Origin of the sequence: Prochlorococcus marinus str. MIT 9211 (assembly GCF_000018585.1) — a bacterium.
In the GTDB taxonomy this organism is placed as follows: domain Bacteria; phylum Cyanobacteriota; class Cyanobacteriia; order PCC-6307; family Cyanobiaceae; genus Prochlorococcus_D; species Prochlorococcus_D marinus_B.
This window is the reverse complement of the sequence record NC_009976.1, coordinates 675,755-791,097: the sequence shown is the minus strand read 5'-3', so window position 1 is coordinate 791,097 and position 115,343 is coordinate 675,755. Positions and strand designations below refer to the sequence as shown.

Genomic DNA, 115,343 nt, shown 5'->3' with positions numbered 1-115,343 from the left:
AAGATTCTTCCAGCCACTACAGTATTGGCTCATCTGCAAGGTTGCCGCTTTCCAAGTAAATGGTCGATTCTCTGTCCCATCTATGTGTGACCATATATCACGTGCCAACCAAATCATTGCTGCCTCTAAAACATTATCTTTAGGTTTGCTGCCATATAGAGAGATCCAGTGATTCATGGTTTCAGTTAGGCAATTAGAGACTTCTTCTTCATTTACGTTATGTAAAACAGGGTCTAAAGAAGATGAAGTGGATGATGTGCGCCCAAGACTGGCCCTTAAGTTCTTGGTTTTAGTACGTACGAATCCTGGCAGATCTATTCCAGGTGTTGAATTAACAGATCTCTTGACTTGAGAAACCTGGTCAAAGGATTTATTCTCTTGAGATCCTAGTTTTGTATACTCAATTTCGGACGAACTAATTAATACAATTGCGTTTTCCTCGTTGTACTCCTCAGAAATATGATTATCTTTATCGAAAGGTATAGAGGATTTAGTCTCAAGACCTTCCTCGGGAGAAAGAGAGTTGCCTGAACCATCAACATTGTCGACCTCATCACAAAGTAGCTCTTCAAGCAATCTTTCAAGTACAGCCCCTCTCCTTCGTAAACCCCATTGCTGCTTTAGTTCGTCAAAACGTTCTATTATTTCATTAGGGAGATCAACGGATATTCGACGAGATCCATCGTTCCCAGAGGATGACACTTTCATTAATCAACTTTACAAAGATTAGTTGGCATTTAGTCTTTATTAAAAAACTTAGGTTTCTTTTTACATATTGAAAGGCTAAAGGAGTAACTGTTATTAAAAGCTTGGGCAATATTGTTGTAGGAAACTATTAATTAGTAGGGCTATTTATTTAGGTATAGAGACTTTATAAAGCAAGCTCGCATTAAAGTTATAAATTTAGTAGTATGTTAGGGAATATACCTATAGCTATGATTATTTCTGAATTTTGTGGTGGTAGTATTAATAGAGAAAAGAGAAAAATCTATTTTCAACAGAGAAAGCTTGAAATGCTTTCATACTATAGAGACTCTCTAGAAAGAAGAATAGCAGCTATTAATGCTTCTATAGAAACACTAAAAATTCAGATTGATAGAGATACTTTGAATGTACCAGAAAGCTAGATATAAGAATAAAATTATAGAGGGTCTACAACACCCTCCAATAGCTTAATGGGTCCATTCTTTGATAACCATTTGGTGTCAGATCCGGGTTTAGATAGCAAATACCCAGCAAAACCTAGTGCATTAAGACTAAAACCATGTATACATTCTCTGGACCTTCTTATAAGTGCAATCCATTCTGAAGTAATTAATAAATTATAAGGATATGAGGGCTTTTTATTACTATTGGGGGAGCCTAAGTTTAAACTAAATGCTAATTCAAGGTAATTTTGATAGAGTATATCCTTGAATCCTTTAGTAGATAGGTTTGATCTGATTTTACAGCTTCTAGTTAATAATGAACTGCTAGAGGAATTAGAATATAATAAGTCCTTAAACCACTTCTCTCTTGGGCATGAAGCTGAACCTTGCTCTCTTCTTAGAAGTTGCAGATGTCTATGTGGCTGACTGGCACCTGCCAAAGGGGAACTGTTAAAGAACCATAAACCAGTGGTATCATTATTGACTAATTCTAAAGCATTGAAATCTTCTAATGTTAACCATCCATTCTGAGGAGCCCATTTATTTGTAATAAGAAGCATATGTCCTTTTTGTACAGGGAATTTATTTAAAATTAAAATATGATTATTAGAAATATTTGCTATTTCTAAATTTGGATCCCATGGGCTAAAGGGATTTTGTGCTGGGCCAAAGTTATTATCTTTATCTACAAAATTAGTTATTAAAGATTTAAGTTCAAATAAGTAATCTGGTGACGTAATTAAGTTTTCAATATTAGTTTTTAAAGGTACTAGTGATTTAGCTTCAATGGCAGTTTTAGATATCGTTATAGCTTTATTCCAGTAAAATTCATTAGTCACTGTCAAGTAGGTGGTATGAGACGAAAATAAGATCTCTAAAAGTAATATATATGTTTTTATAAATAATTCATTTAATGTTCAGCAAATTTAAAAATTTCCAAATGGTCGATCAATCGCAACTATGGCTTGTTACTCAAGATATTATGCCATGTGATTGCTCAAGACATCCAGAGAAATAATAGACAAAACTGATTGATGCGTCGCCTCAAGTTTGATTTGGGGGGCTACGCCATCCTCATAAGCCTGAACCCATCGACGAGCGCAAATACACCAATGATCACCTTCCCGAAGCCCAGGGAACGAATATTCGGGCATAGGAGTCGACAAATCATTGCCTTGGGCTTTGCTGTATGAGAGGAATGAATCAGTCATTACAGCGCAAATTGTATGTTCTCCCAGATCTGCTTCGTCAGCCTTGCATAACCCGTCTCTAAACCAACCTGTCATGGGTTTACAACCACAAATCTTTAAAGGTTCTCCTAAAACGTTTAAATCCCTTTTATTGGAATGGGTTGAAGCCATAATGCAAAGAGCTATCTTAATATCAAATTACAAATTACTAACACATTCTGCACAAATAAGGTTGACGAAAGCGGGGGGCAAGGGTTTAAAGATCAATCAGTAATGCCTCTTAAATGGAGTGGGAGTTTTCTGAAGACGCAGCTTTTCTAGCTTTGTGCGATGCCTTTCGTGAAAGTGGAGAAACGCTAGCGATGGAGTTCTTGGCAAATGGAGAAGGAGCATTCCATTTTCAAGAACTTACTCAAAATGCAGCTGGGGAAGGAGTCGACCTCAGCGACTCAGATGTAATGGAAGAGTTTCAACAAGAAGTTATTGAAACTTTAGAAACGCTTTGTAGCGAATAAAAAGAAGCAAGTTACTTAAGCACTGAAATATTTAGCCTGGCTATGCAATGCAATAATTGCAGTTGTGCTTTGCTCGGGATGAAGTTGATCGCTGTCATCCATGCTCAATCCAATTCTTGATCCTTCAAGCCATTTTAACTGAAGCCTAGAGTCACCTACATTTGGACATGCAGGATAACCAAACGAATACCTACAGCCTCTATATCTCTGAGCAAGTATATCTTTAATATTCTTTGGCTCTAAACCTGCAAATCCACACTCAGTTCTGATAATAGAGTGAGAGTATTCTGCCAATGCCTCAGCTAATTGAACAATTAGACCATGAAAGAATAAATAATCAGTGTACTTATCTTCCTTATAAAGTTTATGAGCGAACATACTAGCTTCTTCTCCCATAGTGACAGCTTGCATAGGCAAATAATCAATTGGTCTGTCATTTTCCAGATCATTAAAATAATCTGAAATGCAAAGTTTATTGCCTGATCGCTGTCTAGGAAAAGTAAATGTTCCTAAATATTGATGGGAGGTTAGAGAATAAATTTTTAAAGAATTTCCGACTCGAGCACAAGGGAAATAGCCATAAACTAAAGATGGTGAAATTAGATTCTGTTCCTGTATGCGAGTTATCCATGATTCTAAAATAGGCTCTGCTGTATCAATAAGATCCTGTTCATAATCTTCGCGAGATTGTTCCTTTTTCTTTTTGAATTGCCATTGTCCAGAAAAAAGTGCATTACGATCTAAATAAAATGAATATTGCGAAAGATCCAATTGTTGGGAATTCAGGATACGATTTCCTTTGAAAGGGGGAACAATAGGCTTCTCTTTAAGAATGGTATTAGATCTACTAGTATTGGCTTGCAGAGTTCCTTTTGTTTTTAAACTATTTGTAGTTATTTTGATAGTTTTATTATCATTAATATAGTCGGGATTTTTACTGGCTGAAGGATTAGGAATTGATAAATTATCAGGGTTACCATCTAGAAAACCTAGCTTATTGTCCCAGCGGTTATTAATTTTAGCTTCCATATAAGCATCCATAAATCTAAGGTCAGTAAAAGCATCTTTTCCATAGATAACCATTCCATTATAAACCTGACTACAATCAGTATTAACGAATCTAGGAGTAAGAGCAGCTCCGCCAAGAATTACAGGTACTTGGATATTAGCTTCATTTAGAGCTTGTAGGTTATCCTTCATAAATGCTGTAGACTTCACGAGCAAGCCACTCATAGCGATACAGTCTGCTTGTATACCTTCTTGAGCTTTTATAATAGAGTTTACATCTTGCTTTATTCCTAAATTAAACACTTCATAGCCATTATTGGTTAGAATAATATCAACTAAGTTTTTACCTATATCATGTACATCACCTTTAACTGTAGCAATAATAAATTTTCCTTTGGATGATTTACTATCACTAGTTTTCTCCATAAATGGCTCTAAGATTGAGACTGCATATTTCATTGTTTCAGCAGATTGAAGTACAAAAGGTAATTGCATTTGACCAGATCCAAATAATTCTCCAACAACCTTCATTCCATCTAGAAGAAAAGTATTTACGATATGAAGTGGTTTATAACCCTCTAGAGCTATTAAGAGGTTTTCTCTTAATTTTTCCTTTTCTCCTTCTATTATATGACTTTTAAGACGTTTTTCTATTGGTAGTTTACTTAAGTCATCACTAGATGATTTACTTTTTGCTGAAACACCTTCAAATGCTTTAGTTAATTGTGTTAAGGGATCGTATATACATATATGATCTCGGTATTTTCTTTTGTCATATATTAAATCCAAACATATCTTTAAGTTATCTTCACTAACTTTACTTAATGGAAGAATCTTGGATGGAGAAATAATAGCAGAATCTAGACCAGAATTAATACATTCATTCAAAAATACAGAATTAAGTGTTACTCTCGCAGCTGGGTTCAATCCAAAACTAACATTCGATATGCCAAGGATTAGATGAACCGAAGGATATAGAGACTTAATATTTTTTATAGCCAGTATTGTTTCCTTAGCATTAAGCCTATCATCTTCAATACCAGTAGTAATAGGTAAGACAAGTGGGTCAAAGAAAATATCACTATCTTTTAATCCAAAACAAGTTGCTTCTTTGTAAGAACGCTTAGTAATATCTAATTTTTTAGAAGCCGTCCTTGCCATACCTTCTTCATCTATCGTTCCAATTACTACAGAAGAACCATGACTTTTGCAAAGCTGTAAAACCTGAAAGAATCTATCCGGACCATCTTCAAAATTAGTGGAGTTAAGTATACATTTACCACCAGCCTTCTTTAAACCACTTTCCATTTTTTCATAGTCAGTTGAATCAAGCATTAAAGGTATATTTACATTAGTTACTAGTTTTGAAACTAATCGACTCATATCGGCAACTCCGTCTCTACCAACATAATCAACATTAACGTCTAAAATATGCGCGTTTTCTTTTAATTGGCCTTTAGCTAATGATACAAGTCCATCCCAGTCGTCTTTGTTAAGTAACTCTCGAACCTTTTTAGAGCCACTAGCATTAAGCCTTTCTCCAACTATTAAAAAGGAATTATCTTGTTGATAACTTATTTTTTCATATATAGACGAAGCTGAAGGTTGTGTTGCTATTTTTTTTATCGATGGCAAATTCTGATCATTTGAATTAGTTATTTCTTCTACTAACTGAGTTAAACCCTTAATATGTTCTGGAGTGGTACCACAACATCCACCAATAACCTTAACACCTAAATCCTTAATAAAATGCATAAGTTGCATCTTTAGTTCTATTGGAGTTAAACGATAATGTGCTTTACCGCCGATATTTTCTGGCAAGCCAGCATTAGGAATGCAGCTGGTAATAAAAGGAGAGTGAGATGATAGATATTGAATATGGGATTTCATTTCCTCTGGGCCTGTTGCACAGTTAAGTCCAAGGATATCGATATTAAAGGGCTCAAGTATAGTTAATGCTGCAGATATCTCTGTGCCTATTAACATGGTTCCAGTAGTTTCCATTGTAATAGAGACCATTACTGGTATTTTTATTCCTAAACTTTTTTCAGCTAAACTAATAGCCAATAATGCCGATTTAATCTGTAAAACATCTTGACAGGTTTCTACAAGTACAAGATCAATACCTCCAGTAATTAATGCCTCAACCTGTTCCTGGTAACTATTCGTTAAATCATCAAAATCTATATGGCCTAATGTAGGGAGTTTAGTTGTGGGACCAATCGAGCCTGCTGCATAACGCGGCTTGTTTATAGTTGAGTATTCTTTTGCTAAAGTTTTAGCCATCTTTGAGGCTGCTAAGTTTAATTGATAAGCTTTATTTTCCAATCCATATTCAGCCAATACAACAGAAGTTGCGCCAAAGGTATTGGTCTCAATTACATCACAACCAACTTCTAAATAACTTCTATGAACCTTCTCAACAGATTTTGGATTTGAGATAAGTAGATACTCATTACAACCTTCAAATTGACTTCCTCCAAAATCTTCCTTGCTTAGTTCCTGTAATTGCAATGCTGTTCCCATTCCGCCATCAAATACTAATATTGTGTTCCTTTTTTTTAAATGATTAATAAAATCCATGTTTTCTTATGTAGAACTTCCAAATGGATTAATAAGAGTAAATATCGGAATACTATTCATATATATTTATTCTGGTCACCCAATCGTCAAATTTATCTGGTTGACCCTGAGTTATAGACAAAAGACGATCTTTTAGCTTTTTCATAATTGGTCTGGAAGAATTAAGCTCTGATGATTCAATTCTTTTTACAGGTGTTATTTTAGCTGCTGTTCCAGTAAGAAATACTTCATCAGAAATAAAGAGTTCGGTCTTGTCTACTGGCCTCTCAATAACATCAATCCCAAGATCTTTTGCAATTTCAATCACACTTGCCCTGGTAATGCCTTCCAAGATATCTTGATCAACGCCTGGTGTAATAAGGTTTCCATCTCTAACTATAAAAAGATTCATTCCACTTGCTTCACTAACTTTACCCTGAGCATTTAACAATAGTGCTTCATCAAAGCCCGATAGTGAAGCCTCAGTTTTAGCTAATGAGCTAGTAATATAGGCACCACTTATTTTTCCACGAAGAGGCAGTGAACAATCCTGTTGCCTAGTCCAACTACTCATTCTGCATGTAACACCTTCAGGGGATAAATAATCCCCTAGTTCTAAACCATAAATAAAAAAATCTGTTTCAATCTCATGAAGTCTTGGAGCAATACCAAGATCGCTTGTATAAACAAAAGGTCTTATATAAATTGGCTTTTTTGGTTTGTTAGCTTTAATAAAGCTAGATAAGGCATCATAGACATCTTCATATTTAAGGTCAGTTAACAAAAGTTGGGCACTTTGGCAGAGTCTTTTTACATGCTTATCTACTCGAAAAAGTAGAAAATTATTAGGGTCTAGAGGATCTGGAATGGCACGCATGCCTCCAAAGGCAGCTGTACCATAGTGAAGAGCATGAGTAGCAATAGAAAGCTTTGCTTTCTCAAAAGGAACACATTCCCCTCTAAACCAAGCGTATGGAAGGAAATTATGCATCAGGGTTGATTCCTAAGATATCCATTTTCTCACTTTCTAATGCTTTTTTATAGCTATCTCTTAAGGATAATGAATCAATGCATCGAATAGCAAGCATCCCAGGAGAAGAGACAACAGAAGATATAACTCTAGTACAGCAGCCAGAGGCTCCTGTACTTCTTCTAACGAGTGCAAGAACTGATATATCAACACTTGCTGCTGCTTTAGATTATAAAGCTAATGCTAAATGGAAAAATAGAATACGAGCCTTGCCCCTTGAGTATCTTAATCACCAAGCAAAAATAGATCATTATCTTACAACAACAGCTGAGTCTTCAAGAATAATCCTTATAAGGCTATTAGGAGGTAAGGGACACTGGTCCTACGGGCTAGATCAACTCAAAAAATGGCAAGAAAAAAATAATTCCCGGAAATTAATTGTAATTTCTGGTACTAAAGAACATGAATTAGAGTTAAATGAATTAAGTAATATAGAATTAGATGTTACTTTTAAGATTGGTGAATTATTCAGACTAGGTGGTACTGAAAATATCAATACAGTTTTAAAAATACTTGGATTAATACTAAATAAAAAAGAAATAGATCCTTCAAAAATAGCATTCAAAAAACCAGCAGATCCGACTAAATGGGATTGGCAAGATGAACAAGGTCCAAAAGTCGGTATAATTTATTACCTGTCAACATTACAAAGTGGAAATCAAGAGATAGCAGTTGAAATAAACAAATCTCTAAGAAAAAACAATTTAGTCCCCAGAGTATTATGGGTAACTAGCTTAAAGAAATTACGAGTACAACAAGAAATACTCAAGATTTTTAAACAAGAAAGAGTATCATGTATATTAACTGCGACAGCGTTTGCAAGCGTTAAATTTTCTGAAGTATATGAAGGTAAATTAATATGGGATGAAATAAATAAGCCATTATTACAATTACTTACTAGTACAAGATCCCAAGAAGAATGGAAATCATCCCATAGAGGACTATCACCGTTAGATTTCTCGTTACAAATTGTACTACCTGAGTTAGATGGCAAAATAAATACAAGAATAGTTGCCTTCAGAGAATTCGAGTCTGTAAACAAAGATCTCTATTCAAAGATAGAGAAATACAAACCATATAAATCAGGAATATCTTGGTTGATTAAATACATAAAATCAACTATAGATCTTTATTATCTAAATAATAATGAAAAGAAAATAGCAATAGTTCTTGCGAATTATCCTATTAAAGATGGACGAATTGCAAATGGAGTAGGACTCGATACACCTCTAAGTTTGGTAAAGACAATGTCCTGGCTAAAACAAAATGGATATACATTAAATGAGAACAATATACCTAAGAATAGTAAGGAACTAATCAAACAAATATTATCTAAACGGACTAACAGTAATGAATCTCTCCAAAAAGCACCTTTAGATTATTTATCATTAGAAGATTATTTAGGATGGTGGGGAACACTAACTTTATACAGCAGAAAAAAGGTTATTGAAAAATGGGGAGAACCAATTGCAAGCAAAGACCTTGAAAAAAATGGTTTTCCCATTCATGGAATTAAAAATGGTAATGTCTGTATATTAATACAGCAATCTCGTGGTCATGATTTCGATAATATAAATGATATTCATTCTCCTGATCTGCCACCGAGCCATAATTATTTAGCCCAATATTTATGGATTAGTCTAAGATTTAATGCTAATTGCATTATTCACTTTGGTAAGCATGGAACTTTAGAATGGCTGCCAGGAAAAAGTATAGGTCTGAGTGATGATTGCTTCCCTCAAATTGCTTTACCTCCTTTGCCGAATATATATCCTTTCATAGTTAATGATCCAGGAGAGGGGTCGCAAGCAAAGAGACGAACACAAGCAATAATAATCGACCATCTAACTCCACCTCTTGGAAGGGCTGGACTGTATGGTGAACTTTCCAAAATAGAAGCTCTAATAGATGAATATCATGAGGCTACTATGTTTTCATCTGACCGTGTTATGGATATTAAGTTAAAACTTAAAGCCCTAATAAAGGACAACAATATTAACTATGAAGGGTTATGTAGATTAGATAAAAAAATACAGGAGGTAACATTTGAGGATAGTTTATCAGAAGTAGAGGCTTACCTATGTGAACTTAAAGAAGCGCAGATTAGAACTGGGTTACATGTCTTTGGACAAGAGCTTAATCCCTATAAAGTAATTGAGCTAGCTCTTTCAATCTCTCTAGCACCTAGCTTTGAAAGATTAGGCCTATCACAATCACTAAGTGATTTTCTAGATTTAGAACTAGATCCATGGACAGATAATGAGTCTGAAATACTAGTTCAAAGTGATATTGATAAACTAAGTTTCTATTACGATAAGAAATTAAGAATAAAAGGTGATGGCATAGCTGCTCTGAATCTTATCTCTTATAACATAATAGCGACAATATACCAGGAGACCTATGGATTAGAAAGTATATTAAATGAAAATAGTCCAATAAATAACCTCATTAGAAATTTCTTAGACGAAAAGTCAAATCATTCTTTAATACTTTATGTCAAAGATAAAGTATTAAAGAGAATAGTAGACTCACCTTCTAAAGAAAAGGGTTCGTTATTAGATGCTTTAGCAGGTAAAAGGATTGAGGCAGGTCCATCAGGAGCTCCTACAAGAGGAAAGCCTGAGGTACTTCCTACTGGTAGAAATTTTTTCAGTGTTGACCTAAGAAGTCTTCCTACAGAATCTGCTTGGGACTTAGGTAAACGCAGTGCTCAAAAAATATTAGATCTATATCTTTTAGAATATGGTGAGAACTTATCTCATTTAGCATTATCTATATGGGGTACATCAACAATGAGGAATGGTGGTGAAGAAATAGGTCAAATATTTGCATTAATGGGAGTAAAGCCAATTTGGGATTATGTTAGTCGCAGAGTAGTCGATATTGAAATAATCCCCTGCTCAGTATTAGGACGCCCTAGAGTAGATGTAACAGTTAGAATATCAGGTCTTTTTAGAGATGCATTTCCTAATTTAATAGATTTAATAACAAGAGCAACAGCTATTGTCGGTGAGCTTGATGAACCTGAGGAATTCAATCCTTTGGCTTCCTCGATAAGAAATGGTGGTGCCAAAGATAGAGTTTTTGGTTCAGCTCCAGAGACATATGGAACAGGACTTCAGGAATTAATTAATTTGGGCAACTGGGAGGAGCAAGAAGATCTTGCAAAGGTCTACATGGACTGGAGTAAATGGGTTTATAAAGATTCAGAAACTCAAGTAGCAAGTAAATCTAGTTTAATCGAATGCTTAGAAAGAGTACAAGTTGTTCTTCATAGTCAAGACAATCGAGAACACGATTTATTAGATTCTGATGACTACTACCAATTTCATGGTGGTCTCTCAAGTGCTGTGGAAAAGTTATCAAACAAAAAGCCAAATCTATATTTTGCTGATAATTCTAAATATTCTAAGCCTAAAGTTCATACTCTTAATAAGGAGATTGACAAGGTAGTAAGGAGCAGATTACTAAATCCTAAGTGGATTAAAGGTATGATGAATCATGGTTATAAAGGTGCCTTTGAAATGTCAGCAAGTTTAGATTACTTATTTGCTTATGATGCTACTACTAAATGTGTTCCAAATTGGTGTTACAAAGAGATTGCTAATCGGTGGTTATTTGATAAATCTATAGAAAAGTTTCTAATAAAAGAAAATCCATGGGTTCTCAGAGATATGTCCGAAAGATTATTAGAAGCTGTCAATAGAGGCCTATGGAACAATATAAATAATACTGAATCAAATAAGCTAAAGGGCTTAATAACAAGATCTGAGAGGTTAATAGAAGATGATCAGTTCTAAAAAGTAAAAGGTTATCTTCCAAGTAGGGAAAGGCCATGTGTATCAGTACCACATGATTTAAGCATTTGTAAGGCTGTTACTTGTGAATTAATTGAATTGCAAATTAATCGGCTAGGTCGCCAGTCAACTGACATGTCATAGTCGTACCATACTTCAACACCATCAAATCCAATAGAGAAGGCCTCCTTAATTAATTCACTATAGGGAAGACGATATCTTGCGGGATGAGCCAATATAGATATGCCTCCTGCCTCATGAATAGATTTAACAGCAACATTAGCCTGTAAGAAATTGCCATTAGGAGCATCACCTAATATGTATGGCTTAATGAACTCTGATTCAGTATTGAATCCCAGACCGATCAGATGAACAAGACACCCCTTAAGCAAACAACTAATCTCAATACCGCTCCAAAAAAATGGTAAAGATGGTAAATGGTTATTATCTTTGAGCCAATTAGTTATGATTGAAAATGAGTCCACAGTATGATGGTCTGTTACGGCAATATGTCTTAAACCAATAGAATAGGCCTGTGAGATAAGCTCTATAGGTGATAAACTTCCGTCACTAAGGAGAGTATGACAATGAAGATTTATATTTTTTGGACAGCTATTCTCATCGATATTAGCTAGAACTTCCCTTAGAAGAAGTAATTGATCGGACATTTATTGCCTTATTTAGATTGTGATAATCTACGATATCTTGCATAGAACTGTATGGATAGAGCCATAAGTATAATTAAAAGAACAATAAACCATGTAGCTGCATTAGTAGGGAAGCTAGATTTAAAAACAACTAATAGAACAACAGAAACCAATAGTAGGGTTGGCATCTCATTTAGTATCCTTAATTGGCGGCCTGACCAATTACATTTATTATTTTTAAGTTGATTCATTAATCTATAGCAGAAAAAATGATAAACCAATAAAAGAAAGACAAAACCCAACTTAAACTGCATCCATGCTTCCGTAAGCCAGCTTGGTTCCATAACAACTAGGCCTGTAGCCATAGAAACAGTAAGAATCATTCCTGGAGTAGTGATGATATTGGCTAATCTAAGCTCCATAAGAGAGTATTGATTATAAAAGGCTTCTCTTATTTCTTCATCTAATTCCTTAGCCTCTACATGATATATAAAAAGTCTTACCAGATAAAAAAGCCCTGCGAACCAGACTACTACACCAATTATATGGAGTGACTTAAACCATAAGTAAGCCTCAGGAGGCAAAGTCATAGGATTTAAAGGGTATAAATATAAGATATAATAGATTTGAATCTATGTCATGTAATAATAAATTTTCTTTTACGTAAGAAACGTATATTATTATTTTAAACAATATCCCTTTCTATAGGATTAAAATATTTGAAAATAATTGAAGCGGTTTCAGTACCTAATCCCTCCACAGATGCGATTTCTTTTTCTGTAGCTAATTGAATTGCTTGAACAGATTTAAAATGTGCCAGTAAGCTCTTAATACGTCTTGGACCTACACCAGGGATATCAATTAATTGTGAACGTTTCATAGATAAAGAACGCTTTTTTCTGTGAAAATTTATAGCAAATCTGTGAGCCTCATCTCTTAATCTTCTTAACAGTAATAGGCCTGGTTGGTTTTTCTCTGTGTCTAGTTTATTGTAAGATCCAGGTACAAAGATTTCTTCATTTCGTTTAGCAAGAGAACAGACATTTATATCAGAGTCTAGGCCTAACTGCCTTAATGCCTCTTCAACAGCTTTCAACTGTCCCTTCCCTCCATCTATCATAATAAGATCTGGCCAATCAGTAATTATTAAAGGATCTAATGAACTAAGTTTTTTGTTTCTTAATTCTGTTAAGTCTAGGCCATCAGCTTTATATTTAGACCAGCGCCTAAAACGCCTTCGAATAACTTCTGCAAGAGCCATATAGTCATCACTGTGACCGCTACTTATTGAAGAGCTTTTAATTGCATATTTTCGATAATGCTGCTTTGCAGGAATACCTTCTATAAATACCACCTGTGAGCCTACGACTTCAGTCCCAGCCAAATGGCTGATATCATAGCCTTCTATTCTTCTAGGAACAAATGCTAAATCGAGAACTTGAGTTAAGTCCTCAAGCTCTATTAGATGTTTTGATTGACCATCTTTTACTCTTTCTAATTCTATATCTGCATTGCGCTTAACAAGCTTAACTAATTCTGCTTTCTCTTTTCTCTTAGGAATAACAATCTTAACCTGAGAACCTCTAAGTTCACTTAACCATTGCTCAAAATATGACTGTTGAGGGATACTACTTTGCAAAAGAATTTCCGGGGGTATTGTGACATTATCTATTTGGCTATAATATTCTTCCAATACCTTTTGTAAAATTAATTCACTTCTTAATTCTAGAGAATTATAGACAAAACCAATCCTACCTACTAACTTACCCGCACGCATTTGAAATAACTGGACACAACAAACATTACTATCTATTGACAATCCTAATACATCTCTACTTACAGTTGAGTCAGGAATAGTCATTTTTTGGGCTGCATAAAGTTGCTCAATACCTTTTATCTGATCTCTTATTATGGCTGCTTTTTCAAACTCTTGTAACTTAGATTGTATTAGCATCTGCTTATGTAATAAGTCTTTTAATTGATCTGTCCTTCCTTCGAATATCATAGCTACTTTCTTCAATGTCTTGTGATAATCATCAGGTTCAATAAGTCGCTGACAAACTCCAGGGCACCTGTTAATAGAGTAATTTAAACATGTTCTATCTTTGTATAAAGCTCTAGGTCTTTGCCTTAATGGGAACAATTTTTTTAATAAGAATAGTGTCTTCCGAAGAAGTGTGACGTCTACATAAGGACCATAGTAGCGATCTTCGCTATTGCGTAACCTTCTCCTCCTAGTAATAAAGATTCTTGGATATTCTTCGCTCCATGTAATACATAGATAGGGATATTTTTTGTCATCTTTTAATAAAATATTAAAGTATGGCTGATGCTCCTTTATTAAATTTGACTCAAGATTTAATGCTTCAGAATCACTATCAGTTAAAATAAACTCGATATCATAAACCTGTCTTACCATTAAGGATATCCTAGGTGACAAGGCAGTGTTATTAGTATTAAAATAAGATCTAACTCGAGATTTAAGACTTTTTGACTTTCCTATATATAAGAGAGTTTCATTCTTATCTCTCATTAAATAACAACCTGGTTCTGAGGGAATAGTTAATAGAATTCTCTTTAATTTATCTTTATCAAGTAACAGTGATTGACTAGATTCTATTATTGGCAAACTAAATCAACCTCCATAAGACCAACCGGTATCGGAGAGGATTAGAGGATCACCATCAGCGTTTAATTTTGCGGATATAACCTCTGCTACAAATACAGTATGGTCTCCATTTGCAACATTTCCTACAACATTACATTCAATGCCTCCTATGGCGTCTTCCAGAAGCGGAAGTCCGTTTTCGCCAAAGTTGTATGGGGCAGCTTCGAATCTTCCACCTAGACCCTTTTGTGGCTTGAAAAATACTGCGGCTAATTCTTTCTGATCTGCCCGAAGAACATTAAGAGAAAATTGGTTGGTTCTTTGAATAATGCCATGACTTGATCCCTCTGACCTAACAGCCATAACAACTAATGGTGGTGCAAAAGAACCCTGAGTCACCCAACTAGCAGTGAAACCATTGATTTCATCTCCTTCACGGACTGTACAAATAAAAATTCCATGAGGTATCTTTCTAAGAAGAACCTTTTTTGCCTCTAAGTCAAGAGTCATAAGCTTTGATTTAATAATCCAACTTTAATCACTAATCAAACAATACGATCAAAAAAGAACAAATTAACTATGAAAGCACTTTATCCAGGAAGTTTCGATCCTCTGACCTTAGGCCACCTAGACCTAATCAAACGGGGCTGTTCACTATTTGGAGAAGTGGTAATAGCGGTACTAGAAAACCCTACTAAATCTCCAACTTTTTCTTTAGAAAGCAGAATTGCGCAGATAAAAGATGCCACCAAAGAAATTAGGGGAGTTGAGGTATGCAGCTTTAAAGGTCTCACGGTTGAATTCGCAAAAAGAAAAAATGCAGACTTAATTTTGAGGGGGTTAAGAGCAATGAGTGATTTCGAGTACGAGCTTCAAATAGCCCACACAAATAGAACTCTTAATCAAAACTATGAAACTGTCTTCTTGGCAACAGAAGCACATTTTAGTTTTCTAAGTAGTTCAGTTGTTAAAGAGGTTGCAGCATTTGGAGGGGAAATAAATCATATGGTGCCAGAGAGAGTGGCAACGGAGCTTCAGCAAAAGTTCAAGTAATATTTACCCATCACTGCAGTAATGATTATTGTTGATAGAGTTCAAAATATTAGCTAACGTATACTCTACAGAGGAAAGACCATTACTTATTACACTAATATACTTATAACCATATTCTGTCTTTAAATAACCAGATATAGATCTTACGCCTGTAAGGGTTCCAGTTTTACCATAAAATCTACCTGTAAGTTGATTAGAAGCTGGAAAATCTTTTAAAGTTCCTCTTAGACCAATAATAGATAGTGAAGATATATAATGTTCCTTATAAATATGGTTACTCATGTTATACAAAAGGTGAGATATACCATTAGTTGTTACATAGTTAGACCGAGAAAGACCACTTCCATCAGCAACAAGGAAGCCAGGTGAAGGAAGTGGCAAAGTATTAAGCCACCCTTTAATTCTATAGGAAGCTACTTGAGGTGACCAATTTCTTGCGGCTGTTCTAAGCAAAACCTCAGAAGTGAAATTATGACTTTCAGAATTTGCTAAACCAATAAGAGCATAGAGAGGAGCTGATGTAGATTTTGATAATAATTTATAAGAATTGATTGATCTTGGTGATAAATTAGAACTAATTTCTAGGACTAAGGAATCACTTATAGAGTTTATTTGTGATCGTAGGGAATAAATAAAATTCTCCAGAGGTGATTTTATAGAATAAATAGAGGAGTTGCTTGATAGAGCTAGCTTAGTAATTGGAGCTCCATAAGCGTTTAATCTATCGGCAGAGGTCCAAGTAGATGGCCACCAGTAAGATCTAGGAGTTTCTGGAAGAGAAATATACAACTTATTTGTTTTAATCTCTTGAGAGTTAGAAACTATTATTTTTCCAAATTTAAGTAAACTAGTTAAGTCTAGATCGGGGTCACCCTGACCTAAGATAACATAATTGCCTTTATTATCTGCTAATAATGAGGTGGTGAGTTTAAAGCTTGGGCCTAATCTGTCTAATGCAAAAGCAGTTGTAATAAGCTTTTGATTAGAAGCTGGAATTCTAGGAACGTTTCCATTTATATCTGATATAATTGTTCCATTCTCATCTAGAACTGTAATACTCCAGTGATTGATATTATTGATAACTTCACCTTTTATAGAGTCCTGTAAAGTTGAACATATAGTTCTAGATTCTTTGAAAGGAAAAAATACCAGATATAATACATTATAAAAATCTCTAACAATATTTATCGAAGATTTACTAAACAATGGAAATGCTAATATTAGAAGTATAAAAATACCGGCAAATTTTGAAAGCTTCATGACAGTGTTGACTATAATTCTAATAAATCAATATTAATAATATCTTCATCTGGTCTAATATTATATGTTTTTATTTTTCGATATCCAATATTTGTATATTTAAACAACTGCCAACCAACATCGGAATGATACATAAGTGCACCCTTAGAAAGAGGCTGTAACATATAGGATTTAGACCAAGATGATATAAATTTTGTCCGTCTATCTCTTCCTACACTTCCTATACCAACCGCTGTATCCTCTAGTCTGCCATTAAACATAACAATCAATAAATTAGTTTTCTCTGCTAGAAGACTAAATTGATCAAAATCATAAGGTTCTGGTGAAACAACAAATAAGGCAGTTTCAATATTAGTCAATTGATCACTACCTATATAATCCTTAAATGTATAGATACTATCTTTAAATTCTGGATAATCTCGTTGGGCTAATGCACAGGAGCCAAAATCTGAAAATAAGATTTTTATATCTGTACCAGATTCAATGAACTTACGTGCTGTACGAAAAACAATTGGAGTAATTTTAAGGCCTTCAAAAAGTAAATCAACAGAGAGGCGAGAAGATTTTTTAGAAATGAATGATTTAGACAGAGATTCGAATAGTTGTAATTCTGCCTCCTTGAGATCGAAAGGTAAGTCTTTAATCATGTGTTTTGCTTATTAAAGATTATCTAATTGTTAGGAATTCTATAACGGTACGTAATATTGAAGGGATTTGGTTTAGATCTTGACCACATAACCATGGGCCTAGGCTAAGTCTTATACCAGATTGACGCAACTGCTTTTCAACACCTATTGCTTCTAATATAAGACTGTCATTAGCTTGCCCAGAAGAACATGCAGTACCAGAACTAATAAATAGACCTTTACGAGATAATTCTCTTACTATATCTCTTCCGGAAATAGGAGAATTATTTTCGTCGCTGACTGTAAAAGACAAATGATGTGGTAGTCGTTTAGAAGGATGACCTGTTAGTTTAAGACCTTTGATTAAAGTTAGTTCTTTACGTAGCAGGTTGGTTAGGTTTTTGACTTTTGTTTCCTCGAAAATAGTATCTTCATGTTCGCAATATAAACGTTTTTTAATGCTATTAACAGCTATAGACATGCCAGCAACCAAAGCTACTGCCTGAGTACCTGATCTAATGCCATATTCCTGTTCGCCAGCTCCATGAAAACGTGTTAAACAATCCTTTATATTATCACCCATAAGTAACATTCCTATTCCTTGAGGCCCTTGAAATTTATGGGCAGATAATGAAATCAAATCAAAATAGATATCATCTAGATTAAAAAGTCCCTGTGAAATTATTTGAGAAGCGTCGATATGAAAAATAATATTTTTATTTCTACATATCTCACCAACTAATTTTACTGGCTGAATAGATCCGATTTCACTTTGACCCCAGATTAGTGAAACAAGCTTTGTGGGAGGAGAAACTAATTCTTCTAAATATTCTAATTTTATAATACCATGATTATCTACCGGCCAAGTGATAACCTCCCAACCATATCTAATTAAGGCCTGTGTTGCTGATACAACTGCTGGATGCTCTACAGAACTAATTACGATTCGACCTGGATTAGTATTAACTAGTGAGCCTCTAATTGCTAAATTGATAGACTCTGTTGCTCCTGATGTGAATACTATTTGATCTTCCTTAAACTTAAAACATTTAGCTATATCATACCTACTTCTTTCTAAAATTTCAGCTGACCTAAGACCAAATTTATGAAGGCTTGATGGATTACCCCATTGATACATTTGTATACGGGATATCTCTTCAATTACTGATTTTAATGGAGGTGTAGTAGAACAGGCATCTAAGTATAGATTGCTATTATTGCTAGTTGTATTGTATCGCATAGTTAGATATTAAATGAACCTGAATATACGTATTTAGCATCGCCTATCATAAAGATAGAACCTTTCATTTTTGGCCAATTAATCTCTAATTCCCCGCCTGGTAGCTTAACAAGGATTAGATCATTGCACTTACCTAATTTAGCTAAAACTGCCAAGCAAGCGCAAGCTCCCGTTCCGCAAGCAAGGGTAGGGCCACAACCCCTTTCCCATATTAAAATTTCGATTTCTGATCGAGATTTAACCTGTACAAAGTGAACATTAGTATACTTTGGAAAAACCGGATGAGTTTCTAACTTTTGCCCCCATTCATATAAGGGTATATTTTTAATAGTTGGAACTTCTATAATTGCGTGTGGATTTCCCATACTACAAGCTGATACTAAAAAATCTTGATCTAAAATAGTGATTCGGCCTTGAGGAATGCCCCTCTCGTTAATTGGCAAAGTAGTAGGTATCTTTTCTGGAGCAAATATGGGCGATCCCATATCAACTTTAATATTACCTTCTTCAATATTAATTTGAATCTTGCCTGCTAGTGTCTCAACTATAAAGCTATCAACAAAATCATCCTCTGAATCATCTAAAATATAACGTATTAAGCACCTAATACCATTGCCACACATTTCGGGTTCACTTCCATCAGAATTAAATATTTTCATTCTAAAGTCTCCTCCAGCAACTGGAGGTAAAATAAGAATGATTCCATCACATCCAATTCCATAATGTCTCTTACATAATGATATTACTAGATGTTTTTCTGCAGAAACTATAGAGCTTGGCAGTAAGCTAAACCTGCCATCTATTATTATGAAGTCATTACCAAGTCCATGGTATTTCTTAAAGCCAATTAACGTCATTTAAAACATCCGTTTTTCATAAGCAAGCTTACTAACTAAGTCCAAATAATCTACAGTATAGAAGTTCTAACATAGATGGCCTTAGCAAGGTTAATATTAACCTGTAAAAGGCTATCTATTCTTTGTAATCAAATTAAGTGACAGATACTTCCTCTAGCATTTCTCGAAAAAGCCTTAGGGCAGACAGCTACCAACCTCAACTCATTGAGGAAAAATGGCAAAACGAATGGAAAATCAGTGGACTTTATAAAACCAGAGAACCGAAAGAAGACCAAAAAACTTTTTACGCACTCTCAATGTTCCCTTACCCCTCAGGTAATTTGCATATGGGACATGTCAGAAATTATGTAATAACGGATGTTATAGCAAGAGTTCATCGGATGAAGGGATTTTCGGTCCTTCATCCGATGGGTTGGGATGCATTTGGTCTTCCAGCTGAAAACGCAGCCATAGAGAGAAATATCCAGCCTGATATATGGACAGAGAAAAACATTTCTCACATGAGATCTCAGTTAGATCGACTAGGTCTTTCTATAGATTGGGATAGAGAGCAAACAACGTCAAAGAGTGAATACTACAAATGGACGCAAAGTATTTTTCTAAAGTTATATGAGGCTGGTCTTGCATACCAAAAGTCGGCTACTGTCAATTGGGATCCAGTAGATAAAACAGTCTTAGCTAACGAACAGGTTGATGCCGATGGTAAATCATGGAGATCAGGTGCTTTAGTAGAAAAGAAGCAACTAAAGCAATGGTTCCTGAAAATTACTGATTATGCTGAAATATTGCTAAAAGATATTGACACTCTGACTGAATGGCCTGAACGAGTAAAGACGATGCAATCCAATTGGATTGGGAAATCGGTAGGTGTAAAGATTAACTTTCAACTGTTAACAAAAGAGAAAGAGAATCTAAGCGTATTCACAACAAGACCCGACACACTTTTTGGAAGTACATATCTTGTTTTATCTCCGGAAGACAAGCTAGTAGATAAACTAGTAGACCCTAAATTAATTAATGATCTATCTAATTTTAGGGATTACGTATCTAAATTAAGTGATAAAGAAAGAACTGCTGAAGGAAAGCCAAAAAATGGTATGGCAATTGGAGCTTATGCTATTAATCCGATTAATCAAGAAAAGCTGCCTATCTGGATTGCTGACTACGTTTTATCTGGATATGGAACTGGTGCTGTAATGGGAGTACCTGCACATGATCAAAGGGATTTAGATTTTGCACAAAAGTATTCTCTACCTATTAAATATGTAATTAAACCATCTGGAATAATAGAAAAGAAAAAAGAAGTTAAAGCGTATAGTGAGGTTGGCGTAATGATAAATTCAGGACCCTTCAATGGTCAAAAATCAGATGAAGTAAAATCCTTAATAACAGAAAAGGGTATTAAAGAGAACTGGGCAGAAAAGAAGACGACTTATAAGTTAAGAGATTGGTTGATTTCACGACAAAGGTATTGGGGATGTCCCATACCAATAGTTCATTGCGCAAAGTGTGGCATAGTCCCAATAGAAAAGGAAAACTTACCAGTATTTCTTCCTACAAATATACAACTCTCTGGAAAAGGTAATTCACCCTTAAAAGATAATGAATGGACTAAAACACAATGTCCTATTTGCAAAGGAATCGCACGAAGAGAGTCCGATACTATGGATACCTTTATTTGCTCATCATGGTATTACTTAAGGTTTATTGATCCAAATAATAAGAAAAACATCATTGATAAGAATCTAGCAGATAGATGGATGCCTGTAGACCAATACGTAGGTGGTATTGAACACGCAATATTGCATCTTTTATACGCTAGGTTTATTACAAAAGTTCTAAGAGACAAAGATATGATTTCAATAGACGAGCCATTTAAAAAATTATTAACTCAGGGAATGGTACAAGGAATTACATTTAAAAATCCTAAAACTGGTAAGTATATTCCTCCCAACAAAATTAACAATATAAAGACTCCATTAGACCCATCAACAGGCGAGTCTTTAGAGTTGATATATGAAAAGATGTCCAAATCTAAACATAATGGTATTGATCCATCAACTGTAATAGATAAATATGGAGCAGATACCGCAAGAATGTTTATTTTGTTTAAAGCTCCTCCAGAGAAAGATCTAGAATGGGACGATGCAGATGTGGAAGGCCAATATAGATTTTTACAAAGATTATGGAGACTGATAAATGAAAGCAAAACTTACAACAAACTTTCTTTAGATAGCAATGAGAATAATAATCTAAATAATCTTAATCAAGACGAAATCTCTTTAAGAAGGTCAGTACACCTAGCAATAAAAGAAATTTCGAATGATCTTAATGAAGGGAATCAATTCAACACAGCAATATCAGAACTAATGAAGCTTAGTAATAATATGAACGAACTACTAGGTAAATGTAGGATATCAGTTGTGAATGAATCATTATCAATCTTAATCAGAATATTATCTCCTTTTGCTCCACATTTAGCAGAAGAAGCTTGGTCAACACTAAAAGGTAAAGGTAGTGTTCATGAGCAAAAATGGCCTGAATTTGATCCTAACGCCCTAAAACAAGATAATTATCAACTTGTCATACAGATGAATGGCAAGGTTAGAGGTTCGATTAAAATAGCTAGTGAAACTAATAAACAAGAAATAGAGAAAATCGCACTAAACAGCGATATAGCCAAGAAATGGTTAATAGATGGTTCTTATAAGAAAGTAATTGTTGTTCTGGGCAAATTAGTTAATATTGTCTACTAGGATTACAACTTCTCTCTCTTAAAAATAAGAGAAGATGGATTTTTCCAAGAGCCTTTTGCTGAATATTTATTATTAAATACTAAGTTTCTAAGTATAAAATATATTGATTCTGAGTTACTTGATGACAACCTAGTTGAAATTTGTTCGATTGAATAATTACTGTAGTCTGAAAGAATATCTTCAATTTGTAGCTGTAGATTCAATATATCAGCTGCTGCCTTCTTACCTGCCTCGACTCCAGGTTGATGATAAGCATTAATGTTAATCAACTCAGCATATAAGCCAACAGTTCTTTCAAATAGAGCTATCAAGGCACCTAAGCTAAGAGGGTCAAATGTTTTTAGCGTAATTGTTAAGCTCTGCCGATTACTATCACTAAGTGCCAAGCGCGTACCTTGCATAAACCCAGAAAGGTAATCACCAGGTAACTTATTATTTAGGCAAGGTGATTCGTTGTTAGTAAGAACTTCTATAAAAGTAACAAAGAAATTGTTAATACCATCTCTAAGTTGTTGTACATATGCATGCTGGTCAGTAGAGCCTTTGTTCCCATATACTGATAATCCCTGAAATACAATATTCCCTTCTCGATCATTCTTTTTACCTAATGATTCCATAACGAGTTGTTGTAGATAACGGCTAAAAACTTCTAAAGAGTCTCTATATGGCAGTACAACCATATCTTTCAAACCTTTTGCTGATCCTGATGAATACCAGGCCATTGCCATTAAGGCTGCTGGATTATCTAATAATTCATTATTTCGGGTAAGTTCATCCATTTTGGAGGCACCTAATAGAAAAGATTTAAGATCAGAATCTATTAGACCCAAGGGGAGAAGGCCGACTGCTCCAGTGATACTCGTTCTACCTCCTACCCAATCTGGTAAATCAAAAGTCTTTAACCAGTTCTCTTGCTTAGCTTTGTTATCTAGAAGGCTATTGCACATTGTTATGGCTACTGATCTTGTAGGCCAATTTTTACCATTGGTTTCAACAACATGCCTAGCTTGATCCATCGCTATCTGAGGTTCTGGTGTGCCTCCAGACTTGCTAACAACAACAAATAAAGTTGTTGAAAGCTTCGACTGTAGAAGTTCAAGTTTTTTATCTATTCCTATTGGGTCGACGTTATCAAGAAAATGAAATTTCAGTCCTTTATTTAATTCCTGTAGTGACTCTATAAGGAGAAGAGGTCCTAAGCCACTGCCACCTATGCCAATCCAAAGAACATCTGTAAATAATTCTCCAGCATCAGATCTGATGTCTCCACTTAAAATAGATGTGGTAAATTGCTCGATTTGACTAATTTGATTGGCTATTAATTTAGATATATCCCTACTGGGCGCTAGGTCTGGATTCCTAAGCCAATAGTGTCCAACCATCCTTTCCTCATCAATATTGGCCATTGAACCTTTTTCAAGAGAATTCATTGCCTCAAAGGCCTTCTGGAAAATTGGCTTTAATTCTTTTAGTTCATGTTCATTAACATTCATCCTGCTAATATCCACCCACAAGCCAAGTTCTTCGTTATGCCATAAAAGCTCACTAAACCTTTCCCATTGAAGAGAAGAATTATTAGGGCTGTAGTCAGGAAGGTTCATATTTGGATGATCAATTAAGCTCATAAGCCATCTTCATTTACAGTATGTATGCTCTTAGTCAGAAAGTACTTGGAGTAGAACAAAACTCAGTAAATAAAAACATTTGAGCCTATGTAAATATAAAGTTCATAGGATATACTCGATTTAATTGCCTTGGTTGAAAGTTTCGGTAAGAATATGAACTTAAGTGTTGGCCATAGTATTACTTCACCAGAAGTTAGTCAGTTTTATAGTTTTAAACCCAAAATAAGATTAGGAGTAATGGCATCTGGTAGTGGGACTAATTTTGAAGCGCTAATAAATGCTATTAAGAATTCCAAACTTGATGCTGAGATAAAATGTCTAGTAGTTAACAACTCTAAATGTAAGGCTATCGAAAAAGCCCAAAAATATAATATTCCATATGTAATATTAGATCATAGAAGTTTTGAATCTAGAGAAAGCCTAGATCGTGAAATCATTGAATACTTCGAATCGTACAAGATAGAAGGTATTGTAATGGCTGGTTGGATGAGGATAGTTACATCTACCTTAATAAATAAATATCCCAATAGGCTAGTAAATATACACCCATCACTATTACCTAGTTTCCCAGGTAATAATGCTATAAAGCAAGCTCTAGAATCAGGAGTCAAGATAACAGGTTGTAGCGTACATCTTGTAAAAGAAAAAGTTGACTCTGGTCCAATTTTAATTCAATCTGCAGTACCTATCTTTGAAAGTGACAATGAAAACATTTTATTAAGAAGAGTACAAAAAAGAGAGCATAAAATACTCTACGTTGGTGTTGCAATAGCAGCTCGTCTATGGAGAGAATAAATAACTATGGATAGAAAGTAGTTAAAGGTAAGCCTAATTCATGACTGAATCCAGCCATAATATTTAGATTCTGTATTGCTTGACCTGCCTGACCTTTAATTAGGTTATCAATTACTGAAACTAAGATAAGACGCCCATTCCTTTTATCAACCTGTAATGATAATAATGCTTTGTTTGTATACCTAGCCCACTTAGTTGAGGGATAAATTCCAACAGGAAGTATTTCTACAGTGCTATGTGATCTGTAAAAAGCTTCCAATACGGTTTTGCAATCTTCTGCAGTCAAACCCGGATCCCTTAATCGTGCATAGACTGTAGATAGCAATCCACGGACCATTGGAACTAAATGTGGTGTGAATTGAAGTTGAATGGGGGTCCCTGAAACAAGAGTTGCTTGCTGCTCAATTTCAGAAGTATGTCTATGTCCCAAAACAGAATATGGTGCTATTGATTCTGAGCACTCAGATAAGAGCAAATGCTCTTTAGGCTCCCTACCGCCTCCAGAGGTACCACTTTTGGCATCAATTATTAAACCTTCATTCTCAACAAGTCCTTGTTTGAGAAAAGGCATTAAAGGAAGTAATGAAGCTGTTGGGAAACAACCTGGGCAAGCTACAAGTTTTGACTTCCTAATATCACCTTCATTCCATTCCGGAATTCCATAAGTTGCTTCTCTGCATAAGGAATCGTCATTACGGATATATTTGGTGGATTCTTTTACATATACTTGCTTCCATTGATACAAGGAGCGGTAACGATAATCTGCTGAAAGATCAACTATACGAATATTTCTTTTTATCAATTCAGGGGTTAACTGAGAAGAAAGGCCATTAGGAAGACTAAGCAATGCAAAGTCTGCATGCTCAGCTATATCTTCTGGATCGGCTTTCCTAACAGTAAGGTCCTCAGAGGACTTAATAAAAGGTGCAATTTGGTGCCATTTATTACCAGCTGTTTTATTACCTCCCAAAAAAGTTACTTTGAAATGCGGGTGATCACTTAATAATCTCATTAGTTGAAGCCCCCCATATCCAGAAGCCCCTATGATCGCGACGCGGTTTGAATTATTGTTTGATAAAGACATAAGAGTATTTAGAATAACAGTCCATCAAATTGGACGATCAAAGTTTGTCTAATTCACAATTATGGCTTGATTACACTGATTCATCAAAACAAGGGGAAAAATTTGAAACCAGATATTCCGATGAATATAGTTTTTGATCCGATAGCGGATGGTTTAGCTGCTATTCGAAATGGTGAGTGCGTTGTAGTTGTAGATGATGAGAGTAGAGAGAATGAAGGTGATTTGATTTGTGCTGCGCAATTTGCTACACCACAACAAGTCAACTTTATGGCTACAGAGGCAAGAGGATTGATCTGTCTCGCAATGGATGGAGAAAGGCTGGATCAACTAGATCTTCCTTTAATGGTAGATAGGAATACTGATTCGAATCAAACGGCTTTTACCATAAGCATAGATGCTGGGCCTGAATACGGTGTATCCACAGGAATATCTGCAGAAGATAGAGCGAGAACGATTCAAGTAGCAATTAATCCAAAAACTAAACCCACTAATTTAAGGCGACCTGGTCATATATTTCCTCTAAAAGCAAATAAAGGGGGAGTACTAAAAAGAGCTGGCCATACAGAAGCAGCTGTAGATTTGTCTTTATTGTCAGGTCTTTCACCCGCGGGTGTTATTTGTGAGATCCAGAACTCCGATGGATCTATGGCACGATTACCAGAATTACAACAATACGCGCGAAGTTGGGGACTAAAAATAATTAGTATTGCTGACCTTATTAGATTTAGACTAGAGAACGAGCGATTTGTATATAGAAAAGCAATCACTAAGCTTCCAAGTATATTTGGCGAATTTAAAGCTATTGGTTATAAAAATGAATTAGATGGTACAGAACATATCGCATTAATAAAAGGTTCAGAAGCAGAGTTTAAAGAACCAGTACTTGTAAGAATGCATTCTGAATGTCTTACTGGTGATGCATTTGGATCTCTAAGATGCGATTGCAGACCACAATTAGAGGCTGCTTTATCTCGTATTTCTAAAGAAGGCGAAGGAATAGTTGTATATCTAAGACAAGAAGGTAGAGGTATTGGACTAATTAACAAGTTAAAGGCCTATAGCCTGCAAGATGGTGGACTTGATACTGTCGAGGCCAATGAAAAACTTGGGTTTCCCGCAGATCTAAGAAATTATGGAGTTGGTGCGCAAATACTTTCTGACTTGGGAGTACATAGACTTAAGTTATTAACTAATAATCCTAGAAAGATTGCTGGGTTAGGAGGTTATGGCCTGAAAGTAGAAAGCAGAGAGCCACTGGTTATATGCCCTACGGACCATAATGCAGCTTATCTAGCAGTTAAAAGAACAAAGCTAGGTCATTATATAAGTGAAGAAGATATAAATCCAGAAAAATATCTGGGTAAATCAATAATTGCTTTCTGGGATGGTGATTATGATATAGAAGATATATCTATGTTAGAAAAAGGAGCGGAAAGTGCTGCAACTTCCAGAAAGATAAACTTAACCTCTCAGAATAGCTCAAGAGTAAATGCATTACTAGATCGACCATTATTTATTTGGAGAGTAATATTTGAAGAAAATAAATATGTAAGTGAGGAAAATATACAAATCAAATCAATTTATTCATTTGTTAAGGAAATATCTGAGTGGGCCAATACAAAAAGAGTGGGTATCTTGTTCTCTAAAACCCTAGAGCAAGCAATTCACCCATCACACAATTTTAAGAATATCAAGCTTAAGTTAAAGGATTTAAATCAAATAGATATCAACAACGCCATTGAAGAAAACAAAGGAAATCAGACCATTTCCTTGGCAATTAGTTGGATTGCCTAAAATCCACTACTCAGAAATACTAACCTTAATAATCTTTGAACCATTCTCGAGGGATAATACGACGTCCAAATCATCTGTATAACCAAAAACTGTATGAACTCCATCAAGATGTGGCTGAGATTCATGAACTATAAAGAACTGACTTCCACCGGTATTTTTGCCAGCGTGGGCCATTGACAAAGCACCTGGAACGTGTTTCTTACTATTAATTTCGCAATCAATCTTATATCCAGGTCCTCCTGTTCCGGGCATCCCAGAAGCACCTTCTCTTGTATTCGGACAGCCTCCCTGAGCCATGAATCCTTTAATAACACGATGAAAAGATAAGCCATCATAAAAACCTTTATTTATTAAATCAACAAAATTAGCCACAGTATTAGGAGCATCTTCTTTATATAAGTCTATTTTAATTAACCCTTTGTCAGTTTCCATAATAGCTTGGATCATAATTAAACAGATAACTTATAAATAAGCTAGCGAAGATACCTGATATGTCTACCTAACAAGTTCGAAAGGTAATTAAATTAGAATCTGCAGAAAGCTTTACAATTTAATTTTCTCTAAGGCTATACGAAGATTATCATGATTTTCTTTCAAAAGTTTCTTTGATGAATTCAAATCCAAGCCTGAAAGAGCTATTAATAGGGCCAACTTAACAGAGCCTTCTGAAAGATTTAATAATTCATTAGCCTCTTCACGTGAAAGATTTGTTAGATCAGTAAGTATTCTAATTGATCTATCTAATAGTTTGGAGTTAGCTATAGATAAGTCAATCATTCTGTTACCATATACTTTACCAAGGCGAACCATTACGCCTGTAGAAATTATATTTAAAGCCATTTTTGTTGCTGTGCCAGCCTTTAATCTGGTTGATCCTGAGAGCAACTCAGGTCCTGTAAGAAGTCTAATGTCAATATCAGTATTTATATTTACTTGGTCTTTTGGAACCGAAGAAATGCAAATAGTTAATGCATTAAGAGTCTTAGCATATTCCAAACCAGAGATAACATAAGGAGTAGTCCCACCAGCAGTTATACCAACCAAGCAATCATTACTATCAAAACCTCGGTTTTTAAGGTCAATAATTGACAAATCAGTCCTATCTTCTAAACCCTCCGAGCTTTTCGTTAATGAAGGACTCCCACCAGCGATTATTCCCTGAACAAGCTCCGGTGGAGTGCAGAAAGTTGGAGGACATTCGGATGCATCTAGAACACCTAAACGCCCGGATGATCCAGCCCCAAGATAAAAAAGCCTGCCTCCTTTTCTTAATCTTATGTATATTTTGTCAATAGCATCAACTAAATCATTTAAAGAATTAGAAACTGCAAGTTGCGGCAATAGGTCCTCTTCAACAAAGAGTTGAACCATCTCGTATGTACTAAGTATGTCTAGATTTTTAGAATTAGAATTTATTTGTTCGGTTAATAAATAGCCTCTAGTTTTATTATCCATTATTCTAGTAATAGTGAAAAAGTTTGATTAAAGAAGATCTTCTAATCTCTTCCTAAAGGAGTCTAAGTCATTATCCGTATTCAGAGTTTTTGATTGATCTATTTTACTATTAGATTTCTCTTGCCATGTGCTTACATCTAAATTCCTTTCTGGAGGAGAAAGTAAAAGTCTTTCTTCATCTGTTTTAGGTAAAAAACCCTTTTCTACAAACTTCGCTTCATAACCAGAGTCTGAACAAAATGAGACAACTTCATCTCTATTTATAAGTTCAATAAGAGGTTTTGGAAAATCTTGTGCTTCTAGTAAGCCACAATATCTTTCAGCATCATCTCTGTCTTCAAACATAAGTACAATAGTATCGCCCTTTATCTCTAGAGAATGGATTCCTTCCTCATCATCACCTAGAGAGTAAATTAATATATAAACTTGCATACCTGAGAATTAAGTTGCTAAATATATTTTTATTATAGATAGATCTAGCCATTAAATACTTCGTCAGAGAGTTCTTGTAGTCTTCTGTATAAGGCTAATTCAGCTTCAGATAAATCGGCTGGGATAACGACAACAATCTCTACAATTTGATCTCCAGAAAATTCGTTATATTCTAGTCCTCGACCTCTCAGTCTTAAAAGCCTGCCTGAAGATGAGTTAGGAGGAACTTGTAGAGTAACTGGCCCATCAAGTGTAGGAATCTCAATAGCACATCCAAATAATGCATCCTGAGGGAACAGCTCAAGTCGATAGAGAACCCTTAAACCATCTATTCTTAAACCTTCTTCAGTTTGTACACGTAATTGTAAAAAGTGATCTTCCCCTCCATAAGCAACTCCTGAAAGCCTTAATCGCCAACCATCTCCGGCAAAGGGAGGTGTGTCAACTTCTACTAAAGTTCCATCAACCAGCTCTATTTGAATAGTGCATCCACACAAAGCCTCTTCAGGTGTTAAGTCAACAAGAGTTTCTAGTTCATGGGTTTTTTTAACTGGAGGAGGGTTATTGATGGACTTAGCGGGAGTAGATGTACTTTGATGATTCAAGGATTCAGTATCTTTATATGATTTATCATCGAAGTCATTTTCTAATTCTATAGGTGAATTTTCTTCATCTTCTCTAGTCATAAATGTACTATCTTCTTCATCATTGCTTATTCCTAAAACAATCCTTATATATTCTTCATAGGAAGGAAAGCCATTAAAAAATAATTCGTCAGAAGTATTAAAGGTATTTTTATTTTTCTCCCAAGAGGATCTTTTTTGGGGATCAGAAAGAACAGCGTAAGCTTCATTTACCAACTTAAATCTTTCTTCTGCATTAACATCATTTAAATTTAAATCAGGGTGCCATCTTCTTGCTTCTCTTCTGAAAGCCCTCTTTATTTGGGGTAAGTCACTACCAGGCGAAATGCCTAGAATAGACCAATAGTTTGGCTTAGTAGTAGATGTCATTATCCCAATCATTTAAATTTCTACGACGAGATTCTGGATTAGAATCACGTTTAGAGGATGGATAGTCCCAAGGATCATCGTCCCAATATTCATCTGAGAAGAGTTCATCTTTAAGTGATCCAAACGTATTCCGTATTCCTTGAATGGGATTAGATTCAGAATTTTTTTCGGCTGAAATCCTTCTATTTAAGCCGAAAAGAGCTTCTTGTAGAGCTGAAACTGCCAAATCTAATTCTGAGAGCTCATTAGCATCTAAAAGATCTTGTACATCCCTCATCGACAATTCAACAGCTCTTTGTTGACGTTCAGCTCCATAAGGACCGAGCTCCAAGGATGCGTCTCTAAGACGTCTCTCTGCTTGAGCGACAAGGGTCAAAGCATTATTCTTCTGATCTATAGATGCGCGCTTTCGTCTATCTTCACTGGCTTTTTCCTTGGCTTCAGTTATTAGTTTGTTTACCTCATTTTGATTGAGATTTGAACCTCCAGTAATACTTACTGATTGTTTCCTACCAGTAGTTCTATCTGTTGCACTAACCTCTAATAAGCCATTTGAATCAATATCAAAGGCCACTTGAACCTGTGGGACCCCTCTTGGTGCAGGTGGGATACCATTCAAACGAAATCTACCAAGCGACTTATTGTCAACTGCTAATTGTCGCTCGCCCTGCCAAACATGAACTTCAACTGAAGATTGATTAGATTCAGATGTGCTGAAAACATCTGATTGCCTAACTGGTATTGGAGTATTGCGAGGAATTAATACCTTCATTAGCCCTCCAACTGTTTCCAGGCCTAAAGAAAGTGGTGTGACATCATTTAGTAGTAAGTCTCTAAGTTCACCAGTTAATATTCCAGCTTGAACTGCGGCTCCTATTGCAACAACCTCATCTGGATTGACTGATTGACATGGAGTAATAGGAACAAATGATTTAACAAGTTCCTGAACCATAGGCATTCTAGTGCTGCCACCAACTAAAACGACTTCTTCTATGTCTTCAGTAGTCCATTCGGAGTCCTTAAGAACAGACTCAACTGGGTCCAAAAGCCTTCTTAAAAGGTCGCTACAGAGTTTTTCGAAAGTCTTTCTATCTAATTTAGTTTCTATATGAAGAGGGCCTTCAGTTCCAGTAGCTATGAACGGCAATGAGATTGGAGTGGAATTAACACCGGAGAGCTCTTGCTTGGCCTTCTCAGCCGCTTCAGAAAGCCTTTGAAGAGCTTGACGATCTCTTCTTAGATCAATGCCATGTTGTTTATGGAATTCCTCGGAGAGCCAGTCCACAATCTTTTTATCAAAATCATTACCCCCAAGCTGTGTATCACCTGATGTGGCCTTAACATCAAAAACACCATTAGAAATCTTAAGTAGAGATACGTCAAAAGTTCCTCCACCTAAATCAAAAACAAGTACCCGTGAGGATGAGCTTTTATCAAAGCCATATGCTAATGCGGCCGCTGTAGGTTCATTTAAAATTCGTTCAACCTGTATTCCCGCCAGCAATGCAGAGTCACGAGTAGCCTGCCTCTGCGCATCATTAAAATAAGCAGGGACTGTAATTACAGCTGATTCAATTGTTTCCCCTAAATAAGTTTCGGCATCATCAATCAACTTCCTAATAATGCTTCCTACTAACTCTTCAGGGGCATATTCTCTCTCTGTGATAGGGCAAACAGCCCTTACATTGCCTTGATCATTTGCTTTAACTGTATATGGAACAGAAAGACTATTGTCGTCTAATTCATTCCATTCTCTTCCAACAAATCTTTTTAAATTTGAGAAAGTATTCTTTGGGTTAAGAACTAATTGCCTGCGAGCCTGTTGACCAACTAATAGTTCACTTTCTTTTGTATAGCCAACTACTGAGGGAGTGGTCCTAGTACCCTCTGCATTTGCAATTACGCATGGTCGACCAGCCTCCAAAACTCCAATCACAGAGTTTGTTGTTCCAAGGTCAATTCCAACGATTCTGCCCATAGCAGTAATTATTGAACCCCTACCGTAACGGTGATTCTCAATAGAACCAAATAAATTTTATAGTGATACCCATAGAAATTAATTCTCTTACAGACACTGTTAGTGCAAAAAAGCAACAAATACCATAAATTTCTAAGGTGTTCCTAAGAATACCTTCTCAAGAGAAAGTGACTTCTGAGAAAAACAACAATTATGTTCTAAGGAATCGTCCTAAGTCAGAGAAATTCATTGACCTAGGTTTTAAAAATCTAACCATTGCCATGTCAGCAATGGTAGCCATAGTGCTTTTTGCAATTTTTATAGTCGTTTTTGTTGAATCAACCGAATCGATGGGACGGTATGGTCTGAGATTCTTAATTACTTCAAATTGGAATCCTGTAACCGATGAATATGGAGCATTTACAGCAATTTATGGAACCTTAGTAACTTCAATAGCATCTTTAGTCATAGCAGTCCCATTGGGGGTAGGAACTGCGATATTTATTACTGAAAATATTCTTCCAGAAAAAATTCGAGATTTAATAGGGCTAATGGTCGAACTACTTGCAGCTATCCCTTCTGTTGTATTGGGATTGTGGGCTGTTTTAGTAATGGAGCCTTTCATAAGACCATTATTAATTTTAACTTACAAAACATTTGGTTGGATCCCTTTCTTTAGTTCTGAACCAATGGGCCCAGGAATGGCACCGGCAATATTGATATTAGTAATAATGATATTGCCTATAATTACTGCTATATCAAGAGATTCACTAAATCAAGTCCCTATAAAATTAAGACAAGCTGCTTATGGAGTAGGAGCGACACGATGGAGCGCTATCTTCAATGTAATTTTACCTGCAGCAATTTCAGGAATTACTGGTGGAATACTTCTTGCTCTAGGTAGAGCAATGGGTGAGACAATGGCTGTGACAATGATAATAGGGAATTCCAATAACTTTAGTTGGTCAATAATGTCCCCTGGCTATACAATTTCATCTATGCTAGCCAATCAATTTGGAGAAGCAGATGGCAGCCAAGTATCGTCTTTAATGTATGCAGCATTTATATTAATGATACTTACATTAGCTGTGAACATATTTGCTCAGTGGATAGTAAGAAGACTGAGTCTTAAATACTAGTAAATATCAAAATCCTATAAGATATGAAAAAAACTGATTTAACTTACAAATCCAATCTGACAAGGAATATAACCAGTAGGGCTTTCACAATTATAGCTGGAATATTCTCATTTATTGCTGTACTTCCACTAATTCTTGTTTTAATGTATATCATATTTAAGGGTGGATCCTTAATAAGTTGGGACTTATTAGTTCTAGAGCCTCAACCACCTGGTGATGACCTTGGATCTGCTGGAGGAATTGGCAATGCAATTGTTGGAACATTTATAATTAGTGGAATAGCTTCAGTAATTGCTGTTCCTATAGGAATAGGAGGAGGAATATATTTAGCTGAATATTCAAAAGGTGGTTCTTTTGCAAGATTTATTAGATTTGGAACAAATGTACTTTCAGGAATACCTTCTATAATAGCTGGGGTATTTGTTTATTCAATTATAGTAGTTACAAAGATTTTTTTAGGGAGTACATTTAGTGGTTTAGCCGGAGGAATTGCATTATCTATTATAATGTTGCCAACAGTAATTAAGACTACTGACGAAGGTCTTAAGTTAGTACCAGATGATCTTAGAAGAGGTGCCTTAGGCCTTGGTGCCTCTATGTTTACAACAATTCTTTTTATAACCTTGCCAAGTGCTTTTAGGTCAATTGCTACTGGTATTGTGCTAGGCCTCGCTAGAGCCGCTGGAGAAACAGCACCGCTAATATTTACAGCATTATTTTCTTATTATCATATAACATCTATAAGTGATATATTTTATGAAATGTCCTCACTATCTGTTCTTATTTATAACTTCGCACTCGAACCATATGAAGCTCAAAATGAATTGGCCTGGGCTGCCTCCTTTGTCTTGGTAATACTGTTACTTGGAATGAACCTATTTTCAAGATTGATAAGTAAAATAGCATCAAATAAGTAAAATAGTACTAAAGTATAACTAACAATTCTTTAAGCTCAAAAAAAATAAGATGAAAATACCCCAAGATAAACTAATAAAAGGTGATGCTTCTATATCACTCCAGAATGTAACAATAAGCTATGGGGATTTTGATGCCGTCAGAAATATTTATTGTGATATTCCAAGAGGCAAGGTTACCGCTCTCATTGGCCCATCGGGCTGCGGCAAATCAACAGTACTTAGAGCAATTAATCGTATGAATGATCTAATTCCAAGTTGTTCGTTAAAAGGTCGAATTTTGTTTGAGGGTACAGACCTATATCATCCAACAATAGATCCTGTAGAAGTAAGGCGGAAAATTGGCATGGTCTTTCAGCAACCAAATCCTTTCCCTAAAAGTATCTTTGAAAATATTGCGTTTGGCGCAAGGATAAATGGTTATACGGGAGATATGGATGAGCTTGTTGAACAATCATTGCGAAAGGCTGCTGTATGGGATGAGTGCAAAGACAAGTTAAATGAAAGTGGCTATTCCTTATCAGGTGGTCAACAACAAAGACTATGTATTGCAAGAACAATAGCAATTGAGCCTGAAGTTATACTTATGGATGAACCTTGTTCTGCATTAGATCCAATTTCAACTCTTAAGATTGAAGAGACTATGCATGAACTTAAAAAAAGTTATACGATAATTATAGTTACACATAACATGCAACAAGCCCTTAGGGTAAGTGACATGACAGCCTTTTATAATGCAGAGGTATTAGAAGGAGTCTCAGGAGGGAAAGTAGGTTACCTAGTTGAATTTAATGAAACTGAGACAATATTTAGTTCACCTTCCCAAAAACTAACACAAGACTATATCTCAGGAAAATTTGGATAAGTTAATAGGACAAGATAGTAGTTAAGCTAGAAATAACTACTTTTCGGGAACTTAAAAAAACTATAACGGAGAGGGAGGGATTCGAACCCTCGATAGAGTTGCCCCTATACAGCATTTCCAGTGCTGCGCCTTCGACCACTCGGCCACCTCTCCAAGATGTTCTCCAAAGAGAATACTGAATCTAGCAGGAGGCTAGAATGTTATCTAATCAAAACCAAGAACAATAAAATAATCAGCAATTACAAAATGCCACTAATAAATCAATGACTCCATTAATTTGCGAAAAAGCAGCTGAAGATTCTTGCTTAGACAATTCAGACCTCTATTCGCTACTAGAGATTGGAAAGAATGCCGCCCAACAAGGGGGAGAATTATTGATGAAATACTACGGGGACATTAATTCAATAAAGAATAAGGGTAGAAAGGGTGATCTTGTAACGAATGCAGATATTGAGTCGGAGCAGTTAATAATTAAGCTCTTAAGAAAAGAAACCCCAAATATTGGAATATATGCTGAAGAAAGTGGAGCATCCGGTAAGAATACAAATTTAAAATGGTGTATTGATCCTTTAGATGGAACAACAAATTTTGCCCATGGATATCCCTTCTTTGCTACATCAGTAGGTTTAACTTGGAATGACAGACCTCTATTAGGGAGTATCTCAGTCCCCTTTTTTAAAGAGCTTTATTGGGGCTGTCCATCTATAGGCTCATTCTGCAATAATCAAAAAAATACAGTGTCATCAACCAAGTCATTGATAGATTCTTTATTAGTAACTGGTTTTGCATACGATAGGCATAGTGAAATTAACAACAATTATGCAGAGTTTTGCTGGCTAACGCATAAGACTAGAGGTGTTAGGAGAGCAGGTGCTGCAGCAGTTGATATGGCCTTTGTATCTAATGGCAGAGTCGATGGTTACTGGGAAAGAGGCCTATCGAAATGGGACTTAGCTGCTGGAGTACCAATAGTAGAATTAGCTGGCGGTAGGGTGTCTGACTATAAAGCTGAAGATTTTGATCTTAATAACGGTCGAATAATTGCATGTAATCAATCAATATATAAAGAGCTTGTAGAGGAACTAATTAAAGTTAATCCATTTGATGTGAACACATATTCAGAAAATAACCTCAAAACAAATATTGAGGGTTCTTCTTAAGGGAGTAATTAATGGCAAAACAAAGCACATTGGGATCTAAAGAATTAAACCCTAGGCAAGTTGAAGAAAACAACTTACTAGCAACAAAACTATCTGAAATATATAAAAAGTGGGGATACCAAGAGGTAGCGCCTCCACAGGTAGAAGGTTTAAAGACATTAATGGCGGGTGGAGGTATAGATAGCAAAGAAATTTTGAAGTTGGTAATTGATGAGCCAGTTGGATTAAGACCAGAAATGACTGCATCAATAGCACGAGCAGCTTCGACAAGGTATGTTGCTGAACCAAGACCATTGAGACTTTGGGCGTCAGGAACAATCTTTAAAAGCAGAGAAGAAAGTGATGGGAAAATAGTTATAGATGAAAGCCTGCAAAGTGGAGTAGAACTTTTTGGTATTGAGGGGATGGAAATAGAGGTTGAATTACTATATCTACTAATAGAATCACTAAAAAAGCTAAATATAGATGAGTCTTCAATGCCAATACTTCTAATAAATCATATTTCATTAATGGAGCTTATAATTTCTAAATTCTCCAAGAGCAGCAAAGAAAAGGTTACAGATATATTGTCGAATTTCGACTTAATTGAAATAGAGAAACTAGAACTCGACTTTGATGAAAGGAATACGTTGAAACTACTACAAGAACTTAGGGGAAGTCCTAGGAATGTAATAAAAACTCTAGAATCTTTGTATGGCAATAATAAGATCTTAGATTCATTAACTAAAATTTTTAATATCATAGAACCAATAAGTAATAAGTACAATATTCAATTACAATTAGATCCTACGTTTAAACCACATTACGAACTGTATACTGGTATTGTATTTGAACTTGTATGCAATACGAGAGAGACACCCGTAGTTATTGCAAGAGGAGGAAGATATGACGAGTTAGTAAAGATGTTTAACGAAAATCCAGAAGATGAAATAGCCGCTGGGTTTAGTTATTCAATAGACAAAATAAGAGAATTAAATACTAGATTAGAAACATTCGATACTAACCCTGAAAGAATTCTTGTAGCTTATGGACCAAATAAAACTATTAAGGATGCCATAGAATGCCAAGCTAAGCTCCACGAAAAAGGATATGTTGCCATAATTGAACTAAACTCATGCATAAATGAAGATCACGCAATGAAGCTTGTGAACCAAAGAAAATGTACCAAACTCAAATGGATTAATAGTTAAAAGAATGCCACATACAATTGTTAGTGATATATGTGAGGGAGTAGCATCTTGTTTCCAGGCCTGTCCGGTTGAATGTATTAAGCCAGGGCAAGGGGGAAATATGAAAGGCACGAACTATTACTACATAGACTTCAATACTTGTATTGACTGCGGAGTTTGCTTAGAAGTTTGCCCAGTAAAAGGTGCTGTAATTGCAGAAGAAAGACCTGATTTGCAAATAAACTAAACTAGTAGGTACGGTCAATACTCCCTTAAATCCTTTGGAAAAGAGTATAGATGATCCTAAGGTTGACTAACCAAGGGATTATCTATGACTGTTATCGAAGAAGGACAAATTCAGATACATACCGAGAATATTTTTCCAATAATAAAAAAAGCAGTTTATTCAGATCACGAGATATTTTTAAGAGAGCTTGTAAGCAACAGTGTAGATGCAATAAATAAACGACGGATGGCCGCTATAGCAGGTGACTGTATTGGAGAAGAAAATGCAAAGATAAATATAAAGATCAATAGAGAAAATAAAACACTAACTATTTCAGACAATGGAATAGGAATGACTTCTGATGAAGTGAAAAAGTATATTAATCAAGTTGCCTTTTCAAGTGCTGAAGAATTTCTAGAGAAATATAAACAGGAACAAGACGGCATCATTGGACATTTTGGCTTAGGTTTCTATTCAAGTTTTATGGTTGCAAAGAATGTTGAACTACTTACAAAATCTGCAAAAGAAGATTCCAAAGCTGTCAAGTGGAGTTGTGATGGGTCTCCAAACTTTAGCCTCGAAAAGACAGAGAAGCCAGAGGTAGGTACTGATGTTGTCCTTCATTTAATGGAAGAAGAGCTAGAATATATCGAGCCTACGAGAATCAAAACACTAATAAAAAAATATTGTGACTTTATGCCAGTTGAGGTTTGTTTAGAAGATGAAGTAATAAATCAAATGAACCCTCCTTGGAGGAAAAGTACTCAGGAATTAACAGAAGAAGATTATATAGAGCTATATAAATATCTATACCCTTTCCAGGGTGAACCATTGTTTTGGATACACTTAAATACAGATTATCCTTACAGCCTTCAAGGCATTTTATTCTTTCCTAAGATAGGTGGAAGAGCAGATTGGGAGAATGGTGAAATTAAATTATATTGCAACCAAGTCTACGTAAGTGATTCAGTAAAAGAGGTAGTACCTAGATACTTACTTCCTTTAAGAGGGGTTATTGATTCAACAGATATACCATTAAATGTTAGCAGGAGTGCACTACAGACTGATAGGAAAGTTAGATCTATAGGCAACTTTGTTGCAAAGAAAATTTCAGATAAGCTTAAGACATTAAAGGATGAAAAGCCTTCATTTTATGGAGAAATATGGGAGTCAGTTTCCCCTTTTATAAAAATAGGAGCAATGGAAGATGATAAATTTGCCAACCAAGTAGAAGATATTATTATCTTCAGAACTACTAATAATTCTTCAGCTGACAATAAAGATGATATTACTTATGAAGATAAAAGCTATACAACTATAAAAAGTTATTTAAATAGGCTAGAAGATCAGACTAAAAAAAGAATCCTTTACTGTACTGATGAAATAGGTCAGGCAAATACATTAGATCTATGGAAAGGACAAGGAGCAGAAGTATTAATGACAGAAACACTTATTGATACTCAATTCATTCCATGGCTCGAAGCTAGAAACGAAGATATAAACTTTCAAAGAGTCGATTCTGAACTAGATGAAAACCTAAGAGACGACTCACCAGAAATTATTGAAAGTGACGGAGAAAGCAAGTCAGATAATATTAGGGATCTTATGAAAGATTGTATTAATGATGAGAAAGTAACTATTCAAGTTCATGCTCTCAAAGGAGATAACTCTGTTCCTGCAATGATCCTATTGCCAGAACAAATGAGAAGAATTAACGATATTGGTGCCTTAATGGAACAGAAGCTACCAGGCCTTCCTGACCACCATGTACTCTTGGTCAACAGAAGTCACCCTTTAGTCAAAGGACTTGCAGAGCTTAAGGCAGCTTCAATTCTCTTAGGGCCAGGTCAGCAGTCAACTAACGATTCGCTTACTAAAGAAATTGCAGTACATTTATACGACATGGCTCGATTAAGCGTTGGAGGGCTTGAACCTAAAGCCATAGCTGAGTTCCAAAAAAGAAATGCCGAGCTAATGGGAAAGTTAATTAGCAAAGTCCTTTAAGGCACTCATTCTTTGTTATTATATTTTTGAAATCCAAATACCAGTCTCGGGTATAAATTAAATGTCTAGAGTATGCGATCTTTCTGGTACTAGAGCCAACAACGGAATGGCAGTGAGTCATTCTCATATACGGACCAAAAAATTACAGCAAGCAAATCTGCAACAAAGAAAGCTTTGGTGGGAAGAGGGCAAGAAATGGATAAAGGTAAGAGTCACAACACGAACTCTGAAGACAATTCAAAAGAAAGGACTCAACTCATACGCAAAGGCAATGGGTATAGACCTTAGTAAAGTATAAGCATCAATTTAACATTTTCAGCACTTAATAAAAACAATAAATAGATACATAATGCTTAACCTAATAAGAATATTAAGCAAGAATCTAGCGACTATATTAGTAGTTTTCCTTATTGCCTCTCCTACGTATGCAATAAATTCAAATAATATAAATATAGGTGATAAGGCACCATACTTTGAGCTAGATGGATATTCTAAGAATAATCCAGATAAAGATTTATGGAAGCTTTCTGATTTCAAAGGTGTATGGACTGTATTATATTTTTATCCAAAAGATTTTACTTCTGGATGTACAATAGAAGCAAGGTCCTTTGAAAAGCTAAGCCCTGAATTTGAAAAACTAAATGCAATGATAGTAGGTATAAGTAATGACATACAGGAAAGCCATGAAAGCTTCTGTTCAAAAGAGAGTTTAAGCTTTACTCTTCTAACAGATCTACAAGGGATAGTTAGCGAGAAATACAGTTCCTGGAATAAACCCTATAGCAAACGAAATACTTTTCTAATAGATCCAGAAGGAGTTATTAGATACAGTTGGATGAATGTAAACCCATTAAAACATCCTACGGATGTTTTAAAAAAACTGACTGAGTTACAGGTCTAATTAATGCATGCATTATCACTAGGTACTTGGACAATTCATCTTGCCACATTGATTGAGTGGACATTAGCAATCTTTCTTATCTCATTACTTGGCAAAAGAACTTCAAACAAAGCTTACAACTGGCTTGCAATTGCAATGCTGCCCAATCTTGCTAGCGCTATGGCAGCAATAACCTGGCACATATACGACAATTCAGAAAAGTTAATGGGTTTAGTTGTTATACAAGCGATTCTTACAACACTTGGAAATATTTCTCTTGCAGCTGCTGCTTGGAACCTATTGAGATTTGATCAGAGAAAGGCATGAACCTACTTAATTCTCAATCATTAATAGAAACCATAGGAGCAATTGACCCTAGCCCTTTCTTTATTTTATCTCTTTTGCCTTATATAGCTTTTCTTTATTGGGCTCAAAAAAGCTCGCTAATACCAAAAACATCTTTATGGGGCTTTAGGCTCACTCTCTTATTTGTCTTCATGTCAATTGTCTGTTCAGTGTTAGCCCAAACCATTTATGGGCAAGATTTATCAAATGTTGATCCGTTACATGGAGGTGCTGAGTTATTCCTTGCTATCAGCGATGGCTTGGTAGTACTAGGTTTCTTCAACTTGCTTGTAGAAAAGAGGTAAAAAACTCTTAAGAGGAAGCAAATCTTTGTGGTCAAATGTGCTTTATAAAGGAGAATGATTAAGGTGCATTAACAGAGTAATGATCACGACCTTATTGGCTACAGCAGATCCAGCAACCTTTCACTGGTCTCCAAAGTGTGCTGTAGTTATGATCCTATGCAATGTTCTCGCTTACGCGATAGCAAGAGCAAACATCGCAAAGCCTAATGAAGGTTTTGAGATACCAAATTCAAAATATTTTGGCGGTTTAAGCCACGCTTCTGTAGTAGCTGCAAACTGCTTAGGACATGTCCTAGGGATAGGTTCGATCCTAGGTTTAGCTGCTAGAGGTATTTTGTGATCTTTTAGCGAAGTTTCATCTACCTAAATCCGATTAAGTAAGGCAATAACTTAACACCAAATTTTTTAAACTTATACTCAAATAGTATTGAGTTGATATCTTTTGCTGTTGCTTTTTCAGAAAGTAATTTAATCAACTTAGTTATACGTGCATCAGCATCGTTGCTTGATAATCCCCTCCAAGTACGTTTACCGATTCTATTAGAAATACTCCAATGCATAGATAGTCTTTTAGATAATTCACGTTGATAGTTTTTAAAAATAGAGAAATCAGATAACTTATTATATTTATTTCTATTTATCATATCTGCTAAAAAAGTACATAAGACTTCTGCACTAGTTAAAGCATGTCTAATACCTTCTCCCCCGAGGAGATTTGAAGTACTGATGGTATCTCCAACACCAATAATTCTACCTTGGTAATGAGATTCAGAACGATTGATAGTACTACGAATAATACCTCCATGTTTATCAATTATGGGGAGATTCTCAAGATTATTCTCCCTTATAAGTGATTGCAAGTATTTGATATTGGACTTGAGATTGTTGAATGGTGGTAATCTACAAATCCCTACTTTTAGTCTATTTCTAGACATAGGGAATACCCAGCCATATCCATTTGGTACCCAATTAGATCCTAAAAAGAAACTGAGACTATTCCCCCAAGGCGAGTCTAAAAGTTTGTCTGATTGAATTAACCATTCAATACCGTTACCAACTAATATTTCATCTCTAATTTTAGGGGTAGTTCGTAATATTGAACGCCTGTAGCCAGTTGCATCAATAACTATATTGGCCTTTACATTTCGCCTATTTCCACTTTTAGAAACAAGACTTACATCTGCATAATCATGCAGAGACACAACATTTTCAACCTTCCAACCTAGAAGTAATTCAACACCAAGATTTTTCGCTCTATACCAAAGATGTTGCCTAAGAGCTCCAAAATCTAAAACAACTCCAAGAGGTTGATCATTCTCCCATTTAAAACATTTACCTTCAGGGGAAACTATCTTCCAAGCACTCCAATAAGACGATATAGATTCCATAGGTATCCATTTCTCATATATTGCATCAATGGGGAGTGCAGCACTTGAAAAAGCATTTTTGTTCGGGTTATCTAAACGCTCTACAAGTTTCACTTCAACACCGTGTATAGCAAGTAATCCTGCTAAATAAGCTCCAGCTGGGCCTCCGCCGGCTACTAATACAGTCAATTAACGGAATTTCTATTAAGCAGAGCTTGTGTTGGAATTGCTTAGAAATAGGCTATCGGAAGTGTCCCATCCATATCTCTTCATAATCGACTTACTCATTTGAGATGGTGTTAAACCCAATGATTCCTTACTTTGTTGGGGGCTTGCGTGATCAACAAGCTTGTCTGGAATACCAAGCCTAAAAGTTGGTACTAGTAAATCTTGATCTGAAAAAGACTCAACAACAGCTGAACCAAAACCACCTCCTAGAGCCCCTTCTTCGATAGTGACAACCTTGCCAATTCTTCTTGCTAATGGATGAATTAAAGCCTGATCTAGGGGTCTTAGGAACCGAGCATTTACAACTGTGGAAGAGATCCCAGCTTGCTTTAACAGTTCAGCAGTTTGGACGGCAGGTGTAACCATTGATCCATAAGCCAAAATCAATAGATCATCTCCATCTTCAAGAATTTCCCCTCTTCCAATCTTTAATGGTTCCCATCCTTCTTCCATTAACGTAACCCCTTCACCAGATCCGCGCGGAATACGTAAGGCACATGGTCCGTCATTTTCTAAGCATGTAACCAACATCCTTTGAAGCTCAGCCTCGTCCTTGGGAGCCATAACAGTGAAATTAGGGACAGACCTTAAATAGCTAATGTCATATTGACCTTGGTGGGTGGGACCATCTGCTCCAACGATTCCTGCCCGGTCAAGAACAAAAGTAACGGGTAGTTTTTGAATTCCAACATCATGAATCAACTGATCATAAGCTCTTTGTAGAAAGGTGCTATAGATGGCAACAACTGGTCGAAGTCCATCACATGCCATTCCAGCCGCAAGAGTTACAGCATGTTGCTCTGCGATGCCAACATCAACATATTGATTTGGAATAGCCTTCTGTAATAAGTCAAGGCCTGTTCCAGTAGCCATAGCTGCAGTAATTCCTATAACTTTATTATTTTGCTCGCAGATCTTTACTAAAGTTTGGCCAAATACCTTGCTATAACTTGGGGGTTTAGGAGACTTTGATGGAATTGATTTACCAGTTGTTAAATCAAAAGCAGATTGTGCATGATATCCAACTTGATCAGCTTCTGCATAGGGATAACCTTTCCCTTTGGTTGTAGCTACATGGACTAAGACAGGCCCTCCGACACGATGTGCAGCTTGGAAAGTACGGATCATTCTTGAAATATCATGACCATCAATAGGTCCCATATAAGTAAAGCCAAGTTCCTCAAAAACAGCACCTACTTTTGGTACAGCTAACCTCTTAACACTGCCCGTTAGAGATTTAATTTCAGGTGGAATTTCTCCTCCGATAAATGGAAGGTTTTTTACACTCTCTTGGACGCTATCTGATATGAACTGAACTGGGGCACTATGTCTCATACGATTCAAATATGTAGAAAGTGCGCCAACAGGAGGGGATATAGACATATCATTATCATTTAGAACAACTAAAAAGGGAGTGTTAGGAAGGTGTCCTGCATGATTAATCGCTTCTAAAGCCATACCTCCAGTCAGAGCTCCATCTCCAATCACAGCTACACATTTGTGATTTAGACCAAGACGATCTCTGGCAAATGCCATTCCTAAGGCTGCTGAAATAGATGTACTTGCATGTCCAGCGCCAAAATGATCGAAAGTGCTTTCTGAACGCTTTAAATAGCCAGCAACACCTCCTTTTTGTCTAAGAGTGTTGAAATTCTCATAACGACCGGTAATTAACTTGTGAGGATAAGCCTGGTGTCCTACATCCCATACAACTTTATCTACATCGAGATCTAGGGTTTGATATAAAGCAATAGTCAACTCAACCACACCAAGACCAGGCCCTAAGTGGCCTCCACTGGTTGATACAACCTGAAGATGTCTTTCACGAATCTGACAAGCAATATCTTCAAGCTGAGCAATTGTCAAGCCATGCAATTGATTAGGATGACTAAGCTCACTCAGACGCATAAACTTGAAAATTATTTAATACAATCTAGAAGGTCATCCTTACTTTCGTTCAAAATCTTACTTAATCGAAAATTCAATATCAGAAACAAACAGACGCCCAAGTTGCCATAATGCAGATATGGAGGACTATTTGCAAAAAATCCTTAGAGCTCGTGTCTATGACATCGCAACAAAGACACCTTTAGAGAAGGCTAAGAATTTAAGTAATCGGTTGAAAAATAAGGTTTGGTTGAAAAGAGAGGATCTACAACCAGTGTTTTCCTTCAAGTTGAGGGGGGCATATAACAGAATGGCATCTTTAACAGACGAGGAATTAAAAATTGGTGTTGTTGCATCGAGTGCTGGTAATCATGCGCAGGGAGTTGCTCTAAGTGCGTCCTATCTAAAATGTAGGGCCGTAATAGTAATGCCTATAACAACACCAGCAATGAAAATCACCTCTGTTCGAAGATTAAAAGCAGAGGTAATTCTTTATGGTGAAACATATGATGAGGCTTACAAAGAAGCTCAGAGAATAAGTGAAAAAAATGGGTTAGTGTTTATACATCCATTTGATGATCCTGAAGTTATTGCTGGCCAAGGAACTATTGGTCAAGAAATACTCTCGCAAATAGAAAATCCGCCTGATGCAATTTATATAGCAGTTGGTGGGGGTGGACTAATTGCAGGCGTAGCCTCATTCGTAAAAAGTCTATGGCCAAGCACAGAGATAATTGGGGTAGAACCAACTGATGCGTCTGCAATGACAGATTCATTAAAGGCAGGCAAAAGAATTGAATTGAAAGATGTCGGCCTATTTGCTGATGGAGTAGCGGTTAAAAAAGTAGGTGAGAAAACTTTTGAATTAGCCAAGAGATATGTCGACAGAATGATTACTGTTAATACCGACGAAATATGTGCAGCAATTAAAGATGTATTTGAAGACACACGGTCAATACTGGAACCAGCAGGTGCTTTGTCTATAGCGGGTCTAAAGTCTGACGTTTCTAACAGAAACTTAGTTAATAAAAATTTAGTCGCAATTGCATGTGGTGCAAATATGAATTTTGACAGACTAAGGTTTGTTGCTGAAAGGGCTGAGTTAGGAGAGAAAAGAGAGGCTATGTTTGCAGTAGAGATACCAGAGAATGCAGGGAGCCTTAAGAATTTATGCAAAATACTAGGCAACAGAAGTCTTACAGAATTTAGTTATCGAATGTCTGAAGGAAATTCAGCCCAGATCTTTATGGGTTTAGAAGTAGAAGGCAATAAAGACAAAGGTGACCTTATAAAAAGTATTAATTCGAAGAGTTTTAAATGTCTTGACCTAAGTGATGACGAGCTCTCAAAAGTTCATTTACGGCATATGGTCGGCGGAAGATTACCAATATCAGCCAATGCCCTCTCGAATAAAAACTATAAGGAACTTCTTTATAGGTTCGAATTCCCTGAAAGGCCTGGAGCCTTAATGCGTTTTGTAAACACTATGAGACCTAATTGGAATATCAGTATTTTCCACTATCGCAATCATGGTGCTGATATTGGGAGAATAGTTATCGGAGTACTTGTAGAAGAAAAGGATCTTGAAGCTTGGGAGAGATTCCTCAAAGAAATAGGGTACAAAAGCTGGGAAGAAACCAAAAATCCGGCTTATCAGCTTTTCTTAGGTGCACAGAATGGCTAATCAAGTTATTTTCTAAGTAATCAATTGCTTTTTTGGCCATCAAAAGCGAAATCTCACCACTAGAAAGAGATCTAGTTAAAGGTATATCCTTACCAGCAAAGCTAGAAGCAGTGCTTTACCTAAAAGGCAAACCACTATCGCTTTCTGAGATGGCAGAGTTAGTAAATGAGACTGAAGATATTACTGAACAAGCCTTATTTGAATTAATGGCTGGGTATTCTCAACGAGACACTGCTTTGGAAATCAATGAAAAGAAAGGAAAATATAGCCTTCAACTTAAAACAGGTCTAGGAGAACTAGTAAAAAATCTCTTGCCCGTAGATATGACTGGAGCTACCTTAAGGACACTTGGAACAATTGCATTAAAAAAACGAATTCTTCAATCTGAGCTTGTAGACCTAAGAGGCTCTAGCGCCTATGAACATATAAAAGACCTTGTAGAAAAAGATTTTGTTGAAAGAAAGCGACAAAGAGAGGGGAGATCTTACTGGCTTACACTTTCAGAGAAATTCCACAGAACATTCTCTGTACTTCCTGATATCAAACCGACAAACGACCAAGATGTCGCTTAAGATAAGAGAAATCCTTTAAAATTAATGGCATCAACAGTTATTTCCAATATTTTTGGTGTTTTAAGCCAAACACTTTTGATTTATTCCTATATTTTAATTATAAGAGTATTACTAACTTGGTTTCCTAATCTTGATTGGTCTAACCCTATCCTAAGTAACATAAGCGCAATTACAGACCCCTATCTTAATCTATTTAGAGGTATCATACCTCCACTAGGGGGTCTAGATATATCTCCAATACTTGCATTTCTAGTAATTAATTTCTCCACAAGCTTAATAAATAACCTGCGTTTTGCTTTCCTAAATAGTAGTATTCTAAATTATTACTCTTAAGTTTTAGCATAATTAAATATTTAGTGACTATCTTGAATCTCCACTTCCTTTTAATTTCCCTCTGGATGCTCTGCTAGATAATTTAGCAAGATTTGCTTCTGCAACATCTTCAAGATCAAATCCAAGTTCGGTAGATAATTGTGCCAAATACCAAAGCACATCTCCTAATTCATACTTAATTAACTCTTTAACCTCAGAGTTAAATGCCCCATTATTGTCTCGCAATACCTTCTTTACCTTGTCTGCGACTTCACCTGCTTCTCCGACAAGGCCTAAGGTAGGGTAAATTGGATTTTGCCCCCTATTGGGGTACAGAGCTGTTTCTCTAGATTTGTGTTGATACTGATTTAGGTCCATGATAAGTATTTAGAAAGGAACAAGAGCCATTCGAAGTGTGCTCAAAATGTTATTTTTCTGAGTATCCAGGGTCCATCTAATGACAAACATACATTTTAAAAGAAGGACCAAGATTGTTGCGACGATTGGACCAGCAACTGAAAGTAAAGAACGTATTACAGAGCTTGTTGAAGCTGGCGCAACAACCTTCAGGCTTAATTTTTCGCACGGAGACCATAGCGAGCATGCCAAGCGAATAGAAACGATCAGACTAGTCGAGGCGAAGCTTGGGGTTAAGATTGGTATTCTTCAAGATCTTCAAGGACCCAAAATACGTCTGGGTAGATTTAAAGATGGTCCTATAAGACTAAATAGTGGTGACAAGTTCGTACTTACCTCAAAGGACGTAGGTTGTAATAACGAAATAGCTAATGTCACATATGAAAAGTTAGTCAGTGAGGTGTCAATAAATAAACGAATACTTTTAGATGATGGCAGAGTGGAGATGGTCGTGGAAAGGGTAGATAAACTTGAGGAAAAGCTACATTGCAAAGTCGTTGTAGGTGGAATGTTATCTAATAATAAAGGTGTAAATTTCCCTGATGTTCAGTTATCAATAAATGCTTTGACTCCAAAGGATAAGATCGATCTTTCCTTTGGACTTTCTCAGAGTATTGACTGGGTAGCACTTAGTTTTGTTAGGAACCCTGATGATATAAAAGAGATTAAAGAGCTTATTAGAAGTCATGGATATACCACACCAGTAGTTGCAAAAATAGAGAAGTTTGAAGCTATTGATCAAATAGATGCCATTCTTCGCTTATGTGACGGTGTAATGGTTGCTAGGGGCGATTTGGGTGTAGAGGTGCCTGCTGAAGAAGTCCCATTACTACAAAAAGAGCTCATTAAAAAATCCAATAGTTTGGGAATTCCAATAATTACGGCAACGCAAATGCTTGACTCTATGGCTTCTAGCCCAAGACCAACCAGGGCAGAAGTTAGTGATGTTGCAAATGCCATTCTTGATGGCACTGATGCTGTAATGCTTTCGAACGAAACTGCTGTAGGAGACTATCCAATAGAAGCTGTGAAAACCATGGCGACTATTGCCAAACGAATTGAGAAAGATTACCCGCAAAGAGCGCTAGAAAGCCATCTACCAAGCACCATTCCAAATGCAATTAGTGCTGCTGTTAGCTCTATATCAAGACAATTAAATGCCTCTGCAATATTGCCATTAACTAAAAGTGGTTCAACTGCTCATAATGTAAGCAAATTCAGGCCTCCAACCCCTATAGTTGCTGTAACTAATGAAACTGATGTTGCAAGAAGGCTCCAATTAGTTTGGGGAGTTACTCCAATAGTTATTAAAGAACAAGAAACTACAACTAAAACATTTAACTTAGCCATGGAGATGGCCCAGGGTATGGGCTTACTTAAGCCAGGTGCTCTTGTGGTCCAAACAGCTGGCACAATAACTGGAGTAAGTGGATCAACTGACCTAATAAAGGTTGGCATAGTTAATGACATAGTTGCCCGTGGAAATTCTGAAGGCAATAATTCTGTTTGTGGGAAAGTGAGAATTGCAAAGGAACAAAAAGATTTATCCGAATTGAAGAAAGGTGAAATATTAGTTTTAGATAAAAATATTAATAATTATTCTCAAGCTTTGAAATATGCAGCAGGAATTATATTAGAAGGAACCTTAAATATAGAAAATAATAATACTGTGCCAACAATATATAATGTAAAAGGTGCTACAGATATCCTAAGAGATGGTGATATGGTCACACTAGTCCTAAAGGAAGGGACTATTTGTAGAGGTGAAATTCTTAACGATTAAAAAGATTTAAAAATATAAATGGCTAGCAAAGTATCAGTTAAAGAAACATTGATAATGTCCATTCGGACACTTAAATCGAATAAGTTAAGAAGCCTATTAACAATGCTTGGAATTGTAATTGGGAATGCTTCTGTAATTACTTTAGTAGGAGTTGGCAAAGGCGCTCAAAATCTTGCTTCTAACCAGTTAAGTAATCTAGGAGCCAATGTACTTTTTATAGTTCCAGGGAATAATGACACTAGACGTAGAGGTGTTGCATTCCCAAAGAATCTTGTCTTAAAAGATGCAGAAGCTATAAAAGAACAGGTACCTTCTGTTAAAAGAGTCGCTCCACAAATTTCATCAAGTGAAGTGGTTCAATATAAATCAAAAAGCTTTAGCTCTTCAATTCTAGGTATAACTCCTAATTTCCTTCAAGTCCGAAGTTTTGATATCGCTAATGGGAGATTCATTACTAAAGAAGATTTAAAGTCAGCAAGAAATGTAGCTGTAATAGGTTCCGATCTTAATAAAGACCTTTTTATGAGAAATCAGGCTATAGGAAAAAAATTAAGAATAAAGGACCAATCATTTGAAATTATCGGTATTATGGAACCTAAAGGTGCCGTATTCGGAAATAACCAAGATAAGAATGTGTATATACCATTAAACACAATGGTTAATAGAATCTCCGGGAAGGACCCTACTTATGGAATCAGTTTAAGCTTTATAAGTATTGAAGCTCTTAATGAACAGTCAATTAACAAAGCAAAGTTTCAAATAACCAATCTACTTCGTCAAAGACATAAGATAACTAAGGATGATGACTTTGCTGTTAGATCTCAAAAAGATGCACTAAATATTGTATCAAATATTACTGGTGGGCTTACATTAATGCTGGCGGCTATAGGAGGAATATCATTAATAGTAGGTGGGATTGGTATTATGAACATAATGCTAGTTTCTGTAAGTGAACGAACAGAGGAAATAGGTTTAAGGAAGGCCCTAGGTGCAAGAAGCTCAGATATATTAATTCAATTTTTAATAGAGTCTCTTATTCTCTCTATATTAGGTGGGCTAATTGGAACTTTGGTAGGCGTTAGTTCTGTAGGCGCTGTAGCTTTAATCACTCCATTACCAGCTCAAATAGGTGCGAAGGTAATTATGCTAACTGTCTCCTTATCAGGATCTATTGGATTAGTTTTTGGTGTATTACCAGCTAGAAGAGCTGCGAGGCTTGACCCAATTGTAGCTCTAAGAAGCCTATAAGAAATTACTCTCAAAGCCAAAGCTAATTAAAGGATTTTTTGTGGGGAGCAAATCCCCACTCAACGTAAAGGTCTTATAAACTCTTAGAATGACATAAGATTTTATTTTTTCATGAATCAGAGAGTAAAGCTAATACTTCTATGGTTGCTGCCTATTGGGATGGTTGTTCTTATAAGCTGGCAAATACTAGGTAATGGAGACACAACTGCTCTAAATCAAAGCAGTAGCTCACTTGCTACTAGAAACTCAGCTGTTTCAAAAATGAGTTACGGGCGTTTTATTGATTACATCAATGCAGGAAGAGTGACATCCGTTGATATTTATGAGGGTGGTCGTAATGCTGTAGTTGAAGCAATAGATCCAGAACTAGACAACAGAGTTCAAAGAATAAGGGTTGATCTACCAGGGCTAGCACCTGAACTTATAAATAAATTAAAAAGCGAAGGTATAAGCTTTGATGTTCATCCGCCAAGAACGGCCCCACCTGCTCTAGGAATAATAGGTAATCTTATCTTCCCAATATTATTAATAGTAGGTCTAGTCTTTCTTGCTAGAAGATCCAATTCTATGCCTGGTGGACCAGGGCAGGCAATGCAATTCGGCAAAACAAAGGCAAGATTTGCTATGGAAGCTGAAACTGGAGTCAAGTTTGACGATGTGGCCGGCGTTAATGAAGCCAAGCAAGATTTAGAAGAGGTGGTGACCTTCTTGAAACAACCTGAACGTTTTACTTCTGTAGGTGCTCAAATTCCTAAAGGTGTTCTTTTAGTGGGCCCTCCTGGAACAGGTAAAACTCTTCTAGCAAAGGCAATAGCAGGAGAAGCAGGTGTACCTTTCTTTTCTCTTTCAGGCTCAGAATTTGTTGAGATGTTTGTAGGAGTAGGAGCAAGTCGGGTAAGAGACTTGTTTAAACGTGCAAAAGAGAATAGTCCTTGCCTAATATTTATTGATGAAATTGATGCTGTAGGGAGACAAAGAGGAGCTGGAATCGGAGGTGGAAATGACGAAAGGGAGCAAACTCTTAATCAATTACTTACAGAAATGGATGGATTTGAAGGTAACAGTGGAATCATTATTATTGCAGCAACAAATAGACCAGACGTACTAGATTCAGCACTTATGAGACCAGGGAGATTTGACAGGCAAGTATCTGTTGATGCTCCAGATATTAAAGGAAGACTTTCTATCTTAAAGGTACATTCTAGGAACAAGAAATTAGACAAGGTACTTTCACTTGAAAATATAGCTCGAAGGACACCAGGTTTTACAGGGGCAGATCTAGCGAACCTACTAAATGAAGCGGCAATATTAACTGCAAGAAGAAGAAAAGATTTTATAGGTATTACGGAAATAGATGATGCCGTAGATAGAATAATTGCTGGAATGGAAGGGCAGCCTCTCACCGATGGAAGAAGCAAACGACTGATTGCTTATCACGAAGTTGGCCATGCGCTTATTGGTACTCTTGTGAAAGATCATGACCCCGTGCAGAAGGTAACTCTTATACCAAGAGGTCAAGCAAAAGGACTGACTTGGTTCTCTCCAGATGATGACCAAATGTTAGTAAGTAAAGCACAACTAAAAGCTAGAATCATGGGTGCTTTAGGAGGAAGAGCTGCAGAAGATGTGATTTTCGGAAATGCAGAAGTTACAACTGGTGCAGGTGGGGATATTCAACAAGTTGCTTCAATGGCCAGGCAAATGGTAACCAAGTTTGGGATGAGCGACTTAGGACCAATATCATTGGAGAATAGCTCTCAAGAAGTTTTTATTGGCAGAGACCTAATGACAAGAAGTGATAATTCAGATGCTATTGCCAAGCAAATTGATGATCAAGTTAGAGAGATAGTTAAAAAGTGTTATAGAGAGACACTAGATATAGTAAATAATAACAAAGCAGCAATGGATGGATTAGTAGAGGTATTGGTTGAGAAAGAAACTATAGATGGAGATGAATTTAGGGAAATATTATCAAATTATTGTGAGATACCAGACAAGAAAAATGTTGAGAATATAGTCATATAGTTATAAGAAGTTAAACAATATTAACTGGCCTTTTATTGAAGATGTTATCTATAATTCCATATTCAAGTGCTTCATCAGGTGACATATAAAAATCTCTATCAGTATCTTGAGAAATCCTTTCAATTGGCTGGCCTGTTCTCTCAGCCAACTCATTATTTAGTCGATCTTTAAGAAAAAGGATCTCATCTGCTTGGATTCTTATATCACTTGCCTGGCCTCTTGCTCCTCCAAGAGGTTGGTGAATCATTATTCTTGAATGCTTAAGACTACTTCTCTTGCCCTTTGCTCCTGCACAAAGAAGAAAAGCACCCATGCTTGCTGCAAGTCCAACACATACGGTATGAACGTCGGGCTTTACGTGCTCAATTGTATCGAAGATACCTAAACCATCATAAACTGAACCCCCAGGAGAGTTTATGTATAAGAAAATATCCTTTTCAGGGTCCTCGGCTTCTAAAAACAAAAGCTGAGCAACAATCCTATTAGCAGAATCATTAGTTACAGGTTCACCTAGAAATATAATTCTCTCTCTTAAAAGCCGGGAATAAATATCAAAGGCTCTTTCTCCTCGACCTGACTCTTCAATTACAATAGGGATCATCGAAACTTGATCGGTTTCCACGATATTAACTGGCAATCAGCTAGAGCTATGGTCTTTTAAGAATTAAATTATGAAAATTGCGTCAGCGACTAACGGTATCCGAAAGTAAAGCGATATTCCATAAGGAATTTCCTTTTGTAGTACCAGCGGTTTATAGACGGTTGGTAGACGAATTGATAGTGGAACTAAATTTGCTTAAGAACCAAGAAAGATTTGTAGCAGACGGTGTATTTGCAATAGGTTTAACAAGTATTTTTTTAGACTTCACCAAGGGATATAAACCAGAGAATCAGAAAGGAATACTTCTAGAAGCAATATGTAAGTGTACAGGTTTTTCAGCATCAAACTTAGAACAAATAGCATTAGAAGCAAAAAAATTGGCTAATGGTTTAAATACAAATGAAATAAAATCATTAATTACTGACAATAATAGAGATGAAAAAGAAAGTACCTACAAACTAATCAATAAAAATAATCACTATTCAAGAATAATTGCTATTGGAATCTATAAATTAGTAGATATGCAAAGTAATGGTTTCAATAAAGAAGAGGCTACGGAAAACTCATATCTTGACTTGGTAAATAACTTTGGCTATACAAAGGAGAGGGTCGAGAAAGATGTAAACTTATATAAGAGCAGTCTAGATAAAATAGAAAAGGCCCTGGAACTAATAGAAATGAATATAAAAGATGAGAAGAGGAGGAACAAAGAAAGGGTATCAAGAACAAAGCCAGGCCAGTGATTTATAGGTTTACTTTCTCCTTTTATCCTTAAAGTCTACATAAGATATATAGGCAACTGAAAAAGTTATAAATAAGAGCAGTGAAAAAGTTATCAAAGAAAGATATGTATTAAAGCCAAAACCTTGAAAATAAGAGATATAATTAGAAATCAATTGTGCCATCTCCATTTCTTCCCCAAACAACCATTGCTATTGAAAAGGTAAAGATTGCAGCCAATGATGCCCAAGCAAAAGTAAAAAGCATTTTGATTATACTATTATTTTATTAAGTATAGCCTATTACGCCCCCCCGTTGCGCAATAGACTCTAGCTAAATGGCTTAAAAATGGGAAGAGTCGTACTAACTCATAGCACTCACATAAAAGGCCTGATTGATATTCTCAAAAAATTAGCTAAAAATTATAAAATAAAATCAATAACTCCATCAGTTTTATCTAAAACTCGATCAAACAGCCCAAAACTTAAAATAAAGCTAACAAGGAAAACAATTGGTGGATTTAAATTAGTTGCAAGGAAAGGTAGTCAAGCTCAAGAAATTTATATAACTACTAAGCTTAATGAATCAGATTTGCTTAAAGAGTTGGAATCAATATTAAATTAAGCAGGTTCACTACCTATAAAAGCCATATCTGAGAATTTAAGTTTATCGGTTACGTTTATAGATTCAAACATTTCCTTTAATAATTCTTCCTTAATTTCATCCATAGCCTGGTCTAAGTCATTATTCCTAGTGGGCATAGTAGATAGTTTTTTTTTTGAATGATAGTGTAAATAAAAAAAAGGGGAGATATTTTCTAGTTTTCTGATAAAATCTTAATAAATCTAGAATAACGGTTAATGAGACAAAAGAGAGCAAGTTTATTTGCGGCTCTATTAGGCTTAACATTAATAGAATCGCCTATTTTAGCTATTGATAGAGTTGAAGTAATTAGATTATGCAAGAAAGCTAGAAGTTTTACAATGTGTATGAGAGAGTTTGAAGGAGTGAGGTTTAATAAAAGAATTCAAAAAAAACCTACAGATGCACCTATTAAGATTAGAGTAATACCTTACAAAGGTTGAGTTATCTAAGAAAATTTTATTATCCTTTAGGCAAGATACTTTTGTCTTTTTAGTCTCTTTTTATGGACCTGCAGAAAGTATTAATTAGATTATATTCAAAAGGCTGATTCGGAGCAATCCAGCCTTTCCATTTGTATTCAGTGTCTGTAACATTAATAACATTTTTTATACAGCTTATAGCTAAATAAATTTTGTAGTTAGCGATATTCTCTGCCGGCAATATATAGTTCTGACTTTGAGTTTGATAATTATTTAAATCTAAATATACTGGTCCAAATTGCCTCATTGAATGACTTTTATTACGAGATTGGGAAACAGATAAATTTGAATAGTAATTAATCGGATTACTGTAAGAATATAGAGAATCATGTGGACTAGCCACAGAAGAAAGAATTGATTTATTGAAAGAACCAAATATAATTAGTAAGAGATGTATTGATCGTGAAAAGAAATATTTAGAAGTAACCATAGTCAAGGGAAATAACTAGATAAAAACTAGATCTCATATTCACTAATAAAGTTCTTTAGGCTTTCCTGATAAAGTAGCATCAAAGTATCTGAGTCTTCGTTATATCCTATTGATGTATAAGCACTTTTTATATAATCAAGCTTAGATTTGACTGCTGAAAAAGCTATTGTATATTCTGTCCTTATATCATCGTCATCTATATCATTGATTTTTGCTATATAAAGCTCAACCTCTCGTTCTGATTTTGAGATCAGCTTTTCATAGTCTTTGGATAATTTCCTTCTTCTTTTTGCCATTTAATTATAGGTTTCTTAAAGACTACAGTATAAAAAAAGGAAATTCAAGATTTTCACTATAAATAATTCACATCAATGCAAGTTAAGTTTACTCAAATAATTTACATCATAGTGATAATTTAGCCAAATTCCAGTAATATTATAAATATTTTACTTTATGGCAATGAGTGAAGGCAGTGCAAGCCAAAAGCAAATGAGTGAGGCTAAAGACGATAAGAGGTCTAAAAGAAAGCCGACATCCTTAAAGAGAAAAGATTCCAAACGATTGCCTTGGTGGATAGAACTTTTTTTCGTTCAGCTGGGATTACCAGAAAATCTATTATTGAAGATCTTAGATTTAAAGAAAAAGTCTCAATCACATTTTTCTAAAAATATTCGTATTTACAAAATTATTCCTATACTTATCCTAGCAATTTTATATAGCAAGCCAATATTTAAGCAAGCTAATAACAACAATCTTTGTGTGAAGAAAACAATAGAATTCCTAGATAGAAATGATTATGAAACATCTAATAACATTGCTTCAGCAGTTCATTACTGTAATGGAGGAAATATGACTAATTTTTTAGATTAGTAGAATTAACTTTTGTATACTTAATATTATATGTTGGCTTTTCTAAGGTTCTCTTCCCTTCTATTAGAGAAGAAAAAATATAAAGGGTCCTACCTAAAATAGGTACCCAAATTTTCTCGTAGGCAAAACTAAGCATTTAGAAAGAAAATAGACCTTATCAATTAGATTCTATAATACTACTTGGATATATGATTTGGTAGATAGCAAATAAATGCTTTGCATGATATAGTTAAGAAAAAAGGGCTGAGTTAAAAGGCCCTTAACCAAGTAAACAAAAATGGCAACCGCAAAAGAAAAAAAAGAAGAAGTAAAGAAGCACCTTAAAAAGTTAAGGTCTGAGCTTAGAACAATTCATCTCGCAGTTACCGATGAGCTAAAACTTCCAGAAGCTGACCAAGTCAAGACACTTATGACAGACATGGAAACATTGCTGCAAATAGTTGACCCTAAATCTGCTAAGAAGTCTAAGAAGTAACTTTTCTGTTAAATTTAAATTCTAGATGTTATTAAACTCACAATATTGGAAAGAATAAATAATATTATAATACTATTGTTTAACTTCATTGACTGAATGGGTAACTTGTACAAGCTGAGAATAGTCACACTAATACCTATAGCATTACTTCTTGGGGGATGCCCAATTAAAGATAGGCTGAATTTCAAGTCAGACCCAACAGAAGAGATTCAAAGTGAAGTCAAGTTAAAGGAAACCCTTGAGGTATCAATTTCCTGCAACAGAGAAACAATACAAAAATATCTAGATGAAGGGTGGGAAATAGTTGATTCAAGCACTTCTGAAGTTGCCTGTAGCTGGAAAACCAAGAAAGCAAATGATGATTGCGATATAACCCTAGACAAAGGCTGCAGAATAACAGTGCCTGATATTCTTGGTGAAGAAATACTTTATATCTTAGAGAGGGAACAGTAATTATATCTATAATATAATTACTGTTATAATTTAACCTTGAGACTTCTTACTACAGAAACAAGAAGACGCTTAGAGGCTTTAATTGATAAAATAAGCCTTGGCGACTCAGTTAGCCTAAAAGAAAGAATAGAATTAGACAAATATTCAAAATTTATACCATTTGTCGCTGGTAAAGTAAATCAAGCTTTAAGAAAAAGAAAGACACTCGAGGAAGAAGGTCTTATTTAAATCATATTTTTTATTTAATGGTGTTTAAAAAACTAAAATCTACTAAGCTTTTTTTTATTTTAGCTTTATTTACTATTACTACTGGATATATATATGCCACACCGTATATTTCAATTATTTCACTAAAGAATGCTATAGAAAGAAGAGACATAGAAAAAGCCAACAAATTTATAAACTATAAAAAGGTAAGAAAAAGTCTTGAAAAAGAGGTTCAGAAAGAAGTTATGACAAGGATATTAGAGAAAGAGGAAAGTCCTACTATTAGTGAACTTCAATTACTGATTCTTAAGCCATTAATCAAAAAGGTTAGTGAAGTTATGATCGAGTCGACCGTGAATCCAAATGGTTTAAGAGTTCTTCTTTATACTGGTGACTTAATAGATAATAGTGGATCAGAAGAAGTGGAAATGACTAAATTAGTAAACAAACAGAATATTTCAAAGGTACAGTCAAATGATTTTCAAAAACAGAAAATTAGTCTTTATTATAAATCGCCAAATATATTTATTTTAGAGAGTAAAATACCAGAAAATAACAGGAAGGTTATTAGCCTGTGGAGAAGAAAAAATATAATTGACTGGCATTTGACAGCAATCAGACTCTTTTATTACAAATAATCTGGATTGAGAAAAACAATGCAGTGATTTTCCTTATAATTTCTTTAGATTTAAATTCTTCGAATGAATATATCACTCCTAGCGGCTATGGCCTCAATTGGTCTCATCCTTATGAGTACTACCTTTTTGGTGGCTGTAACAATAGGATAGTTTTATTCCTGAGCCCTGTTTTTGCTTAAATCCCGGGTCGATTCCCAAAGATAAAAGCGAAAATCTAAAAATGAAAACTAGATCCCGATCATTCCTATATGATCAATGTATCAACAGATACAGAAAGCCTGAGTAGAGTTTATAGATTAAGTTTTTATAGGTTTTTTTATGTCATATGAGGCAGGAAGTCAAGAGTGCAGGCGAATTGTCGATGCTAAAGATAACCTTATAAAGGTAATGCAGTCTCTTGACAATTTACAGTCAGCCGAAATGATAAAAAATAAATTAAAGCTTATTTATGATGAGTTAGAAGATATGCACGAGAAGCGTAAGGAAATAGAACATAAGTCTAGTTAGAAAATAGTGTATATTTACTAGGCATGTTTACCAAATTATGACTTGCGAAAATCTATCCTCTACTTAGATTCATAGTGAATGATGTCTGTCAGAGATTGCTTATATATGTAAAATAATAGAAAGATCATAATAAAAAGAGGAAAAAGAATTTTCAAGTATGAAACTGAAATCAATACTCCTACAAAACTAATGATTAAAAATAGGCCTCTAAAATTTTTATGTAAAGTATCAAATCTTGATAGGCTAGTGAGGTTAGTTAATTGAGGCATGTCCACTATGTCAATAAAATATATTGTATATTTTAGAGCTTTTCTCAATTTAAGCTAGTGCCTTATTTACTTTATAAAATTTATAAACATAGCCATTTCGCAAGTTTTTTTTCAAAGTCCCTTTTCCTTTAAATTTAAGGCTTAAGGAAGTAAAATTAAATTCTGTATATAAACTATTTCTCTCTAGTTTTATGAGAAAAATCTCCAATAGTATTTTTTTGCTAGCAAATTTCACTAAGTCAAGTAAGTAGACATTAGAGAAAGTGGATGCAGACAGAGATTTCTCAACAAGATCCAAGGCTATAATTGGATGTCCTTAGTGTGAGGAATCCAAATGAAGCTTTTCCAGCGCTTGCTGGTAGCTCCTGCTGCTTTGGGTTTAATGGCTCCTTTAGCTGCAAATGCAGCAGAGGTCAACATCCAAGATGTTGGTAATTATGCCGGCCTAGAAGAGCAGCATGTTGAAACCACAGCTCAGTTCTCAGACGTTGTTCCAGGGGATTGGGCTTATACAGCTCTCCAAAACCTAAGCGAAAGCTATGGTTGTGTAGGTAATGCCTACAGTCAAAACCTTAAGTCAGGTCAAGCTCTTACTCGTTATGAAGCTGCCTCACTTATAAATTCATGCCTTGAAGGCGGACTTGTGGCTAGTGGCCAAGGTCTAAGTCAAGATGCTGCACGTCTATCCAACGAATTTGGTTCAGAAATGGCCATTCTCAAAGGTCGTGTTGATGGGCTTGAATACAGACTTAACGAAGTAAATGCTGGTACATTTGCTAACACCACATTAATTTCAGGTAGTGCAACATTCACCGTAGGTGCTGTTGACGACTCTACTTCTGGCGAAAAACTTCATTCTATCTATGCCTATGGCATTGATATGTCTACAAGTTTTTCTGGAGAAGATTCACTTGATGTAGCAGTTATTGCTGGTAATGCAGGCACCCAGCCCCTAAACGTTTTAGATAGCGCAGAGGGAACAACAAATCAGCTTCAGATTGATAAGCTTACCTATTCATTCCCAGTCGGTGACTTCAGAGTTACTGCAGGTCCTTTGATGGATCAGGATGATATTATTTCAGCTAAGCTTTCAAGCTATTCAGCTGAGTTTTATATAACACCTCATGAGTACTCCAGAGCCGAGACTGAAGAAGGTCCTGGTGTTGGTGCTACTTACTTCTTCGACAACAAGTGGAATGCTTCAATTTCCGCAGTCTTTGACGATGGTGATGATGCCAGCAATGGTATTTTAACTAGAGAAGGAGACGATGTTATAACCGGATCTATCGGTTACGACGGAGACGGTTGGGGTGGTGGAGTCATCCTGTCTTCCGGAGACAAAAACGGCTCAGACACTACTGACTACGACTCATGGGGATGGGGTCTCTACTGGGAGCCAGAAGATTTCCCACGCTTCAGTGCAGGTTATGACACCCAAGAGAATGAAGGTGCTGCCGACAATGACTCTTGGTACATAGCTGCTGACTACGATGGTTGGGGCCCAGGAACCCTTAGTGCTGCTTATCAAGTCATTGATGATGAAACCAATGAACTTGCAGCCTTCGAGGTTTACTACAACTGGGATGTTGCCGATGGCATCTCTGTACGACCTGGTCTCTTTACTCAAGAGGTAGCTGGTGGTGAAGATGAAACAGGCGCAGTCGTTGAAACTACCTTTAAGTTCTAACGATTACCACTAACTAAACAAAACTCCTCATAAAAAAACCTCCACTTTGTGGAGGTTTTTTTTTATCATATTAAATCAAGCAATAGAATACTTATATAGAATAAAGCAATAAAAAGCTTATTTTACAAAAGTCCTATTTAAAAAAGAATAAGTTGCACCTATAGTTATAAGACAAGATTCATATTTAAAGTGATAATTTTATTTATATAATATTCATTTAATATAAAAGTTATAGGTTTATTTTAACTTAGCTTTAGAAGTTGAACCATAAGAAAGTCATTACCGAATATCCAAACAAAAAGTCCCGACAATGCTATAAACGGACCTAGTGGATATGCTTGACCGAGCTTTAATTGTTTAAATGATATAGCTACAATTGCATAAATTGAAGCGGATACAAAAGCTAGAACTATTGTAAAATAAGATCCTATTATTCCATTCCATAGACCAAGCATTGCAATAAGCTTTGAGTCTCCATCTCCTAGTGCATCCTTCTTTAATATTTTTCTTGCACTTAAACGGATCACTTCAAAGAAGTAATAACTCATAACTGAAGCGAATAAATAATCCACTACAATATAATAATTAGAGTAACTATAAAGATAACTAAAAGCATGAATAATCCCGAAGATGCCGCCAAGCCTAAGCAATGATTCAGGTAACCATAAAGAATAAATATCTATTAAAGATAGGGAGAATAGTACTGTAACAAGACACCAACCTAACAATAGATAAGTTACGTCATTAATATTTATGGTGTTAATCTTATGACTATATTTACACAATACAAATAAAACGCCTGTAAAAAACTCAACAAAAGGATAGACAAGACTTATTTTATAGCTGCAATTACGACATCTTCCTCTTAGAAGTATCCAACTAAGTATAGGAATATTGTCAAACCATTTTATCTTTACTGTGCAGTTAGGGCAATAGCTTCTGGGAAATACTGGAGACTCATTTTGAGGGAGTCGTCTAGCTACAACCGAAATAAAGCTGCCAAAACAAGCTCCTATCACAAAGCAAAGATAGCTTGGAATATCCATTGATCATTTAAAATAAATAGTACTTGTTGACATAAAACAGTCTTTCATTCATATTAAGAGCATAGACTTTACTAGTTTCTCTAGTTTTTTTAAATGAACCTATTACATGAATATCTAAAAAACCCAAGAGTAAGGAAGGTTTTAAGTTCTAAGCCTGGTAACAAAGGCTTTTCATTAGTTGAGCTTGTTGTTGTAATTGCAGTTCTGGCGATTTTGTCAGCAGTAGCAATCCCAAACTTTATATCAGTCCAATCAAAGGCTCAAATTTCCGCTGTTAAGAATGGCTTGGTTAACGGTATTAAAGAATGTGTAGTAGCTTATCTAGATGATCCTGAAAATATACCGGAATTTGCTGAGATAAATGCCTTTAATGGTGATTACACAGGATACGCAATAGAACCTTTAGCGGAAGATCAAGAGGGATGTTTTGAAGCTGAAGGTATACACGCCGCCGGAGTTCTTCCAACTTTTGCAATTACGTATGATCAGGCCACTGGAGAAATTGTAAAAGAATGCGATGGAGCTGATGAGGAAGGTGCGAATGAATACCTTACATGTATAGAGCCTCAGGGAGAAGGCAATAACCAATGGACCTGGTAATGAGCATATTATTCATTTTATTTAATTAGTTAATAATAGAAAGAACTACAATCTATCAATAGATTATTTAAATATCTATGAGAAAGACAATCTACTTAATTTCAAGAATCACTACCTTAACCCTATTATTAGCATTGACTGGTTGTACATCGAAAGAAAAGGTTGATAACTTCAAGATTGATATCCCTCAAAGAAGTAATCAAGCAAAAGCTCTTAAAGTTAAAAGTATAGGTAAAATTACTACTCCTACTGAAACTCCTAAAAAAAATCAGTTCTTAAAATTAGAAACCTCTACTGACCTTCAATCATCTGGAACATTTGGTAAATCAGATCCTTTCTCTGAATATTCTGATTCATCTAGCGGTATCTTATCCCCAAGCCTTAAGTTAAAAGGTATCATTGCTACCGAGAAGAAAAAATTCGCTCTTGTAGAGTATAGAAAAAGAAGCGGCTCATTAGAAGAAGGTCAAATAGGAGGGAAAACAACTCAATTGTTACCTATGGGAGTAAAAGTAAAAAGAATTGATGTAGCCAATCAAAATGTTACGCTATCTCTTAAAGGCAAACAATATCAGCTTTCTTATAGCTACTAGCTATGGCTTGTTATTAATCAACCGAAACCTATACCACGTTAATTCCTTCTGACTAGAGCACAGGCCAGAAAATAAATATAAATAAGTTACATTAAAGTTGACATTAGAGCCTCATATTGCTAGGTGTATAAAAGAGGATGTATCGTAAAAAAAATCTTAAACTATTCATTTAAAGATTAATTCATGAAACAAAAAAACAATCCACTAAGTAATAAGAATCAGCCAGACAATGGTTTTACCCTAATAGAAGTAGCAGTTGTAATGGCTGTATTATCTGCCTTAAGCAGTTTTGCTATACCTAACATAATTAATACAGTTAAATTGTCTAGGATAGAAGAGACCAAAGCATTGATGAATTCATATGCTGCAGATTGCCTTGGGCAATACAGGGTATCGACAGACATAACTGAGTTAAAAGAAAAAGTACCAGAGTACCTAAGTGATCAGAAATTGGCGACACTGGGTTACCAATTAGATCCTAAAAACAATAATTGTGAGACTCTAGCAGTCAAACCATTAAATAATAAGGACAAAGATCTGCTCTATGAAATGCAGTTTCGAATTTATGAAGATGATAAAACAGGTTCAGTAAAAGTATTTAAAGGTGCAACTCCTTCAGATTCACCTAACCCAAGAAGCTTACCTTCATGCAGAGGATGGGCTGGAGAAAATTGTGGTTTAAGTGAAGAAGCACAAGCCAGAATTGATCGTCTTAATCTAATTGCAGAAGAAAGAAACAAATGCACTACAAACTTCAATAACAAACAAATAAACAAGGCAACTGGTCCAGTAAAAACATGGAGGGCACCAGTAAATGATGAAGATATGGGCGCTTGTGAAGACCAAGGAATTTGTTTATTTGAAGGTAAATCTTATAGAAGTTGTGATGAGGTAGAAGTAGCTAGACAAAAGAAATATGGTGATCAATGTAAAGACTGGACTAAAGATATGGCTAAACAAAAGAATAATAAAAAAAGTGAAGAAGGAGAAGGTCAAACTTTAGACCCTCAATGTGGAGGTCAACTCTATTGGTTTCACTCTGGAGACATATTAACAAGTTTTGAAGAATGGGAAGAGAAAAATGAAGACATGAAGAAGTCTCAATGCGAAAAAGATAGATCTAGAATAAAAACAACTAGTCATAAGGGAGAATATGTAATTAAGCCAGCTGATGGCATTAAAGAGCCTTGTGGCAATAAGATATTTGTGTATGATGGGGAAATATTGAACTCTGTTGACTATGACGCTAAATTAAAACAAATAGAAGCAGATAAGAAGAAGAGAGAGGAAGACAATCGAAATAAGCAAAAGAAAGAGAAAGAAACAGATAAAAGAGGCAATATATGTCCTAAGAAAACATATACAGATAATCAAGGTTTAAAATGCTGTCCTTCTAATCCCACTAAAAAATGTAATAAAGATAAGAAGTATAGAAAGAAAGCTTCTATTTGCGGATGTTGGTATAAACAGAAATAATGTCTCAATTCTCAGTTACTTCTATAAGGAATTTAGTAGATCAATATTTTTCACTCCAGTGGTGTAGAGATAACTTAGTTGTGCCTCTTGGTATTGAACCATCATTACCACCTAGTCCTGGGGTTATCACAATAGCCGTTGGTAATATTGTTTTCTTAGGAACGATTGGAAACACAATTAAGGAAAGGATAAATCAATCAGGATTAGAATGTAAATTTGTAGAGAGATCACCAGAGAAAATTAAAGAAATACTTGATTTGGCAGCTGAGGAAAGGTTTATAAGTGGAGAAGGTATTGAAATTTCTGAATTTACTGAAGAGGCAGTAATAGCAGCCTTACAAGATACTGCTACTGAAGGTAATGATGATGATTTCTCTTTGGAATTTGATGATATAGAAGAAGAAGAATTAGTCGATGAGACTGAGGATCTAAGTAATGAAATGCTAGAAAGCAAAACACAAAGAGCAGCTGGAATGATATTGATAAATACATGCAGGTCAAATGTATCTGATATACATATAGAGCCAAAGATCGATAATTATAAAATAAGGGTAAGAAGAGATGGAGTTATGCAAAAGTTCTTATCTATGCCAAAGAGGGCTGGTATTCAATTAATAGCTTGTTTAAAAAACATGGCGCATATGGATATAGCAGAGAGAAGGGCTAGTCAAGATGGAAAGATCCTAAGACAATATGAAGGTAATCGAATGGAGTTCAGATGCTCAACTGCTCCTGGTAAATATGGGGAAGGAATGGTACTTAGGATTCTAAACAGCGATGCCTCAGTACTAAATTTAGATGTTCTAATACATATTGAGAAAGTCAGGAATGAATTTAGAAAGATAATAAATAACACAAATGGTATAGTTATAGTTTCTGGACCAACAGGGTCTGGCAAATCAACAACTCTAGCAGCAGCATTGAGAGAAAAAGACAATGGAGAACTTAAAATTGTAACAGCAGAAGACCCTATTGAATACGATCTTTCGGGGGATATAATGCAACATCAAGTTAATAGAGCCAAAAATCAAACATTTGCAAATTTACTTCGAACATTCCTTCGTCAAGATCCTGACGTTATATTAATTGGAGAAACGAGGGATCCAGAAACAGCAGAATCTTCTATGGATGCAGCAGAAACTGGACATTTAGTATTTACAACACTGCATGCAAATACATCTTCCAGTTCATTAACAAGGCTACTTGACATGGAAGTCCCTAAATATAAATTAAACGCCTCAGTTAGAGGCGTATTAGCGCAGCGTTTATTGAGGAGGGTATGTCCAGAGTGTAGTGTTCAAAGACCAATTAATAATAATGAGTCTCAAATAACTGGTATACGCCCTAATACACCTATAAGGTATGCAAATGTACTTTCAAGCGAAGAAAAAGAACAGCGAAAGAGAGAAGGAACTCTCTGCGGTCACTGTTCTGGGACAGGATATAAAGGTAGGGTTGGTGCTTATGAGTTATTAGTAATAAATAGACCAATCCAAAATGCTATAACTAGCAATAAGACTGATAAGGAAATCGAGGAAATGGCTGTAGATAATAATGAAATGCTTACTTTAATGAAATATGGAGTAGAATTAGTCAAGGAACAACTTACTACTCTTTCAGAGCTTGAGAGGGTTTGTAAATCAGATGACTAACTTAAATAGATAAACCATGAGCATCTCCAGAGAAATTGTTAGCTATGCCATGAAAGCAGGTTCTTCAGACATACATCTTGAAGAAGGTTCTCCAATTGCAGTTAGGGTAAATTCTGATATTAAGATAAGTGGTCAAAAGTTGCGGAGCCAAGATATGGATAACCTGATGATGGAGTTACTAGGAAAAGAAAAAGTAAATGAATTTAATGAATTAGGAGATTTAGATAGTTCAACTAGTATAGAAGGTCTTTCAAGATTAAGAATCAATGCTTACATTGCAAATGAAAAGAGATGTTTAACTTTAAGATTATTACCAGACAACCTTCCTAAATGGCAAGATCTAGGCCTTCCAGAGCCTTTTATAAAGTTATCAAAATTAGAAAGAGGTATGGTTTTGTGTACAGGACCCACAGGATCAGGGAAATCAACAACATTAGCTGCTTTTATAAATTGCATACTAGAGACACAGAAAAGGCATATACTTACAATTGAAGATCCTATTGAGTTTATTTTCGAACATACAGAAAACTCAATCATTCATCAAAGAGAGGTAAAAAGAGATACAGATTCCTTCGCAAGAGCTTTAAAAGCTGCGCTTAGGGAAGATCCAGATGTTATTTATATAGGAGAGATGAGAGACCTTGAAACAATACAACTGGCCATAACTGCAGCAGAGACTGGACATTTAGTTTTGGGTACATTACATACATCCTCTGCTGCAAAAACAGTAGAAAGAATCGTAGATGTTTTTCCTGGTGATCAACAAGAACAAGCTAGGTTGCAAGTCTCAACATCACTTGCTGGAATTATGTCTCAAACATTATGTAAGAACACTTTAGGGAAAAGATCACTTGCCTACGAGCTGCTAATAAATACACCTGCAATAGGTAACCTTATAAGAGAGAGAAAAGTAAGCCAAATCTATTCACAACTGCAAACAGGTAGCAATGATGGAATGAATACATTAGAGCAATGTCTAAATGATTTAGTTGCCCAAGGATTGATTACTAAGGAACTGGCTTTAAGTAAGGCATCTGTAACTAAGGCTATAGACGAATAAGAGGATATAGAATGGCTAAATATGGCTCGGCTAATAACAACTCCACTTTAAAAAATGATTCCGCAGATAATTCTAATAATAGAAAATCCACTTTAAGTAATAGCTATCTTGCACCTAATTCAAAATTAAAGGTAAATCAAAAAGATCTTTTAGTTTTCTTTAGACAACTTTCTGTAATGCTTCAAAGTGGTGTTCCTTTAGCCCAGGGTCTCGAATTACTTTCAGAGAATATGATAAACAAAAAATTTGCTGCCTGTATATTTGATATATCAAGAAGATTGAGTGGTGGCCAAGAACTTTCAAGCTGCCTGAGAATATATCCAAGAATATTCGCACCGATAACAATCGGTTTAATTGAAGCTGGAGAAGCTGGTGGAATACTATCTAAAGTTCTTGAGCGGATAGCCTTATTGCTTGAAGCCAATGCAAAGCTCAAAGGACAAATCACTGGTGCTTTGGTATACCCTTTAGTTGTTTTAGTTCTTGCAGTTACTATTAGCTTAGCTTTATTGATATTTATAGTTCCAACATTTAAGGAATTATTTGATGGCTTAGGTGCTGAATTACCTGGGCTAACAGCATTTATGTTGTTACTGTCTAATATAGTTACATCAACAGGGTTTCTTGTTGGGGCTCCAATCACAATATTTATAGTAATTTACTTTATAAAGACTATTTATTCTAACAAGTCAGGCCGGGAAGTTATAGATAGATTAATACTTAAAGTACCACTATTTGGTGATTTAATTCTTAGATCAGAAATTGCATCAATGAGTGACACATTAAGTACCTTAGTTAACTCAGGAGTACCACTCGTAGAAAGTTTAGAAAGATGTCTTTCTGCATCGGGCAATGAAATAATCAAAATTGCAATTAAAAAGTCAGTGACGATGATTCAACAGGGGCAGTCATTAAGCTATGCGCTTTCACTATCTAAAGTCATGCCTAGGCTAATGTTCTCAATGATAAGGATTGGCGAAGAAACAGGGGAGTTATCATTTATGCTAGAAAATTTATCGGACTTTTATAAGCGTGAAGTAGAGGAAACAGTTTCAGCTCTAACTAAAGCGATGGAACCACTAGTAATATTTGTAGTAGCTATTATTGTAGGAACAATTGTTGTAGCTTTATACCTACCTATGTTCGATCTTATCAATAAAATGGGTTGATACAAATTATCGTGGCATTTGTTATGCAATAGGGTTAATCAATCATTATTTTCTTCTATATCGAGAAAAGTAGTATCCATCCTAAATTCAGTTGCATCATCTTTATCATCCACTAAATCCTTTGATTCATTAGTTAATGTGATTTCTTCCTGAGATGCCATTGATTCTGAAATATCTTGATCTATACCTAAAAAAGAGGCATCCATTGAAAACTTAGAAGTTTCCTCAGAGAGATTCTCTGAGTGGGGTCCTTCAGATGTTTTGAAGCCTTCATTATTAATTGAAATTGATGAATTAACTATAGGCTTTGTTTCTGAACTTGTTAGTCCTTCATTGTCTCTGAGCTCAAGAGGAATGTCTTTACCAGAGGGGATTATTTTGTGATTAGATTCTTTAGTATATTTTAAATTTGGATTTTCCAAATTAGATGCTGAAATGCTATTATTTTTAGTACTAGATAAAGGATTATTAGTACTAGAAGCAAGAGTTGGTATAGAAGGTTTATCTATAGTGTCAAAAGGCTTATTTTCAAGAGGCTGTTTAGAGTTTAATTGCTGTATGGATGTACTAGTAATCTCTTCTGATATTTGTTGATTATTATAAGATTGATTCGATAGATCGATGAGGTTTGATTTACCTTGCTTAGGAATTAAGTTGGTTTTGTTTACATTCTTAAATGAAGGGTCAGATTTAGAATTATCTAATGCGCTAATTATTCTTAGCTTATCTGGAATGTAGGATTCGACTATATTTGAATTAACGGAGTGAGTCTTATATGATGATGATCTCTGATCAATCAAAGATAAGCCAAGTCCAAGTAATCTAGAGATACCTTGAGGTGAAAATTTTGTAGGGTCAAAATTTACTTTGCCAATACCTGGGGAATGGACTGGTGAGATTAAATGTACTGGTAGGTTTAATGATTCACCTAAAGAGTTAACAATATCCTCGTGTTGGCTGTTTACTCCAGAGAGGTAAACACTTACAGTACCTTTTAAGGAATTTTCTTTAAAAAACAAACGAATTGATTTTTTTAATTCTCTTACTAAAACACGAAGATCAAGCTTAGATATTTTCATAGATCTTTTGCTAGAAGGAGAGCCATTATCTTTTACTGAAGAAGATTCATAGAGATCCTTGGTATTATAGGAGATGTCATTATAATTCTTTATTGAGGCTAGGCGATCAATAAATATAGGGCCTGAGCTATCAGCCAATATCATGTGCGTACATTCTCCTACAAGTTCTAGTAAAACGATGTAATTATTATCTCCTAATGAACTTATATGATTATTTATAAGGCGCAATTGGCATAGAAAATTGAAATCAATAGTACATACATCAAGACCAGCAGAAAACAATGTAGATATTATTGTATCGCTAGACTTCTTTGGAATTGAGCTTAAAAAATACTTTTTAAGTGTAGTTCCATTAATGTTTTTAGGATGGAACGAAGTAGAACTTATATCGAAATCTGATTTAGTCAAAGGTATAGGTATTTGGAGAACAGAAGAAGGGTCAGAAACATATTTATAAGCTTGCTGATCGTTTAAGTCAGAAGGAATATCAATAAGTCTTGTATAGGTAGTGTCAGATGACAAAACTATTGAGCATTTTAGAGATAAAACACCATTCTCTTCAAGGACATCCTTAAGAAGTTCTGCCATCAGATTAGTATCTGTTGGGATAGACTTATCCAAAGCCTCTGGTGGAATGTCAATTCGAACGAACTTATTAAAATTTATATTGTTTTTATCGCCAGAACTAGCAACAGCTATATTTATCTCATCAACTCTGAAGTCAATGAGTACAACTCTATGAGAAATCTGCTTTCTATAATCTTGTAATTTTTTAAGTATATCTTTTAGGGTTAAAGATGAAATTTTCCGAGTAAGGTCTGTAGTGGCCATAATACTTTTCAACAAAAAGGTTGTGGTCTGCAGAAAATACGCCTAACAGGCAAAGATTCTCCAGATACTCCATTAACTGGAATAGCATAAAGTATGTAAATCCCTGGCTTGGCTCCTTCCTTATTAGAAATTAATTCGACCAAATCACTTTCAGGCATATCCGAGCTTGGTTTTATGCATATCTTATACCCAACTGGAGTCTTCGGTATATCAGCTCCAGGCAAGTCCCAACCATCGTCGTCATAAGGTCCATAAGGTTTATCAGTACAATTCAAGTCTAATATTTCCTCTTTTGAATAGCCAGGTTGATTAAGTATGTAAGAAATTCTGTCCATTTTAATAAGTAAAGTATTATAGTCATTAATAAAATCATAGGGCTCTACTCCCACTGGTCGAGATCTAGGCTTATAGAAAGATGCAGTAAATTGTGTAACTATTACAAAAACTGCAGAAAATGCAGATAGCATAGCGACAGAAAGAACCACTTCAGGAAGAGTCATTCCCTTATTACGTAGAAGATTATGATTAATTCGATATTTCATAATTTATAGTTTTTACTCATCTATTTAATCTTCCAAAAGTTGTTCTATATGGGTATAGATCTCTAACTTAAGATTCTTGATTTTCTGGGTATCAGAATAACCAGCTCTATTGATAATTAACTTCTCATGCCTGGATAAAGCTAAACGCTTGGAATTATTCAGAGCTCCTTCGCCAACTTGTATTGCAATTAAAAGTGAGGCTGTGGCCATAGACATAATAATAGCTCCTACAAGTGATTGAATCATTATTAATCTATCTCTTCAAAAGTACAGTAGTTAGTATAAATAGAGAATGGATCATAAATACATGAGTAATAATTATATTCATCATTATTATGAGAAATAATTACTCTATGTCTTATATCTGCATTAACTACAATACATGAATCTGAAAATCTATCATCTAGGAATCCATAATTGTCGGATATATCGGTATTTGAAGGATCTAACAAATAGCCTGATCTAGAAGATCTCGATATTATCTCGTCGCAAATATTATCTATCTCTTCAGTATCTGATTTAATCTCTTCAATAGCGATTAGTGATTCAAGATCAAACTCTATAGCTAAGGTTTCCTTTTGATAATTGGATTCTACTTGATAATTAATTGGACTAAGATTATTAATATTATATGCTATTTGAAGCATAGCTACTATACCACTCATCATAGCTATACCCATCCCAGCATACAAATAACTCATAATTTATCTATATATTTAAAGTCTTAATTGCTTACCATAAGCAATAATTTTGAATTGAATATTTAACAAGCTTGTATCATCATCAGAACTTACCGAGTCTGAAGTAAAGGATAAATCCTTTGTAAGAATTATATTCTCCATATTTTCAAGGTCACGTATAAATTCAAGAATATTATTAAAGGAAGCAGAAAGAACTAAATCTGCTGAATATTTTTCTATTCCTTCTGATAAAAATGGGTCTAATTTAGTGGAGAGTACTTTTTTAGTATTGGACTTTTTCTTTCTTCTAGATTTTCTTCGTTTTGATTTCTTGCTTTCTGGGGTAGGTACTGGTGCTACATATCTCTCAATCTTTCCAGGCTTTAAGCTTACTATCTGAACAAAGTTATTAGAACAAATAGTATTAATCTTTGCGAGCAAAGTGTCTAAACTATTTTCGCCTGCCAACAAAGTTATAATCTGATTCTTGGTTGAGCTTAATTGATTATACTTACTATTAATAATAGCATACTGGTTTTCTAATTTGCTATACTCTAATTTCTTTCTTTTATATTCCTTAAGTTCATAATATGTCTTGTTCATATTAACAGTGAAGGGAACTACTAATGAAAATAAAAGAATGATTGATAATGAAGCAGAAGTTATTATAGGTATATAAAAGGATGCTCTTTCAGGAGTAAGAATTCGATTCGTAGATTTTTCAGTTAATAGATCACCTTTCATTGATTAAGCCCCTGGGATTCCAGATAATCAATCCTATTAGCCATACCATATGATCCCAACTCTAATAAAGTTAACTTGTCTAATGGAGTCACCTCTGAACTAACTTCTCCAAGAATTTTAAACCTCAAGTTAAATCCATCGCCTTCGTCTAAACTTGCCAGTTGACCTTCATTTTTAATATTATCAATAATAATAGCTGGCTTGAAGAATTTCGAACTGGCTAATTTTATAACAAACCTATTAATAGCCTCAACTCCTTTATCCTCAACTGCTAATCCCTCTAAAACAATTTTACCACCTTTTATAGAAAGAGAGGTTAATTTAATACCTGAAGGGATTATGTTACTAATTTCTTTTAGAAAAGCCGAGTTGGAAATTATATTAGCTATGTCCTTTACTAACTTGGAATTAAAACTTGCTAAATCCTTCATCCTATTAGATTCAACATTCAGCTTCTTCTCTAATAAATCATATTCTCTAACATAACTTTCAAGACTAGTTTTTTCCCTCTCATACAGCATTATTCTTGAATAAATAAGAATAAAAGAAGAGATTACTATAGTGATAATACCAATTCCTAAATAACTTCCTTTCCTAACTAACTTTTTAGTAGCGTTAAAATAAGATCTGTTTTTTCTAGAGTTAGTTCTTCTTGCTCTCAATACGTCAATTGACGAATAGTTATTCATAAGATTAGCCATGATTTCATCTATTATTCACATCAGATAACGTAGTATCATTAGTTTTACTATAAGTTAAGCTGTCTTTTATAACTTTTGGGGTAACCATAATAATAAGTTCACTCTTTTTTCTCACAGTAGAGTTGGTTCGAAATAATCTTCCAAACAATGGGATATCACCCAGGACGGGTGTCTTAGTAATTGCCTTTGTATCATCCTCTTTTATTACACCAGTCAAAACAAGAGTATCTCCATCTCGAACTCTTATGTTACCTGTATCAAGACGTCTAATGCTTAAGGTAGATATATTTCCACAGTCACCTATTGATTGTGTCTCAGATACTGCAGATATATTAGGGCTAAGGCTAAATGTTACATAACCATTATCATCAATTTTATGGACTTTTGCTCCAAAAGTTATTCCTGCAATATCAGTCTGAGGCTCGCATAAAGTTGAACCATCCTCAGCACTAGAAATAGTGTAATTAGTAACAACAGATGTACCTACTTTTACAAAACCTTCATTCGCCCAAGGTCGTCCAATAGTTGAGTCGCCTAAACCTAGAGATCCAGATACTTCTGATCCACCAAGTATCTCTTCCTGACTTTCACCCAGAATCAAAGTGGGGTTAGCAAGTATTTTTGCATTATTGGTTAGGACCTTAGATCTAAACCAACCCATAAACTTCCTACTTGCTAGAGAAAATGAATCTGTGACAGAAAAATCAGTTGGAGAGAATGACTTATTACCAAACATATACATCAATCCTTTAGACTCTGAATTAATAATGTAGTTATCCCCAATTCCATATTCGAATGCGTTCTTCATATCAGTAGTATTGTTTAAAAGTACATCTATTACCTTTACTGACAAAGCAACTTGTCTTTGGCGAAGATCCAATTGTTTTAAATACTTTTCTGCAATTGAGACTAAATATGGGTCCCCAATCAGAGTAATTGTCTGAAGTCGACTATCAGTAGTTCCTATTAAGCCTCTAAGAGGTCCTATATTAGAAGTATAAGAGAAAATCTCATCTGGGTTTCCATTTGTAGCTGTTGATATACCATCAGTACTTTCAGATCCACTAAACATATTGGTTTTAGTCCAGACTTTTGTCATTTTTGCTCCTAAGCTTCCTAAATAGTCTGCTGCTGCTGAAGCAGATACTTGATTTAAGCGATAAACCCTAGAAACCTGAGGTCCAAAACTTTTACTTAAAACATCTTTACCGACCATTAGTATATTTCCTTCTTGCTTTCCTTGAAGTCCAGCAGCTAAAAGTATACTATTCAATACCTTTTGGTAATTTTCTTCTCTAAATGAAAGAGTTACTAAATCTGTACTTTTATCAGAAGATTCATCTACGTTATCCTTCACATGAAGGAATCCATAGTTAGCAATCCTAGATAATGTAAGCAATGAATCTATTGGACTTGCTTTTACTAAAGTAATAGTTGTCTTAGGACCTTCTAAGTCAACAAATCCTCTACTATTTATAAATATTTCACCAACTGCCATTCCACCAAGAGGTGGAGCTTGGGGACCCCGATTTTTTCTGCTTGCGTCAAAAATTAAATTATTTTTATTAATTGAGTTAGATGTTGTTTTATCCTTAGACCTAGATCCACTTGCTTGAAGTACATCTCCCGAAAAAGAAGATACAAATATAATGAGGAGTACAGAGAAGTACCTGCTAAATACAGACAAGGTATTTAATGGAAATAGCAAGTTGTCCTTATATTTCTTATTCATAAAGCTAGTCACCAATAGAAGATTGGAAAGGTGACCGAATATCATTGGTTTGAATTGGCCGGTCAAGGATTTGCCGATCCATTACCTCTTCATAAAGTATGTGTATGGATTCGGCGTCCCAATTAGAAGTTGCATCAGGGAACCCAAACCCTGAGAACTGACGACCTGTTCCCAACCCAAATAATTCTCGCAATTGATATTGAGATGTTTGAGAAGGAACAGTGGTTCTGGTGTGGCCATACGATTCATTATCGAATCTTGATGGTACATCCTTAGATTTATCTGGGTGCACATTATGGCTTATCAATTGATGATCTTGAATAAATAACGCTTGGGAATTAACTAAGGGAGTAAATGCCACGTTGATTCCCATGAAAACGCTTGCTACGATCTTGGTTCTTCTGGATCCCATATAGGCATTTATCTAGATTCACTAGATCATATCTGCTAATTTATGAATCTACGGAATAAGAAACTATTATGCGTATACTCTTTAATACTAATAAACAAATAATCCAAGTTAATCGCCAAGATGAAACTACTAATAGTTTTTATCTGTACTGTTTTACTTAGCCTATGGGGGAATTTTACATATCAATTTTACTCAGGGAAAGATCCAAGAGACGTTTCAAGAACGAAAAGACTTATTAATTGGGCTATATCACTAGCGGTCTCAATACTTATCTATTATTTATTTAGGTTAATAGGCTAAAGGTTAGCAGTCCATAGAACAATTAAATCAACAAGTAAGACATGGATCTAAAATCTGGTCTAATGCTGACCATGCAAAAGCAAGCCTAGTATTCTTAATAGGTGTTTCTAGTCTTTACTATTCCTTTAACATAGTCAGTACTGATTAGCTCTATAAAACCTGTATCTATATTGTGAACCTGGAAAAAGGTCCAATCTTCTGGAATCCTTGGCCCTTCTATACATGCAATTATCTCGGCAATATACCAATCTTTATCGGCCTCCCGCTGAACGAGAACGTAGTCTCCCCTTTTAATATTGTGAAGATCTTCAACCACGGAAGACACCGTAAAAAGAAGAGTCGGACTAGAATAATACATCTGTTCTAGCCCGACCCTTCTTTTTTTGCTTAATGAAGAATCTGTACACATGCAAAGGCCTTATAAGAGAGAGTCTAATTAGCTATGGAATCTACTTTTAATTTTTAAGTATGAAAATTTAACTTATATAAAGAGATCCTTGTGAATTATTTATTAAATGGAGAAAAAGCATTTCCAAGGATTAATATCAAAGGCAGCGAAGACTTTTTATGATCATCCTAGAATACCTTCGAAAGATTTTGTTCCATAATTACTTTACGATGCTTGGAATAATCTTTCTGACTATTATAATTTTTATACCTGTTTCTAAAATTTCTATAGCTTTTCAAGAAGTTCAAGCAGCAAATGCATTATCTATAGAAAGTAAGGCTTCGAAAAATATTTCTAAAAAGTTCTGCAATTCTCTTGGTTTTGGATTGTCGGACGAAAGTGCTATGAGGTTTGCTCTAGGTGAGAATAGTCAGGAAAACACAAACAACGCCATTACAGGGTCAACCAACCCTAGAGATCTAATTAGCAGTATCGAGTCAGATATCATGGAAAAGTGTGGTTATTTAATTGGTTCATCTGACAATCTCAAAAGAGGCGAGATTGAAGAAATGATAAATAATCTGAAGAGTTAGTTTGATAAATAAAGTTCTATAAAATTGTGTAAATATAAGAGGCTTATATATATCGATAAACTATCTATTATTTTCATAAAAGTAAGTTAAATAGACTTTTAATATCAAAACTTAGTTCTAGTTCCTTATAAGATGAATATATTTGTCACATGTGTAAACCTTGTTTTAGGATACATCTATTGTCCTTCACCCTTCCATTAGGGTCGGCAAACTAAGCTCTTTTATAATGGAATTATTTAGACCGCTTTATAGGATCAACAAAAAACTTCTTTTTTGGGGACTAATTGCCATCATATGGATCATTTCTACATATTATGATCGAACTTGGTGGAACAATAGTAATTTAGTTCCTGCATGGGATCAGGCAGATTATTTAAATAGTGCTCTTTCTCATGGTAGAGCGCTTGGGGTATTACAAGGTGGGGCATGGGAAGGCTTTAGAGGACTAATAAGCCATTCTCCAAAAATTCCACCTTTAGCCTCATTTGTAAATGGAACAATAATTGCATTTTCGGGTGATGCTCCTAAAGACGCTGCCTGGAGCCTAAGTATTTGGCATGGATTACTACTATTTAGTGTTGCAGGCATAGGGGCTAAACTAAATGGAAGGTTTTTTAGCTGCATATCAGTCATATTTGTATCTATAGCTCCTGCTCTTGTCGCCTTAAGGTTGAATTATGTTCTAGAGATGCCTCTATGTGCTGCAACAACCTTGGCAATATGGCAACTAGGTTCTTGGGTGAAACCTGATAGTGATAACAATAAAAATAGAGTCTATATAGCAGCAGCTTGCTGTTCAATTGCCCTTCTAATTAAGCAAAGCTCATTGCTAATATTATTTCCCTCAGTTATATGGGCAATTATTAAAGTAGTAAATACAAAAGAAATTAATAACAGGCAAATATTTTACTTTTTATTCATTACATTTAGCAGCATTCTGCCTTGGTTTAAACACAATTGGATTACAGTTATTAGCGGAACAAATAGGGCTGTTATTTCATCTGCTATCAATGAGGGAGACCCGTCTATATTTAATTTAGATGGGTGGACTTATTATTTCAGTATTATACCTAAGCAAATAGGTATATTCTTTTTTATAATTGGTCTAAGTGGTTTAATTTTCCACTTCATTAAGAGAATTAAAGAGTTAAAGATCTACAATAGTAATGAACAGCTAGGTAAAGTATTTACAGCAGATAGTTTTTTCTTTAAATGGCTGGTATTTAATTCCATCTTTTGCTGGTTCCTTACGACAATAGTTCCAAATAAAGATCCACGTTACATAACTCCCATATTGCCATTATTAATCATAATCTTATCTTTTGGTTGGTACGAATTTGGCAAGTTCTTATTTAAAAAGCTATCAAAGATTACTTATTTTGTTACCTTAATAGTTATTCCCTCTATTATAATATCTTCACTTCCTTTAATGAGAAAAATCAGTCTTTCCAGTACAAATAGACATAAGGATTGGCAGATTGAAAATATAATAAATGAGGTTCGTTTAATGTCTGAGGATAATGAGAGTCTTACAGTAATTGTGGTTCCAAGTTTTGCAGAATTAAACCAGCATAATATTAGTTATTATGGAAGAAGGAACGGTACCAACATAATAGCTAGGCAGCTGGGTAAACACTCTAGCGATATAGAGCCATGTCTGAAACAATGTGAATGGATTCTTCTTGCTGAAGGTGATATCTCTACTGGAAATTCAGTACGACCATCGGCTTACGCTTTAGATCATGCAGTGCGAAGCAGTAATTATTTCTATAAAATCAAAGAATTTAATCGAGTAAAGGGTGGTCAATATTCTCTATGGAAAAGAAAACCGCAATTTGTTAATTATACTAATTTCGCGGATTCTTTCCAAGTATTAGCCAAAGGGTTAGAAGAAGGTCCTATAGGAGTAAAAAGAGTCTTTGATATCATTGCTGTTCAACATATGATTGATGGACATAAAAAGTATCAAGCAATAGTAAGAGAGCTATCCTTGAAGAAGCTAGGCGAAAATCCTGAGGATACTAATGCACATTGGAGCTTGGGCTTGCTTGCCATTCTTGAAAACAGACCAAGGGAAGCTGATTTCCATTTCTCAAAGCTTGAAAGCTTACTCCAGAGCAATCCGTGGCCAAGTGCTTATCGTTCTATAGTAAATCTTGCAAATTGGAATCCATGGCAAGCTTATTCAATATCAAGTAATTCACTAAGGGCACATGATGATCCTGTTCTCAAAGCAATTAATGATATTAGCTATATCTTTTCTGGAGGATTATGGAGGATTACATCTACCTATAATTCACTAAAAGAGGCAATTACTCAAATTGATAGCTCGACTAGTTAAAAATATTCTTCCAGCAAGACACTTATAGATTTATTAGCTAGATTATTAAAGGAATAAATTTAATGATGCTTGATATCCTTGCAGAGACAACAATTAGAAACCCAATTTTCATGTTTGTTTTTTTTGGAGTGATTTGGTTTCTTCCAGGGATATTATTACGGAGACTGAATGAAGCAAAAGCCAAGAAAAGAAAAGAGACATTACAAGCCGAGAAAATAGCAAGGCTTTATCCAAAAAATTAGTAAATATTTTTCTAGATAAAAGTAAATTTCTTTTTAATTAATTTGTCTACTGTGTTATTTGCCACAAAAAATATTAAGCCTATATGACTTAACTAAGCCTGAGAAGCTGCTAATGCTGGGTCTAAAACAGGTTGCATAAGACCTCCATCTCCTCCATTACCACTGTCATCATCATCAAAACCTGAAAAAAGTATCTTGATCCCTAAAAAGGCCAAGATCCCAGAGAATAGAAGCACTAAAAACTCGTTGATCAACTTTAATTCTTTGAAATTTCATGCAAGATAAACGATTTTTATAAATTATGTGAGTGGAAGTACCAGTTAAAGAAACACCACTATCAAATACCTTCTTCTAAAGCTTGCTGACAAGTCTTCATTATTGATGAAAGCTCATCTAGTCACTACTGCTTGTTCCTTCCAAAGACTTGGCACCACTATCAAGCTTTCTTAGATGTCTGATTTTATTATTCAGTTTACCAACAATTCACTGACAATGATTTCTCTAGAGAAGGCATTGCTTAATTAAGCTATATAAGCTTAGATGCAGATAGTTGAGACATTCCTTCGGAGTAGTTGCCGAGGGTTTTTTTTTATTTGTTCTCGTCTTAAGAATGTGTGGAACTTACTCACTCTCAGTTGACCTGGAAAATCTGCCTCGACCAATAAAGAACAGCTTAAGCTCAAAGCATAAAAAGAATTATCAACCTCGTGAGCTAATCAGACCATCTGAACCAATCCTTTCCTTAAAAGCCGAAGGTGAGAAGACTTCTGCTTCCTTGATGCTATGGGGTCTAATCCCTAGTTGGGCCAAGAATTTAGAGAAATGTCCTAAACCATTTAATGCAAGAGCCGAAACAATTTTAGATAAACCCACTTTTAGAAATGCTTGGAGGCATCATCGCTGTCTAATCCCTGCATCTGCCTTTTATGAAAAAAGCCATCTAATAAAGAGAAAAGATTCTGCTGTATTTTGGCTGGCTGGCCTTTGGAATAGATGGATTAGTGCGGACGGATCAGAAATAGACACTTGTTCTGTGATCACAACACAATCAAATAATCTTGTTAAGCCTATTCATTCTCGAATGCCACTCATAATCTCTATGGGGTTTGAGAATTACTGGATTAAACAAAAAGATGCTCTTGAATTAAGAACCTTGGAAAGAATTCTTTTAGATAAATGGAGCCCAGAAGGCTGGATTGTAAAACCAATGTTATCCACAAAGAAAAGCTATCAAATGAGCTTATTTTAAAAATATTGGTTTAGAGTTAACAAATTAATTAAGTTAAATTATGAAAATCAATTATAGGTTTTTCCTATAAACAGCCAAGAAATTATTTGCAGGCATATCAATAATGTTTAAATTATTATAGCCAAGATCTATTGCTAACTTATTAATTAGATCAAGATCTCGCAGTCCCCAATTTGAATCTATAATCTTCAATGATTTATCAAAATTCTCGTTGCTAATACTTGTATATCTCCCATTTCTTTTAAATGGGCCATAAATGATAAGTGGATCACCCTTCTTAAGATGATTAAGGGCTTCATTGAAAAGAGATAAAGTAGAAGACCATTCTGTGACATGGATCATGTTTATACATACTATCGCTCTAATCCTTGAACTTAAATAGTTGGAAACTTGCCAAGGAACAATATTGACATCAATATCTAATGGCTCTTTCATCCTACTAGTTAATCCCTCAGAGATTATCCAAGATAGGATGCTATTTCTATTAGTTTTATGTGGATCACTAGTTTGCCAAGTAATATGATTGAAGATAGTTTGAAAGAAAACAGCATGTTCACCACTTCCACTTGCTATTTCAAGCACAGTCCCACTGCATGGAATATACTCAGAGATTGAATTTGCTATAGCAACTCTGTTACGCTGAGTAGCAGGGAAAAAGAGTCTTTCGTCCTGATTAGCGATAGTTTCAGACTTCTTTTCTAATTAAATATAGAATATAAAACAAATACCCCACCTAAGTTAAAGAATTTTCCAAAAGAAAAATGAAATTACCAATGAGTAAAACTATACTAGTAATATCCATAATCATTTTATTGTTTATTCAATTAGCTAAACCTGCTCTTGCAACTCCCTCGCAGAAGTTTAGAGAATACATGGAAATATGGACTGAGAATAGTGAGTTAGCAAGCAAATACCTTAAAGAAGCGGAAAATGAGTTTAAGCAAGGTGACGAGCTAGAAGGATGCGTTAACCAGCGCAAGGCTGCTATTTACGGGATCAAAGGGACTGAATCACTAATCAAAGCATTCGAGATTAGTGGTTCAACCAACGATTTATCTAATATAGAGTCTGGCCTGGCAAAATGGAAAGAACTGAGAGACTTCTGCTAGCAAAGAGAAATTAGTTCTTAATTTTACCTTGAAGAATAAATCCCTTATCGACCAATTCCTGATATAGATAACGAGCTTGAAAAGTGAATACTTGCTCTTCCTTTTCACCTCTTCTGATATGGAAGTAATTACTGTCTAACTTATTTCTGCTGAAAATAACCTCCAACATTCCCTTTTGCATAACCCACTCGTCATTGCTTTCATGTATCTGATTAGGGCCTCCATCCCATGGGGCAATTTCTGGATACTTTACTTTTTTCATTAACCAAAAAATACTTACATTTAAATACTAACAAAAATAAGAGAATGGAACTATTCCACAAGAAAAAGATAGTTTCCAAGAAACGAAACTTGACGCTTCAAAGAATAGACTTGCCATATTGGTTGTTGATATGTCTCCAACCATTGTCAATCAGCTCTCTCCAAGTCTCAAGTGCCGGTTCTAGATTGACCTTTCTCCTATTTTTAAACTTAAAAGGAGTCCCGAGTTGTGTTGCTTCCCACTTGTCCATATAAAACTGAGGGGAGGCATCCTTGGGAGCAATGTCCTTATGAAATAGGAGTAGCCAATTACCCTTAGGGTCCAACAGCCAACCGTCTGGTATATCCAAGGCTTTCTTAGCTCCCATAAAAACTATGCGTACACTTGTACTATAGTAAAATTTTTCTTGTAGTCAATTGTTTGTGTCGCTCTACAAGTCTAAAAGGCCTTTATGGGTAATTCTCTTGCCAATCAAAAATTCAGCCTATTAATAGGTGGTATGGATTACAAGTTATTAGGCAATGATTTTGGTGAGTTCAAGCAACCGAATCTAATTCAAATAAATCTGCTAATTTCCTAAAATCATCTTTGTACTTGATCATAGTTTTAACGTCTTGAAAACCGTCACTCTTAAGCAATTTTATGAAAGCAATTCTTAAGCCAGTCAAATCATTTTTCTTTTTATTGGTTCTTAAAGCTTCTTCGTCAAAAAAGCCTGTGAATCTCTCGCAAATAACCTCATAATTATCGCATGATTCCTGATCACGAAAACTTGTACCATCCTTAGAGATAAAACTCTTTTTGGTTTTCGTGTTACTGGAAAACAAATACCAAAAGGCCGCTATAGTTCCTATCGAACCGACAATAAGAAGCAAAGATTGAATCAGAAGATTATTCATTGTAGTTATTAATATAATCTAAGATGCTATTAGAACTAGAGTAAGATTCAATCATGTTGATAGAGATCTTTAGCCAAAGCGCACCCTTACTAGTAATCATACTTATTCTTCTAAGTATTAATCTAGGAATAAAGGCCTATTTAAAGTCACAGTCAGAAGATGATATTTGAAAATCTGCATAGGTAAATCAATTAGAAGCCTATAAGACTAATTTGTTGAACTTTAGTTGACTAAAAAAAAAATTTGCAAGTAAATCAAACTAATAAAGTCCAACAGAAGTCATTTTCGATAGGCAGAGTTTGTTCACTAAAGACAATTGCATAAATAAAACTATGCCAACAACCCCTCAACCTTTGTAAAGCCTTTTTGAAGCAATGAAGCATCCATCAAAACCATTTGATGCTCCAAGGCATTTACTGCATCTCGAACTATTTTTATATATGCATACTCTCGAGCAAGCAGCCACCTAGGCATATTGAACAAGTCTATAAACTAATGCCTCAACAACAATTGAAAATAGACTTGTTCAAAGTATTGTCGATAGCGCTGCGATCTTCGTTGCCTTTGGCAGGTCCTTCTAGCTAAGCTTCATTCGTTGAATGCACAGGCATTGAACAAAGATGCAAAATCAGGGAAAACGCTCTTAATTCCTAGCCTTTTCAAATATTTTCGAAAAGATTCCTGAGTCCTTGCATAGTAGTGAAATTTGTATTAGCTATAGCATTTAGGTGATTCTATATATCTATTTGGCTTAGGTGCTTCAGGGCTCATTGTTGCTTTGAACTGGTCGAGCATCGATACTTGCAACTATTTGAATCTTTAAGTTGAGACATTGAATAGGGTTTGGCTATTAGCCTATAGAGAATAAACTTTGAGAATTCGATAATGATATCCTTTGGCATAACAATTGCGACTTAGAGGTATATCTAGAAAATTCTTTGTAGACATGACTAAAACTTAACTGTAGAACTAGGCGATTAATTTTTTGTGCGGAGCAACTGGTTTCTTAGGATTTAATCTTTTGAGGGTCCATTTAGAAAGAATGCTTAGATCCGCCATACAAGGGAAAAGCCCTCCACAAGCAACTATGAAGGGGCTTGCTCAACAGAGCCAATTAATACGAATAGAAACACTGCTACTTGCATTTTTTGTTTTTTCTTGTATCTTCAAAAAGCTCAAGAAGGATGATTATGGAAACTACTTCTTCTTTGGTTTATGAAACCATATATGTAGCCGATGTTATGGCATGCACAACTGTTAATGGTTGTTTATCACAGAGAGATGCCAATGCACTTCTAAGCGAGCATGGTGCTGACTACGAAGAGTTTGCCGAAGAGTGTGGAAAAATTTTAGATGCAAAATCTATTTTGCATTGGTTAGGCTACTAATAGCTCTCAATACTTGAACTCTAAAAACTAAAGGTAAAACTCAAATTTATTATTAATTGGTTGTATTAGCTGAATTTTCTTAATGCCAAGCAAGCTTAATTTCTTTGTACAATTTTTCTGCCAATCTCTCTGCATCAGTTTTAGAAGGCTTTTGCTTTTTTTTCAAGCCTTTTGATTTTGCTTTGAGTGCTGCTGACACGTTTCTAAAACCTCTTTGACTGTTTGTATTTAATTTTTCCATACTCATATCCCATTATAGGGTGATTGTTTCTTAAAAAAAGTTAATTATTTCTCTCAGTTGATACAAATGAAAGCATATATGAATTAAAAACCTCTTCTCAAGGAAAACAATCCTGGAATTTATAGAAGGTGCTTTGTTAATACTAGATTTTTCTCTTCTGGGTGTGTGCTTTAGTCTTTAAAATAATTACAAGAGATCCCTAAGAAAATTGACTTCCTCGCTTTACTGATATGAATCTGACTATTGACTTGGCAAAACTTACTGGTATTGTCCCTACCCTTAGCACTGAAGCAATTAATAATTCGATAATCGGTTTAGCTCCTTCGATCAAAACCTTCATTGCCGTAGTAGCAATTCTTGGACCTTTGAGTATTGCCGGAATAATTCTCTTCCTAAAAAAGATTGAGCAAAAAAGGCCTGATCGTATTAGGTGGCGATAGTGAAGCAAATATTTTATCGCTGGACATTTCCTCGTTGGAAATACATGACTAGTCAAGAAAAATTGAAGTTCAAAAGACTCTGCTTATTACCAATTTTTGCTTATGGAATCTGGCTCACATTAAAGCAACTAACTCCTGTATTCCTTATCTTTCTTACCGGATACCTAGCCTACAGATGGTTTGAATCCCAAAAAAGAACCCGATAGGAAATTTTCTTGCAATATAAAAAGTGCGCAGTTTTTTTTATAAGAGGTTAAAAGGAAAGATCTCCTGGTCGTATTAATAGAAATTAAGTTGATTGTCAGGACGTTAAGCCTCTTAAGAGGCTTAACGTCCTGACAAAAGATCGCTATTTAGCTGCTGGAGCAGCAGGAGCCCTTCTTGCACGTCTAGCTTTTCTTGGCTTTGCTGTTGCTTGGGAAGCTGCTGCTGGTTTCTTTGCTTCTACCTTCTTTGTTGCTGCTGGTTTCTTTGCTGTAGCTTTCTTTGCTGTAGCTTTCTTTGCTGTAGCTTTCTTTGCTGTAGCTTTCTTTGCTGCTGGTTTCTTTGCAGGGGATTTTCTTGCTGAAGATGCCTTGCGAGTACGATGAGCAAGAAGCATTGCCCATTCTTCAGAGCTGACGTTGGCAGGTTTATTACCATGAACCTCAGTCTGCCTAGCTGCCTTCTCAATGTCCTTGATTAGGTTTTTCCAAGAAGCTGCATAACGTTTATCAGACTGAGATTTTGCACCACTCTCGACAAGAGTCTCTACAACTCCTTGAGGCGTAACCTTTTTGCGACGACGGTTAAAGATCTCTTTTTGCAGTGTGGCGATCAAGGCATCAGCCTTTGCACTGACTTTGATTGTTAGTTGAGACATTAAAAGTAGTTATCTATATTCAACATCTAGCACATTGTTGGTATAACTTACAAATAGTGGCGTAAAAAATTATGAGGCTCTAGGAGCGAGGCTTTAGGGGGATTATTAATTTACGCATACGAAAACGTTGGAAATAAATACCTGCAATCATAATCTTCTCTGAGCTAACTGTTTGCCATCCAAGCTTTAGCAACAACGGCTGGCTAAGTAAACTCGCCTCTGTTACCAAGCATTCCTGACCGTCATTAAAGGCATCAAGTTCTATTTGACGCAAAAGTTTAGTCGCATGACCTCTTCTTGAATATTTATTTAGGGTATACAAAAGAGCTAGGCGATTATTTGGGTATCTAAAAGCAAAAGAGGCAATGTCCTGGTCTTCAAGACTCAACCATCCACTACCCTCGTCAAATATGTTCTTGAACGCATTAGGCAGCAATGCTTTTGAGGACCAAGCTTGAATTTGTTGTGTGGAATAAAGACCGGAACCCTGAAATTCAATAGATTCAACATATACATTTTTAAGGGCATCATGATCTTGTTGAACTATTCGACGAATGGCTAGCTTGCTTGACTTAAGAGAAATTTTTTTAGCCATGAACCAATTTTTCTAAAATTCGAATTGAATAGCTGATCTGAACTAAGTGCTAGCACCTTGTTGAATACCTTTTAGAATAAGAACGCCAAGCTTCATTAGTTGATTGTCTTTTAAGCTCTCTTGAGCACCTGAGAAGAGAGGATAAAGGAATTGAAGCTAAAGCAGAAATAATGCTGACAACGAATCTTGCCATAACAAACAAAGCAACTCTGCAATAGTACATCTGTGCTACCAATCGTCAATGGTAAATTCCTGGGAATAATGAGTGTTTTTTATTAGAAAGTGCCCTCATTTAAAAACCAGCAGGCTAGGTCCTGCAATCATGAAAAGTACAAGACCACCTTGCCGTGAGACCTCAGAGCATCGACCTGGATTAACCAGAAGAGGAGTCAAAGCGAGGTTCCATTTCCAGTTACTAGACTGGTTTACTTCACCGTCACGACAGTCTCCACAAGTCGAAAAAGAGTCAGATCAGAGCACTTAAGGAAGGTCTTCACCAACAAGGTAGTCCAAAGTCAATCTAATTGATATCGGGAACAAAAAAGGGCCAGATTGCTCTTACTTTTTTTAAAATGCTTGTCGCCTTATTAATTCTTGAAGTGGGGTCTAAATCGAGTAAGGGAACTGTTAAATGACCTAATTTTCTTCCAGGCAAGACTTTATCTTTAGAATACCAATGAAGTTTTGCGCCATTTATTTGCTTTAACTTCTCCAATCGTTCATCTAAGGAATTTGCTTTGCCTCGCAAGCCTAACAAATTGATCATGATTGCGCCTGGTACGACTAATTTAACCGGAGGGGCTGGTAGACCGGCAGCTATGCATATTTGTTGGTCAAATTGACTACTACTGCATGCGTCAATTGTAAAATGAGCAGAGTTGTGAGTACGTGGGGCTATTTCATTGACGAGCAATCCCTCATCCCCATAAAAGAATTCAATCGCAAGTACACCTACATAATTTAGCTCTCTCAATAACGAAGCACCTACGTTATAAGCCGTGACAAGGACTGAATGACTTACATTCGCAGGTGCAACAACCCAATCACAGACTTGCTTATGTTGGAAAGTCTCTGTTAAGGGATAAGAGTTTATTCGTCCACAGGTATCTCGACTGACAACAATTGCCAACTCTTTTTGATAGCTAATCCATTTCTCTAAGAACCAATTAGAAACATCAACAGAGAAAAACAGCTCCTTAAGTTCATTGGCATCATTTATAACTCTTGTTCCTTTACCGTCATATCCTCCTTTACCTGCCTTTGCCATTACTGGATATGCCCAACCGTCTGGAAGCTCTAAATCCTTTTTTTTAATACATGCTAGGGGCAGCCATTCTGGACCAGGGATATTCAAATCGTTTAAAAGCTTTCTTTGAGAAAGTTTGTCTACTAATGGCTTAATTGAATTTAAGCTAGGCTGAAATAAGGAGCTATCGTTAGCCAGCGAAGAGAGAGACGTTACATCAATCCATTCATTCTCAAAGGTCAAGCAGCTACATTTGCTTGCAAGTTCTTTTGTTCCATTAATATCGCTTGTATCCGAAAGTACTAATCCCTTAGCATATTGAACGGCAGGGTCACTCCTCAATCCAGTCTGAACAATTAAATCAATCCCTCTCTCTCTGGCAGCTTTAGCCAACATCTGCGCAAGTTGTCCTCCACCAACGACACCAACTGTTGGGCCTACTTTGTTATTTCTTGTTAATGATTCATTTCTCATACATTCAGGTTAATGAGTCAAGCTCAATAAAGTTAGATGAGAAATCTCCAAAATCATCTCTAATATTGTGAACCAAAACTCAATCCGAATAAAAATAAAATTAGCTCACAACCCATATGAAGTTGTAATTAAGAAAAATGGTTTAGCGCGAATAGGCGAAGAGTTAAAAAAAATAGGCTTCAAGAAAGCAACAAAAGTTCTTGTAGTTACCAATAAAGATGTTTCAGTCCACTATGGAAAAGAGTTTATTCACAACCTAAGTGACAATGGCTTCAACCCAACCTTAATTGAGATAAAAGCAGGGGAAGAAAGAAAGAATCTCGCAACCATATCTGATATTCACAATGCTGCTTACACATCAAGACTTGAAAGGGGTTCATTAATGATTGCCCTTGGGGGTGGAGTTATTGGCGATATGACAGGCTTTGCAGCTGCTACCTGGCTAAGAGGAGTTTCTTTTGTACAAGTTCCTACAACTTTACTAGCCATGGTTGATGCCTCTGTTGGAGGCAAAACGGGAGTCAACCATCCCAAAGGGAAGAACCTAATAGGTGCGTTTCATCAGCCAAAACTAGTTCTGATTGATCCAATAACATTAAAAACCCTGCCCGAACGTGAATTCAAAGCTGGGATGGCAGAAGTCATCAAATATGGTGTTATTAGTGACAAAAAGTTATTCCGGAAACTGGAAGATGCACCAAGACTTGACAAGCTAGAAACACTTACTGACAGATTTTTATTGGAGATAATCCAAAGGTCCGTTCAAACTAAAGCACATATCGTAGAACTAGATGAGCGAGAGGGTGGCATACGAGCTGTACTTAATTATGGTCATACATTTGGACATGCGATTGAAGCTTTATGTGGCTATGGTACATGGCTTCACGGTGAAGCTGTTTCTATGGGCATGATCGCCATAGGTCAACTAGCTTTAGAGCGAAACATATGGAATATTAGCGACCTAGAAAGACAACGTAAGGTTCTGTGTCAAGCAGGGTTGCCTACAATTTGGCCAAGGGTTTGTGCTGAAGATGTTATAGAAATACTTAAAAGTGATAAAAAAGTTAAAGATGGTGAGATCAACTTTATCGTTCCAACTGAAATTGGGAAAGTAGAAATTATTAAAAATTTTACCGTCAATGAAATCAAACAAGCACTTCAGAAGTTAGCATCCAAATAAATAGGTTAAGGTTCATATAACAGCCTTGATTTTATGTCAAAATTATATACATTTCTATTTTTATTTAACTCAAAAACCTGCCACCTGAGATCCCCTAAAGCAATAGGGTCAACCAACCTAAGAAGAGCTTCTCTTCTTCTAAGCACAGTAGGCAAGTCAACATTATCGGCCTGTGCTAAAGAACTTAAAATATCAGCCAATCCTAAAGCCAACAGAGCTTGACCTTGCCTTACTATGCCTTTACTAAATAAATTATGCTTACTTGCATAAATTTGCATCGACTCTATACAAAGATGGCTTGTAATGTCACATAGTCCGGCATCTTTTAAGACATTAAAAGTACAGCACTGATTTTTATAAGAGACTATTGAACCTAAATCTCTATTAACATGGTAATAACGTTTTGCTTCTAAAGCATAGTCTATTACTAATACAAGGCCATAATCCAAAGATTTAGAAATTTTCTCGAACCAACTATTTAAATTCGTATGTAATTCTGTAGACCATCCCTCGGCTGCTTTATCAGGAGGAATATTTACCTTGCAATAATCGCTTAGATCTCTTATAAAGTGATTCAGCTTATTCGGTAACGGCAAATCAAAATAGTCTAAAAAGTAATTACCAGAATCTTCAATCAATTTAACTCCTTGCTGATACAACTTATTGTTCTTATAGACAACTCTTTCGACAGGTAATGCATCAAGTATTTCGTGGGCAATGATAACTCCGACTTGTGAAGTCCTAGAGAGTTCTTCTAAGCTAGCCCACCTTATCAATGAAGAGGGGAACTGCTCAAGTTTCTTTTTCTGTCGTAATTTCATTCCCTCATTGATCTCAACTAATATAAACTGAATTCTTCTCAGCATGGATGGCGAGAATTTTTGTAAAGCCGCTATCAAATCAAAAGTCAAATCACCTTCACCCGGGCCAATATCAATTACAACTAACTTTTCTGAGAATTTAGTAGAGGCCATCAATTGATCTAACCATTCAATTAACTGAAATGAAAGCAACTCCCCAAAATCCGGCGTCAAGCTAGGTGATGTAACAAAGTCGCCTTTAATACCTATATTTATCTTGCCAGTGGAATATGCGCCATTAGCAGGGTCATTAAGCGCTAAATTCATATATTTGCAGAAGCTAAGACCACCTCCAGCTTCTGTAAAATGATGAACAAGCCAATCAGGACATTGCGCAAGCTTGCTGTCCATTGGAATGAGTATCCTTAATTAAAAAAATAAAAAATGAAATCACTGCAAAGACTAACTCTATTAACAACCCTTTTAACACTAATATGTTCTTTTATCTTTTGTAATTCTGTATACGCATTTGACAATCCTAATCTTTTACCTAACTATTCAACTCCTGTATTGGATTTAGCAAAATCCTTCAATCCAAATCAAATTGAAAGGTTAGAAAGTTCTATCAACGAATATGAGGCTAATACTGGATGGAAGATAAGAGTGCTTACTCAATTTGAAAATACACCTGGAAAAGCAATAAAAGAATACTGGGATCTGGACGAAAGGACTCTTCTATTAGTGGCGGATCCTAGAGGGGGGAATCTACTGAATTTCAATGTTGGAGACGCATACTTTACCTTAATGCCAAGAACATTTTGGGTTGAATTGCAAACCCGTTTTGGAAATCAATTTTACGTTAGAGATAATGGAGAGGATTTAGCAATAATTGGTGCTGTTAAATCTGTCGAATTTTGCTTAGACAAAGGTGGCTGCCAAAAAGTACCAGGTCTCCCTAAAGAGCAATGGCTTTGGACTTTAGCAGCATCAATATTAGGAGGTTTTATTGCTGGTATTGCAGGATCTCCTAGAAATGAGGATCAGCTTATTGCTTGGAAGTGGTTATTACTAGTCTCCCCGATTTGGATCATTCCATTTGGTGTAATTGGTATAGCACAAGTTGTTACTAGAACAAGTGAATTTCTTCCACTACTAAGGAATATATTGGCATTTATGACATCAGCCATAGCAGCTTATATTTTCGCTAAATCCACCTTAAGTAAAAGTGAGACTGGAGTTAAAAAAAATAAATCCAATGAATAAGCTTATATATTAATTTGATATAAGGTCTCTTGGAATGCAATAGAAGAATCTTCCCTAAACCAACGGTGAGAGACATGGGCAAGTTTCCCATTAATAAATTTAGCCCAAGAGAAATGAGATAACCAATTACCAAATTCATCTTGCTTCCTTCTGGGAACGCAAGCAGCATTTAAATAGGCTGTCCCAAATTGATCAATTACAAAAGTTTTTCTATTTCCCCTACCTCGTTTTAACTGATGATGCATATGACCAAAAACGACAAGATCAATCTTTCTCTTTTTCCTAATCAAATCAATAGCCATGGATAGATCCTGATCACCCCAGTCAATTGCTGGAATCTTCCAATCTCTACCACATAAACTTGAAGCATCTGAACCTAAGCCAGTGGGACCGGCATGAGCTAGCAACACCAAAGGAAATTCTTCAGCCGCTTTTAAAGCAGATTTATATATTCGCGCAACAGATTCCTCCAAAGAGACAGGTCCAAAAACACCTTTAACCTGATTTGACAAATAATAACCACCACCAGGACTGCATGGACGAGCACCTACTACAGATAAAGGTGGCTCCGACCATCCACGCAGCCGCCAAGAGCAATCTCTTTCCCCCAACACAGTCAACTGTTGCTGCAAAAGATAACCAGAAGGTTCTAAACCTCTGTCATGATTACCCAATATCACTGCAGAAGGTATTGGAACAGAATTAATAGCCTTAATTAATCTCAAGTCCCCCCCGTCGGATAGATCCCCTACAAAGAGCACTGCGTCAGGGCATAACTGAATCAAAAGTTCTTTGTCTTTTGCCACCCAAGAGCCATGAAGGTCCCCTGCAATTGCGAGATTAATTACTCTCAAACCAATGATTAGCAAGCCAGACTCTATACTGCCCCAAATTGCCTAAAAGAAACTGCTTTCAAAGGCTCCAAGCAATCAGACGGCTATGCCGGTTCCCAAGCGACGGGAAGTTATCAGAGAAAAGATTGAGCTGCTGTGTAGAGAAAAAAATGCAATTATTCTTGCTCATTACTACCAAGATCCAGAGATTCAGGATTTAGCGCACTTTATTGGGGATTCATTGGATCTATCTCGTAAAGCTGCAAAAACAAATGCTGAAGTAATAGTTTTCTGCGGTGTACATTTCATGGCTGAAACAGCAAAAATCCTAAGTCCTAATAAAACTGTATTAATTCCAGATTTGGATGCTGGTTGTTCGCTGGCAGATGATTGCCCAGAAGATGCATTTAGAAAGTTTTGCAATAAGAGTTCAGACCATTATGTAATTAGTTATATAAATTGTTCCGCCGCTATTAAAGCCCAAAGTGACTTAATATGCACAAGTAGTAATGCAGTTGAATTAGTAAAACAAATTCCTAGAGATGTAAATATTATATTTGCTCCAGACAAAAATCTAGGCCGTTGGGTAGAAAAGCAAAGTGGTAGGAAAATGAACCTATGGGATGGCTCATGCATTGTCCACGAAACATTCAGTGAAGAAGAAGTCCTTAAACTAAAAATTAATCATCCCAATGCAGAAATTATTGCCCATCCAGAATGTCAGCAAAATTTGTTAGACTTATCTAATTTTATTGGTTCAACTAGTAGATTGCTTGATTATATACAAAATAGCAATTCAAGTGAATTTATAGTTTTAACTGAGCCAGGCATATTACATCAAATGAAAATAAAAGAGCCCCAAAAAAAGTTTTTTGATGTACCAGGTATTAATGGATGTAGCTGTAATGAATGCCCATACATGAGACTTAACACAATTGAAAAGCTATTAAGTTGCCTAGAGACTATGCAGCCTGAGATCGAAATAAAAGAAGATATAAGAATACGAGCACTAAAGCCCATAAAAAAAATGTTAGAAATGAGCTAATTTGAATTTATAAATCAAGACAATTGACTAACATAAGTTATAAATCAAGATTGTTTATACTTCTTTAATTTTCAACGAATATTATTCTACTAAAATACTTAAGTTAATAGACTGATTATCAAAAGTTTCATGGAGGTTAGTTACTTAGACAAGTCACTATATATAGTTGTTCTTGGGGGAAGAGCAAAAGGTTTCAACATCGAGCTACATGATGTGAGGTGGGTCATTGGCAAAAATATCGAAGATACATTCTTGCAATTACAACAAGATTGGTTTGGTAAATTACATGGACTCCATATTGATAGCTATATCAAGGTTGAATATATTGATGGTTATATCGTAAGAATTAAAAGTTTAACTAATTTACAGAATAAATCAAAGAGCAGTAGTTCTCCTAAGAGCCTATGGTTCGTAAATCTAGGAGCATATGCGATAAATGACCTCTATGAAAAACATAATTTTAATTTAATTGTAGCTACCAACAAGCAAAAAGCCAAACAAATAGCCAAAGAAAGGTGGGTTGAAAATTTTAAAAATAAGCATTGCGATGACATTCAACTAATAAAAGGGTATTACTCAAAAGGTATAAAAGATGGTTTAAAAGGTAATTGGGAAGTAATATTAGAGCCAGATTTACAAAATAGAAGTCAGCAAATGATTCCAGACTGGATTGGGTATAAAAGGATAGACAAATAGTAGTTTTATTATTTTAGTGCAAAAGAAAGATTTGCTGTATTTTGCTTATAACTTGTACTATTTAGATTAAACATTATTCGTGATAAAGCTGTCTCAGCAACAACATACTGGCTATCCTTAGAAGTACCTAAATCAATGGCAGAGAAAGATTTATTATTATTTAGGTTAAGAGATGCTTTTATGTCGGGCTTAATCCCATTTTTATTAATATCAGTTCCATTAGGTGTTAAATATTTAGCAACTGTGACTGTTATGCCAGATCCATCCACTAAAGGCCTAACTGACTGAACAAGACCTTTCCCAAAGGTTTTAGACCCAACAAGAATACCCCTTTTATTATCCTGAATTGCCCCAGCTAATATTTCACTTGCACTAGCAGATCCTTCATTAACTAAAACTACAAGTGGTTTATTCGTTAATGCATTTCCAGTAGCTCGTCTAAAATCATTTATGCCATCTTTGGTAAGAGTACTTACGATTATTCCAGTATTTAGCCATTGCCTAGCAATATCTATACTTGCTTCAAGCAAACCTCCGGGATTACCTCTTAAATCTAAAATATAACCTTGAGATTTTTGCTCCTCTAACTTAATAATAGCTGATCTCATTTCTGTTGCTGCATTAGCACTAAATTGTTTAAGCCTTATATATCCGATAGTTCCACCATTACTAGTTTCATTTAATCTGCTAATGACAGATCGAATCTCTATTCGACTCCTTATCAAAGGTACCTTTAAGTATTGAGTTCCTCTAATTATTCCCAAGGTAACCTTAGTTCCCTTTTCACCTCGGATTAATTTAACTGCTCCATCAATGCTCATTCCATCTGTATCAGTATCATCTATTGAGACAATGATGTCATTAGGTTGAATACCAGCTTTAAAGGCCGGCGTGTCCTCTATAGGAGCTACAATTACGAGTTCATTAGTCTCTTCATTTAAAGATAATTGAATACCGATACCCATAAGTTCTCCCGAAGTATCTATCCGCATTTCTTTGTAATCCTTAGGATCTAAAAACCTAGTGTATGGATCCTTTAGACTTTTGAGCATAGATACAATTGCTTCATAAGCTTCTGCAGAATCGTAATATTTATTTGACAGTACTTTTTTCCTTAATTTTAGCCAAGATTCATCATTATAATTTCCATTTGAGTCCAAATACTCTCTATATATAATTTGCCAAACTTGGTCTAATACCTCCTTAGGGCTGTCTCTTATAACCAAAGATGTGTTCCTAGGTAATGAGAGAGCTGGGAGAGAAATAGCTGCTAATAGTAATAAACCGTTAAAAAAGGGTAAGGTTTTGCTTAGCTTATTGCCTATAAAAGAAAGAGTGTTTTGATTTGATTTTAATATCATAATTTCGCTTCTTCAGGTTCAAGCCATTTACCATCTTGCTTTATTAAGTCAACTAAAGCACTAACACCATCCTCCTCGGGAACTTTACGAATTTCGTCTCTACCACGATAAAGAGCAATAACTCCCTTCCCCTTTCCTACATAACCATAGTCTGCATCTGCCATCTCTCCAGGACCATTAACAATACATCCCATAACAGCAATATCTAAGCCTGTTAAATGAGAAGTAGCATCTCTAACTTTAGCTACTACTTCTTCAAGATTAAACAATGTTCTTCCACAACTAGGACAGCTTATATATTCAACCATCGTCTTCCTTAAACCGACAGTTTGTAATATTGAATATGCTACTGGTATCTCTTTCTCAGGAGCTTCGGTGAGAGAAACTCTGATCGTATCACCTATACCCTCAGACAAAAGAGTACCTATACCTACTGTACTTTTAATTCTTCCATAATCCCCATCACCTGCTTCAGTTACTCCTAGATGTAATGGATAATTAAAGCCTTCTTTATCCATTCTGTCAGCCATCATTCTATATGCAGCAAGCATTACTGGCGGCCTAGAAGCTTTCATAGATATAACAATATTATGGAAGTCTAAAGAATCACAAATTCGAACAAACTCCATTGCTGATTCAACCATCCCTAAAGGGGTATCGCCATAAGCAAACAACATCCTTTCAGCCAAGGAACCGTGGTTAACTCCTATTCTTAAGGCTTTATTTTGAGCTTTAAGAGTATTTACTATTGGTTCAAATTTAGAAACTATCTTTTCTTTTATTAACTGCATCTCTTCCTCAGAGAATTCTGTTCTATTAGGATCGGGGGTTTCAAAAACAAAAAGGCCAGGGTTAATTCTTACTTTGTCTACATGCTTAGCAACTTCCAGAGCTATTTTCATACCGTTATGGTGAACATCTGCGACCAAAGGGACAGGTTTATAATTTCTTTCTAGTTTCTGCTTGATTTCCCCAACCGCCTTCGCATGAGAAAGTGATGGGACAGTTAATCGAACGATTTCACAGCCAATTTCATGCAATCTGCGAATGGCAGCAGTAGAAGCTTCTATATCTAATGTATCTTCGTTAATCATTGACTGGACACTAACAGGATGCGCACTACCAATAGGTATGTCACCTACCATTACAGTCCTTGTTGGGCGCCGGTGAATCTGAGTGCTGTACCGACGAGAGAGCAATTCGGAGTTCAATTCTAGGGAAGAAACTGAAGTCATAAGTCAATTCTCGATTTGGAAAATGAGAGTGGCATTTCTAAAGAATCTGATAGGTCTCCATTCTTTTTCTGACCTCGAATAAATCTGATCTTGTGAGTTCAAGAGGAGATCCCTTCGCATTCGAGGGATTTCTAAGTAGGTAAGAAGGGTGAAAAATTGGCATAACTGCTATTCCTCTCCAATTTTGCCATGTGCCTCTTAATACAGTGATTTTGGTTTTTATTTCTAAAAATGTTTCTAAAGCAGTAGCTCCAGCTAAAACAATAACAAAGGGTTTTACAAGCTTGATTTGATGGACTAACCAAGGGAGGTGTTTTGCTATCTCGGCCCTAGTAGGCCTTCTATTATTAGGGGGTCTAGACTTCATTACATTACAGATATAAATATCTTTTTGATGATCAATCCCCACCACTTCCAATAAATTATCTAAAACTTTGCCAGATCTTCCAACAAAAGGCTTGCCTAGCAATTCCTCTTTTGCTCCAGGGGCCTCTCCAACAAGCATTAAGTGAGCGGAAGGATTGCCCCTGCCTACAACAACTTTAGAGCAAGGTTCCAGACAATTGCATAGTTGCTCGGAAATATTTGGTTGAGATAAATCGCTTTTTGACAATTTAAGTGAGCTTTATGCTTTCTTATTTTATGAATGATTACAGAGGTTATTGGGAACAAACACCAAAAAGTTATTCCCCTCCGGATCAGTCATCCACATTTCAGAACCAAATTCCTCTTCTCTAGGTCCCTCCAAACGGCTCCCTCCTAAAGGCAAAATCCTTTTGTACCATTCCTTTATTACTAACGATGGATTATCTGAGGGTTCCTCTTGAAAACAAATAGCTACAGATTGAGTCGACCTATGAACAAAAGTTTGAGAGTTAGATGGACGGTAGATGTGTATTTTAAGTCCCCTTTTGAAAGTAATCGAATAATGGTTATTATTGATGCCTTTAGAAACTTTGCCTCCAAAAACTAATCCATAAAACTCAGCAAGCTTTTCAGGCTGGTCAGAAGAAATAATAAAATTAGGCTCAATCTTATTCATTCAAGACTTTATATAACTGATTTAGGTAATTCAGGTCACAGAATCAGGCAAAATGTCTTGATTAAGAGAACTTCTTTGAGAACATACCAGAAAATGAGTAAATCACATCTGATCTCCGAAAGAACACAAGAATTACAGCTCTCATTGACATTAGAGATCAGTGCTCGAGCAAAGTTACTAAAAAAGGAAGGGAAAGATATATGCAGCCTTAGCGCTGGCGAACCAGACTTTGATACACCAAATTACATTGTAAATGCAGCAATAGAAGCTCTAAGAAATGGCATTACAAGATATGGTCCAGCTGCTGGCGATCCAGAACTCAGAGAGGCTATTGCACAAAAACTCACAACCTCGAATAACGTCCCATCAAAAGCAGAAAACATTCTTATAACTAATGGTGGGAAACAAGCCATTTTCAACTTATTTCAGATAATCCTTAACCCAGGGGACGAAGTGTTGATCCCCTCTCCTTACTGGCTGAGTTACCCAGAGATAGCAAAGCTAGCAGGTGCGATACCAGTACCCTTACACACATCACCCAAAGATGGCTTTAAATTAAGTTCTGAAAAACTAGAAGAGAAGATTACAAACAGAACAAAACTCTTAATACTTAATTCTCCTTGCAATCCGACAGGTCGAGTAATTCAAAAAGAAGAGCTTATCTCTATTGCTGAGGTATTACGCAGGAATAAACAACTCCTAGTGATGACTGATGAAATTTATGAATATCTAATATCTGAAAATGAATCGCATCATAGTCTTGCAGCGATTGCTCCAGACTTAAGAGAAAGAATATTTATTGTTAACGGATTCGCCAAAGCATGGGCGATGACAGGTTGGCGAATAGGGTACTTAGCTGGCCCAAAAGAATTTATTAAAACTGCCATCGCATTACAAAGCCAAAGTACGAGTAATGTATGTAGCTTTGCTCAACGTGGTGCCCTTGCTGCACTTCTAGGGCCAAAGGAATCTATAAAAACAATGAGTAGAAGCTATAACGAACGAAGAGAAATACTTACTAAAGGGCTTAATAGTATTAATGGAATTTCGTTAATTCCACAGAAAGGTGCGTTTTATGCATTCCCAGAATTAGCCCCGTCACTTCCAAACTCACTAAGTTTCTGCAAATTAGCCTTGGAGAAAGTAGGGCTAGCAATAATTCCTGGCATTGCCTTTGGAGAAGATCGGTGCGTAAGATTATCTTGTGCAGTTTCAGAAGATACAATCAAAGAAGGTATTGCACGTCTCGAAAAACTGATAACACAACTAATTTGATCACCTACATGATTTCTACATTTTTCCATAAGCGCTTCAAGCGAGCTATTTGGTTTACCTTCTGTCTAATACTTCAACTACAAAATACGTCTCTATCCTCATTTGCAAAAGAGCGATTAATCATTAGCGCAATACCAGACCAAAACCCAGAACACCTAAATCGACTACATACTGTACTAGCAAGAGAGTTGAGCAAAGAGCTAAATGTAGAAGTTAAATATATCCCCGTAATAAATTATCCTGCAGCAGTAAGTGCCTTTAGAACTGAAAGTATTGATCTTGTATGGTTTGGCGGGCTTACTGGTGTACAAGCAAGAATTCAAAAGCCTGGGGCTAGGGTTGTTGCACAAAGAGATATTGATGCAAAGTTTCACAGTGTTTTTATAGCCAATCAAAAAAGCAATCTTCCCTTAATAAAAGATCTTTCGGACTTGAGTTTGCTAAAAGGGAGAAGGTTTACCTTCGGATCAGAGAGTTCTACATCCGGTAGACTTATGCCTCAACATTTCCTACAGAAAGCAGGCGTTAGAATTACAGATTTCAAAGGTGGCAGGCCAGGCTTCAGTGGAAGCCATGATGCAACATTGGCATTAGTACAAAGTGGTTCCTATGAAGTTGGTGCTCTTAACGAAGAAGTATGGAAACAGAACATTGCCACAAATAAAATCGATACTAGTAAAGTCAAAGTAATTTGGCGTACACCTCCTTATTTTGACTATCACTGGCTTACCCAACCAAATATCGATGAGCGTTTTGGAAAAGGTTTTACAAATAAGATAAGAGACACTTTAACAAGCTTTACTAAAGAGTCTAAATCCCAGAAAATTATTCTTGAACTTTTTGGAGCTGAGAAGTTCATACCAGCATATAGCTACCAATATCGAGACATAGAAACAATTGGTAGGCAGCTAGGTAAAATCAAGTGAGAAAGTTACTAGAGCTAATTAATATAAATGTTAAAGATCAAAATAAATATAGGCTTAAACATATAAAGTTAGAGCTATTTTCTGGAGAGAAGGTCGCTGTATTAGGTAAGAGTGGGTCAGGGAAAAGTACACTAATAGCTGTTGCAAATGGGAGCATAGACCCAACAAATGGAGTAGTTAAATTTAAAGGAGAAGATCTAAAGTTATTACCAAGAGAAAGAAAAATAGAGATAGGGACTCTCTGGCAAGACCTAAGGTTAATAGAAGAGCTTTCTGTCGCCCAAAACATAAACTCTGGCGCGCTTGGTAGACATAATCTATTATGGGCTCTCAGAAACTTAATAGGCTCGATAGACATGAAAGCCTGTCATACCTGTATAGAAGCGGCCAACTTAGAACAGAACTTAATTCATTCGCAAGTAATGAGATTGTCAGGTGGTCAGCGACAGAGAGTAGCTATTGCAAGGTTACTTCGACAACAGGCTGAGATAATACTTGTAGATGAGCCACTTTCAAATTTAGACCCTAATATGTCCAGAAAGATACTTAATATTTTACTAAAGCAAACAACAGTCGATTGTCTGCATATAGCTGATACCTGCTTAGTAAGTCTTCATAGGCCAGAATTAATAGATAATTTTACACGTGTTATAGGTATAAAAAAAGGTCAGATTGTCCTTGATAGCCCTAGAGAAAGCTTAGAAGCTAAAGATCTCAATTGGCTTTATAACTAGTCTTGAGACTTTTAAATATTGCAAAACCAATTTTTCTAATAGTGCCAGCCATAGCACTAGTTCCAGTCGGCAAAAGCTTAGTTGAAGGCTTTCATACTGGTGGGGTTAATATTATAGTTAAGTTTCTTCTTGCAGCATTTCAACCATCTATTAATAGATTGGTTATTGAAAGTTCATTCAATAGTCTTAAGACTACTATTTCTATAGCTATAATTGCCTGGGCTATTAGTCTACTAAATGGAATATTCCTGGGAGTTATCACTTCTAATATTTTTACAGAGTTATTCAAGGTTAATCTCTTTTGGTCCAAGATATTAAAGTATTCATTAACAGTGCCTAGAGCAATTCACGAAGTAATCTGGGGACTTCTCCTTTTACAAGTCTTTGGATTAAATCCTTATATTGCAATTATTTCGATATCAATCCCATATTCAGCCTTAATTGCAAGGGTATTTGCAGAGCAAATTAACAGTTTAGATATAAGAAGTCTTGTTGCAAGCAAGCATAGTGGCGCAGGCCCTTTTGAAACACTTGTAACAGCATTAACGCCTAAGATAATACCTATCATAGGAACATATGGTGGTTATCGACTTGAATGTGCACTACGTGGAGCAACATTATTAGGGATATTTGGACTTGGTGGAATTGGTACCGAGTTAACACTTAGTATTCGCTCATTAGAATTCAATGAGATGTGGACTTCTCTTTGGATGCTTGGAATTATATTATTTTTTTTAGAAAAAGTAATTACCTGGATTCAAACGCCAAGTTTATATTTAAATAATATTTTTAACTATACAATTACCGCATCAATCTCAATATTAATATTATTAGTTGTAAGCATCTTATGGCTAAACAGTCTAGATCTTGGAATCTCTAGATCATTAGTCTTTTATCCAATTCAACTCCCTTCTATACAAGAGCTAATATACTCATTCAATAAACTTTCATGGGCAAGCTTAATATCTCAAACTATTTGCCTAACTTTATTTGCAGCTGGAATAGCAATCGGACTTCCGCCAATCCTCTTATCACTTTGGCCTAGTAAATTAGGAGAAGAGGTAATTAGCTTCCTCTGGATAGTTTGCAGACTTATACCAGCGCCTTTATCAGCTCTTATTTTGTTAATGTGTTCAAGCCCTAGTATTGCAGTAGCCTCATTGGCATTAGGGATTCAAAATATGGGCGTTATGGGTAGGATCCTAAAAGAAAGTATTAACAACAAAGATCTTGCTATTTTTAATGCAATAAAGTCACTTGGTGCAGATAAAAGATCAGCTTTTTTCTATGGAAGAATTTGTCCTCAAAGCAACAGTTATTTAGCCTATTCTGCCTATAGAACTGACGTGATACTAAGAGAAACTGTCCTTGTTGGTGTAGTAGGAGGTTCTGGGCTGGGATGGCAATTACGAGAATCAATAAGTTCCTTCAACTGGTCTGAGGTGATACTTCTAACGGCTACTTTCGGGATTATTACGTTGACAGGGGAGTTACTAAGTGATCATCTTCAATATTATCTACTAAAAGAGATAAAACCAAAGCAACCTTTACTCCATCTCAAGTTACATTCATAGTTGATGAGTAAGTCACCTAAGCAATTAATAGTCATTGGCGACAGTTCAGTCTATGGCTGGGGAGACGTTAATGAAGGTGGTTGGTGTGAACGGCTTAGAAAAAATTGGATGCACCTAGCCGATGCTCCAGTGATATACCCGCTTGGCATCAGAGGTGATGGACTTGAAAAAGTAGCAAAACGATGGCAACAAGAATGGACTTGTCGAGGTGAACTAAGAAGAAAATTTCCTGATGCCTTACTACTTTCAATAGGTCTAAATGACACTGCAAAAATTGGTAGAGAGGATGGCAGGCCCCAACTATCATCTGAAGCATTTAGATTTGGCCTTGGAAGACTTTTAAAGGATATTAAAAAGCAGACACGAGTAATGGTTCTAGGACTTACTCCTGTCAAGGAGGAGCATATGCCATTCTCACAATGTCTGTGGTACTCCAACCAGGCCTGTGCTATTTATGAAAGGCAAATAGAAGAGAGTTGTCTAGAGTTAGATATACCTTTTCTTCCTACTTACAAAGCAATGAGGAATGAACCTTCGTGGCAAAACCTTATAGGGCCAGATGGCATACATCTAAATTCTGATGGCCACAATTGGATATACCAAAAAGTTTCTACTTGGAGCTCACTAGTTAATTGGGCTGAGATAGACTTTAATAAAAACAAATAACCATAATCTCATAATCTTAAAAAAGAAGCCTATATATATTTTCTAGACTACTTAATAAGTTTTGACTGTATAAGCAAGAAGTATTGCTATTGATGCTGCAAAACTAGTTTGGATACTATTGACAAGTTCATTTGTCAGCCATCTGAAACGGAATTGTACTAAGGCGCCCAAGAAACTCTCAGCAATAGTTGCAAGAAAAGCTGATATAACAACAATCAGGAAGCCATATCCGTTGGGAATAAAAGAAAGCAAGCTCATTACAGATGTCATCAACAAGCTACCAACTAGGCTTGCGAATGTGCCTGCAATACTGATGGCTCCATCAGTTCCAGCAGGAACCCGTTTAAAAGTAGTAATTAAGAGAGGTCTGCGTCCCCATCTTTTCCCTATTTCACTACCAAAAGTATCAGCCAATTTTGCTGCAAAGCTAGCGGCAAAGCCAATACATAATAGTTCTAAGTGTGGGCCCGCCCCTTCAAAAATTTTTAATAGCACAGCCAAGAAAGCTCCTGTTGCTGCTGAACCCCAGACATTCTCAGGCCCTCTACTACCACCTCTTGCTTCTGCAATGCCTTTAGATTTCTTGTAAGTGTAGCCAATCTTAGTGACAAGAGAGCCAAGAAAAAGGTAAATAACTACTGACAACCACCCTTTCCAGCCAAGGCATCCCCAAAGGATTGTCCCCAGAGCTCCTGCATGAAACCATCCAAGTTTAGTTAAAATGGGCAGACGCTGCGCGAGCGTTATTAATAGAGTGTTCAAAAATAGTGCAATAAGCCATTCGTTTGGGGAAAGTGTAGAAAAAGCTAGCAAGTAAAAAAACCAATCAATAAGTCTCCTCACGACAACTCTAAAAGCAAAAAGAGTCAAGGTCTAATAATTTAATCTTCTCCAAGAAGCCATAAGCTGTGCAGAACAAATTGCCGCTGTCGAAACTCTAAGTATTGTTTCTCCAAATTGCACATATTGAGCACCATGCTTTAAAGCTAAAGACAACTCTGTAGAGCTCCACCCTCCCTCAGGCCCTATTGCTATCCATACATGGCTTAAATCATTACTCAATTGTGCTAACCAAGTTTCAAGCTCACAATACCTATTCTCTCGAGTGGTTCCAATGGAGACGGCCCCTATCGATGACTCTGTTACCCAATCTTGAAAGCGAATAGGGGGCCTTAGTTCAGGCATCCATAGTCGTTCAGACTGCTCAACGGCTTCATTTATTATGGATTGCCAACGTTTGAGTCGAAGAATGCCAATATCTTGATTAATACTGCGCTCAGATATAAGAGGCTGAAAGATATCAACACCAACTTCGGTGCAAAACCTCAGAATTTCATCAAACCCTTTCTTAGGCAATACAACAGCTAAGCAAATTAAAGGATTAGCTCTCTGATGAAATATTTCTGGATTAGTTAGCGAAGAGAGAAGAGTTAATGAATCTGATTTCTCTAGACATCCTCTCCATAGACTTCCATACCCATTCACTATAAAGATTTCATCTCCTGGTTTTAGTCGTAAAACTCTAGTTAGATAATGAGTCTCATTGGGTTTCAATAATAAAAGCCTATCATTCTTATCAATGTTTTCTATACGATCTTGTCCTATCAATAGGCGTCTCAATTCAGCCACTACTATTCCTTAGGAGAAGTAAAAATTGCATCAGGGTGATCTTCAACCGGCCAATCATCATTTACGCCTCCAATTATAAATTCTTCCAGCTTAATAACGTCACCATTAACCTGCAGAAGAGCATTAATCAACACATCGATTGCAATCGCATCACATGTCCCCAAATCAACCCAGCACCTGGCCCATGCACCCTCGTATTCCATTTGACCTAAATTATGCATCAATGCCGGCATAATGGCAGAAGCATCTTGACTCTCATAAGTCATCCAACTTAATTCATTACCAGCCAAATGGGATTGAAGGTTTTCTGAATTAAATCCCCCCAGTCGACCTAAAACATACCAGCTATCGAAAATTCCATCTAAATAATTTCTCTCTCCTTCACTAGGTACATCTGAAAAATGAAGCCAAAGCCAACAGTTAAAAGGGTCTACTTCACGAAAGCGAACTTCCATTCCTCTTAAAAGTAATTGTTATTTGATATAAAAATAAGATACTATTCTGACAACTGAAATAACTTACTGGGAACTAGACACACACCTGTTAAGTGTTTGCAATGCTAGAGCTGAAAGGAATTAACTATCATCCAGCCACTGCCGAAGGCCCTATACTTAAGGCGATATCCCTAAGCGCTCAAACTGGAGAGCCGACAATCATTTTTGGCCCTAGCGGCAGTGGCAAGACAAGTCTAATTGAAATCATAAGTGGTTTGTCACGACCACAAAGGGGATTGATAACCTGGCATGGTAATCAAGTAAACGAAAGAAGGAGAAGGTCACTCTGCGGAGTTGTCTTTCAGTTCCCAGAAAGACATTTTATAGGGTTGACTATCTTACAAGAGTTAAGACTAGGTCATAGACGATTAGCTATAGATATTCAGGAGAAAGCTCTAAAAAAAGTAGGACTGATGACAGAAAACTATAAACGACCTCCAGAATGGTTGAGTGGAGGTCAGCAAAGGAGATTGGCAATCGCTGTCCAGCTTCTAAGGGAGCCCAAAATACTTTTACTTGATGAGCCTACTGCAGGGCTAGATTGGTCTGTCAGGGATGAGATCGTAGAATTAATCAACCAACTGTCAAAGGAAAGGGTCTTGATAGTTGTCAGTCATGAACCAGAGTTATTTACAAAGAAACAGCATTTGTCTTATGAACTTACAAATGGCAAGCTACACAAAACAGTGCCCTAACCAATCAAAGAACTATGAAATGCCCTAGTCAGGTTAGTATTAAGTTATCTAGAATAAGTCTGGAGTATAATTAAAATAAAAAAAACAAAAGATATTTAAGAACCGACGTAATCAGAAAATGAAACTCTTATCAATAAAGTCATTTAGTGCCACAGATCCTAGATTAGAATTTGTTTGGAAAAGAATAGAATCAGAATGCGAATGTACAGTATTTCAAAGCTATGAATGGTTTCAAAGATGGTATAAGTTTGAATTAAAAAGACAAAAAAAGCTTAAAATCTTCATCTACATAGTCTATAGAAAACAAGATGATCCTTTAGCTCTATTTCCCCTTGAATTAACAAGTCATGGTCCAGCTAATTTAATGAGGTTTGCAGGAAGAGATTTAGCAGAGTATAAATTACCTTTAATCATAGAGAACAAGCTAACTTCAGAAGAAAAAGTTAATTTATGGAAAATCGTTATTAGTGAAATGCCACCACATGATGCATTTCTGATAGAAAGGTATCCTTTAAAGCATCAAAATATTCCCAAACAAATGAGTCTTGAAAAAATAAATGCATTGAAAGCTGGAGAAGTCGAAAGCGTATCTAGCTGTAAACATGAAAATATAGACTTATTCTTTAACAATATTTCTAAACGCATGGTTAAAGATAATAAGCGATACACAAGAAGACTTAAAGAATATGGAAAACTAGAGTATAAGTTTCTATATACAGAAGAAGAGTACACTGAAATTTTTACTAAGATTTCAAATTCATTGGAAAGAAAAGCAAGGTCTCTAGGGATATCATTTACAGAAAAAATCTACTCATTAATAAATTTCTATACATCCTTTAACGACTATTCTGATGCTTCTAATTCAAGTTCATACCTCATAGCTATAACATTAGACAAACAAGTTCTTGCTGCTTGCTGGGCTCTCAAATATAAAGAAGTATTATATTATCTCTATCCAGGATATATGGATACGCCTTATATAAAATATTCTCCAGGGAGACTATTATTAGAACATCTAATTAATATAGCATTTGAAAATGACGTAAAGGCGATAGATTTTACACTTGGTAAAGAGCCATATAAATATAATTGGGCTGGGAAAGATAATTTATTAGTTGATTACGTAAAACCAACTACATTTATAGGATTAATATACTATTTTTATCGAAGACTAGTAAATTCTATAAAGACCAATTTATATATTTTAACTATAGCAAGATTCGCTATTAGAAGGTTGGAATCAGTTCTTAACCTTTTCAAAACCATATCTAAAAAATGAATTATACTAATAAATTGAGACAGTTATATAGCAAACTACTCAACCTGCATTTTGAGAATTGGTCTATTTACTTACTTAGTAGCAATAATTTTATAAGTTCAATAGACAACGGGAAATTCAACATGGAGTCTGCAAAAAATCTTTCATTTTTAAAAATCTCTAGACCTGATAAAAAACATATTATAGCAGCAGATCCTTATTTTCTGACTAACAATATGCTTTTGTTTGAAAGTATATCAACCACTACAGGGCGTGGTTGTATCTTTTCTTATGATTTAATTAGCGGCGAATACAATTCCTTAGACCTAGACCCTTTACATCATTATTCATTTCCTAGAACATTTATAATAGATAGCCGTACTTACCTCACCTTAGAATCTCATACTCAAAAGGGCCTTTCTATTTATCTGATAGAGGATATGAATACACTTTCAATAAAGCGTATTTATACTAATAAATACTCAGCCGAAAGAGACTATACAATAATTGACCCTGTGATTTTAATAGATAAAGAGAGTGTAAGGCTTTTATGCACTTCAATTGAAGGTAAAGATCATGTACGACATATATTTAGGTCTACAAAAGGGTTAAATCAATTTAACTTTACATTAGAAAAAAATATTTATATAGTTCCAAATGTGAATGGAATAGGTAAAACAATGAGAAGTGCTGGCGGTCTCTTTACATACAGAGGATGTGAATACTTTCCTATGCAAATGCGTTCAAAGTCCTACGGGGATGGTATTTGGCTACTAGATAAATCATATAATAATTCCAAAATTTCAGAAACAAATGAACTAGTTAATTTTTCCTCTGAGAGCAGACGGATTGGGCCTCATACATTAAACTACTCTCCAAACAGAGAAATACTAGCTATAGATAGTTACACGAAAGATCTAGCACTATCATATTTAAAAATAAAATGGTTTCTAAAGTCAATATATAATTAAGTAGAGGAGTATCTAAATATAATTAAACTAAATATGATAAATAAATTAACCTTCAGGAGAGCTTATTGTATATTCTTTTGACTGATCTAATACTAATATTATTTAAAGGGATACAAATTATATTTTTCCAATATTCAAGGGCGTCTTTTTTACTAATGATCTGTTCATTCGGCAAACATGGCCAGCTAAAAGCTGCTAATGATCTACTATAGAAAAACTTGATCCAATCATTCCTTTCATTAATATTTTTACAGAAAGCAGGGTAGGCCCAAGGACATAATTGATCTATACTATTTTCAAATATAGGTTTAATACCTAATTTTTTACACATAGATCTTGTCAAATTCCATCCGTTAATCCTAGTTTTCCTGATCATTTTCCAATCTACAAAGTAACGATATTTTTCAGCAATTGGTCCTAAGTAAATATCTCTAGGAGGCTTTTCTCTAAAAGCATATGGGTCATTTTGTTCTATAAAACTTAGCTTTTTTATTCTAAAATTATTCCTAATGCTCTGCAAAAAAATATTATCAATCTTATGCATATGAGTGATTGGTATTTTACTGTAATTTAATTGATTATATGGTTGGTTTTTGAAATCATTTAGCAAAAGATTTTTTGAATTTATTGAAATGACACCTCCAATAGCAGAAGAATAAGATTTTCTAGGTGAACTAATACTTATATCACCTTTCTCTCCTAAGTAGCTTCCTTCAAATTGACCTCCAAATCCATGACTATTATCTTCAATTAATAAAACATCTTTTTCTGTACATAACTTTCTAATCAATTCCACTTTTGCGGGTATACCAAAGTAATTTACATAAATCAAAGCCTTTATGTCAGATGTCTTAGAAAAATGTTTTTCTATAGATTCTACACACGGATTCAATGTAGAATCTATTTTATAGTAAGTAATTTGATATCCTGCTCTAAATAAAACATCTGTTAAGGAATTGCATATTAGCTCTGGCAGAAGAATTACAGTGGATTTTGACGGTGAATTTGCATAAGCAAGAGACCATATAAGGCCAAACCTTGCTTGGTTAAAATAAAATGATTTTGATTTAGTAGTCATTTTAATCTAAAGATTATACGCTTCAAGAGAAGCACTAAAGAGTTTTTAAAAAGTAGGCATATACCATAAAATGATATTAAATATTTCATAATAGATAATTTGGCCAAAGTTCATAAAATATATAGGAAAGTAGATAGCATTAAAAAGTAGCTTTAAATGAATTTAAGTAAATGAACGATACCTTAGTAAGAGCAACAGCCGCAAATGGAGGGATTAGGCTAGTCGCAGCTATTACAACAAATGCTCTAAAAGAGGCCAAAAGCAGGCACAAGCTTTCCTACCTAACATCTGCACTAATGGGCAGGGCGATGTCAGCAAGTCTATTATTAGCAAGCTCTATGAAAGTATTGCATGGAAGAGTTACTCTTAAGATTCAATCAGATGGTCCTATAAAAGGTTTAACAGTAGATGCTTGCAGAGACGGCTCTGTCAGGGGTTTTTTGGGCAACCCATCACTTGAACTAGACCTTGTTAAATCAAAAGAAGGACATCACTGTTTTGACTTTGCAAATGCAACAGGAAAAGGGTATCTACATGTAATTAGGGATATTGGGGAAGGCGACCCCTATAGCAGCACTGTAGAACTAGTTGGAGGGGGAATTGGAGAAGATATTGCATCTTATCTTTTACATTCTGAACAAACCCCATCTGCTGTATTTGTAGGTGAGAAAATAAAGCACAAGGAATTAGTTTGTTCAGGTGGATTAATTGCACAGATCCTTCCAAAAGCATCTCAAGACCGTTCATTAGCAGAACTATTAGAAGAGAATTGCAATACAATAACTTCTTTTAGTGAAAGACTTTTTGAATATAAAGATAACCTCAGTGGGCTTTTAAAAGATCTCTTCTATAACTTAAATCCAGAAATAGTTAAAGGTCCAAGCGCAAGGCAAGAAATAAAGTATCGCTGTAAATGCTCTAGAGATAGAAGTATTTCAGCTCTTAAACTTCTAGGTAATAGCGAAATCAAGAGTATTCTTAATGAGGACAAGAAAGCAGAAATTACTTGTGAATTCTGCAAGAATGTTTATCAAATTGAAGAAGAAGAATTAAGATCTTTAGTTGATATATAAAATATTTTTATTTTATAATTTGATCTATCATAGTACTAAGGATCCTACCCATAAAGCAATTACAGCAGTTACTCCTTCGACTTTGTCGGTAGATAGAGAGTTTGAGTGGTCAGACATATTAGTAACAATACCGCCGGCTACAAGTCCACCAAATATCAAGCCAACTGAAAGGAAGACTACACTCCATCCTAAAGACTGGAAAATTCCACGCCCTCGTCTTACTTGACTAATAAACAAACTAATAGTTGAAAGCGAAAGAATTATCTCGATACTTTCGTTAGGTGAAATTAATATAATTACTAGAGCCAGCAATCCCAATGCTAAACGAATCGTCAGCCCCTGTCCTTCTGGAAAAGTTAAGTTTGGGATAAATCCTTTGGAATCACCTTTCTTCCCAGAAAAGTTAAAGTTAGTTATTCGTGTCAACAAAGAACTTCCAACATTACCTGCTATTTCATTGTTTAATTTTTCTTTATTAGAAGCACTAACTGCTGCAGTACTAACTTTCCCAAGCTGCCTTGCCTTCAGGCTGTTCATCAATAAAGCATCGTAAGAGGACTCGATCTTTGCTTTAAGAATTGGATCATCGCCTATTTCAGAAAGTTTATTAGTCCTCGCTTGCTGAACCTCCTCAAAACTTGCACCAGGCTCTAGGCCCAACATTAAATAGGCATCTTCAGAAGAGCTATTAGGACTTGAGTCTTTTTCAGCCAAAACTCTAAATAACTAAATTTACTCTGAAAAAACACTATATAAGAAAAACATAAAGTTATACCTAAAGACTTATAGGATCTACTCCACTTACAACGGGTGCGACAGTACTCAAAATTAAATTTGGATGATCCTCGGTTAGTTGGTTTAAATTCCATTCATTTTTAAAAAGCAGAACTGGTCTATGCCATGAGTCCTGTACCGTTTTGCAATTAAAAATTCTTCCTATCTCCTCAAGTACAGGCCAACCTCCATCTACCCACCTTGCGACTTGATAACCCAGTGGCTCTAATATTGTCTCTACGCCATATTCATTTTCCAGCCTATGTTGAACAACTTCTAATTGAAGTTGTCCTACCGCTGCCAGGATAGGGTCTCTTTTACTTTGATCATTGTCATAAAGTATTTGTACAGCACCCTCCTCTCTTAGCTCATTTACTCCTTTCCTAAAATTTTTAAATGAGGAGGGATTGGGATTACGTAACCAACTGAATATTTCAGGACTAAAGCATGGGATCCCTTCATATTCAATATGTTGGCCTGTATAAAGAGTATCTCCAATTGAGAACATCCCTGGATTGTTCAATCCAATAACATCCCCTGGATAAGCATCCTCTACTACTGCACGATCTTTCGCAAAGATTTTTTGTGGTCTAGATAATCGAATATTTTTTCCAGTTCTAGCATGACGAACAGTCATATCTTTTTTAAAACGGCCACTACAAACTCGAACAAAAGCAATCCTATCTCTATGACGAGGGTCCATATTTGCCTGAAGTTTAAAAACAAATCCACTAAAAGAATCTGTTGTGGGATCAATAGGACCACTAGCACTATTTCTTGCAACTGGTCCTTGTGCAAGTTCTAAGAAAGTATCAAGGAATGGCTTTACACCAAAATTTGTCATTGCAGAGCCAAAAAAAACAGGTGTTAATTCGCCTGCATGAATTAGCCCTATATCCCTTTGTGCAGAAACCTCATCTAATAAATTGATCTCTTCTAAAGCCTTTTGTAAAAGATCATCTTCAACTAACTCTTTAACCTCAGGAGCATCAAATTTATAACGCTGCTCAATAGACTGCTTGCCTCGTTCTGTTTTTGTATAGATCAAGACATCTCTAGTGCTTCGATCAATAAGACCTCGAAAAAGATCCCCACTGCCAATAGGCCAATTAACTGCCCAGGTTGAAAGCCCTAATTCAGCCTCAATCTCATCCAATAATGAAAGAGGCTCTTGTCCGGGCCTATCCATTTTATTTATAAAAGTAAAAATAGGTATTTTCCTAAGCCTGCACACTTCAAACAACTTCCTTGTTTGCGGCTCCAGACCTTTCGCAGCATCTTCAAGCATTACTGCATTGTCTGCAGCAGCCAGAGTTCGATAAGTGTCTTCAGAGAAGTCTTGGTGGCCAGGAGTATCTAATAAATTAATAGTTATCCCCTTGTACGCAAATTGCAAAACTGTTGAAGTAATAGATATCCCTCTTTGCTTTTCAAGTTCCATCCAATCCGAAGTAACTTTTCTTTGTTCGCCTCTAGCTTTTACTGCACCAGCTTGCTGAATAGCCCCACCATATAGCAGTAATTTTTCAGTAAGAGTTGTCTTGCCGGCATCTGGATGAGAAATAATTGCAAAGTTTCTCCTTTTATCAACTGCATTAAGCAGGTCTATCCCAGATATGTCTTCTGAATTTGATTTCGAGGGATCGTTGGTAGAGGAAAAGGAGTTCATCAATAGGTTTAGAGTATTACTTATTAATCCAGTAAGGAATTAGAAGAATCCTTTAATTTCAAGATAGCGATCATCTACTTCGTAAACTTTTAAGCTGTCCAACCCTGCCATGAGAAGTTGATCTCTTACTTCTATAACAGTAAACGAAGCATGTAAAGAAGCTAGATAATCATCTTTTAAAACTTTAGGGGCATCTGGAAGATATTTTTCCTGTAAGACTAAAGCTTCTTTAGTTGAATAGGGGCGACGTAAATCTCTATGAAATTGGCAAGAGTTAGGTAAAGAAATTTTCTTAACAGCCTCCCAAAAAATTGATGGGTTATGAATATGGTGAAGAAGGCTATTACTAACGACTGCATGAGCAGATTCATCCAAGGTTGTTTGATCTCTGTAAATTGACGAGATATTTTTTTGAAAATACACAAGCCCTTTTAGATTGTATTTTTGAATTAAGTCCTTTCTCCTCCTTCTAGCCACAGACAACATTTCCTCTGAGCCATCAATCCCAACCACTTTTGCTAGTGGCCATTTCATGGCTAGCAACTCTGTAATATTTCCTGGACCACATCCAAGATCAATAATTAAATTTTTTAGTCCTAATTCCCTACCTGAATCCATTAAAAATTTTTCGAAGTCTTCTAAAAGCTGGTTATCACTCGATGAAAAGTCAGCCTCTGAATATGCATTAACTTGAGAAGCTTTAAGCATAAGCTCTGGTTCTGTAACACGTTGCACTAATAAAAAGCCGCACTGTATGGGTTCTCATTTATACACTGTTAATGGTGTTAAAAAAACTTGCCGACGCTACTTGTGGCGTTAGCGTGCTCTTACTAACTGAATCAAAAGATCTTGACTCTTGCTACTAACCGCCCCGAGACCAACGATTGTTCTATTAATCCAGGCAACAATCAACACGATTTCCCATCAACTGCTCCCGCAGCAAACCCTGTTTTTTATAGAACATATAGTCGCAAGACACCTATCGGAAGAGAAAGTTGGACCGAAGTAAGTCAAAGAAATCTAGAAGGCTTAAATCAATTAGGAGCTCTAAATGACTCTGAGCTTGAATTAATGGCCAGGATGCAAGCAGAGAAAAAAGCATTGCCATCTGGGAGATGGCTATGGATTGGTGGTACGGAATGGATTCAAAAAGAAAAAAACTTTTCAGGCGCTTATAACTGCACTTCTACCAACCTGATTGACTGGGAAGCTTTTGGATTAATGATGGATCTTGCAATGATGGGCTGTGGCACAGGAGCAATAATTGAACCTCACTTAATAAGCCAGCTTCCAGTAATTGAGAATCCTATAGAAATAAAAAGTGTCTCAGAAATCGGAATTACAGATCCTTCAAAACGTCAAGAAAATACCTCTTTAAAAATTGATGGGAACGAAGTATTAATAAAAGTTGGAGACAGTAGGCGAGGTTGGGTAGATAGTTACCAAATGCTACTTGAGTTAAGTAGTGATAAGAGGTTCAATCGCCAATCCGTTCTAGTTACTATTGATTTGACAGATATTAGGTCAGCAGGCGAGCCTCTGAAAGGCTTTGGTGGAATGGCTAATCCAGTTAAATTAAAAGACTTATACCAACGTGTTGCAGGAATCCTTACCAAAAGTCTAGGTAGACAACTTACCTCCGTCGAATGCTGTCTACTGATTGATGAAGCTGCTGTGACAATAGTTGCAGGAAATATTCGTCGCAGTGCAGGGATGAGACAATTCCTAGAGAATGATATAGAAGCAGCAAGCGCAAAAGAAAATCTCTGGCAACAAGATCAGGAGGGGAACTGGCGTATTGACCCTGAAAGAGATGCTTTGAGGATGGCTAACCATACTCGTGTCTATCATTCAAAGCCAACATTAGATGTAATAACAGAAGCAGTAACTAAACAATTTCATTCTGGCGAAGGTGCCATCCAATTTGCACCTGAGGCCATAGCACGTTCCAACGCAGATCTACTTTCAACTTCTGAATTAAAAGAAGAATTTATTGAAATCTATTGTTCTCAAGGTAAAGAAGAAGCTGGGAGATGGCTTCAACTAAACTATGGCCCAATCGATCCTGAGGAATTAGAACATCGCCTTGGTAGATACGGACTTAACCCTTGCGGAGAAATCCTCGGGGCAGATTTTCACTGCAATCTGGCAGAAGTTCACCTTAATCAAATCAACCCTTTAGATGAATTAGGACAAGAAGATGCATTCAAAGCAGCAGGACTCTCTGTAGCGTGCTTACTTAACCATAAATTTGAGGTTGAACGTTATCGCAAGAGTCGTGCCTTAGATCCTATTGTTGGAGTAAGTTTTACAGGCCTTTTTGACTTCTTTGTTCATGCCTTTGGTACTCCATGGCTTAAATGGTGGGAAGAAGGTAGGCCAGATACAGACGAAGGCAAAGAATTCAAACGCAAAGAATCGGAGTACCTATCTCGTTGGAAAAATATTGTCAACCAAACAGTATGGGATTACTGCGACAAACATAGTTTACGTAGACCAAATAGATGTACAACTGTTCAACCTGCAGGTACTAAGAGTCTTTTAACTGGAGCTGCTCCTGGATGGCATCCGCCAAAAGCTCAAAGATTTATTAGAAGAATCACTTTTAGGAAAAGCGATCCAGTTGCGATGGCATGCATGGACTATGGCTATACAATTGTGCCCTCACAGTCGGATAAAGATGAAAACGGGCTTCTATTAAATGATCCATTTGATCCAAGATGCACAGAGTGGTTAGTTGAAATACCAACAGAAGTTAGTTGGGCAAATATCCCTGGAGCAGATGAAATTGAAATCAATAATTTCTCAGCATTGGCACAGTTTGATTTTTATATGCAAGTCCAAAGTAATTACACAGATCACAACACCTCTGCCACGATCGAATTCCGTGAAGAAGAAATTAAACCATTGTCAAAAGCTATATATGATTCAATCGATCAAAACAAAGGGTATATATCAGCAGCTTTACTTGCAAGATTTGATGCCAATGCCACCTTCCCAAGACTACCTTTTGAGCCAATAGATTCCAAAACTTATGATCAACTTCTCAAGGATGTTCTTGAAAGACGAGTAAGTACTAACTTCTTCGAAGCTCTAGGCCGATATGATCTTGGCGAATTAACTGAAGCAGGGCCAGCAGGATGCGATTCAGATAAATGCCTGT

120 protein-coding genes, 1 tRNA gene and 1 other RNA gene (2 of these 122 running past the window's edge) are annotated in these 115,343 nt (G+C 35.8%); 60 read left to right on the top strand and 62 right to left on the bottom strand.

Annotation, left to right across the window (positions count from 1 at the left end; genetic code table 11):
- A protein-coding gene (locus P9211_RS04350; protein ID WP_012195445.1) for a molecular chaperone DnaJ crosses the window boundary here: on the bottom strand, positions 1–708 show its 5' portion. Its footprint begins 354 nt before the window's first position; the window shows 708 of its 1,062 coding nt (coding positions 1–708); its start codon is at positions 706–708; its stop codon lies off the left edge, out of view.
- Between the two features lie 227 nt (positions 709–935).
- Between P9211_RS04350 and P9211_RS04345 the strand changes: the two genes are divergently transcribed.
- Positions 936–1,127: a hypothetical protein gene (locus tag P9211_RS04345; RefSeq protein WP_041391513.1), complete on the top strand. Its 192-nt coding sequence runs from the start codon at positions 936–938 to the stop codon at positions 1,125–1,127.
- Positions 1,128–1,141: 14 nt separating this feature from the next.
- Here the strand turns inward: P9211_RS04345 and P9211_RS04340 are convergent, their stop codons facing one another.
- A complete protein-coding gene (locus P9211_RS04340) occupies positions 1,142–1,987 on the bottom strand; it encodes an ATP adenylyltransferase (RefSeq protein WP_012195443.1) in 846 nt (281 codons plus the stop codon).
- Between the two features lie 141 nt (positions 1,988–2,128).
- On the bottom strand, positions 2,129–2,509 hold the full coding sequence (locus P9211_RS04335; protein ID WP_012195442.1) for a DUF2237 family protein: 381 nt from the start codon (positions 2,507–2,509) through the stop codon (positions 2,129–2,131).
- A gap of 113 nt (positions 2,510–2,622) precedes the next feature.
- Here P9211_RS04335 and P9211_RS04330 point away from each other — a divergent pair, with 113 nt between their 5' ends.
- Complete coding sequence (locus P9211_RS04330; protein WP_012195441.1) at positions 2,623–2,853, top strand: hypothetical protein; 231 nt, start codon at positions 2,623–2,625, stop codon at positions 2,851–2,853.
- 15 nt (positions 2,854–2,868) lie between these two features.
- Here the strand turns inward: P9211_RS04330 and metH are convergent, their stop codons facing one another.
- Together metH and P9211_RS04320 are read right to left on the bottom strand one after the other, a co-directional pair.
- Positions 2,869–6,444, bottom strand: coding sequence for a methionine synthase (gene metH / locus P9211_RS04325; protein ID WP_012195440.1), 3,576 nt, complete (start codon positions 6,442–6,444; stop codon positions 2,869–2,871).
- A 52-nt stretch (positions 6,445–6,496) separates the two neighbouring features.
- Positions 6,497–7,414, bottom strand: a complete 918-nt coding sequence (locus P9211_RS04320) for a branched-chain amino acid transaminase (protein ID WP_012195439.1) — start codon at positions 7,412–7,414, stop codon at positions 6,497–6,499.
- Between the two features lie 77 nt (positions 7,415–7,491).
- Between P9211_RS04320 and cobN the strand changes: the two genes are divergently transcribed.
- Positions 7,492–11,253 carry a cobaltochelatase subunit CobN gene (gene cobN, locus P9211_RS04315; protein ID WP_012195438.1) on the top strand — a complete coding sequence of 1,254 codons (3,762 nt, stop codon included), beginning with the start codon at positions 7,492–7,494 and terminating at the stop codon, positions 11,251–11,253.
- An 11-nt stretch (positions 11,254–11,264) separates the two neighbouring features.
- On the opposite strand, the gene P9211_RS04310 is transcribed toward cobN, so the two are convergent.
- From P9211_RS04310 to P9211_RS04295, 4 genes are all read right to left on the bottom strand, one after another.
- Positions 11,265–11,918, bottom strand: a complete 654-nt coding sequence (locus P9211_RS04310; RefSeq protein ID WP_012195437.1) for a PHP domain-containing protein — start codon at positions 11,916–11,918, stop codon at positions 11,265–11,267.
- Between the two features lie 8 nt (positions 11,919–11,926).
- Positions 11,927–12,487 (bottom strand): protoporphyrinogen oxidase HemJ, encoded by a 561-nt coding sequence (gene hemJ / locus P9211_RS04305; protein WP_012195436.1) that lies wholly within the window; start codon positions 12,485–12,487, stop codon positions 11,927–11,929.
- Positions 12,488–12,582: 95 nt separating this feature from the next.
- Positions 12,583–14,526 (bottom strand): excinuclease ABC subunit UvrC, encoded by a 1,944-nt coding sequence (gene uvrC, locus P9211_RS04300; protein WP_012195435.1) that lies wholly within the window; start codon positions 14,524–14,526, stop codon positions 12,583–12,585.
- A 6-nt stretch (positions 14,527–14,532) separates the two neighbouring features.
- Positions 14,533–15,015, bottom strand: a complete 483-nt coding sequence (locus P9211_RS04295) for a flavin reductase family protein (RefSeq protein WP_012195434.1) — start codon at positions 15,013–15,015, stop codon at positions 14,533–14,535.
- A gap of 69 nt (positions 15,016–15,084) precedes the next feature.
- Here P9211_RS04295 and coaD point away from each other — a divergent pair, with 69 nt between their 5' ends.
- Positions 15,085–15,558, top strand: coding sequence for a pantetheine-phosphate adenylyltransferase (gene coaD, locus P9211_RS04290; RefSeq protein WP_012195433.1), 474 nt, complete (start codon positions 15,085–15,087; stop codon positions 15,556–15,558).
- Positions 15,559–15,561: 3 nt separating this feature from the next.
- Here coaD and P9211_RS04285 read toward each other — a convergent pair whose 3' ends face one another.
- The 4 genes from P9211_RS04285 to dapF are packed head-to-tail and all read right to left on the bottom strand — an operon-like array spanning position 15,562 to position 19,541.
- Positions 15,562–16,818: a D-alanyl-D-alanine carboxypeptidase gene (locus P9211_RS04285; protein WP_012195432.1), complete on the bottom strand. Its 1,257-nt coding sequence runs from the start codon at positions 16,816–16,818 to the stop codon at positions 15,562–15,564.
- Between the two features lie 11 nt (positions 16,819–16,829).
- Positions 16,830–17,465: a DUF1995 family protein gene (locus tag P9211_RS04280; protein WP_012195431.1), complete on the bottom strand. Its 636-nt coding sequence runs from the start codon at positions 17,463–17,465 to the stop codon at positions 16,830–16,832.
- Between the two features lie 19 nt (positions 17,466–17,484).
- The gene (locus tag P9211_RS04275; protein ID WP_012195430.1) at positions 17,485–18,684 is read right to left on the bottom strand and encodes a cysteine desulfurase family protein; all 1,200 of its coding nucleotides are present in this window, start codon (positions 18,682–18,684) and stop codon (positions 17,485–17,487) included.
- Positions 18,685–18,686: 2 nt separating this feature from the next.
- Positions 18,687–19,541, bottom strand: a complete 855-nt coding sequence (dapF, locus tag P9211_RS04270; RefSeq protein ID WP_012195429.1) for a diaminopimelate epimerase — start codon at positions 19,539–19,541, stop codon at positions 18,687–18,689.
- 137 nt (positions 19,542–19,678) lie between these two features.
- On the opposite strand from dapF, the gene leuS reads away from it, so the two are divergent.
- Complete coding sequence (gene leuS / locus P9211_RS04265) at positions 19,679–22,297, top strand: leucine--tRNA ligase (RefSeq protein WP_012195428.1); 2,619 nt, start codon at positions 19,679–19,681, stop codon at positions 22,295–22,297.
- A 2-nt stretch (positions 22,298–22,299) separates the two neighbouring features.
- On the opposite strand, the gene P9211_RS04260 is transcribed toward leuS, so the two are convergent.
- Positions 22,300–23,898, bottom strand: coding sequence for a glucose-6-phosphate isomerase (locus P9211_RS04260; protein ID WP_012195427.1), 1,599 nt, complete (start codon positions 23,896–23,898; stop codon positions 22,300–22,302).
- Positions 23,899–24,075: 177 nt separating this feature from the next.
- On the opposite strand from P9211_RS04260, the gene purN reads away from it, so the two are divergent.
- Entirely contained in the window at positions 24,076–24,717 is a 642-nt protein-coding gene (gene purN, locus P9211_RS04255; RefSeq protein WP_012195426.1) for a phosphoribosylglycinamide formyltransferase, read from the top strand.
- Positions 24,718–24,721: 4 nt separating this feature from the next.
- On the opposite strand, the gene argC is transcribed toward purN, so the two are convergent.
- Complete coding sequence (argC, locus tag P9211_RS04250) at positions 24,722–25,801, bottom strand: N-acetyl-gamma-glutamyl-phosphate reductase (protein WP_012195425.1); 1,080 nt, start codon at positions 25,799–25,801, stop codon at positions 24,722–24,724.
- 120 nt (positions 25,802–25,921) lie between these two features.
- Here argC and ribBA point away from each other — a divergent pair, with 120 nt between their 5' ends.
- Entirely contained in the window at positions 25,922–27,595 is a 1,674-nt protein-coding gene (ribBA, locus tag P9211_RS04245) for a bifunctional 3,4-dihydroxy-2-butanone-4-phosphate synthase/GTP cyclohydrolase II (RefSeq protein WP_012195424.1), read from the top strand.
- 6 nt (positions 27,596–27,601) lie between these two features.
- Here ribBA and P9211_RS04240 read toward each other — a convergent pair whose 3' ends face one another.
- The 5 genes from P9211_RS04240 to dnaK all read right to left on the bottom strand — a co-directional run bounded on the left by P9211_RS04240 (position 27,602) and on the right by dnaK (position 32,473).
- Entirely contained in the window at positions 27,602–28,042 is a 441-nt protein-coding gene (locus tag P9211_RS04240; protein ID WP_012195423.1) for a peptidylprolyl isomerase, read from the bottom strand.
- A gap of 96 nt (positions 28,043–28,138) precedes the next feature.
- Positions 28,139–29,050, bottom strand: a complete 912-nt coding sequence (murQ, locus tag P9211_RS04235; RefSeq protein ID WP_012195422.1) for an N-acetylmuramic acid 6-phosphate etherase — start codon at positions 29,048–29,050, stop codon at positions 28,139–28,141.
- Between the two features lie 27 nt (positions 29,051–29,077).
- The gene (locus tag P9211_RS04230; protein ID WP_012195421.1) at positions 29,078–29,482 is read right to left on the bottom strand and encodes a DUF3110 domain-containing protein; all 405 of its coding nucleotides are present in this window, start codon (positions 29,480–29,482) and stop codon (positions 29,078–29,080) included.
- 44 nt (positions 29,483–29,526) lie between these two features.
- On the bottom strand, positions 29,527–30,495 hold the full coding sequence (locus P9211_RS04225) for a DnaJ domain-containing protein (RefSeq protein ID WP_041391507.1): 969 nt from the start codon (positions 30,493–30,495) through the stop codon (positions 29,527–29,529).
- On the bottom strand, positions 30,479–32,473 hold the full coding sequence (gene dnaK, locus P9211_RS04220; RefSeq protein WP_012195419.1) for a molecular chaperone DnaK: 1,995 nt from the start codon (positions 32,471–32,473) through the stop codon (positions 30,479–30,481). The genes P9211_RS04225 and dnaK overlap by 17 nt, the downstream gene beginning before the upstream one ends.
- Positions 32,474–32,640: 167 nt before the next feature.
- On the opposite strand from dnaK, the gene pstC reads away from it, so the two are divergent.
- The 3 genes from pstC to pstB are packed head-to-tail and all read left to right on the top strand — an operon-like array spanning position 32,641 to position 35,370.
- Entirely contained in the window at positions 32,641–33,591 is a 951-nt protein-coding gene (pstC, locus tag P9211_RS04215; RefSeq protein WP_041391505.1) for a phosphate ABC transporter permease subunit PstC, read from the top strand.
- Positions 33,592–33,614: 23 nt separating this feature from the next.
- Positions 33,615–34,508 carry a phosphate ABC transporter permease PstA gene (gene pstA, locus P9211_RS04210; protein WP_012195417.1) on the top strand — a complete coding sequence of 298 codons (894 nt, stop codon included), beginning with the start codon at positions 33,615–33,617 and terminating at the stop codon, positions 34,506–34,508.
- 49 nt (positions 34,509–34,557) lie between these two features.
- Positions 34,558–35,370, top strand: coding sequence for a phosphate ABC transporter ATP-binding protein PstB (pstB, locus tag P9211_RS04205; RefSeq protein WP_012195416.1), 813 nt, complete (start codon positions 34,558–34,560; stop codon positions 35,368–35,370).
- A 66-nt stretch (positions 35,371–35,436) separates the two neighbouring features.
- Here the strand turns inward: pstB and P9211_RS04200 are convergent.
- Positions 35,437–35,523: transfer RNA gene (locus tag P9211_RS04200), tRNA-Ser, on the bottom strand.
- A gap of 110 nt (positions 35,524–35,633) precedes the next feature.
- Here P9211_RS04200 and P9211_RS04195 point away from each other — a divergent pair.
- From P9211_RS04195 to psaK, 9 genes are all read left to right on the top strand, one after another.
- Positions 35,634–36,530 carry an inositol monophosphatase family protein gene (locus tag P9211_RS04195; RefSeq protein ID WP_012195415.1) on the top strand — a complete coding sequence of 299 codons (897 nt, stop codon included), beginning with the start codon at positions 35,634–35,636 and terminating at the stop codon, positions 36,528–36,530.
- A gap of 11 nt (positions 36,531–36,541) precedes the next feature.
- Complete coding sequence (locus P9211_RS04190) at positions 36,542–37,720, top strand: ATP phosphoribosyltransferase regulatory subunit (protein ID WP_012195414.1); 1,179 nt, start codon at positions 36,542–36,544, stop codon at positions 37,718–37,720.
- A 4-nt stretch (positions 37,721–37,724) separates the two neighbouring features.
- Positions 37,725–37,946: an indolepyruvate ferredoxin oxidoreductase subunit alpha gene (locus P9211_RS04185; protein WP_012195413.1), complete on the top strand. Its 222-nt coding sequence runs from the start codon at positions 37,725–37,727 to the stop codon at positions 37,944–37,946.
- Between the two features lie 84 nt (positions 37,947–38,030).
- Complete coding sequence (gene htpG, locus P9211_RS04180) at positions 38,031–39,929, top strand: molecular chaperone HtpG (protein WP_012195412.1); 1,899 nt, start codon at positions 38,031–38,033, stop codon at positions 39,927–39,929.
- A 61-nt stretch (positions 39,930–39,990) separates the two neighbouring features.
- Positions 39,991–40,227: a 50S ribosomal protein L28 gene (rpmB, locus tag P9211_RS04175; RefSeq protein ID WP_012195411.1), complete on the top strand. Its 237-nt coding sequence runs from the start codon at positions 39,991–39,993 to the stop codon at positions 40,225–40,227.
- A gap of 51 nt (positions 40,228–40,278) precedes the next feature.
- On the top strand, positions 40,279–40,830 hold the full coding sequence (locus tag P9211_RS04170; protein WP_012195410.1) for a peroxiredoxin: 552 nt from the start codon (positions 40,279–40,281) through the stop codon (positions 40,828–40,830).
- A 3-nt stretch (positions 40,831–40,833) separates the two neighbouring features.
- The gene (locus P9211_RS04165; protein ID WP_012195409.1) at positions 40,834–41,136 is read left to right on the top strand and encodes a DUF2499 domain-containing protein; all 303 of its coding nucleotides are present in this window, start codon (positions 40,834–40,836) and stop codon (positions 41,134–41,136) included.
- On the top strand, positions 41,133–41,459 hold the full coding sequence (locus P9211_RS04160) for a DUF3593 domain-containing protein (protein WP_012195408.1): 327 nt from the start codon (positions 41,133–41,135) through the stop codon (positions 41,457–41,459). Before P9211_RS04165 ends, P9211_RS04160 begins: the two co-directional genes overlap by 4 nt.
- 79 nt (positions 41,460–41,538) lie before the next feature.
- A complete protein-coding gene (gene psaK / locus P9211_RS04155) occupies positions 41,539–41,799 on the top strand; it encodes a photosystem I reaction center subunit PsaK (RefSeq protein ID WP_012195407.1) in 261 nt (86 codons plus the stop codon).
- Between the two features lie 19 nt (positions 41,800–41,818).
- On the opposite strand, the gene P9211_RS04150 is transcribed toward psaK, so the two are convergent.
- Together P9211_RS04150 and dxs are read right to left on the bottom strand one after the other, a co-directional pair.
- Positions 41,819–43,015 (bottom strand): NAD(P)/FAD-dependent oxidoreductase, encoded by a 1,197-nt coding sequence (locus P9211_RS04150; protein WP_012195406.1) that lies wholly within the window; start codon positions 43,013–43,015, stop codon positions 41,819–41,821.
- 15 nt (positions 43,016–43,030) lie between these two features.
- Complete coding sequence (gene dxs, locus P9211_RS04145) at positions 43,031–44,962, bottom strand: 1-deoxy-D-xylulose-5-phosphate synthase (RefSeq protein WP_012195405.1); 1,932 nt, start codon at positions 44,960–44,962, stop codon at positions 43,031–43,033.
- A 118-nt stretch (positions 44,963–45,080) separates the two neighbouring features.
- Between dxs and ilvA the strand changes: the two genes are divergently transcribed.
- The 3 genes from ilvA to P9211_RS04130 are packed head-to-tail and all read left to right on the top strand — an operon-like array spanning position 45,081 to position 47,530.
- Positions 45,081–46,625 (top strand): threonine ammonia-lyase, biosynthetic, encoded by a 1,545-nt coding sequence (gene ilvA / locus P9211_RS04140; RefSeq protein WP_012195404.1) that lies wholly within the window; start codon positions 45,081–45,083, stop codon positions 46,623–46,625.
- A gap of 32 nt (positions 46,626–46,657) precedes the next feature.
- Positions 46,658–47,197, top strand: a complete 540-nt coding sequence (gene scpB, locus P9211_RS04135; RefSeq protein WP_012195403.1) for an SMC-Scp complex subunit ScpB — start codon at positions 46,658–46,660, stop codon at positions 47,195–47,197.
- Between the two features lie 24 nt (positions 47,198–47,221).
- Positions 47,222–47,530: a YggT family protein gene (locus P9211_RS04130; protein WP_012195402.1), complete on the top strand. Its 309-nt coding sequence runs from the start codon at positions 47,222–47,224 to the stop codon at positions 47,528–47,530.
- 27 nt (positions 47,531–47,557) lie between these two features.
- Here the strand turns inward: P9211_RS04130 and P9211_RS04125 are convergent, their stop codons facing one another.
- Positions 47,558–47,887: a nucleoside triphosphate pyrophosphohydrolase family protein gene (locus tag P9211_RS04125; RefSeq protein ID WP_012195401.1), complete on the bottom strand. Its 330-nt coding sequence runs from the start codon at positions 47,885–47,887 to the stop codon at positions 47,558–47,560.
- A 79-nt stretch (positions 47,888–47,966) separates the two neighbouring features.
- Between P9211_RS04125 and pyk the strand changes: the two genes are divergently transcribed.
- The 3 genes from pyk to ftsH all read left to right on the top strand — a co-directional run bounded on the left by pyk (position 47,967) and on the right by ftsH (position 52,982).
- A complete protein-coding gene (gene pyk / locus P9211_RS04120; protein ID WP_012195400.1) occupies positions 47,967–49,709 on the top strand; it encodes a pyruvate kinase in 1,743 nt (580 codons plus the stop codon).
- 18 nt (positions 49,710–49,727) lie between these two features.
- Positions 49,728–50,957 carry an ABC transporter permease gene (locus P9211_RS04115; RefSeq protein WP_012195399.1) on the top strand — a complete coding sequence of 410 codons (1,230 nt, stop codon included), beginning with the start codon at positions 49,728–49,730 and terminating at the stop codon, positions 50,955–50,957.
- A gap of 111 nt (positions 50,958–51,068) precedes the next feature.
- Positions 51,069–52,982, top strand: a complete 1,914-nt coding sequence (gene ftsH / locus P9211_RS04110) for an ATP-dependent zinc metalloprotease FtsH (RefSeq protein ID WP_012195398.1) — start codon at positions 51,069–51,071, stop codon at positions 52,980–52,982.
- Positions 52,983–52,992: 10 nt separating this feature from the next.
- On the opposite strand, the gene clpP is transcribed toward ftsH, so the two are convergent.
- Positions 52,993–53,583 (bottom strand): ATP-dependent Clp endopeptidase proteolytic subunit ClpP, encoded by a 591-nt coding sequence (gene clpP, locus P9211_RS04105; RefSeq protein WP_012195397.1) that lies wholly within the window; start codon positions 53,581–53,583, stop codon positions 52,993–52,995.
- Positions 53,584–53,660: 77 nt separating this feature from the next.
- Between clpP and psb29 the strand changes: the two genes are divergently transcribed.
- On the top strand, positions 53,661–54,326 hold the full coding sequence (gene psb29, locus P9211_RS04100) for a photosystem II biogenesis protein Psp29 (RefSeq protein ID WP_012195396.1): 666 nt from the start codon (positions 53,661–53,663) through the stop codon (positions 54,324–54,326).
- Positions 54,327–54,468: 142 nt separating this feature from the next.
- Here psb29 and petN read toward each other — a convergent pair whose 3' ends face one another.
- The gene (gene petN / locus P9211_RS04095; RefSeq protein WP_012195394.1) at positions 54,469–54,570 is read right to left on the bottom strand and encodes a cytochrome b6-f complex subunit PetN; all 102 of its coding nucleotides are present in this window, start codon (positions 54,568–54,570) and stop codon (positions 54,469–54,471) included.
- A gap of 81 nt (positions 54,571–54,651) precedes the next feature.
- Between petN and P9211_RS04090 the strand changes: the two genes are divergently transcribed.
- Positions 54,652–54,927, top strand: a complete 276-nt coding sequence (locus P9211_RS04090) for a DUF2103 domain-containing protein (protein WP_012195393.1) — start codon at positions 54,652–54,654, stop codon at positions 54,925–54,927.
- Here P9211_RS04090 and P9211_RS09575 read toward each other — a convergent pair.
- Entirely contained in the window at positions 54,924–55,064 is a 141-nt protein-coding gene (locus tag P9211_RS09575; RefSeq protein ID WP_159088375.1) for a hypothetical protein, read from the bottom strand. The two genes, P9211_RS04090 and P9211_RS09575, sit on opposite strands and share 4 nt — an antisense overlap.
- A 99-nt stretch (positions 55,065–55,163) precedes the next feature.
- On the opposite strand from P9211_RS09575, the gene P9211_RS04085 reads away from it, so the two are divergent.
- Entirely contained in the window at positions 55,164–55,388 is a 225-nt protein-coding gene (locus P9211_RS04085; RefSeq protein ID WP_012195392.1) for a hypothetical protein, read from the top strand.
- Positions 55,389–55,883: 495 nt separating this feature from the next.
- On the opposite strand, the gene P9211_RS04075 is transcribed toward P9211_RS04085, so the two are convergent.
- Positions 55,884–56,153 (bottom strand): hypothetical protein, encoded by a 270-nt coding sequence (locus P9211_RS04075; RefSeq protein WP_012195390.1) that lies wholly within the window; start codon positions 56,151–56,153, stop codon positions 55,884–55,886.
- Between the two features lie 157 nt (positions 56,154–56,310).
- Between P9211_RS04075 and P9211_RS09095 the strand changes: the two genes are divergently transcribed.
- From P9211_RS09095 to P9211_RS04035, 6 genes are all read left to right on the top strand, one after another.
- A complete protein-coding gene (locus tag P9211_RS09095; RefSeq protein ID WP_012195389.1) occupies positions 56,311–56,727 on the top strand; it encodes a hypothetical protein in 417 nt (138 codons plus the stop codon).
- A gap of 277 nt (positions 56,728–57,004) precedes the next feature.
- Positions 57,005–57,202 carry a hypothetical protein gene (locus tag P9211_RS04065; protein ID WP_012195387.1) on the top strand — a complete coding sequence of 66 codons (198 nt, stop codon included), beginning with the start codon at positions 57,005–57,007 and terminating at the stop codon, positions 57,200–57,202.
- Positions 57,203–57,298: 96 nt separating this feature from the next.
- Entirely contained in the window at positions 57,299–57,655 is a 357-nt protein-coding gene (locus P9211_RS09090) for a hypothetical protein (RefSeq protein WP_012195386.1), read from the top strand.
- A 36-nt stretch (positions 57,656–57,691) separates the two neighbouring features.
- The gene (locus tag P9211_RS04055) at positions 57,692–57,883 is read left to right on the top strand and encodes a hypothetical protein (protein ID WP_012195385.1); all 192 of its coding nucleotides are present in this window, start codon (positions 57,692–57,694) and stop codon (positions 57,881–57,883) included.
- A 17-nt stretch (positions 57,884–57,900) separates the two neighbouring features.
- Entirely contained in the window at positions 57,901–58,500 is a 600-nt protein-coding gene (locus tag P9211_RS04050; RefSeq protein WP_012195384.1) for a DUF2939 domain-containing protein, read from the top strand.
- A gap of 1,110 nt (positions 58,501–59,610) precedes the next feature.
- Positions 59,611–60,963: an iron uptake porin gene (locus P9211_RS04035; RefSeq protein ID WP_012195382.1), complete on the top strand. Its 1,353-nt coding sequence runs from the start codon at positions 59,611–59,613 to the stop codon at positions 60,961–60,963.
- Positions 60,964–61,205: 242 nt separating this feature from the next.
- On the opposite strand, the gene P9211_RS04030 is transcribed toward P9211_RS04035, so the two are convergent.
- On the bottom strand, positions 61,206–62,009 hold the full coding sequence (locus tag P9211_RS04030; RefSeq protein ID WP_012195381.1) for a prepilin peptidase: 804 nt from the start codon (positions 62,007–62,009) through the stop codon (positions 61,206–61,208).
- 93 nt (positions 62,010–62,102) lie between these two features.
- Between P9211_RS04030 and P9211_RS04025 the strand changes: the two genes are divergently transcribed.
- The 6 genes from P9211_RS04025 to P9211_RS04000 all read left to right on the top strand — a co-directional run bounded on the left by P9211_RS04025 (position 62,103) and on the right by P9211_RS04000 (position 68,559).
- The gene (locus tag P9211_RS04025; protein WP_012195380.1) at positions 62,103–62,609 is read left to right on the top strand and encodes a pilus assembly FimT family protein; all 507 of its coding nucleotides are present in this window, start codon (positions 62,103–62,105) and stop codon (positions 62,607–62,609) included.
- 134 nt (positions 62,610–62,743) lie between these two features.
- On the top strand, positions 62,744–63,202 hold the full coding sequence (locus tag P9211_RS04020) for a hypothetical protein (RefSeq protein ID WP_143703339.1): 459 nt from the start codon (positions 62,744–62,746) through the stop codon (positions 63,200–63,202).
- 183 nt (positions 63,203–63,385) lie between these two features.
- Positions 63,386–64,678 carry a type II secretion system protein gene (locus tag P9211_RS04015; RefSeq protein ID WP_012195378.1) on the top strand — a complete coding sequence of 431 codons (1,293 nt, stop codon included), beginning with the start codon at positions 63,386–63,388 and terminating at the stop codon, positions 64,676–64,678.
- Positions 64,678–66,330, top strand: coding sequence for a GspE/PulE family protein (locus P9211_RS04010; protein WP_012195377.1), 1,653 nt, complete (start codon positions 64,678–64,680; stop codon positions 66,328–66,330). The genes P9211_RS04015 and P9211_RS04010 overlap by 1 nt, the downstream gene beginning before the upstream one ends.
- A 16-nt stretch (positions 66,331–66,346) precedes the next feature.
- A complete protein-coding gene (locus P9211_RS04005) occupies positions 66,347–67,390 on the top strand; it encodes a type IV pilus twitching motility protein PilT (protein ID WP_012195376.1) in 1,044 nt (347 codons plus the stop codon).
- 11 nt (positions 67,391–67,401) lie between these two features.
- Complete coding sequence (locus P9211_RS04000) at positions 67,402–68,559, top strand: type II secretion system F family protein (protein WP_012195375.1); 1,158 nt, start codon at positions 67,402–67,404, stop codon at positions 68,557–68,559.
- A gap of 38 nt (positions 68,560–68,597) precedes the next feature.
- Here the strand turns inward: P9211_RS04000 and pilM are convergent, their stop codons facing one another.
- From pilM to P9211_RS03955, 9 genes are all read right to left on the bottom strand, one after another.
- Positions 68,598–70,469 carry a pilus assembly protein PilM gene (pilM, locus tag P9211_RS03995; RefSeq protein ID WP_012195374.1) on the bottom strand — a complete coding sequence of 624 codons (1,872 nt, stop codon included), beginning with the start codon at positions 70,467–70,469 and terminating at the stop codon, positions 68,598–68,600.
- 8 nt (positions 70,470–70,477) lie between these two features.
- On the bottom strand, positions 70,478–71,011 hold the full coding sequence (locus P9211_RS03990; RefSeq protein WP_012195373.1) for a hypothetical protein: 534 nt from the start codon (positions 71,009–71,011) through the stop codon (positions 70,478–70,480).
- 24 nt (positions 71,012–71,035) lie between these two features.
- The gene (locus P9211_RS03985; protein ID WP_012195372.1) at positions 71,036–71,257 is read right to left on the bottom strand and encodes a hypothetical protein; all 222 of its coding nucleotides are present in this window, start codon (positions 71,255–71,257) and stop codon (positions 71,036–71,038) included.
- 2 nt (positions 71,258–71,259) lie between these two features.
- Complete coding sequence (locus P9211_RS03980; protein ID WP_012195371.1) at positions 71,260–71,712, bottom strand: hypothetical protein; 453 nt, start codon at positions 71,710–71,712, stop codon at positions 71,260–71,262.
- A 15-nt stretch (positions 71,713–71,727) separates the two neighbouring features.
- Positions 71,728–72,435: a hypothetical protein gene (locus tag P9211_RS03975; protein ID WP_012195370.1), complete on the bottom strand. Its 708-nt coding sequence runs from the start codon at positions 72,433–72,435 to the stop codon at positions 71,728–71,730.
- Positions 72,432–73,097: a PilN domain-containing protein gene (locus P9211_RS03970; RefSeq protein ID WP_225866218.1), complete on the bottom strand. Its 666-nt coding sequence runs from the start codon at positions 73,095–73,097 to the stop codon at positions 72,432–72,434. The genes P9211_RS03975 and P9211_RS03970 overlap by 4 nt, the downstream gene beginning before the upstream one ends.
- Positions 73,098–73,140: 43 nt before the next feature.
- Positions 73,141–74,823: a type II secretion system protein GspD gene (locus P9211_RS03965; protein ID WP_159088373.1), complete on the bottom strand. Its 1,683-nt coding sequence runs from the start codon at positions 74,821–74,823 to the stop codon at positions 73,141–73,143.
- Between the two features lie 49 nt (positions 74,824–74,872).
- Positions 74,873–75,229 carry a hypothetical protein gene (locus tag P9211_RS03960; RefSeq protein WP_159088372.1) on the bottom strand — a complete coding sequence of 119 codons (357 nt, stop codon included), beginning with the start codon at positions 75,227–75,229 and terminating at the stop codon, positions 74,873–74,875.
- Between the two features lie 445 nt (positions 75,230–75,674).
- The gene (locus P9211_RS03955; protein ID WP_041391489.1) at positions 75,675–75,905 is read right to left on the bottom strand and encodes a DUF3104 domain-containing protein; all 231 of its coding nucleotides are present in this window, start codon (positions 75,903–75,905) and stop codon (positions 75,675–75,677) included.
- A gap of 293 nt (positions 75,906–76,198) precedes the next feature.
- Between P9211_RS03955 and P9211_RS03950 the strand changes: the two genes are divergently transcribed.
- Both P9211_RS03950 and P9211_RS03945 read left to right on the top strand, forming a co-directional pair.
- Positions 76,199–76,561 (top strand): hypothetical protein, encoded by a 363-nt coding sequence (locus P9211_RS03950; RefSeq protein ID WP_049750854.1) that lies wholly within the window; start codon positions 76,199–76,201, stop codon positions 76,559–76,561.
- A gap of 226 nt (positions 76,562–76,787) precedes the next feature.
- The gene (locus P9211_RS03945) at positions 76,788–78,902 is read left to right on the top strand and encodes an ArnT family glycosyltransferase (RefSeq protein WP_012195364.1); all 2,115 of its coding nucleotides are present in this window, start codon (positions 76,788–76,790) and stop codon (positions 78,900–78,902) included.
- A 334-nt stretch (positions 78,903–79,236) separates the two neighbouring features.
- On the opposite strand, the gene P9211_RS09570 is transcribed toward P9211_RS03945, so the two are convergent.
- On the bottom strand, positions 79,237–79,398 hold the full coding sequence (locus P9211_RS09570) for a hypothetical protein (protein ID WP_159088371.1): 162 nt from the start codon (positions 79,396–79,398) through the stop codon (positions 79,237–79,239).
- 296 nt (positions 79,399–79,694) lie between these two features.
- On the opposite strand from P9211_RS09570, the gene P9211_RS03935 reads away from it, so the two are divergent.
- Complete coding sequence (locus tag P9211_RS03935; RefSeq protein WP_225866217.1) at positions 79,695–80,393, top strand: SOS response-associated peptidase; 699 nt, start codon at positions 79,695–79,697, stop codon at positions 80,391–80,393.
- Positions 80,394–80,444: 51 nt separating this feature from the next.
- Here P9211_RS03935 and P9211_RS03930 read toward each other — a convergent pair whose 3' ends face one another.
- On the bottom strand, positions 80,445–81,074 hold the full coding sequence (locus P9211_RS03930) for a DUF938 domain-containing protein (protein ID WP_041391100.1): 630 nt from the start codon (positions 81,072–81,074) through the stop codon (positions 80,445–80,447).
- A gap of 92 nt (positions 81,075–81,166) precedes the next feature.
- Between P9211_RS03930 and P9211_RS09750 the strand changes: the two genes are divergently transcribed.
- Entirely contained in the window at positions 81,167–81,502 is a 336-nt protein-coding gene (locus P9211_RS09750) for a hypothetical protein (protein WP_041391483.1), read from the top strand.
- Positions 81,503–81,512: 10 nt separating this feature from the next.
- On the opposite strand, the gene P9211_RS03920 is transcribed toward P9211_RS09750, so the two are convergent.
- The 4 genes from P9211_RS03920 to P9211_RS09565 all read right to left on the bottom strand — a co-directional run bounded on the left by P9211_RS03920 (position 81,513) and on the right by P9211_RS09565 (position 83,137).
- Complete coding sequence (locus P9211_RS03920; protein ID WP_012195359.1) at positions 81,513–81,764, bottom strand: hypothetical protein; 252 nt, start codon at positions 81,762–81,764, stop codon at positions 81,513–81,515.
- Positions 81,765–81,861: 97 nt separating this feature from the next.
- On the bottom strand, positions 81,862–82,131 hold the full coding sequence (locus P9211_RS03915; RefSeq protein ID WP_012195358.1) for a DUF1651 domain-containing protein: 270 nt from the start codon (positions 82,129–82,131) through the stop codon (positions 81,862–81,864).
- 169 nt (positions 82,132–82,300) lie between these two features.
- Positions 82,301–82,663: a hypothetical protein gene (locus tag P9211_RS03910; protein WP_012195357.1), complete on the bottom strand. Its 363-nt coding sequence runs from the start codon at positions 82,661–82,663 to the stop codon at positions 82,301–82,303.
- 330 nt (positions 82,664–82,993) lie between these two features.
- Complete coding sequence (locus P9211_RS09565) at positions 82,994–83,137, bottom strand: hypothetical protein (protein WP_159088370.1); 144 nt, start codon at positions 83,135–83,137, stop codon at positions 82,994–82,996.
- A 716-nt stretch (positions 83,138–83,853) separates the two neighbouring features.
- Here P9211_RS09565 and P9211_RS03900 point away from each other — a divergent pair.
- Entirely contained in the window at positions 83,854–84,051 is a 198-nt protein-coding gene (locus tag P9211_RS03900; protein ID WP_041391097.1) for a hypothetical protein, read from the top strand.
- A 79-nt stretch (positions 84,052–84,130) separates the two neighbouring features.
- On the opposite strand, the gene P9211_RS09560 is transcribed toward P9211_RS03900, so the two are convergent.
- The gene (locus P9211_RS09560) at positions 84,131–84,298 is read right to left on the bottom strand and encodes a hypothetical protein (protein WP_012195355.1); all 168 of its coding nucleotides are present in this window, start codon (positions 84,296–84,298) and stop codon (positions 84,131–84,133) included.
- Between the two features lie 224 nt (positions 84,299–84,522).
- Here P9211_RS09560 and P9211_RS03895 point away from each other — a divergent pair, with 224 nt between their 5' ends.
- The gene (locus P9211_RS03895) at positions 84,523–84,732 is read left to right on the top strand and encodes a hypothetical protein (protein WP_012195354.1); all 210 of its coding nucleotides are present in this window, start codon (positions 84,523–84,525) and stop codon (positions 84,730–84,732) included.
- Between the two features lie 349 nt (positions 84,733–85,081).
- On the opposite strand, the gene P9211_RS03890 is transcribed toward P9211_RS03895, so the two are convergent.
- The 4 genes from P9211_RS03890 to P9211_RS03880 form a co-directional block, all read right to left on the bottom strand.
- Positions 85,082–85,594, bottom strand: a complete 513-nt coding sequence (locus tag P9211_RS03890) for a hypothetical protein (RefSeq protein ID WP_012195353.1) — start codon at positions 85,592–85,594, stop codon at positions 85,082–85,084.
- 79 nt (positions 85,595–85,673) lie between these two features.
- Positions 85,674–86,189, bottom strand: coding sequence for a GNAT family N-acetyltransferase (locus P9211_RS03885; RefSeq protein ID WP_012195352.1), 516 nt, complete (start codon positions 86,187–86,189; stop codon positions 85,674–85,676).
- Positions 86,190–86,519: 330 nt separating this feature from the next.
- A non-coding RNA gene (ssrS, locus tag P9211_RS09310) (6S RNA) lies at positions 86,520–86,703 on the bottom strand.
- Between the two features lie 6 nt (positions 86,704–86,709).
- Positions 86,710–87,909 carry a 5-(carboxyamino)imidazole ribonucleotide synthase gene (locus P9211_RS03880; protein ID WP_012195351.1) on the bottom strand — a complete coding sequence of 400 codons (1,200 nt, stop codon included), beginning with the start codon at positions 87,907–87,909 and terminating at the stop codon, positions 86,710–86,712.
- A 67-nt stretch (positions 87,910–87,976) separates the two neighbouring features.
- Here P9211_RS03880 and aroB point away from each other — a divergent pair, with 67 nt between their 5' ends.
- Positions 87,977–89,089, top strand: coding sequence for a 3-dehydroquinate synthase (gene aroB, locus P9211_RS03875; RefSeq protein WP_012195350.1), 1,113 nt, complete (start codon positions 87,977–87,979; stop codon positions 89,087–89,089).
- Between the two features lie 5 nt (positions 89,090–89,094).
- Here aroB and P9211_RS03870 read toward each other — a convergent pair whose 3' ends face one another.
- Positions 89,095–90,300 carry a class I SAM-dependent methyltransferase gene (locus P9211_RS03870; RefSeq protein ID WP_012195349.1) on the bottom strand — a complete coding sequence of 402 codons (1,206 nt, stop codon included), beginning with the start codon at positions 90,298–90,300 and terminating at the stop codon, positions 89,095–89,097.
- A gap of 33 nt (positions 90,301–90,333) precedes the next feature.
- Here P9211_RS03870 and P9211_RS03865 point away from each other — a divergent pair, with 33 nt between their 5' ends.
- On the top strand, positions 90,334–91,152 hold the full coding sequence (locus P9211_RS03865) for a hypothetical protein (RefSeq protein ID WP_012195348.1): 819 nt from the start codon (positions 90,334–90,336) through the stop codon (positions 91,150–91,152).
- 2 nt (positions 91,153–91,154) lie between these two features.
- Here the strand turns inward: P9211_RS03865 and P9211_RS03860 are convergent, their stop codons facing one another.
- Positions 91,155–91,997 (bottom strand): TIGR04168 family protein, encoded by an 843-nt coding sequence (locus tag P9211_RS03860; protein ID WP_049750895.1) that lies wholly within the window; start codon positions 91,995–91,997, stop codon positions 91,155–91,157.
- A gap of 94 nt (positions 91,998–92,091) precedes the next feature.
- Between P9211_RS03860 and nadA the strand changes: the two genes are divergently transcribed.
- Together nadA and P9211_RS03850 are read left to right on the top strand one after the other, a co-directional pair.
- The gene (nadA, locus tag P9211_RS03855; protein ID WP_012195346.1) at positions 92,092–93,030 is read left to right on the top strand and encodes a quinolinate synthase NadA; all 939 of its coding nucleotides are present in this window, start codon (positions 92,092–92,094) and stop codon (positions 93,028–93,030) included.
- Between the two features lie 129 nt (positions 93,031–93,159).
- Positions 93,160–93,726 carry a DUF1543 domain-containing protein gene (locus P9211_RS03850; RefSeq protein WP_012195345.1) on the top strand — a complete coding sequence of 189 codons (567 nt, stop codon included), beginning with the start codon at positions 93,160–93,162 and terminating at the stop codon, positions 93,724–93,726.
- 8 nt (positions 93,727–93,734) lie between these two features.
- On the opposite strand, the gene P9211_RS03845 is transcribed toward P9211_RS03850, so the two are convergent.
- The 4 genes from P9211_RS03845 to P9211_RS03830 are packed head-to-tail and all read right to left on the bottom strand — an operon-like array spanning position 93,735 to position 97,364.
- Positions 93,735–95,087 (bottom strand): S41 family peptidase, encoded by a 1,353-nt coding sequence (locus P9211_RS03845; protein WP_012195344.1) that lies wholly within the window; start codon positions 95,085–95,087, stop codon positions 93,735–93,737.
- A complete protein-coding gene (ispG, locus tag P9211_RS03840) occupies positions 95,084–96,322 on the bottom strand; it encodes a (E)-4-hydroxy-3-methylbut-2-enyl-diphosphate synthase (protein WP_012195343.1) in 1,239 nt (412 codons plus the stop codon). The genes P9211_RS03845 and ispG overlap by 4 nt, the downstream gene beginning before the upstream one ends.
- A gap of 37 nt (positions 96,323–96,359) precedes the next feature.
- The gene (locus P9211_RS03835; protein WP_012195342.1) at positions 96,360–96,935 is read right to left on the bottom strand and encodes a uracil-DNA glycosylase; all 576 of its coding nucleotides are present in this window, start codon (positions 96,933–96,935) and stop codon (positions 96,360–96,362) included.
- Between the two features lie 27 nt (positions 96,936–96,962).
- Positions 96,963–97,364, bottom strand: a complete 402-nt coding sequence (locus P9211_RS03830) for a VOC family protein (protein ID WP_012195341.1) — start codon at positions 97,362–97,364, stop codon at positions 96,963–96,965.
- Between the two features lie 93 nt (positions 97,365–97,457).
- Here P9211_RS03830 and P9211_RS03825 point away from each other — a divergent pair, with 93 nt between their 5' ends.
- Genes P9211_RS03825 through P9211_RS03805 form a run of 5 tightly spaced genes read left to right on the top strand, consistent with a single transcriptional unit; the run spans position 97,458 to position 102,539 of the window.
- On the top strand, positions 97,458–98,639 hold the full coding sequence (locus P9211_RS03825) for a pyridoxal phosphate-dependent aminotransferase (RefSeq protein WP_012195340.1): 1,182 nt from the start codon (positions 97,458–97,460) through the stop codon (positions 98,637–98,639).
- An 8-nt stretch (positions 98,640–98,647) separates the two neighbouring features.
- A complete protein-coding gene (locus P9211_RS03820; protein ID WP_049750853.1) occupies positions 98,648–99,565 on the top strand; it encodes a putative selenate ABC transporter substrate-binding protein in 918 nt (305 codons plus the stop codon).
- The gene (locus tag P9211_RS03815) at positions 99,562–100,299 is read left to right on the top strand and encodes an ATP-binding cassette domain-containing protein (RefSeq protein WP_012195338.1); all 738 of its coding nucleotides are present in this window, start codon (positions 99,562–99,564) and stop codon (positions 100,297–100,299) included. Before P9211_RS03820 ends, P9211_RS03815 begins: the two co-directional genes overlap by 4 nt.
- A gap of 41 nt (positions 100,300–100,340) precedes the next feature.
- The gene (locus P9211_RS03810) at positions 100,341–101,873 is read left to right on the top strand and encodes an ABC transporter permease subunit (protein ID WP_012195337.1); all 1,533 of its coding nucleotides are present in this window, start codon (positions 100,341–100,343) and stop codon (positions 101,871–101,873) included.
- A 3-nt stretch (positions 101,874–101,876) separates the two neighbouring features.
- Positions 101,877–102,539 (top strand): GDSL-type esterase/lipase family protein, encoded by a 663-nt coding sequence (locus P9211_RS03805; protein WP_012195336.1) that lies wholly within the window; start codon positions 101,877–101,879, stop codon positions 102,537–102,539.
- A 51-nt stretch (positions 102,540–102,590) separates the two neighbouring features.
- On the opposite strand, the gene P9211_RS03800 is transcribed toward P9211_RS03805, so the two are convergent.
- Genes P9211_RS03800 through P9211_RS03790 form a run of 3 tightly spaced genes read right to left on the bottom strand, consistent with a single transcriptional unit; the run spans position 102,591 to position 104,623 of the window.
- Positions 102,591–103,382 (bottom strand): TIGR00297 family protein, encoded by a 792-nt coding sequence (locus P9211_RS03800; protein ID WP_012195335.1) that lies wholly within the window; start codon positions 103,380–103,382, stop codon positions 102,591–102,593.
- A 30-nt stretch (positions 103,383–103,412) separates the two neighbouring features.
- Positions 103,413–104,168, bottom strand: a complete 756-nt coding sequence (locus P9211_RS03795; RefSeq protein WP_012195334.1) for a 16S rRNA (uracil(1498)-N(3))-methyltransferase — start codon at positions 104,166–104,168, stop codon at positions 103,413–103,415.
- Positions 104,169–104,170: 2 nt separating this feature from the next.
- The gene (locus tag P9211_RS03790; RefSeq protein WP_012195333.1) at positions 104,171–104,623 is read right to left on the bottom strand and encodes a DUF3531 family protein; all 453 of its coding nucleotides are present in this window, start codon (positions 104,621–104,623) and stop codon (positions 104,171–104,173) included.
- 101 nt (positions 104,624–104,724) lie between these two features.
- Between P9211_RS03790 and P9211_RS03785 the strand changes: the two genes are divergently transcribed.
- The 3 genes from P9211_RS03785 to P9211_RS03775 all read left to right on the top strand — a co-directional run bounded on the left by P9211_RS03785 (position 104,725) and on the right by P9211_RS03775 (position 107,586).
- Entirely contained in the window at positions 104,725–105,357 is a 633-nt protein-coding gene (locus P9211_RS03785) for an ABC transporter ATP-binding protein (protein WP_012195332.1), read from the top strand.
- A gap of 118 nt (positions 105,358–105,475) precedes the next feature.
- Positions 105,476–106,636, top strand: a complete 1,161-nt coding sequence (locus P9211_RS03780; protein WP_012195331.1) for a GNAT family N-acetyltransferase — start codon at positions 105,476–105,478, stop codon at positions 106,634–106,636.
- A 122-nt stretch (positions 106,637–106,758) separates the two neighbouring features.
- The gene (locus tag P9211_RS03775) at positions 106,759–107,586 is read left to right on the top strand and encodes a hypothetical protein (protein ID WP_012195330.1); all 828 of its coding nucleotides are present in this window, start codon (positions 106,759–106,761) and stop codon (positions 107,584–107,586) included.
- Between the two features lie 52 nt (positions 107,587–107,638).
- Here the strand turns inward: P9211_RS03775 and P9211_RS03770 are convergent, their stop codons facing one another.
- Positions 107,639–108,664: a DegT/DnrJ/EryC1/StrS family aminotransferase gene (locus P9211_RS03770; protein WP_012195329.1), complete on the bottom strand. Its 1,026-nt coding sequence runs from the start codon at positions 108,662–108,664 to the stop codon at positions 107,639–107,641.
- Positions 108,665–108,834: 170 nt separating this feature from the next.
- Here P9211_RS03770 and hslO point away from each other — a divergent pair, with 170 nt between their 5' ends.
- Positions 108,835–109,737: an Hsp33 family molecular chaperone HslO gene (hslO, locus tag P9211_RS03765; RefSeq protein ID WP_012195328.1), complete on the top strand. Its 903-nt coding sequence runs from the start codon at positions 108,835–108,837 to the stop codon at positions 109,735–109,737.
- Positions 109,738–109,764: 27 nt separating this feature from the next.
- Here hslO and P9211_RS03760 read toward each other — a convergent pair whose 3' ends face one another.
- From P9211_RS03760 to P9211_RS03750, 3 genes are all read right to left on the bottom strand, one after another.
- Positions 109,765–110,451, bottom strand: a complete 687-nt coding sequence (locus P9211_RS03760) for a CPP1-like family protein (RefSeq protein WP_012195327.1) — start codon at positions 110,449–110,451, stop codon at positions 109,765–109,767.
- Between the two features lie 61 nt (positions 110,452–110,512).
- The gene (locus P9211_RS03755; RefSeq protein WP_012195326.1) at positions 110,513–112,180 is read right to left on the bottom strand and encodes a peptide chain release factor 3; all 1,668 of its coding nucleotides are present in this window, start codon (positions 112,178–112,180) and stop codon (positions 110,513–110,515) included.
- Positions 112,181–112,219: 39 nt separating this feature from the next.
- The gene (locus P9211_RS03750) at positions 112,220–112,915 is read right to left on the bottom strand and encodes a class I SAM-dependent methyltransferase (protein ID WP_012195325.1); all 696 of its coding nucleotides are present in this window, start codon (positions 112,913–112,915) and stop codon (positions 112,220–112,222) included.
- Positions 112,916–113,029: 114 nt separating this feature from the next.
- On the opposite strand from P9211_RS03750, the gene nrdJ reads away from it, so the two are divergent.
- Positions 113,030–115,343, top strand: the 5' portion of a protein-coding gene (gene nrdJ / locus P9211_RS03745; protein WP_012195324.1) for a ribonucleoside-triphosphate reductase, adenosylcobalamin-dependent. The gene runs 26 nt beyond the window's last position; 2,314 of the gene's 2,340 nt are visible here — the first part of the coding sequence; it begins with the start codon at positions 113,030–113,032; its stop codon lies off the right edge, out of view.

Bases quoted from the DNA above. Each gene is read 5' to 3' on its own strand.
- P9211_RS04345 (WP_041391513.1), top strand. From the start codon at position 936: ATGATTATTTCTGAATTTTGTGGTGGTAGTATTAATAGAGAAAAGAGA.
- P9211_RS04335 (WP_012195442.1), bottom strand. From the start codon at position 2,509: ATGGCTTCAACCCATTCCAATAAAAGGGATTTAAACGTTTTAGGAGAA.
- P9211_RS04330 (WP_012195441.1), top strand. From the start codon at position 2,623: ATGGAGTGGGAGTTTTCTGAAGACGCAGCTTTTCTAGCTTTGTGCGAT.
- metH (WP_012195440.1), bottom strand. From the start codon at position 6,444: ATGGATTTTATTAATCATTTAAAAAAAAGGAACACAATATTAGTATTT.
- P9211_RS04320 (WP_012195439.1), bottom strand. From the start codon at position 7,414: ATGCATAATTTCCTTCCATACGCTTGGTTTAGAGGGGAATGTGTTCCT.
- cobN (WP_012195438.1), top strand. From the start codon at position 7,492: ATGCATCGAATAGCAAGCATCCCAGGAGAAGAGACAACAGAAGATATA.
- P9211_RS04310 (WP_012195437.1), bottom strand. From the start codon at position 11,918: ATGTCCGATCAATTACTTCTTCTAAGGGAAGTTCTAGCTAATATCGAT.
- hemJ (WP_012195436.1), bottom strand. From the start codon at position 12,487: ATGACTTTGCCTCCTGAGGCTTACTTATGGTTTAAGTCACTCCATATA.
- P9211_RS04295 (WP_012195434.1), bottom strand. From the start codon at position 15,015: ATGACTCTTGACTTAGAGGCAAAAAAGGTTCTTCTTAGAAAGATACCT.
- coaD (WP_012195433.1), top strand. From the start codon at position 15,085: ATGAAAGCACTTTATCCAGGAAGTTTCGATCCTCTGACCTTAGGCCAC.
- P9211_RS04285 (WP_012195432.1), bottom strand. From the start codon at position 16,818: ATGAAGCTTTCAAAATTTGCCGGTATTTTTATACTTCTAATATTAGCA.
- P9211_RS04280 (WP_012195431.1), bottom strand. From the start codon at position 17,465: ATGATTAAAGACTTACCTTTCGATCTCAAGGAGGCAGAATTACAACTA.
- P9211_RS04275 (WP_012195430.1), bottom strand. From the start codon at position 18,684: ATGCGATACAATACAACTAGCAATAATAGCAATCTATACTTAGATGCC.
- dapF (WP_012195429.1), bottom strand. From the start codon at position 19,541: ATGACGTTAATTGGCTTTAAGAAATACCATGGACTTGGTAATGACTTC.
- P9211_RS04260 (WP_012195427.1), bottom strand. From the start codon at position 23,898: ATGAACCTTCCTGACTACAGCCCTAATAATTCTTCTCTTCAATGGGAA.
- purN (WP_012195426.1), top strand. From the start codon at position 24,076: ATGAACTTAAGTGTTGGCCATAGTATTACTTCACCAGAAGTTAGTCAG.
- argC (WP_012195425.1), bottom strand. From the start codon at position 25,801: ATGTCTTTATCAAACAATAATTCAAACCGCGTCGCGATCATAGGGGCT.
- ribBA (WP_012195424.1), top strand. From the start codon at position 25,922: ATGAATATAGTTTTTGATCCGATAGCGGATGGTTTAGCTGCTATTCGA.
- P9211_RS04240 (WP_012195423.1), bottom strand. From the start codon at position 28,042: ATGATCCAAGCTATTATGGAAACTGACAAAGGGTTAATTAAAATAGAC.
- murQ (WP_012195422.1), bottom strand. From the start codon at position 29,050: ATGGATAATAAAACTAGAGGCTATTTATTAACCGAACAAATAAATTCT.
- P9211_RS04230 (WP_012195421.1), bottom strand. From the start codon at position 29,482: ATGCAAGTTTATATATTAATTTACTCTCTAGGTGATGATGAGGAAGGA.
- P9211_RS04225 (WP_041391507.1), bottom strand. From the start codon at position 30,495: ATGACATCTACTACTAAGCCAAACTATTGGTCTATTCTAGGCATTTCG.
- dnaK (WP_012195419.1), bottom strand. From the start codon at position 32,473: ATGGGCAGAATCGTTGGAATTGACCTTGGAACAACAAACTCTGTGATT.
- pstA (WP_012195417.1), top strand. From the start codon at position 33,615: ATGAAAAAAACTGATTTAACTTACAAATCCAATCTGACAAGGAATATA.
- pstB (WP_012195416.1), top strand. From the start codon at position 34,558: ATGAAAATACCCCAAGATAAACTAATAAAAGGTGATGCTTCTATATCA.
- P9211_RS04195 (WP_012195415.1), top strand. From the start codon at position 35,634: ATGACTCCATTAATTTGCGAAAAAGCAGCTGAAGATTCTTGCTTAGAC.
- P9211_RS04190 (WP_012195414.1), top strand. From the start codon at position 36,542: ATGGCAAAACAAAGCACATTGGGATCTAAAGAATTAAACCCTAGGCAA.
- P9211_RS04185 (WP_012195413.1), top strand. From the start codon at position 37,725: ATGCCACATACAATTGTTAGTGATATATGTGAGGGAGTAGCATCTTGT.
- htpG (WP_012195412.1), top strand. From the start codon at position 38,031: ATGACTGTTATCGAAGAAGGACAAATTCAGATACATACCGAGAATATT.
- rpmB (WP_012195411.1), top strand. From the start codon at position 39,991: ATGTCTAGAGTATGCGATCTTTCTGGTACTAGAGCCAACAACGGAATG.
- P9211_RS04170 (WP_012195410.1), top strand. From the start codon at position 40,279: ATGCTTAACCTAATAAGAATATTAAGCAAGAATCTAGCGACTATATTA.
- P9211_RS04165 (WP_012195409.1), top strand. From the start codon at position 40,834: ATGCATGCATTATCACTAGGTACTTGGACAATTCATCTTGCCACATTG.
- P9211_RS04160 (WP_012195408.1), top strand. From the start codon at position 41,133: ATGAACCTACTTAATTCTCAATCATTAATAGAAACCATAGGAGCAATT.
- psaK (WP_012195407.1), top strand. From the start codon at position 41,539: ATGATCACGACCTTATTGGCTACAGCAGATCCAGCAACCTTTCACTGG.
- dxs (WP_012195405.1), bottom strand. From the start codon at position 44,962: ATGCGTCTGAGTGAGCTTAGTCATCCTAATCAATTGCATGGCTTGACA.
- ilvA (WP_012195404.1), top strand. From the start codon at position 45,081: ATGGAGGACTATTTGCAAAAAATCCTTAGAGCTCGTGTCTATGACATC.
- P9211_RS04130 (WP_012195402.1), top strand. From the start codon at position 47,222: ATGGCATCAACAGTTATTTCCAATATTTTTGGTGTTTTAAGCCAAACA.
- P9211_RS04125 (WP_012195401.1), bottom strand. From the start codon at position 47,887: ATGGACCTAAATCAGTATCAACACAAATCTAGAGAAACAGCTCTGTAC.
- pyk (WP_012195400.1), top strand. From the start codon at position 47,967: ATGACAAACATACATTTTAAAAGAAGGACCAAGATTGTTGCGACGATT.
- P9211_RS04115 (WP_012195399.1), top strand. From the start codon at position 49,728: ATGGCTAGCAAAGTATCAGTTAAAGAAACATTGATAATGTCCATTCGG.
- ftsH (WP_012195398.1), top strand. From the start codon at position 51,069: ATGAATCAGAGAGTAAAGCTAATACTTCTATGGTTGCTGCCTATTGGG.
- clpP (WP_012195397.1), bottom strand. From the start codon at position 53,583: ATGATCCCTATTGTAATTGAAGAGTCAGGTCGAGGAGAAAGAGCCTTT.
- petN (WP_012195394.1), bottom strand. From the start codon at position 54,570: ATGCTTTTTACTTTTGCTTGGGCATCATTGGCTGCAATCTTTACCTTT.
- P9211_RS04090 (WP_012195393.1), top strand. From the start codon at position 54,652: ATGGGAAGAGTCGTACTAACTCATAGCACTCACATAAAAGGCCTGATT.
- P9211_RS09575 (WP_159088375.1), bottom strand. From the start codon at position 55,064: ATGCCCACTAGGAATAATGACTTAGACCAGGCTATGGATGAAATTAAG.
- P9211_RS04085 (WP_012195392.1), top strand. From the start codon at position 55,164: ATGAGACAAAAGAGAGCAAGTTTATTTGCGGCTCTATTAGGCTTAACA.
- P9211_RS04075 (WP_012195390.1), bottom strand. From the start codon at position 56,153: ATGGCAAAAAGAAGAAGGAAATTATCCAAAGACTATGAAAAGCTGATC.
- P9211_RS09095 (WP_012195389.1), top strand. From the start codon at position 56,311: ATGGCAATGAGTGAAGGCAGTGCAAGCCAAAAGCAAATGAGTGAGGCT.
- P9211_RS04065 (WP_012195387.1), top strand. From the start codon at position 57,005: ATGGCAACCGCAAAAGAAAAAAAAGAAGAAGTAAAGAAGCACCTTAAA.
- P9211_RS09090 (WP_012195386.1), top strand. From the start codon at position 57,299: ATGGGTAACTTGTACAAGCTGAGAATAGTCACACTAATACCTATAGCA.
- P9211_RS04050 (WP_012195384.1), top strand. From the start codon at position 57,901: ATGGTGTTTAAAAAACTAAAATCTACTAAGCTTTTTTTTATTTTAGCT.
- P9211_RS04035 (WP_012195382.1), top strand. From the start codon at position 59,611: ATGAAGCTTTTCCAGCGCTTGCTGGTAGCTCCTGCTGCTTTGGGTTTA.
- P9211_RS04030 (WP_012195381.1), bottom strand. From the start codon at position 62,009: ATGGATATTCCAAGCTATCTTTGCTTTGTGATAGGAGCTTGTTTTGGC.
- P9211_RS04025 (WP_012195380.1), top strand. From the start codon at position 62,103: ATGAACCTATTACATGAATATCTAAAAAACCCAAGAGTAAGGAAGGTT.
- P9211_RS04015 (WP_012195378.1), top strand. From the start codon at position 63,386: ATGAAACAAAAAAACAATCCACTAAGTAATAAGAATCAGCCAGACAAT.
- P9211_RS04010 (WP_012195377.1), top strand. From the start codon at position 64,678: ATGTCTCAATTCTCAGTTACTTCTATAAGGAATTTAGTAGATCAATAT.
- P9211_RS04005 (WP_012195376.1), top strand. From the start codon at position 66,347: ATGAGCATCTCCAGAGAAATTGTTAGCTATGCCATGAAAGCAGGTTCT.
- P9211_RS04000 (WP_012195375.1), top strand. From the start codon at position 67,402: ATGGCTAAATATGGCTCGGCTAATAACAACTCCACTTTAAAAAATGAT.
- pilM (WP_012195374.1), bottom strand. From the start codon at position 70,469: ATGGCCACTACAGACCTTACTCGGAAAATTTCATCTTTAACCCTAAAA.
- P9211_RS03990 (WP_012195373.1), bottom strand. From the start codon at position 71,011: ATGAAATATCGAATTAATCATAATCTTCTACGTAATAAGGGAATGACT.
- P9211_RS03985 (WP_012195372.1), bottom strand. From the start codon at position 71,257: ATGATTCAATCACTTGTAGGAGCTATTATTATGTCTATGGCCACAGCC.
- P9211_RS03980 (WP_012195371.1), bottom strand. From the start codon at position 71,712: ATGAGTTATTTGTATGCTGGGATGGGTATAGCTATGATGAGTGGTATA.
- P9211_RS03975 (WP_012195370.1), bottom strand. From the start codon at position 72,435: ATGAAAGGTGATCTATTAACTGAAAAATCTACGAATCGAATTCTTACT.
- P9211_RS03950 (WP_049750854.1), top strand. From the start codon at position 76,199: ATGCTTGGAATAATCTTTCTGACTATTATAATTTTTATACCTGTTTCT.
- P9211_RS03945 (WP_012195364.1), top strand. From the start codon at position 76,788: ATGGAATTATTTAGACCGCTTTATAGGATCAACAAAAAACTTCTTTTT.
- P9211_RS09750 (WP_041391483.1), top strand. From the start codon at position 81,167: ATGAGTAAAACTATACTAGTAATATCCATAATCATTTTATTGTTTATT.
- P9211_RS03920 (WP_012195359.1), bottom strand. From the start codon at position 81,764: ATGAAAAAAGTAAAGTATCCAGAAATTGCCCCATGGGATGGAGGCCCT.
- P9211_RS03915 (WP_012195358.1), bottom strand. From the start codon at position 82,131: ATGGGAGCTAAGAAAGCCTTGGATATACCAGACGGTTGGCTGTTGGAC.
- P9211_RS03910 (WP_012195357.1), bottom strand. From the start codon at position 82,663: ATGAATAATCTTCTGATTCAATCTTTGCTTCTTATTGTCGGTTCGATA.
- P9211_RS09565 (WP_159088370.1), bottom strand. From the start codon at position 83,137: ATGCCTAGGTGGCTGCTTGCTCGAGAGTATGCATATATAAAAATAGTT.
- P9211_RS03900 (WP_041391097.1), top strand. From the start codon at position 83,854: ATGGAAACTACTTCTTCTTTGGTTTATGAAACCATATATGTAGCCGAT.
- P9211_RS09560 (WP_012195355.1), bottom strand. From the start codon at position 84,298: ATGAGTATGGAAAAATTAAATACAAACAGTCAAAGAGGTTTTAGAAAC.
- P9211_RS03895 (WP_012195354.1), top strand. From the start codon at position 84,523: ATGAATCTGACTATTGACTTGGCAAAACTTACTGGTATTGTCCCTACC.
- P9211_RS03890 (WP_012195353.1), bottom strand. From the start codon at position 85,594: ATGTCTCAACTAACAATCAAAGTCAGTGCAAAGGCTGATGCCTTGATC.
- P9211_RS03885 (WP_012195352.1), bottom strand. From the start codon at position 86,189: ATGGCTAAAAAAATTTCTCTTAAGTCAAGCAAGCTAGCCATTCGTCGA.
- P9211_RS03880 (WP_012195351.1), bottom strand. From the start codon at position 87,909: ATGAGAAATGAATCATTAACAAGAAATAACAAAGTAGGCCCAACAGTT.
- P9211_RS03870 (WP_012195349.1), bottom strand. From the start codon at position 90,300: ATGGACAGCAAGCTTGCGCAATGTCCTGATTGGCTTGTTCATCATTTT.
- P9211_RS03865 (WP_012195348.1), top strand. From the start codon at position 90,334: ATGAAATCACTGCAAAGACTAACTCTATTAACAACCCTTTTAACACTA.
- nadA (WP_012195346.1), top strand. From the start codon at position 92,092: ATGCCGGTTCCCAAGCGACGGGAAGTTATCAGAGAAAAGATTGAGCTG.
- P9211_RS03850 (WP_012195345.1), top strand. From the start codon at position 93,160: ATGGAGGTTAGTTACTTAGACAAGTCACTATATATAGTTGTTCTTGGG.
- P9211_RS03845 (WP_012195344.1), bottom strand. From the start codon at position 95,087: ATGATATTAAAATCAAATCAAAACACTCTTTCTTTTATAGGCAATAAG.
- ispG (WP_012195343.1), bottom strand. From the start codon at position 96,322: ATGACTTCAGTTTCTTCCCTAGAATTGAACTCCGAATTGCTCTCTCGT.
- P9211_RS03830 (WP_012195341.1), bottom strand. From the start codon at position 97,364: ATGAATAAGATTGAGCCTAATTTTATTATTTCTTCTGACCAGCCTGAA.
- P9211_RS03825 (WP_012195340.1), top strand. From the start codon at position 97,458: ATGAGTAAATCACATCTGATCTCCGAAAGAACACAAGAATTACAGCTC.
- P9211_RS03820 (WP_049750853.1), top strand. From the start codon at position 98,648: ATGATTTCTACATTTTTCCATAAGCGCTTCAAGCGAGCTATTTGGTTT.
- P9211_RS03805 (WP_012195336.1), top strand. From the start codon at position 101,877: ATGAGTAAGTCACCTAAGCAATTAATAGTCATTGGCGACAGTTCAGTC.
- P9211_RS03790 (WP_012195333.1), bottom strand. From the start codon at position 104,623: ATGGAAGTTCGCTTTCGTGAAGTAGACCCTTTTAACTGTTGGCTTTGG.
- P9211_RS03785 (WP_012195332.1), top strand. From the start codon at position 104,725: ATGCTAGAGCTGAAAGGAATTAACTATCATCCAGCCACTGCCGAAGGC.
- P9211_RS03780 (WP_012195331.1), top strand. From the start codon at position 105,476: ATGAAACTCTTATCAATAAAGTCATTTAGTGCCACAGATCCTAGATTA.
- P9211_RS03775 (WP_012195330.1), top strand. From the start codon at position 106,759: ATGGAGTCTGCAAAAAATCTTTCATTTTTAAAAATCTCTAGACCTGAT.
- P9211_RS03770 (WP_012195329.1), bottom strand. From the start codon at position 108,664: ATGACTACTAAATCAAAATCATTTTATTTTAACCAAGCAAGGTTTGGC.
- hslO (WP_012195328.1), top strand. From the start codon at position 108,835: ATGAACGATACCTTAGTAAGAGCAACAGCCGCAAATGGAGGGATTAGG.
- P9211_RS03755 (WP_012195326.1), bottom strand. From the start codon at position 112,180: ATGAACTCCTTTTCCTCTACCAACGATCCCTCGAAATCAAATTCAGAA.